Source organism: Butyrivibrio sp. XPD2002, assembly GCF_000423945.1.
Classification (GTDB): Bacteria; Bacillota; Clostridia; order Lachnospirales; family Lachnospiraceae; genus Butyrivibrio.
Genome location: NZ_AUIY01000001.1, coordinates 288,358 through 403,700, shown reverse-complemented (window position 1 = coordinate 403,700; position 115,343 = coordinate 288,358). Strand labels below are relative to the sequence as shown.

The window sequence follows — 115,343 nt, the reverse complement described above, 5'->3', positions numbered from 1 at the left end:
AGGATCTGATCAACCTTCTTGAAGTAAGAACCGGCATCATGTGGCTTAAAAATAATGAGAGCAAGAGGATTTATAGTGTCATATCCGTTGGGGATGAAAATGTCAGCGGCTTTAATATAGAATTTGGACAGGGAATAATTGGTGAAGCCTGCGAAAGTTTTTCGCCGATTGAGGTTAAGGATGTAGCTTCGGATAAAAGATTTCCCAGCGGAAAGGATGAAGTCACAGGTCTCAATATAAAAAATGTGCTCTTCATGCCGATGATATTTGGAAATCAGGTTGTGGGCTGTGTTGAGGTTATAAACAGAGTTGAGAAGGATGACTTCCTGAATAATGATCTGTCGCTCTTGCATGCTTTCGCAGGACTTTCTGCGATGGTTATCGATGAGAGGGGATTTAAGACTGCATCTGAGACAAAGAAAAAGACCGTAATGTCCCTTCGTGGAGTGAAAAAGGATTATAAGGCAGGTCAGGAGACTATCAACATTTTAAAGGGCGTTGATCTTGATATTTATGAGAAGGAGCTTTTAGTAATCCTTGGCGAAAGTGGCTGCGGTAAGTCAACGCTTCTTAACATAATAGGCGGGATGGACTCGCCTACAGAGGGCGATATAAAAATTGATGGCAGGGACTTTTCCCATCCAACGGAAAAAGAGCTAATAAAGTTCAGGAGAGATGATATAGGCTTCATTTTTCAGGCCTATAATCTGATGCCGAACTTAACTGCCTTGGAAAACATAATGTTCATTGCAGAGATATGCAACAATCCCAGGGATTCGAAGGAAGCTCTGGACATGGTGGGCTTATCTGACAGGGCAAATAACTACCCCTCAATGATGAGCGGAGGCCAGCAGCAGCGCGTATCAATTGCAAGAGCTATAGTCAAAAATCCGAGAATAATACTAGCTGACGAACCAACTGCTGCTCTTGATTTTACGACAGGACAGGAGGTTTTGCAGCTGATAGAAAGCATTATTAAGGATGGCCTTACAACAGTAGTTATGGTCACTCATAACGTTGAAATAGCAAAGATGGCTAACCGCGTTGTTCATATGAAAAACGGTAAAATAGCCAGCATAAGGCTAAATTCATGGCCGATGCATGCGGCTGATTTGGTTTGGTAGGAAAAAGCTACACTAAGGGGATGCGGGGAGTATGAAAGAATCCTGGCGGAAGGATGCACTGCGAAATATCAAAAAAAGAATTATTTCGTGGCTTTCAATTGTCACAATAGTCGTAATAAGTGCCGGGATCATTCTGGGCATTTTTTTCCCTGTTCATACATTGAAAAAGTTAAGTGACTCCTACTTTAAAGAGCACCATTTTAAGGATGCGGATATTGCCTCGAGCATCGGAATAAAAGCTGCGGACGTTAATGCCATAAAAGATAATGTGATGGTAAAGGATGCAGAGGGGCTTTTGAATCTTCCTGCTACAGCAAAACATAACGGAAAAAGCTGTAGCCTGAAAGTGATATCTGCTACAGAGAGGATAAGCGTTCCGTATACAAAAGAGGGGACACTTCCGCAAAAGAAAAACGAGTGCGCAGTAAGCACAGAAATTATTGATGATCTTCAGCTATCCATTGGCGATACCATTTCTATCGAAATGACCGGCGCCAGATTCGAGGATGCACTTTTCCGGAAAAAATTTGTAGTTACAGGTATTGCAGAACATCCTGATTATTTTGGAGCTAATCGGGATGGCTTTTGTATTGTGCCTTATTCTGCCTTTAATACAGAAGACCTCTCCTTTGATTACACAAATATACTTGTGGATGCAGACATAAATGATGACTTCAATACCATGGATAAATCATACCTGAACAGAGCTGAGCTTGTAAAAAGTGAGCTGGATAGGGATGCGGATATACTCGCCAAAGCAAGGAAGAAGGATTTTGAGAAGGACCTTGATAAGGAGTATGAGAAGGCAGTAAAAAAGGCAGAGGATGAGCTAGCTGAGGGCAAGGAGAAAATTGAAGATGCTCAGAAGGAGTTTGACGAAAAAATAGGCGATGCAGAAAAAGAGCTTGAGGATGGTGAGAAGGAATTTGCTGATGCAAAGAAGAAGGCAGAGGATGAGCTTGCTGACGGAGAGCGGAAAATTAGAGAGGGCGAAGAGGAATACAATACAAAGATTGCTGATGGAGCACAGCAGCTTGCTGATGCAAAAAAGCAGCTTGAGGATGAACTTAATGATGCAAAATATAAGCTCTTCTCGGGATTCTTAGAGCTTGATAATGCAGAAAAAACATTAAACGAAAAGGAGAAGGAATATGCTGATGGCGTGCAGCAGCTTGAGGCAGGAAGAGAGGAACTAAATAAGGGCTGGGATGAATACGACAGCGGACTGCAATCCTTAGAGGTATATTTAAACGATACGAATATTGATTCAGCCATAAGTCTTTTGCAGTATACAAAGGAAGAATACCCTGAAGCTGAAATTGATGACTATGTTATTGATCAGTTACGTGTTATCAAGGGCTTTAACACAATCGATAAATTTGGGGTACTGGTTGATATCATGAAGCAGGTCCCTGAAGATACGAAAAAGCAGCTCCTTGACGAGATGGGAATGTCAGAGGATGATGGAGACCTTGAAACGCAGTATGAACAGCTTAGAGGTGCAAAGGATCAGCTTAATGAATCGGAGGATAAGATAAGAGCCGGTGCACAGGAGCTGGCCGAGGGCAGAACGCTTCTTGATCAGGGATGGTTTTCTCTTGAACAGGGCAAAAAAGAGCTGGCCGATGGACAGGCAAAGCTTGATAAGGAGGAGCCTGAAGCAAGAAAGCTCCTTGCTGATAAAGAGGCTGAGTTTGAGGAAAAGAAAAAGGAAGGCGCTGAAGAGATAGCCAATGCCAAGAAGACCTTTAAGGAAGAAAAGGAAAAGGCCTTAAAGAAGCTATCCGATGCCGAGCAGGAGCTGGCTGATGGGCGGGCTGAGTTTGAAGAGGAGAAGAAAAAGGGTGAAGAGGAACTAAAAAAGGCCTGGGATGAATATGAAGATGGAAAACAGGAAGCCTATGATAAGCTTGCTGATGCTAAGGCGGAAATAGAAGACGCCAAGAAAAATGACGGCGAATGGCTTGTTCAGATGAGAGAAGCCAATCGTAATTTCATAGAGCTTAAATCAAACGTAGATGTACTTACAAAATTTACATTTGTGTTTATGCCAATCTTTGGAGGAATTACAGTTATTGTATGCTTTTTTACAATAGCTATAATTGTTGAGGAGCAAAAGAAGCAGATTGGCGTAGTAAAGGCCTTCGGTGCATATAAAAATGAAATACGTAAAAAGTATATTCTTTTTGGAGTATCCGCAGCTTTGTTCGGAGTTCTTATAGGAGTTGTTGGAGGTCTTGGACTTGAGGCGCTTATCCTGAACACCATGAAGGAGATGTTCGTATTTGAAGAATTCGTCCACGCGTCTAATCCGATCCCGATAGTAATCGCCTTCGTCATTGCGGTGGCTCTTACAACCTTCGTTGTCACATGGTCCTGTGAAAAATATATTTCATGCTCTGCAACAGGTCTTTTAAGTGGTAATGAGCCTCAGAACAAGGCCAGAACAAAGGCGTCTAAGAAGGAAGCCGGAAGTATATATATCAAGATGATAATAAGTAATTTCTATACGGATATGGGCCGTGTTGTCATATCTGTAGTTATCGTTCTCGCCTGCTGCATGCTTATAGGACTTGGTATAACCTTGAAAAATGCCTTTGATGACTCTCTTAATAAGCAGATAGATGAGCTATGGCATTATGATTTAAAAATCGCATTAAGCAGTGATATAACCGATGATGAGAGAAGAGATGTACTTAAGAAAATAGAAAGCTATGATTATTATCCGTTATTTTTATTGGGATCTGTTTTGCAGACAGATGATAAACAGGCATTAACTTTAGTTTATCTTATTGATGATGAGGATGAAATTAAGAAATACCTTGAGATAAGGTCGTCGGATGGAAAAGAAATAGCAATACCAAAGGAAGGCATTCTTGTTACTGAGGAAATGAGGGAAAAGGATGGCCTTTCGCCTGGAATGAAGCTTAGCATGGTGACGGATGATCTTAGAATTGCAGAGATTACGGTAGAGGGTAACTATCTTCAGTATTTTGGTAAGAGTGCGCTTATGTCCAGAGCGTATTTTGAAAAGCTGTTTGATGAAGAAACTGAGGATAACTGCTACCTGATCAAAGCAGGTGAAGACACAGATGCTCTTTACAATACGCTGGAAAATACCCACGGAGTAACCTCTGTAGAAAAAGCAGAGAGCATAAAAGAGGATAATAAGACGATGATAGACCTCTTTGACATCGTGGTTTATCTTGTACTGGTATTTTCATTTATCCTGTCCTTCATGATACTTCTTAATCTCAGTAATATTCTTGTACTAAGAAGGATGAGAGAACTCCTTACCATGAGGGTAAATGGTTTTTCAAACGGACAGGTCATAGGCTATCTTGCCAGAGAGGTGATAGTTACAACCTTTATAGGAATCATATTGGGTATAGGAGTGGGAATACCGATTTCCATGCTGAGTGTTAAGATGATGGAGACTAATGGCTTTATGTACGTGCTCAAGGTTTATCCTGTGGCCTGGATTGTGGCGGCCATAAGCTGCTTTGTTTTTGCAGCAGTGATAAATTCTATAGCCTTTAGGAAGGTAGGAAAGGTTCCATTAACTGATATCACGAAATACTGATAAACATTTCGTAATTTAAATAAAAGTTTTATGAAAAATAGCTATTAACTGCCGCAAAATGGAATAAATAAGCTAAAATATAATATATCGAAGATAGAGGAATGAGCAGATTTAAAAATCTGCAGAAAAGGGGTATGCAATGGGCTTAGAACTTGATGAGGAGAACGCGGTAAAGACCACTACTAAAACCAGAACAAAAAGAACAAAGGAACTGCTTGAAGAAAATGCCAAGCGTATGGAAGAGCTTAAAGAGGAGCATGAGAACAAGAAAAATGAGATCGATGCTCTCGATAAGGAAGCTGACAGCCTTGGTAACAAGGATGCGATCAATTTAAAAATAACTCATGAGAAATTCGGAGCAGGAACTATAGTTAAGCAGGACGGAAAATATATTGAAGTCGAGTTTGCTAATGTTGTAAAGAAGTTCGTGCTTCCGGGTGCAATTGCTGACGGATATCTTAAGATCGATGATGAGAATCTTCTTGATTACTACAAGAAGGCCAATGATATCCATAACAGATCTCTTAAGGCACACCTTGCGCTGAGATCTAATGAATTTGCAATGGAACGTCTTCAGGACGATATTGATAAGCTTAATGAAAAAAGCTAAATAGGCATAATCTTTATGCTTAGAAGAGGCTGCCTTTTGGCAGCCTTTTTAATACAATGTAGGCAAAATCCGGAGCACAAAATGACAGAAGAGACTAAAGCAAAAATCAGAAGATATAACAGTAATATAGCTGTAAGCGGACGCGGAGTGTTTGCATTTGGCGTGTGGACTGCTATAAAGACTATTATTTCTGTTATGTTCAATATAACTGACATAAGGAATCAGCTTAGAGATATTCCGCAAGAGGAAATAGATAATACTATCAAGCTGATTTATATCACTATGTTCGTTATATGCCTGCTTGTTTTGCTTATTCACGGTTATGTGGGTATTAGTGCAGTTCGTTATGGCAGAGGTAGAAGAAAAAGTAAGAAATTCAGGATAGGGGCTGTAATATTGGTTTTTATCACTATAAGCTTTATCATATCGGATATTGCATCAGCCTCAAAGGCTGGATATGTACAGGTTGCTGAGTTTGTAGCTGACTGTACCTTACTATTTATGCTGATAGATATGTTGTATTCAATGTCAATGGCACGGTTAACGGTTAAGAGAGAACAGGGATAGAAATATGCAGGAAGATTTCCACTATTATGCTACATATTGCGCTGCATATCTTGCAGGGTATACACATAAAGAGAGCATGGATATCTGTTATAGTGCCCAGTTTGTAGATCAATGCTCGAGGACCTTTCTTTCTAAGATAAAGGCGCCTTCAATAGCAGCGACCACGCAGCTTCAGCTTGAGATGATGGATACAAGAACTGATATCATTGGACTTCAGGACATAACCAGGATATGGGCGTCCTTCCATTTTCTTCCTTATGATCTGTATGCCAATAAGAAAGGATGCTCAAGGCGATATTTGAACAAGTACAGACTTATATGCAAGCCAAACGGAGATCTTCTGGTGAAGACTGTCAAGCTTGCAAAGGGTAAAAGCCTGCAGGCTGTCGGCATAGCCATGCATGTTCTGGCTGATACCTGGGCGCATATGTATTTTGCCGGAACGCCTTCTCTTGTCATTAACAATACAACAAGAGATTTTATTGAAGTAATTCCCGGTGCGGAAAAAGAACTGGAGAGACGGGTAAAGTTTGTACACAAAAACGGAACCCCGGATGATATTGCTAATGGAATTTATACCAACAGCATTTTCCAGGGGAGTGAGAACTCCATAATGAATTTAGGGCATGGGCGTGCAGGTCATTTTCCGGATTATTCATTTGCAAAATATAAATACCTTCCTGCCTGGAATGAATATAAAGAAATATTCAAGGATAATCAAAGTGATTATTACAAGGCCTTTGCTCAGATGGTATATGCAATGAAGTATATAAGGGGAGATATAGAAAAGTTTGAAAAAGATACATATGCCTATGATGTGCTTGCTCCTTATGAAGAGAGAATAAGAGGAATACTTAAAAAAAGACAGCTGATAGCCTCAGAGGACTGGAAGGCCTTTGGAGAGGAGCTGTCCGGTGAAAAGATAGAGAGCTTTGACGTTGATAAATACAGATACGAGTATGCAAGAACTTCAATTAAAAGAAAAAATAAAACATTCTTGGGGAAGTTTATCATTGCAGCAATAGCTCAAAAGGGAATGGTAACTCATGAGATATTTGAATCTAAAAATATGCTGGCAGGTTTTGCCATAATGCTTATGCGTAAGGAAAAACAAATGGAGATGATTCGAAGAGGGGAAGATGAATAGAGGGCAAAGAATTAAATCCGTACTAAGCGGCATAATAATGATGATTGCGGCTATGTTGCTCGTAATATATAAAAGGCACGCCTATGAGATTATTCTTCTGGTAATGTCCTTTGGCTTTACATGCTCTGGTATAGGCAAGATTATTTATTATATTTCCATGGCAAGGCATATGGTTGATGGAAAAATTATCCTTTACAGAGGGATAATACTCTTTAATTTTGGAGTCCTTTCAAGTTCCTTATCCTATGTTCCGAGAATATATATTCTATTATATCTGGCATGTGTACATGCTTTCTCAGGACTTGTGGAGATATTAAGAACAAAGGAAACAAGGGCATATGGAGGTAATGCTTGGAGACTGAAGCTGATGAGTGGCATAATAAATATCGTGCTTGCACTGTTTTGTATCCTCTTTTATAAGGTGGAAAATACTGCTGTTTACATTTATTGTTTGGGACTGTTGTATGCGGGATTTGCCAGAATTGTAGCTGCATTCAGACGGACGACCTTTATGTTCATAAGATAATAAAAAGCTGACAGAACAAAATCTGTCAGCTTAATTTTTATGATATAGCTTTATTCGCAACAGGCTCTTCCTGAGCATGAGCCTTCTTATGAGCAGTGGAGAGCATAAGCTTAATTCTGTTAAGCTGGTTGACTTCACTTGCACCGGGATCATAGTCAATGGCTACGATGTTACATCCGGGATAAATCTTTCTCATCTGCTTTATTACACCCTTACCAACTACGTGGTTAGGAAGACAACCGAAGGGCTGTGTGCAGACGATATTGGAAGCACCTTCTTTAATGAGCTCAACCATCTCACCTGTAAGGAACCATCCCTCACCGGTCTGGTTACCGATTGATACGATGGGCTTAGCATACTCAACAAGCTTGTAGATGCTTGTGGGAGCTTCGAAATGAACGCTCTTTTCAAATGCCTTTGCAGCACCGCCGCGAAGCTTTTCCAGTGCCCAGATTCCGGCCTTACAAAATGCTTTGGTCTTCTTGCTGGTTCCAAGATGGTCTGCCTTATATACCTGATTGTAGAAGCAGTAGAGCATGAAGTCCAAAAGATCAGGAACAACAGCTTCAGCACCTTCAGCTTCAAGAAGCTCTACAAGGTGGTTATTAGCAGCAGGAGCGAACTTAACAAGAATCTCACCTACAACACCTACACGAGGCTTGATCTCATCAGTGATCTCAATCTTATCGAAATCTTCAACGATCTCCTTGCACATACGCTGGAACTTGATAAAGCTCAGATGGTCTGCAGATACAAACTCAATACACTTTTTCTTCCACTTCTCATGGACAGCGTTTACTGAGCCCTTTTCCTTTTCATAAGGACGCATACGGTATACGCATCTCATGAAAATGTCTCCAAATACAGCAGCGTAAGCAGCTCTCTCAAGCATCGCAAAGTTGATATGGAATCCGGGGTTGCGCTCAAGCTTACTTAAGTTGATTGATACAACAGGCACCTGCTCCATTCCGGCTTTTCTGAGAGCTCTTCTGATGAAGCCGATATAGTTTGTAGCACGGCATCCGCCACCGGTCTGGCTCATAAGGACAGCAGTTCTGTCGAGGTCGTACTTTCCTGAATGAAGCTCATCCATGATCTGGCCAACAACCCAGAGTGAAGGGTAGCAGGCATCGTTATTAACATACTTAAGACCCATGTCGATAGCATGCTTGTTATCGTTCTGCATAACTACGATATTGTAACCGCAGGCGCAAAGAGCGGGCTCTAAGATATCAAAGTGTATAGGTGACATCTGAGGAACAAGAATAGTGTAATTCTTACGCATATCCTCAGTGAAAAGTCTTCTGTTGATTGCAGTAGAACCAATAGTGCGTTCTTTGTTCTCCTTAAGCTTTCTTACGCGGATAGCGGCAAGAAGAGAGCGCACACGGATTCTGGCACTTCCAAGGTTATTGACCTCATCGATCTTAAGGCAGGTATAAATCTTATCAGAGCCTGAAAGAATGTCATTAACCTGGTCAGTTGTTACAGCATCAAGACCGCATCCGAAGGAGTTGAGCTGGATAAGATCAAGGTCATCTCTTGTGCGAACAAAGCTTGCTGCAGCATAGAGACGTGAGTGATACATCCACTGGTCTGATACAATAAGCGGTCTCTCAGGAGATCCCAGGTGTGAAATTGAATCCTCTGTAAGAACAGCAACGCCGTAAGAGCAGATCATATCGGGAATACCGTGGTTGATCTCTGGATCAACATGGTAAGGACGACCTGCAACAACGATACCGTGCTTGTTGTTCTCCTTCATCCAGCGAAGAGTTTCTTCACCCTTCTTTCTGATGTCGTCACGGGCTTTTTCCATTTCAGCCCATCCGCTCTTGGCAGCTTCGACTATTTCCTTTGCGGAAATCTCTGAGAACTCCTTAACAAGAGCATCGGTAGCTGTCTTTAAGCTTGAGAAGGACATGAAAGGATTACGAAGTGTAACCTTTCCTTCAGTAATAGCCTCTACGTTATTCTTGATGTTCTCGGAATAAGAAGTAACGATAGGGCAGTTGTAGTGGTTAGTAGCACCTTCAACCTCGTCTCTCTCATAGAAGAGTCCGGGATAGAAGATGAAATCAACATTATTCTTGATAAGCCATTCAATATGACCGTGTGAGAGCTTTGCAGGATAACACTCAGACTCACTGGGAATGGATTCAATACCAAGCTCATAAATCTGATGAGTTGATCTGGGTGAAAGCACAACGCGGTATCCAAGCTTTGTAAAGAAAGTAAACCAGAAAGGATAGTTCTCGTAGAAATTAAGAACTCTGGGAATACCAACTGTTCCACGTTTAGCTTCGACTTCATTTAAAGGCTTATAATCGAAGATTCTCTTATATTTATAATCAAATAGATTGGGAATACCGGCAGCGTTTTTAACCTTACCGATACCACGTTCACATCTGTTACCGGAGATGTGCTGACGTCCACCAGTGAATTTATTGATGGTAAGACGACAATGGTTTGTACATCCCTGACAGGTTGTCATGCTTGTTGAATACTCAAGCTTATTGATCTGATCAATGGTAAGCATGGTTGTCTTGGAGCTGGTCTTCTCATGGAAACGATTCCTTGCGATGAGAGCAGCACCGAAAGCACCCATTATTCCGGCGATGTCAGGCCTTGTAACCTGAGCGCCTGAGATTTTCTCAAAGGCCTTAAGGACAGCATCATTATAGAAGGTACCACCCTGAACAACGATGTGATCACCAAGCTCCTTGGCATCTGATACCTTAATAACCTTAAAGAGAGCATTTTTGATAACTGAATAAGCAAGACCTGCAGAAATATCAGCAACAGAAGCGCCTTCCTTCTGAGCCTGCTTAACTCGTGAATTCATGAAAACAGTACAGCGTGTACCAAGGTCTATGGGAGCATCTGCGAAAAGAGCGATCTTGGCAAAATCCTGAACACTGTAATTAAGGGATTTAGCAAAGGTCTCAATAAAGCTTCCACAACCTGAAGAGCATGCCTCGTTGAGCTGAACGCTGTCTACTGTGTCATTTTTAATATGAATGCATTTCATATCCTGACCACCGATGTCGAGAATACAGTCAACCTCGGGATCGAAGAACGCAGCAGCATTATAGTGCGCGATAGTCTCAACCTCGCCGTCATCAAGCATAAGAGCTGACTTAAGAAGAGCTTCACCGTAACCTGTGGAGCATGAACGCGCAATAGTAACGCCCTCGGGCATCAGCTTGTAAATCTCCTGGATAGAACTGATAGCTGTCTTAAGAGGGCTTCCGTTATTACTTGAATAGAAGGAATAAAGAAGGTCACCGTCCTCTGACACAAGAGCGCACTTGGTAGTAGTGGAACCTGCATCGATACCAAGGAAGGCATTACCCTTATAATTATCAAGCTTAGCAGTCTTAACACGATAGTTGTTCTGACGATCAAGGAATTCCTGGTACTCATCCTCTGAATCGAAGAGAGGCTCAAGACGGGAAACCTCAGCGGCCATTGTGATCTTGTGAGTGAGCTTGCCAATCATATCTACCATTGAGTAGTGGCAGTCCTCATTTGCGTTCATGGCTGAACCCATGGCTGCAAAAAGATGAGAGTTGTCAGCGTCAATGATATGCTCGTCATCAAGCTTAAGAGTGCGGATAAATGCCTGTTTAAGCTCTGATAAGAAATGAAGAGGACCACCAAGAAAAGCGATGTGACCTCTGATAGGCTTACCGCAGGCAAGACCACTGATGGTCTGGTTAACAACTGCCTGGAAAATAGATGCTGCAAGGTCTTCCTTGGTAGCACCTTCATTTATAAGAGGCTGAATATCAGACTTGGCAAATACACCACAACGTGCAGCGATGGTGTAAAGAGACTGATAATTTTTCGCATATTCATTAAGACCCGATGCATCTGTCTGAAGAAGAGATGCCATCTGGTCGATAAAGGATCCTGTACCACCTGCGCAGATACCGTTCATTCTCTGCTCGACGTTACCGCCTTCAAAATAGATGATCTTCGCATCCTCACCACCGAGCTCGATAGCTACATCAGTTTTGGGAGCAAGTGCCTTAAGGGCAGTAGATACTGCGATAACCTCCTGTACGAAGGGAACCTCGAGATGACTTGCAAGTGTAAGTCCGCCTGAACCGGTGATAACAGGGTGCAGAGTTACGTTGCCGCTAACCTTGGCTGCATCCTGAAGAAGAGAAAGCAAAGTCTCCTGAATATTGGCAAAATGTCTTCTATAATCTGAAAACACGATATTTCTGTCAGAATCCATAAGTGCGATCTTGACAGTTGTTGATCCGATATCAATACCCAGTGTGTAATCCTTTGAAATCATAAATAAAACCTCGAAAAAGAAACTTTAATTACCTATTAAATGCGTGCAAAATTTTACGCGCATTACGCTACATTATAATCGAAGCAACCTTAAAAATCAATTATTCAAATAACGATGCAAAAGGGCATAAAATGTGATAGACTCAATAAGAATGCTTGAAAAATGCATTAGAAAAACTTTGTTGGGAGAAACTGAATAAATATATTCAGTTTTCTAATAAGGAGAAATATGAGCAATTTTGAGAGAAAATTTGGCAAATACGCAATTAAAAATTTAACAATAGTTCTTATCATCTGCTATATAGTTGGTTACATATTAATGTTCGCACCTTCGGGATACGGAATCCTTGAATATATGACTCTGAATCCCTATGCGATACTTCACGGACAGGTTTGGAGACTTGTGACATGGGTCATTGTTCCGCCGAACTATTCGAATCTGTTTTTTGTGCTTGTCATGCTGTATTTCTATTATTCAATAGGAACTACGATGGAAAAGGTCTGGGGTGAATACAGATATAATGTATACATATTCACAGGACTTCTTCTGATGATAGCTGCATCATTTTTATATTTTGCCTATGTCATGATTTTCAGAGGCGGTTCTACAGCTTCTTCACAGGTATTATATGACTTCATGCAGGATGCATCGCTTACCTTCAACACATCACTTATAAATATGTCCATACTACTTGCTTTTGCGGCAACATTTCCGGATAATATGGTTCTGTTTATGTTTATCATTCCGCTTAAGATGAAGTGGCTTGGAATTGCTTATGGATGTCTTCTTGCTTTCCAGGCGGTTCAGGCTATTATTTACAAGCAGTTTGATGAGTTTTTCGCTATTGCAGCATCTTTCCTTACCTTTGCGACCTTCTGGTTCTCAGGTGGAAAGCTGATGCATCTTAGGCCCAAGGAGGTTAAGAGGAGGAATGACTTCAAGAGATCTGTAAAGATCACACCTCCCGGAATAACAAGGCACAAGTGTGCTGTCTGTGGAAGATCAGAGAACGATGATCCTACATTAGAGTTCAGATTCTGCTCAAAATGTAACGGCAACTACGAGTACTGTCAGGAGCATCTTTTCACACATACACATGTAAAATAACGCTAGGAGTATATAGAAATAATGGCTAATCTTGAAAATAAAGAACAGGAATTTGCGAAAAGACTTGGTGACCTCACAAAGCATGCCAGAAGGCAGGGCGGAACGGTTTCCGAGGCTGAGATAAGAGATACCTTTGATGAGCTTGAGCTTAGTGATTCTCAGTATGAGCTCATCTATGATTACCTTAAAAAGCATAACATCGGAATCGGAGAAGCTATTGATTCTTCTGAATATCTGTCCAAGGAAGAGGCGGGTTACCTTGAGAATTATCTTGAGGAAATAAGTCTTCTTGAGTCTGTAACAGATGGTGAAAAGGAAGCAATTATCATATCTGCTATGGCAGGTGAAACTGACGCTCAGAAGAGACTTGCAGAGCTCAGTCTGTCCATGGTTACCGATGTTGCAAAGCTTTACGCGGAGCAGGGTGTCCTCATCGAGGATCTCATCGGTGAGGGCAATATAGCACTTATGAAGGCTGTTTCTGAGCTCTCATCGCTTGATGATCACAAGGAATGTGATTCTTATCTTGCACAGCGTGTTATGGATGCAATGGAGAACCTTATTGAGGATGATGCCGCTGAAACTGCAAGAGTTCAGAAGGCTGTTCAGCTTGTACAGGAAGTGGCTGATAAGGCAAAGGAGCTTGCTGATGAGCTCAGAAGAAGCTGCACGGTTGATGAGCTAGCAGAGGAAACAGGCTGGGAGAGGGAGAAAATTCTTGAAGCAATTAAGGCCTGTGGTAATCAGATCGAAGATATAGACTACAAACCTGAAAAAAAATAAAGTTTTTGAAGGTAGAAAAAAGTTTTATGCTGTGGAAGTTATTGGACAGCTGATTTGATATGCTCTTATCAGAGCGAACGTAAGGGGAATGGCGCTTGTATAACATAGTTAATGAGGACGATTTTAAATACACAATGCAGGATGTTTCAAGGTATTACCTTGGATGCAGACTCAGCTATGCAGAGATTCTCTCTGAGGAGATGGCGCCGTTTAAATTCAAGACTATTGTGGAGAGATATATCCTTAAGGATATAGATAGCTCCACGACCCTGGAAAGTCACCTTTATCACCTGACTGAGGAGGACTTTGAGTGGCGTGTTTACAAGCAGCTCAAGGCTAAGGTTAGAGTCAGTCAGCTTAAGATGGGCTCTGCGGATCATTATCAGGAGAAGGTCTATACAATGAATCAGCTGGCTGCATTTTCTGCTAAGGAGAAAGAGGAGGCAGGTATGATAATCAGGGAGCTGGTTATATCAAAACTGGCACTTCTTGCATTTTCTATTTGATATGTCTTTTGATGATCTTGGGGGCTTGACTTTTCTTTTCGGTATGTGTAATATACGAAAGTCTTAATTCCGGCGTGTCGCCAGATGTTTTCCTATTTATTTTCAAATTACTTTTTGGGTGATTTTTTGTTGACACAAACGAACATTTGTTTTATTATTATCACAGAACGCTTGTTCTGTATAGAAAAGGAGAAGAGAACAGTATGGAAAGAGAAGATAAGCAGAAAGCATTAGAAGCAGCACTCGGTCAGATTGAGAAACAGTTTGGTAAGGGTGCGGTTATGAAGCTGGGTGATCCCGCAGCACAGATGAGTGTTGAGACTACACCTACAGGATCCCTTAGCCTTGATATAGCACTTGGACTTGGTGGAATTCCCAAGGGACGTATCGTTGAGATTTACGGACCTGAGTCCAGTGGTAAGACTACAGTTACACTTCATATGATAGCTGAAGTTCAGAAGAGAGGCGGAATTGCAGGCTTCATCGATGCTGAGCATGCTCTTGATCCGGTTTATGCTAAGAACATCGGAGTAGACGTTGATAATCTTTACATTTCACAGCCTGATTCAGGTGAGCAGGCACTTGAGATCTGTGAGACAATGGTTCGCTCCGGCGCTATAGATATTGTTGTTGTTGACTCTGTTGCAGCTCTTGTTCCTAAGGCAGAGATTGATGGTGACATGGGTGATTCTCATGTAGGTCTCCAGGCCAGACTTATGTCTCAGGCTCTTAGAAAGCTCACAGCAGTTATCAGCAAGTCTAATTGTACAGTTATATTTATCAACCAGCTCCGTGAGAAGGTTGGTGTTATGTTTGGTAACCCTGAGACTACTACAGGTGGACGTGCTCTTAAGTTCTATTCTTCAGTACGTATGGATGTCAGAAGAATTGAGACACTTAAGCAGAGTGGAGAGTCTATCGGTAACAGAACAAGGGTTAAGATCGTAAAGAATAAGATTGCGCCCCCGTTTAAGGAAGCAGAGTTTGACATCATGTACGGCAAGGGAATCTCCTATACAGGGGATGTTCTTGATCTTGCAGCTGCTGTTGATATTGTCAACAAGAGTGGTGCATGGTATCAGTACGAAAATAACAAGATTGGACAGGGACGTGAGAATGCCAAGACATATCTTGAAGAGCATCCCGAGACCCTTGCTGAGATCGCTGCTAAGGTTCGTGCTCATTACGGACTTGAGGGCGGTGAGGAGCCTGCTGCAGAGGAAGCTCCTGCTACAGGTAAGAAATCAAAAGCATCAAAAACTGAAGAGGCGTAAGATTCATGACTGTTACGGATATAGTACCGTTTGACAATAAAAGATCAAAAATTTATATAGACGGTGAATTCGCTTTTATCCTATACAGAGGTGAGATCAGAGACTACAAGATTAAGACAGGCGAAGAGATTTCTTCGCCTGTTTTTGATGAGATAACCGGCGTAGTTATCCCGAAAAGAGCTAAGCTCCGTGCTATGAATCTTCTTCAAAAGAGGGATTATACCGAGTACAAGCTCCGGGAGAAGCTAAAGGAGGGCTGTTATCCTCCTGAGGTTATCGATGAAGCAGTGGAATACTTAAAGTCCTACAGATACCTGGATGATGAGAGATATGCTGACGAATACATTCGCTATCACATGGAGCTTAGAAGCAGGAACAGGATAAAACAGGATTTATTACAGAAGGGCATAAGCTCAGACATAATTGAGCGGCTTATGGATGAAGCGTATGAGGAAAACACTTCTGATCCTGAGCTCGAATTATGCATAAAACTCCTTAAGAAAAAACATTACGATAAGGACAACACTACCTACGAAGAAAAGCGTAAAATAATGGCTTTATTATATCGAAAAGGCTTTGGTAATAGTGTCATCTCAAGTGCGATGTCTCTTGACATAGACAGCATCTGAGCGTAAACTGAATATGTTGTTATATTGTATGAAATAAAGCAATTTTTTATCATTTTATACAAAATATCGTACAATGAAAATTAAATAAGGAGGTGCTCCTGTATGCTACCAGTTATAATAGCAATAGCAGCAACTCTTGTCGTTTCGATAGCAGCAACCGTATTAGTTATGAGTTCCCGTCAAAAGAAAATTGACGCTGAGAATGAGAGTAAGATCGGAAGCGCAGAGGAAAGGGCAAGAAAAATCATCGACGATGCTGTAAGAGCTGCCGATGAATCGAAGCGCGAAAAACTCCTGGAAGTAAAAGAAGAATCACTGAAGGCAAGAAATGAACTTGAAAAAGAAGTGAGGGATAGGAGAGCAGAGGTTCAGCGTTCAGAACGCAGAGTTCAGCAGAAAGAAGAGAACGTCGAAAAGAGATCAGAAGCAATTGAGAAGAAAGAGGCCAGTTTAAATGCTCGTGAAGATGCATTAAACAAGAAAACGCAAGAGGTTGCGAGGCTTGATGAGCAGAGGAGACAGGAACTTGAGAAAATCTCAGGCTTAACCTCCGAGCAGGCAAAAGAGTATCTTTTAAAGATTGTTGAAGATGACGTTAAACATGAATCCGCTGTCATGATCAAGAACATGGAAGCGGAGGCTAAGGAAGAAGCAGACAAACGTGCTAAGGAGATAGTTGTAAATGCTATCCAGAGATGTGCTGCAGATCATGTTTCCGAGACAACCATTTCGGTTGTACAGCTTCCCAATGACGAAATGAAGGGACGTATTATTGGACGAGAGGGTCGTAACATTAGAACTCTTGAGACAATGACCGGTGTAGATCTCATCATTGATGATACACCTGAGGCAGTTGTTATTTCAGGATTTGATCCTATCAGAAGAGAAGTTGCCCGTATAGCTCTTGAGAAGCTTATCGTGGACGGACGTATCCATCCTGCAAGAATTGAAGAGATGGTTGAGAAGGCACAGAAGGAAGTTGCCAACAAGATTAAGGAAGAGGGTGAGAATGCCGCACTTGAAGCAGGTGTTCACGGACTTCACCCTGAAATCATTAAATTACTTGGTCGCATGCGTTTCCGTACAAGTTATGGACAGAATGCACTTAAGCACTCCGTAGAAGTTTCACAGCTCTGCGGACTTATGGCTTCAGAACTTGAGCTTGATGTTCGTATTGCCAAGAGAGCAGGTCTCTTACATGATATCGGTAAAGCCGTTGATCATGAGATGGAGGGATCACATATCTCACTTGGTGTTGATATTTGTAAGAAGTACAAAGAGTCAGCTACCGTCATCAACGCAGTTGAGGCACATCACGGCGATGTAGAGCCTCAGTCACTTATAGCTGTTATAGTTCAGGCTGCTGATACTATTTCCGCAGCTAGACCCGGTGCTAGAAGAGAAACACTTGAAACCTATACCAGCAGATTAAAGGAACTCGAGGAGATCACAAACAGCTTTAAGGGTGTTGATCATTCCTTTGCTATTCAGGCCGGAAGAGAAGTCAGAGTAATGGTTGTTCCTGAACAGGTAAGCGATTCCGATATGGTATTGATGGCAAGAGATATTGCCAAGAAGATTGAGAACGAGATGGAATATCCCGGACAGATCAAGGTTAATATCATTCGTGAAAGCAGAGCAACTGATTACGCGAAGTAATTTTACTGCAATGAATTTTGGACCGATGTACTTAAGAGTACATCGGTCTTTTTCATGTAAATATATGCTAACAGAATGACTTGCAAACAATCTAAATAATATGCAATAATCATCTTAAAATGTATTAGGGAGGGTATTTTCTATGCAGGAATCCGGTGAAGACTATATCGAAACTATATATCTCTTAAAAAAGAAAAATGGCTATGTTCGTTCAATTGATGTTGCTAACGAGCTTGGCTTTTCACGCCCCAGTGTATCAAGGGCGGTTGGTATTTTAAAAGAAAACGGCTTTCTTACTGTTGCCGGTGATGGTGAGCTTGAGCTTACTGAGGAAGGCGCAAAGAAGGCTAAAAGTGTATATGACAGACATAAGAATCTCACGAAGTTTCTTATGCTTACTGCCAATGTAAGTGAAGAGGTTGCTGAGAATGATGCTTGCAGAATTGAGCACATTATCAGTCCTGAAACCTTCAAAGGAATTAAAAAGTTTTTAAAAGAGCATAAAGATGAGCTTTGATAAAGAATTTGAAATTAGAATAAGAGCAATTCTGGGCGACGAATACGATGCATTTTCGGCTGCTCTCTCAAGGGATAAAATTTCAGCATTAAGAATAAATCCATTAAAGAAGAATGTTGATTGTTCGAACACTGATGCTAATTTGCAAAAGAATGATGGAGACAAAGAAACTTCTGACAGAGTTAAGAGAATTTTATCTGCAGAGGGATGCGTATTTACTTCAGATATTCCCTGGGAATCTGCAGGGAAAGTGTATTCAGAAGGTGCTCCCGGAAAGCACCCACTTCATGAAGCAGGGGCTTACTATATTCAGGAGCCAAGTGCTATGTCGCCTGTTCATTATCTTGATCCCAAGCCGGGCGAGAAGATTCTGGATCTGTGCGCAGCTCCCGGTGGTAAGAGTACTCAGATTGCAGGCAGGATGATGGGTGAGGGTATTCTTGTCACTAACGAGATAGACAGGAAGAGAGCACAGATATTATCTCTTAATATTGAGAGATGCGGTGTTAAGAATGCTCTTGTTACTAACATGAAGCCGGAGCAGCTGTCTGATGTTTTTGAAGGCTATTTTGATAAGATCCTCGTTGATGCTCCATGCTCAGGCGAGGGAATGTTCAGGAAAAATGATGAGGCTATAAGCAATTGGAGTCCTGAAAATGTGGAGCTTTGCGCAAAGAGACAGTCTGACATTTTAAAGGACGCTGTTAAAATGCTTGCTCCAGGTGGAAGACTTGTTTACTCAACATGCACCTTCGCACCTGAGGAGGATGAGCTTCAGGCTGCTAAGCTCCTGGCATGGGGACTTAAGCCTGTATCAGTAGAGCTCTATGAGGGTATGGTAAGCGGCGATACCGATAACCTTAAAAGTATTCTTGAATTCATGAAGGGAGATCCCAAGGACATATCCTTTGCAAAGGACATCCCTGAGAATATTTCCATTGATATCAAAAGGTGCACAGGAAGACTCTGGCCTCACAGGATTGATGGTGAAGGTCATTTCTTTGCGGTATTTGAGAAGGATGGAGATATTTCTCTAAATGCAGGACTTTATGGTGTAAACGGTAAAGTACGCGGGATAAAAGAAGATGACCTTTCACCCTTTAAGGAATTTGCAGATGTGTATTTGAAAAATATCGAAATTGTTCTCGATACTGAGGGCAAGGCTGCGGATTTAAATAAAGATAAGAAGGCTGATAAAAAATCAGCTAAAAACAAAAAGTCCGGTAAGGGTTCAAAGGCAATATGCAAACTGGATGGCTGCCTAAAAGGTACGCCCTTCATGTTCGGAGAGCAGCTATATCTTGCTCCGGAAGGAATGCCTGGAATTGCTGGGCTCACTGTCATGCGTCCGGGACTTCATCTTGGAACAATAAAGAATGGAAGATTTGAACCTTCACATTCGCTGGCGCTTGCGATAGATACTGATATGGCAGTACTTAGCTATGAACTTGAAGAGACTTTAAAAACAGATGATACGACAGACACAAGTCCTGCACAGACTCCGTCTGCCGCCTCAAAGTCCATGCAGTTTATTGGCGGTATGTGCTTTAGACAGGGTGATCTTCAAAATGGCTGGTATCTTATTTCTTCCTATGGTTATGGCCTTGGATGGGCAAAATATGCAGGTGGAACCTTAAAAAATCACTATCCGAAAGGACTTAGGATTTACACATGAGAAAGCTACTTAAATATCTGAAAAAATATTCTTTTGAGGCGGTCCTTGGACCGCTTTTCAAATTGCTTGAAGCAACCTTTGAGCTTATTGTGCCTCTGGTTGTAGCAGCGATTATCGATAACGGAATAAGAAACAGTGACAAGCCATACATAATCAGGATGAGTCTTGGTCTGATCCTTCTTGCTGCAGTTGGTTACGCGTGCTCAGTTACGGCGCAGTTTTTTGCTGCAAAGGCAGCTACCAGCTTTGCGGCTGCTGTCAAAAAGGATCTTTTCAAGAATATTCAGAGTCTGTCCTATGAGCAGATTGATAATCTTGGAACCACAACGCTTATTACAAGAATGACCAGCGATATCAATCAGGTGCAGCAGGGTGTAAACCTTACACTGAGGCTCCTTCTAAGATCACCCTTTGTTGTATTTGGTGCGATGGTAATGGCGTTCACCATAGATTTTCATCAGGCACTGATATTCCTTGTAACAATCGCTGTTTTATCAGCTGTTATATTTGGAATCATGCTTTGGGGAATTCCCAGATATAAGAAAATCCAGGAGCTGGTGGATGGTGTACTTGGTCTTACAAGAGAAAATCTTTCAGGAGTAAGAGTTATAAGAGCCTTTGACCTTGAAAAATCAGAGAACGAGAATTTCAAAAAGAAAAACGAGGTTCTCACAAAGCTTCAGGAGTATGTGGGCAGAATCTCTGCACTTATGAATCCTATAACATACGTGATTCTTAACCTTGCGATAATCATTCTTCTTAAGACAAGTGCAGATAAGGTTTACGCAGGAATTCTTACTACAGGTGCGGTTGTTGCGCTCTATAACTACATGTCTCAGATACTTGTTGAGCTTGTTAAACTTGCGAGCCTTATTATCACTGTTACCAGATCCTTTGCCTGCGGTAACAGAATACAGCTTATGCTCGAGGAAAAGGGTTCAATGGTTGATGGAACAATAGATGCAAAGGCTGTAGCAATAAGTGATGATGAGCCTGTAGTCAGCTTTGAAAACGTATCCATGAGATATAAGGGCGACGGTGACAATTCCCTTTCGGGAGTTACATTTACGGCTAAAAAGGGTGAATCAATCGGAATCATCGGAGGAACCGGTTCCGGAAAGACCACACTTATTAACCTTATCCCCAGATTCTATGATGCCTATGAAGGCGTTGTTAAGTATAAGGGGAAGGATGTCCGTGAATATGATTCCAAATCCCTTAGGGAAGTAATAGGCGTAGTTCCTCAGAAGGCTATGCTTTTTAAGGGGACAATCAGAGACAACCTTAAATGGGGTAACGATAAAGCGACGGATGATGAGATATGGGATGCAGTAAATACAGCCCAGGCCACAGAGGTTGTAAAGGAGAAAAAGGGCGAGCTTTCTGCTGAGATAACCCAGGCAGGAAAGAATTTTTCCGGAGGACAAAAGCAGAGACTTACTATCGCCAGAGCTCTTGTTAGAAAGCCTGAAGTGCTGATCTTAGACGATAGCTCATCAGCTCTTGATAACATGACAGACAAGAGGCTCAGAAAAGCTATTTCCGAGCTTCCGTATAAGCCTGTAACCTTTATAGTTTCACAGAGAGCTGCTTCTGTAAGATTCTGTGACAGGATAATAGTACTTGATGATGGCAGAGTAGATGGAATAGGAACTCACGAGGAGCTTCTTGCAAATAGCGAGACCTATAGAGAAATCTACGAGTCACAGTTTGGAAAGGAGGCAGTAAATGAGTGAACTTAAGCGTGTATTAAAATATGCCTCCGCATATAGAGTTCTGATTTTCTTTTCAATTACCTTTGCTGTGATTTCAGCAATCCTTGCTCTTTATGCTCCTATAATTGCAGGTAATGTAGTTGACTGCATAATCGGTATTGGAGACGTTGATTTTGTTAAGGTTAAAGCACTTCTTATCAGAATGGGTATAGTTGTTCTGGTATCAGCTCTTTGCCAGTGGTTTATGTACGGCGTAAATAACAGGATTACCTTTGGCGTCGTTAGAGATGTAAGGAATGATGCCTTTGATAAGATGCAGATTCTGCCCTTTGAATATCTTGATTCACATCCACAGGGCGGAGTTGTAAGTAAGATAATTACTGATGTTGACCAGTTTGCAGATGGACTTCTTATGGGCTTTACACAGCTCTTTACAGGTATTGTAACGATACTTGGAACACTTGTATTTATGTTTTATCTGCAGTGGAAGATTGCGCTTATCGTTGTGCTTCTCACACCGGTATCACTTTTTGTGGCAAGATTTATTGCATCAAGATCTTACTCACTTTTCAGGGAGCAGTCAGTTGCAAGAGCAGATCAGACTGCGCTTATTGACGAGATGATAGGTAATCTTAAGGTGGTTAAGGCCTTCGGCCATGAGGATGAAAATCAGGTTACTTTTGATGAGATTAATGAAAAGCTTGCTAATACAAGTCTTCGTGCAACATTTTTCTCATCACTTACAAACCCCAGCACCAGAGTGGTAAACAATACTGTTTATGCCTTTGTTGCTCTATTTGGTGCGTTTGTATGTGTAAGCGGCAACATGAGTGTCGGTGAGCTTACTATTTTCCTTAGCTATGCAACGCAGTACACCAAGCCGTTCAACGAGATATCAGGCGTTGTAACTGAGCTTCAGAACGCTCTTGCCTGTGCAAAAAGAGTGTTTGAATTTATCGATGAAGAGCCTCAGATTCCGGATTATGACAAGGCTCCCTCCCTTGAAAACGTAAAGGGAAATATCGAGCTTAAGGACGTAGAGTTCTCTTATGATAAAGAACGAGAGCTTATAAAGAACCTTACACTTTCAGTTAAGGAAGGACAGAGAGTTGCTATAGTAGGACCTACAGGAAGCGGTAAGACCACGATCATAAATCTTCTTATGAGATTTTATGACGTGGATAAGGGCAGCATAAGCGTTGAAGGAAATGATATAAGAAAGCTTAAGCGTGCTGACCTCCGAGAGAACTTTGGTATGGTGCTCCAGGAAACATGGCTCAGACAGGGTACTATTAAAGAAAATATAACCCTTGGAAGAAGCGGGTTTACTGATGAAGAGATAATCGAAGCAGCCAAAAAGTCCCATGCCCATAGCTTTATTAAAAAGCTTCCTGAAGGCTATGATACTGTTATCAGCGAGGATGGTGGAATGCTTTCACAGGGACAAAAGCAGCTCCTTTGCATTACCAGAATTATGCTCCATGTACCTCCGATGCTTATTTTGGATGAGGCAACAAGCTCCATAGATACCAGAACTGAAATGAGGATTCAGAGAGCCTTCCAGAAGATGATGACAGGAAGGACCAGCTTTATTGTTGCTCACAGACTTTCAACCATTAAGGAGGCAGATAGAATCCTTGTAATGAAGGATGGGCATATTATTGAGCAGGGTGACCATAAATCACTTATTTCTGCAGGCGGTTTCTATTCACAGCTGTATAAGAGCCAGTTTGAGCAATAAACGATAAAAAAGTTTTACCATGTTTAAAATGTGTGTTATAATGTGAAGGTTCTGTTTGTAAAACAGAACTTTGGGGGAACCTGTGATCTCATTAAAATAATGAGTTTCATATAAGTTATTTTAAAAAAAGAAAAAGGGGAAAACGTATGAGAAAAGAAATCAAAAAAGTATGCAAGCGTATTGCACTTGCAGCTGCTGTATTTTGTGCAGTTATCACTTTGGGGAAAAGTGATGTAAAGGCGGAGGAACATCAATGCGGAAACCTGACAATCGGTCAGGAAAAAACAGTAACATTATCATCTTCATCATCGCAGGATAATTTCTATTTCCATTTTACAACACCTAAGAGTGGTTCTTTCAGAATGAGCATTATTCTTACAGAAAAGAGACGTAAGGAGGATAACAGCCCTGTTGATAGTGGTTATGCATCTGTAAAGGCAACTATCGATTACAAGGATATTTGGGAAACATCTCCCTGGCTTGGACACGGAACTGATACATCTCCTGAATATGCTTATCCTGCCGGTAAGGATTGCACATTCAGAATTAACAGCCTTAATGATTATTACAAGTATACCTTCAAAATAAAAGTTGAGAATGTTAAATATTCAAATTTTGAGAAGGAAGGAAACAACTTCGCAAATGCTGCAACAAAGTTAAAGAAGAATAAGACAACTGACGGAATTCTTAACAAGGGCGACACAGACTGGTATGTATTTAAGGCTCCGAAGACCGGTAAGTACAAGTTCAGCATTGTTGATGCAGATACCAAAGATGGCGGCTGGGTTCATTGCGCTGCTTATAAGTCAAAGACTAAGGAAGACTATGGTAAGTCACATACTGTTTGGCAAGGCAATGGATGGTACAAGATCAACACTTTAAAGCTTAAGAAGGGTAAAAAGTATTATCTTAAGATAACCAGTTCTTCAAGAGAGGGCATCCACTACCAGATTAAGGTTAAGAAAGTAAAATAAAAAATATAAATGCAAAGGGCTTGTTTTATGCAAGCCCTTTTTATACTTGAAAGGAGATGGACTTGATTATGAATATAAATTCAAGGCTCCTAAGACAGGTAAATACAGATTCTATGTGAACAATGCTTCCAATACTGGCAGGAGCGCTTCTTTTCAGGTATATGGCTACAAGAGTAAGAAAAAGCTTGATGCCAAAAACTCAGCTACACTTATAGAGGGCTGTGGAAACTTTAAATCCAAAAAGATATCTCTCAAGAAGGGTAAGAAGTATTATATAAAGATTGAAAAGGCTCATCCCTGTAACGCTTCTTACGACCTTAAAATAAAAAAGGTGAAATAAATTCATAAAATGAGTTACAATAAGGGCAGTGAGTTTACTGCCCTTATCTCTATATTAGGAATATATAGATGAGAACTTAAACATAAAGGGTATTCAAAATAAAAATCCAGGAGATGTATATGAAAAAGAGACCAATTTATGTAATTGGACACAAGAACCCAGATACTGATTCAATATGTGCTGCTATCTGCTATGCGAATCTTAAGAACAAAATAGCGGGCGAAGAGGTGTGCGAGCCCAGACGCTGCGGACATATTAACGAGGAGACACAGTTTGTATTAAACAGATTTGGAATACCGGCTCCGGGCTACACTAAGGATGTTCGTACTCAGGTCTGCGATATGGAGATAAGAGATCTTCGCGCAGATGACGACCACATCTCACTTAAGCGTGCCTGGGAGAGAATGAAGGAAGAGAATGTAGTTACTCTTTGCGTTACTGATAACGGCAAGCTTGCAGGGCTTATCACTACCAATGACATCATGGAGACCTGTATGGACGTTCATGATGCGACAATCCTGTCTGAGACAAAAACATATTATGGTAATATAGTAGATACCCTTGACGGTAAGATGCTTGTGGGCGACATGTCAGAGCAGATCACCTCCGGTAAGGTACTTATCGCTACAGCTTCACCTGAGATAATGGAAGAAGTCATTGTACCGGGAGATATCGTAATCTGTGGTAACAGATACGAGACACAGCTTGTTGCCATTGAAAATCAGGCAGCTTGTATTGTTGTCTGCATTGACTCCAAAGTCACCAATACGATCAAGAAGCTTGCTGAGGAGAGAGGCTGCAGAATAATCACAACTCCTTATGATACCTTCACTGTCGCAAGACTTATAAATGAGAGTGCACCTGTTGGCTCCATTATGAAGAAGGATAAGCTGATAACCTTCCATACAAACGACTTTATTGAAGATATCCAGCAGACCATGGCTCAGGTAAGACACAGATATTTCCCTGTGCTTGACGAGGATGACAATTACGTTGGCATGATCTCCCGTCGTAACTTACTGGGTGCCATGAAGAAGCAGCTGATACTGGTTGATCACAATGAAAAGAGCCAGACAGTTGACGGCGCTGAAAACGCAGAGATCCTTGAGATAATCGATCACCACAGACTTGGGACCTCCATTGAGACTGCTAATCCTGTATTTTTCAGAAATCAGCCCCTTGGATCTTCATGTACAATTATTTACTCAATGTATAAGGAAGCAGGAGTTGAGGTTGATAAGACCACAGCATCACTTATGCTTTCAGCTATAATATCAGATACTCTTATGTACAGATCACCTACATGTACAGAGGTAGATAAAAGGGCGGGACAGGAGCTTGCTGAGATTGCAGGAATAAATGTAGATGATTTTGCAAGGGAGATGTTCCGCGCAGGCTCTAACATGGGAAGTAAGACTCCCAAGCAGATCGTGCATCAGGACTTCAAGAAGTTCACTGTTGAGGATAAGACCATCGGCATAGGCCAGGTTAACTCCATGAGCGCCGAGGAGCTTGCAGAGATAAAGGAAAAAGTACTGCCCGAATTAAAGGACATCATGGTGAGCGATGGCCTTGATATGATCTTCTTTATGATGACCAATATCGTCACCGAATCATCGATAGTTGCCTTTGAAGGTAATAAGGCAGAGAGCATCATCGATGCAGGCTTCCATATCACTGCAGGAAGTGATAATATTGCGCTTCTAAAGGGCGTGGTTTCAAGAAAGAAGCAGCTTCTTCCTACAATAGTTGAAGCACTTCAGCAGTAAAAAAGTTAACCAATTTTTAATACAATCATTATTGTTAGTAAAATATTTCGCGGATGATTCTATGTTATAATACCCTCAGTAACAAATTTTCGTTATTGAGGGTGATTTTATGAAACATTTTTTTGTGAGGGAAAAGATACGGTCAATTGCTGCCATCACGGCAGCTGCAGTTTTGCTTAGTTTCTCCGGTTCCGGAACGATTATTTCCAATGCGGAAGATAAAAGCGATCAGTATATACCTGTAACCCAGGCTATATACCAGGTAAATCCCGTATATGCGGGTATGGTATCGCTTGATGAAATCGATAAGGGCGCTGAGCTTAAGGTTACTTTAGGAGAGGTTTTAAAGACGGCTAATAAAGCTACAACAGTGGATGAAGCTGCAGTTCAGATTAAGGAAGGCCTTAAAAGCCACAGTAAAAATATCAATGTAGCTTTTTCATTTCCCGGAACCAACTATAATGGTACTTCACTTGTAAGTGCCGCTGACAATGCATTTAATAAAGCTATGAACCATACAGGAAAAGGTAATGAAGGTGATTACCTTAAGTGGGGCTACAGTGGCAGAGGAATGCAGGTTGGATACAGCTATCAGGATGGTAATACCGTAGGAACCTTTGCGTTTACCATCACCTACTACACAACCGCTGCCCAGGAACAATCAGTAACAGCCAAGGTTAATCAGATATCCTCTAATCTGGGACTGGCAAGAAAGGGCGAATATGACAAGATTGTTTCCGTATATCAGTATGTCTGCAATAACGTCAGATATAATTACGGAAGCTCTAACATGAAGTACACCTGTTATGCAGCTGCTGTTGATAACAGCGCAGTATGTCAGGGGTATGCACTTTTGGTATACAGACTCCTAAATGACGCGGGCGTAGGCTGCAGAATGCTCGCAGGTAGCACAAGTAATGGTCAGCATGGCTGGAATATTGCCCGTGTTAACGGCCTTTATTACAACCTTGATACAACCTGGGACGCAGGAAAATCCAGCAATCAGTATACATATTTTATGAAGAGTGATGCTGATTTCGTAAACCACAACAGATGGTCTCAATATACTGGAAGCGATTTCTACAGGCAGTTTCCGATGGCTTCCTCCAGTTACAATACAGGCAGCATCGGTGGCAGCGTAGTATATACGCTTAAGCTCAATAAGGACAGCCTAAGTGTTAAGGCAGGTAGCAGCAGTAGCCTTTCAGTAAGCGTTAATCCTTCAAATGCTGACCTTAAGTGGAGTAGCAGCGATGAGGATGTTGCAACGGTTTCTTCATCAGGTAAGGTTAAGGGCGTAGCTGCAGGAACCTGTAAGATTAAGGTTACTTCCGAGGATGGAAGCAAATCAGATACCTGCTATGTAACAGTTACCGGTAAGGGCGCTGCAGTTAAGTCTTTAAAGCTCAATAAGAAGAAGGTTAAGCTTGCAAAGGGTAAGAAGTTTAAGCTTGAAGTTACAATAAAGCCTGAAAATGCAAGTACATCACTTGTATGGAAGAGCAGCAACAGTAAGGTTGCAAAGATATCCAAGAGCGGAACCATTAAGGCTAAGGGTAAAGGAAAATGTAAGATAACCGTCACTACAAAGGACGGCAAAAAGAAAGCGACCTGTAAGGTCACTGTTAGATGAGGGAGACTATAAATCGGTTCAACAAAAATGGACATATGCTATGCATATGCCCATTTTTGTTTCTCATGAAATGGGATAGTGTTTAACTGACGAAAAATTTGTCAGCGATGGTTTCCATATAGATATCGCGCTGGTCAGTAGGTACATCATATTCATCCATTGCCTTGGATACTGACCAATGATTATTGCCTATAGAACGAAGCATGTGTCTGATCAATGTGTAATCAATAACGTTGTCATTTTCAACTTCATTGTTATATTCCTGAGCCAATAATGTTGACATAAAAAACCCCCAAAAATAGACTAGTTTACGGTATTTTATACATATAGTTGATAAAATTCCCCATCAACTACTATATATTGTATTACATATTTGAATTAATGCAACAGATTTCTTTCTAAAAAATGAATATTATTTTTATGTTTTTTTAACCGTTTATACATGCCCCAAAACTTGTTAATTTAATGGAATTTTGATAAAATTATTATCGGAAAAGTGGTTCTGTAATATATGTGAGGCTGATATGCAAAAGACATATATAGTGGAGCGAGACGGGTATCACATTTCTGGGGAAATATATTTGCCGGACGATTCTAAGGGTAGATATCCTATAGTTATCATGGCACATGGCTTCGGGGGAAGCCGTGAGGGAACAAGACCATATGCTGAGATGCTTGTGAAGGAAGGAATTGGCTGCTATATCTTTGATTTTTGCGGCGGAGGTCTTTCCTCTAAAAGTGACGGTAAAATGACTGAAATGTCTGTGCTTACTGAAAGTGAAGACATAGAGGCCGTTGTTGAGAATATCAGAAAGGCTCCCTTTGCTGACAGGAAAAACATATTCCTTATGGGTGAGAGCCAGGGCGGTGTTGCTTCAACAATAGCTGCTGCACAGACTCCCAAGGAAATAAGGGCCATGGTGCTTCTATATCCTGCGTATGTTCTTTTTGATGAAGCAAAGAGAAAGTATCCCAAAAAGGAAATGATCGAGGATTCATCTACAGTTTTCGGGCTTCCTGTCGGAAGGAAGTTCTACGAAGACGTATTTTCATTGGATATTCACGACTGTATGGAAAAATATCACGGGAATGTTCTTATTCTTCATGGAAATATAGATCAGGTTGTTCCCATGTCCTATAGCATTGATGCCAGGAAAAAATTCCCTGCTGCTAAAATAATACAAATTACCGATGCCGGCCATGTTTTTTATGGTAAAGAGGTTGTTAAAGCAGGCAAAGAAATGATATCATTTATACAAGAAAATGTGGATTGAACCACACAAAGGGGGCATATTATGTTTAGCTTATTCGGAAATAAATTACAGGAATTTGATGTAGACGAATTAAAAGAGAGTGCTGAGAAGGTTCTTTCATTCACCGGAGATAAGGCTAAGAGTGCATATTGCTTTGCTTCCGATCGTTTTGAGAAGCTCGATAATGATAAGAAAAACATGATCATTATCGGCCTTTCAGTGTTTGCAATCGTTGTTGTGGTTGCAGGTATTTTCTATCTTGTTGGTAAAAAGGCAGGAAGAAAAGAAGTGTCCTTTGAGTACGAGGAATGGGACAGCTAAGAGCCGCACTTAGCATCGGGATACCGAATACGGTATTCTGTTTAAATTCATGCTTGAATATAAATTTTTGATATGTTAACATATGTGAGTCGCAGATTTTTGCAGATACGCCGGCGTGTCGGAATGGCAGACGATGCAGACTCAAAATCTGTTGTCCTCACGGGCGTGTGGGTTCAAGTCCCACCGCCGGCACTATATAGATCCTGACATTCAAGCAACGATTGTTTGACTGCCGGGATTTTTTATTCCTGTGTTTTGATTCTTTTTTTGCGAGGCAGCCTATGAAGCTTATATCCGTTGATGACATTCAGCAAGGAATGGTACTTGCGCAAAATGTATATACTCTGGACGATCAGCTTGTTCTTCCAAAGGGAACTGCCATTGATCCCAAGGCTATTCGCAGACTCCACAATTACAACATTTTCAATGTATTTATAAATGAAGACGATGAAAAGCCGGAGAGCATCAAGAGCTCTTCTGAGGAATCCTTTGGCAAAAGACTTAAGGAATCTGAGGAGTTCCAGAACTTTAAGAAGGCTCTTGAAAATGATGCCATGCATCTCGAAACTGCTCTTAAGCAGTCCTTTACCTCTGATGAAGCCATAAAGTCCCAGAGCCTAGTGGCTCCTGTAATGATGCTCTTTGATCAGAATGATACAGGTGCCGGAATCATGGACATCATCCATAATATGCGTGGCTATGATGATGCTATTTATATGCATTCCATCAACGTTGCATTGATATCCAACATGATCGCCCGCTGGATGAGAAAAAGCGATGATGAAATCAGAATAGTAACTACCGCAGGACTCGTCCATGATATAGGAAAGCTTGTTATTCCACAGGATATCCTTACAAAGACAACGCCTCTTACGGCTCGTGAAAATGAGACGCTAAAGACCCACGCGCAGCTTGGCTATCAGCTTTTAAAGGATAAGGACATCGACCAGCATATTAAAAATGCCGTTCTCATGCATCACGAAAGACATGACGGCTCAGGTTATCCCTTTGGAATAAAGGGCGAGCAGATAGATGAGGTTGCAAGGATCATCGCTGTAGCTGATATCTATGATGATCTTACGTCAAAGAGAGCAAATCACGATCCTGTCAGTCCCTTCAAGGTTATAGGTGCCTTCGAGGCTGATGGTCTTATTAAATATGATGCTGATGTAATACTTACCTTCCTTAGTCACATTGCCAATACGTTTCTTGCCAATAAGGTGAGACTTAGCAATAATCTTGAGGGTGAGGTTATTTATATAAATCCCGATAATTTGTCACGGCCCACTGTAAAATGTGGTGATTCTTTTATCGATCTCAGTAGAATGAAGGATGTGTATATCACTGAAATAATCTGAGGCATGGTATTTTTGCACAAATATAGGAAACGAAGTTTAGATGTTTCGTTTCTTGTAGGATAAATCAAAAAGTGTTACTATGGTTAAGCGGAAACGTAGAAAAGTATTTTGCGTTTCCACTTTTTTAGGCAAGAAATCAAAGAGAAATATTTGCTTTAGACTTGCCAGGGAAAGAGAGTATGAGAAGAAAACTGTATCTAAACAATAACTGGAAATTCAGTACGGCTTTTGATGAGGGGATGATCCGCGTTGGCTATAACGATTCTGCACTGGAGCAGGTCAGAATACCGCACACGGTTAAGGAGACACCGTTCAACTACTTTGATGATGCTATATATCAGATGGTTAGCGGCTATCGCAAGATCTTTAGGGCAGACCAGCACTGGAGCGGTAAAAAAGTATTCCTTCACTTTGAGGGAGCGGCTCACGAGGCTACTGTTTATTTTAACGGCACCAAACTCGGAGTTCATTCCTGTGGCTATACAGGATTTAAGTTCGATATTTCAGATCTTCTTAATTTTACGGCTGATAACATAATCGCGGTTAAGCTGGACAGCAGAGAGAATCTGAATGTTCCGCCCTTTGGCTTTGTGGTTGACTACATGACCTACGGCGGCATTTACAGAGACGTATATCTTGAGATATCTGAGAGAACCTATGTTGAGGATACATTTGTCTACACTGAGGTTCCTGAGGTATTTAGCGCTGACACAGCTGAAAATGAAGTAGAGGCAAGGACAGTAGGTACTTTCCTTCACGCAAGAGTAAAGCTCGGCGGAGATATTACTGGCTGCGTTGTGACTGAATCACTAAAGCGCATAACCGGTAAGGTTCCGCTTGATGCCAGGGACGAATATGCTGATGAGATAGAGCTTGCCAAGGTTCCTGCCAACAGAGATAACATCCTTGATTATCACACACTTCCCGTTGTGCTCTGGGATGTTGTGAATCCTGCACTTTATGAATTTATAGTAAGGATTTACAAAGGCGAGGAGCTTGTTGATGAGAAGAAGGAAGTGTTCGGATTCAGGAATGCCACCTTCAAGGCCGAAGGTTTTTACCTAAACGGAAGAAAGCTCATTTTAAGAGGCTTAAACAGACATCAGTCATATCCCTATGTGGGCTATGCGATGCCCGCATCAATGCAGATAGAGGATGCAAGGATATTAAAAGAGGAGCTTTGCCTAAATGCGGTAAGAACCTCACATTATCCGCAGTCCCATGACTTCATTGATACCTGTGACAGAATCGGACTTCTGGTGTTTACCGAGATGCCAGGCTGGCAGCACATTGGTGATAAAGCATGGAAAAAGCAGGCAGTTTTAAATGAAAAGGAAATGATCCTGCAATATAGAAATCATCCGTCAATTATCATGTGGGGAGTCAGAATTAACGAATCTGCAGATGATGACTCATTTTATGCAGAGACCAACGAGGTCGCTCATGAGCTTGATCCTTCAAGGCCTACAGGTGGAGTAAGAGCAGCTACCAAGATGCATCTCCTAGAGGATGTTTATACACTTAACGATTTTTCACACAATGGCAAGACTCCGGGATGCATCAAGAAAAAGCAGGCAACTCCTGATATGAGTAAGCCTTATCTTGTTACCGAATACAATGGGCATATGTATCCCACAAAGAGCTTTGATCCTGAGGATAACAAGGTTGAGCATGCCATGAGACATGTTCGCGTAATGGATGCCATCGCAGGTGAAGGCGATATCTCCGGAGGCTTTGGCTGGTGCATGTTCGACTATAACACTCACAAGGACTTTGGTTCCGGTGACAGAATATGCTATCACGGTGTTATGGACATGTTCAGGAATCCCAAGCTTGCATCAAAGGCATACGAGATGCAGGGAGATGATAATACAGTCCTTGAGCTGTCATCTTCAATGGATATCGGCGAGCATCCTGAGTGTATCAGAGGAGATATATGGATCTTTTCCAATGCTGACTCAGTGAAGATGTACAAGAATGACGTATTCATCAAGGAGTTTTTCCCTAAGGATACGCCTTACAAAAATATCAAGAGAGGCCCCATCCTGGTGGATGATTTTATAGGAGATCTTCTTGCTGAAAATGAGAAGTTCTCAAAGAGCTTTGCAGAGGATGTAAAGCATGCTTTGAATACAGCAGCAAGATACGGAATGGATAAGCTTTCTCTTGGAGATAAGATAACAGGCGCCAAGATGATGACCTTCCATCGCATGTCTGTTAAGGACATCGTGGATCTTTATCAGAAATACATAGGCGACTGGGGAGGAAAGGCCACATCATTTAAATTCGAAGCCATTAAAAATGGCGAGGTTGTAAAGACTCTTATAAAGGAAACAGTAAGAGATATCAATCTCGAAACCCTGATAAGCCATACGGATCTCGTAGAAGGTAAATCCTATGACGTGGCTTCAATAAGATTCAGAGTAGTTGACCAGAACGGCAATGTACTTCCGTTCTTTGCTGAGCCCATAAAGCTTAAGGCTGAGGGTGCCATCAGGATCATAGGACCCAAGACCATTCCTGTAAGAGGCGGAATGGCAGGTACATATATCAAGTCCAACAGCCGACAGGGTACAACCGGTAAGCTGACCATCAAGCTTGACGCCGGAGTGGACAGATTAAGAAAAGAAATAAGTTTTAATATACATAAAGAGGTAGGAATTAATGTCTGATAAATCCAAAGTTATTTTCGGAAACGTAATGCCTGACAGTGTTTATAGAAAGGCAGTAAAGACAAAGGAAAAAAATATTAAGAAATTCGGTGACGATTCTAAGGCCAATTATCCTATAAATATCGTAAAAAATGACTATATAGGTGAGAGCCTTGGAGTTCAGAACATCGAGGTTTTGCCTGAAAATACATCAAATGCAGGTAGCCTTCCTTTCGATACTAAGAACGGCATTATCGTTGGAAATATCAGAATGGGATTTGGACATTACAGAATAAGTATGGCCATGGCTTCATGTGCTAAGCACCTTGGCTATACACCCTATTGGATGGATTTAAATTCATATCCGCACACCACCTGCACCAAGGTAATAAGTGCACAGAACGAGCTTTATTCTCTGGGTTCAAGACTTTCAAAGAATCCGATTTTCAATAAGCTTGTCTGGGAGCCTGTTAACTACGAGGGCTTCAGAGCACTGTCCTATAATGCAGCAGATCAGATGAATGCAGAGCTTATGGCACCTGTTTATAAGAATGTTCCCAAGGAGATTCCTGTTATCGGAACCCACGTGTGGCCTGCACAGGCAGCTATCCACGCTGGAATGAAATATGTTGTAAATGCTATTCCCGATAACTGGCCCATGGCACTTCATTTTTCAGAAGGCTCAGTTCACACAATACAGTGCAGAAATGCCTACATGGGATACAGAATCCTTAACGGAATGAACAAGAAGGAAATCTGCAAGCCTATGCCGCAGAAGGATCTTGTATATACAGGTCACTACATCGATCATGAGCTTGTATCCAACATTGAGAGCGACTGCGAGGCAAGGATTTCAAGAAGGAAAAATGGAAAGCCCATGAGATTCCTTCTTACAATCGGAGGAGCAGGAGCTCAGAAGGAGATATTTGCTGCAATTATCAAATACCTTCTTCCCAAGATAGCTGAGAAAAAGGCAGCACTTTACGTTAACGTAGGTGATTACAGACAGGTCTGGGAGGACCTTAAAAAAGAAATTCCTGAGATGAACTCACATATACATGAGCATTTGGGAGATTTCAAGGACACTGAGAAATTCGCAGAGGATGCACTTAATCCGGACACAGAGGTTACAGGAATCCACGGCTTCTGGCACGAAAACATCTTTGAAGCTGTGTACTGCACAAATCTTCTTATGAGAAGCTGCGATGTTCTTGTGACAAAGCCCAGCGAGCTTGCATTTTATCCTGTGCCGAAGCTCTTTATCAAGAGAGTCGGAAAGCATGAGATGTGGGGCGCGATCCACTCAGCAGAGGTGGGCGACGGAACCCTTGAGTGCAGAGATATTCCTCACACAGTACAGATGCTTGATCAGTTCCTTGAGACACCACTTCTTGATGAGATGTGTGAGTGCATTTTGGAAAATAAAAAGTCAGGCCTTTATGACGGAGCCTACAAGGTAGTAGAGCTTGCTATGGGTATGAAAAAAGAAATCTGATAGGGAGAAGGAAGAAAATGAACAAACAGAGTAAACTTTCAGCAGGGGCAAAGGCATCCTATGGATTGGGTGCAGTTGGTAAGGACATGGTATATATGCTTTCAGCATCCTACGTTCTTTATTATTTCCAGGATATCCTGGGAGTCAGCGCAGTGGCTATGGGTGCGATACTTATGGCAGCCCGCGTATTTGATGCTTTTAACGATCCGATCATGGGAATGGTCGTGGCAAAGACCAAGACACGCTTTGGTAAATTCAGACCCTGGCTTCTTATCGGAACCATTACAAATGCAATAATTTTATACATGATGTTTACAGCTCCGCCTACATTAAAAGGCTCAGGACTTGTGGTATACGCTGCAGTTACCTATATCCTCTGGGGCGTAACCTACACAATGATGGACATCCCTTACTGGTCAATGATTCCTGCTTTTACTGAGGGAGGAAAAGAGAGAGAAGGCCTTACAACACTCGCCCGTTCCTGTGCAGGTGTGGGATCAGCGATAATCACTATCGTTACCGTTATGTCTGTATCAGCACTTGGCCGTATGTTTGGCGGTGAGGGCATCACAGACAGAGAGGTTGAGAGAGTGGGATTTTCATATTTCACCCTGGGCGTCGCAGTACTGTTTATAGCATTTACTGTTATCTGCTGCCTCAGTGTTAAGGAGAAATCAACAGTAGATATGGATTCTCCTTCAATAGGCGAGATGTTCAAGGCGCTCATTCAGAACGATCAGGCTATGGCAGTAGTTGTTGCTATCGTTATCGTAAACTGCTCAATTTATATAACGTCAAACCTTGTAATCTATTTTTTTAAATACGATTTTGGTGGAACCGACTGGAGAGGCGCATATACACTGTTCTCTACCTTTGGCGGCGGAATACAGATTCTTGCTATGATGCTTCTGTATCCCTTTCTTAGAAGGTTCTTTACATCAATAAAGATTTATTACATAAGCATGGGAATGGCTATTGTAGGATATATTTCACTCCTCGCACTGGCTTCCACATCAATGAACAATGTGTATCTTCTGTTTGTTCCCGGCTTCTTCATCTTTGCAGCAAACGGAATGCTCTCAGTAATCACAACAGTATTCCTTGCAAATACAGTTGACTACGGCGAACTTAAAAACGGAAGAAGAGATGAGTCAGTTATCTTCTCGATGCAGACCTTCGTAGTAAAGCTTGCTTCAGGAGTATCAGCCTTTATCGCTGCGCTGTCACTACAGATGCTTGCACTCAGCAATGACACAGCAGAGGCTGCAGAAGCAGTTGACTATTCACTTGGCGTAGGCGCTATGCAGAAGATGGGCCTTCGTATGACAATGACAATAATTCCCATTGCAGGACTTGTTTTTGCAATATTCTGGTTCAGCAAAAAGTACATTCTCACTGATGAGAAGATCGAAGAAATTGCTGCGGAGATTGCAGAGGGAAAACGAAAAATCGCATAATTATGACAAACGTGGCGTAAATTATTTGCGCCACGTTTTATTTTTATGCAGTTTCCGATAGGGTAAATAGTATTGTTAGATTTGCCATTTTGGTGTATGCTATATATTGTTTAGTAGTATGCTTAGAACGATTATGTCCATACAAGATATAGGGGTCTAAAACCTACAAAAATTGACAGAGGATACTATGGATTGTAAAGAATTTCAGAGGATGATTCCGGGCTTTTTAGCAGATGAACTGGATAATTATTCTCTTGAAGCTTTTTTGAATCATATGGATAAATGCAAGAACTGTAAGGAAGAGCTTACCATACAGTTTCTTATTGAAACAGGTATTCAGAGGCTTGAGGATGGAAGTACGTTTAACCTTGCCAATGAACTGCAGACTACCACTAACGACGCCTGGCAGAGACTGCGTGTCAGGAAGAGGTTGCTTAATGCGGCCTTTTTTCTGCAGGTTATAGTTGTGGCTGAGATCATAGCAGCGATTGCACTTGCTATAGGACTTGGATAATACAAAATACTACTTAGATATTAAGCATAAAAAATATAAAGCCAGTTGGGGACATTTTTTAAAATGGGGAAGAAATTACTACTTATAGACGGACACAGCATATTGAACAGAGCATTTTACGGGCTTCCGGATCTTACTAATTCCGAAGGCCTTCATACAGGTGCCGTCTATGGATTTCTGAATATTCTTTTCAGACTCATTGACGAGGAGCAGCCGGACTACGTGACTGTTGCCTTTGACGTTCATGAGCCGACTTTCAGACACAAGATATATGCAGAGTACAAGGGCACCAGAAAGCCCATGCCTGAAGAGCTTCGTCAGCAGGTACCTCTTATGAAGGAGGTTCTGGACAGCATGAAGATATGCCGCATGGAAAAGCCGGGGCTTGAAGCTGACGATATCCTTGGAACCATCGCCAAGCGTGGCGAGAAGGAGGGTATGGAGGTAAGACTTGTCTCCGGAGACCGAGATCTTCTTCAGGTTGCAACAGATCATATCTGTGTCAGAATCCCTAAGACAAAAGCGGGAAAGACCGAAATCGAGAACTACTTCGCAAAGGATGTGGAGGAGCTCTACAAGGTTAACCCCATACAGTTTATAGAGCTTAAGGCACTCATGGGAGATTCATCCGATAACATTCCGGGTGTTCCCAAGGTAGGTGAGAAGACTGCGATAGAGCTTATGACCACCTACGGATCCATTGAGAAAATCTATGAGAACCTTGATAACATCAGTAAGAAATCAATAAGAGAGTCCCTGGCAGCCAACAGAGAGCTCTGTGATTTAAGCAAGGTGCTTGCAACAATCGATGTTAATGCAGAGTTCGACTATGAATTCGAGAATGCAGGTATAGACGACATCCTTGGCAGAGATGCCTATGAGATGTTTAAGAGGCTGAACTTCAGGAACCTGTTATCAAGATTCGATGACAATGTTACCAAGACCGAGGTAAAGCTGGTAATTGACGAGATATCCGGAATGGATAAGGTTGAGGCAGCTTTTAAGGAAGCTTCTGTATACGCTGGCGGTCATGATGACAGATTCATTGGAATCGGAATCCTCTCAGACCTTACAGGCGGAGTCGGAAAGGGCAAGGAAAATCAGCAGCTTTCACTCTTTGAGACCTTCGAAGAGCCTAAGACACTTATCGGATTTGCCATCTGCACCTCAGATAACAAGGTAACTTATTTTGAGACAGATGATGCAGTTACAGAAGGATATCTTGGACAAAAGCTTGAAGAGCTATCAAAGGACTGCAGACTTTCATTTTTTGATATAAAGCATGCCTACAGATACTTTAAGCCCTTCGAGATAGATAATTACGAGGATAAGAAAAAGGCATCCTTTGATACACTTATCGGAGCATATCTTATAAATCCTCTTAAGAATGACTATCTGCCTGAGGATATAGCAACTGAGTATCTGCAGCTTTCCATAAGGTCTAAAACCGAGATTTTCGGAAAAGAGAATCCCGCTGATGCTGATAAGGACTTAAGAAAAGAGTACGCTGGATATCTTGCCTATGTGAACTTTATGGCAGCTCCCAAAATTGAGGAGCGCCTCGAGAAAGAGGATATGCTTACTCTTATGACAGACATAGAGATGCCTCTTACCTACATTCTCTACGATATGGAGAAGGAAGGCATTCTTGTTAAGAGAGACGAGCTTAAGATTTACGGAGATAAGCTTACAGGCAGAATAAATGAGCTTGATTCAAGCATACATGAGGAAGTTAAGAGTACGACAAACGGTGAAGTAACTGATTTTAATATCAATTCACCCAAGCAGCTTGGAGAAATTCTCTTTGAGAAATTGGGACTCCAGGGCGGTAAAAAGACCAAGACCGGTTATTCCACAGCAGCGGACGTACTTGAGAAGCTCGCTGCAGAGAATCCAATAGTTAAGGATATCTTAGAGTACAGAGGTCTTACAAAGCTTAAGAGTACCTACGCAGATGGCCTTGCAGCCTTTATCGGCGATGATGAGAGGATACATACAAGCTTTAACCAGACGATTACAGCTACAGGAAGAATAAGCTCAACAGAGCCTAATCTTCAGAATATCCCCATGAGAACAGAGCTTGGAAGAGCTATCAGAAAAGTATTTGTTCCAAAGGAAGGCTATGTATTTGCAGATGCGGATTACTCTCAGATCGAACTGAGAATCCTTGCACATATGTCCGGGGATAAGGGACTTATCGATGCTTATCATGAGGGAAAAGACATTCACAGAGCCACAGCCTCCAAGGTATTTGGAATTCCCTTCGAGGAAGTGACGGATATCCAGAGAAGAAATGCAAAGGCTGTAAACTTCGGAATTGTCTATGGTATAAGCGCCTTCGGATTAAGTGAGGATCTTAATATCTCCAGATCTGACGCAAAGAAGTACATGGAGGACTACCTTGCGACATATCCGGGAGTTAAGGAATATCAGGATAAGGCTGTTAATGATGCAAAGGAAAAGGGCTACGCCATAACTCTTTACAAGAGAAGACGTCCCATGCCGGAGCTTAAATCCGGTAACTTCATGCAGAGACAGTTTGGTGAGAGAGTTGCAATGAACGCTCCCATTCAGGGAACAGCAGCTGACATCATCAAGATCGCCATGATAAGGGTATGGAGACGCATCAGAAAAGAAGAACTTAAATCCAGAATGATTCTTCAGATTCATGATGAACTTTTGATAGAGACAGCAAAGGACGAGGTGGAAATTATTAGTAAGCTCCTTGAGGAAGAGATGACAAAGGCAGCTGACCTCCTTGTTCCCATGGAGGCTGAATGCCACACAGGTACTGACTGGTTTGAGGCGAAGTAAGTGACAAAGATTATAGGAATTACCGGCGGTGTTGGAGCCGGTAAGAGCACAGTTTTGAACTACATACAGAAGAAATGCAAATGCAGGATCATCTTTTCGGATAATGTTGCTAACGACATAAAGCTTAAGGGGCAGCCCTGTTACGAGCCTATAGTCAAACTGTTATCTGAGGATATTCTTGGAAGTGACCTTGAAATCGATAAGAGCAAAATGGCCGCAAAGATCTTTTCTGATGAAAAGTTTTTAAAGCAGGTTAATGAAATCCTTCATCCTGCGGTTAACAACTTTATATTCGGGGAGATTGATAAGGAGAGGAAATCAGGTGAGCTTGATTATCTTTTCATAGAGGCGGCGCTGCTTATCGAGAATGGGTATGACAAAATAGTAGATGAACTGTGGTACATATATGCATCGGAGGATGTGAGGAGGCAGAGACTTAAGGCTTCCAGAGGCTACTCTGATGAGAAGATAAACGACATTTTAAGCGGGCAGCTAAGTGACGAAGAATTTAGAAGGTATGCCGATTTTGTAATAGACAATAGCGGTGATGAAAAGGACACGGAAAGTCAAATTGATTCAAAGCTGGGGGAAAACTGATGGCAACGATGGCAGAACAATCAGAAAAAAATGTAGTATTCGGTCTTGATATCGGAACAAGAAGCGTGGTGGGGTCAGTTGGATACATGGAGGATGAGATCTTCAATGTTATCGCCCAGTGCGTAGAAAAGCATGAGACCAGAGCAATGCTCGATGGACAGATCCACGACATTGGTAAGGTCGGCGCGACAATCAGAAAGGTTAAGGAAAACCTGGAGCAGCAGACACAGATACATTTAACAGATGTATGCATCGCAGCCGCTGGTCGTGTGCTCAGAACCATGAAGACCAACTTCGAGGAGGAGTATACCGACAACAGAGAGCTCACAGAGGAGGAAATCTATAACTTAGAGTCCAAGGCTGTTGAGAAGGCATATCAGGAGTTCCTGGCACAGAATCAGTCAGATATGAAGTTCTATCTGGTTGGATATTCTGTAATGCATTATTATCTTGATGATTACCAGATAGCTAACCTTGAGGGACATAATGCAGGAAGAGTTGCAATTGACCTTATCGCAACATTCCTTCCTGATGACTGTGTTGACGGACTTTATAAAGCCTGTGAGAGAGCAGACCTTAAAGTAGCTAATATGACTCTCGAGCCTATAGCCGCTATGATGGTTGCAATCCCGCCTCAGTACAGAATGCTGAACCTTGCACTTGTTGACGTAGGTGCAGGTACATCCGATATTTGTATCACTGATGATGGAACGATCACATCCTATGGTATGCTTCCCATCGCCGGTGACTCAATTACAGAAATAATTGCCCAGCACTGCCTTGTTGATTTCAACACAGCAGATCAGATAAAAATTGATGCAAGCCACATGGATCAGGTTAAGTATGTGGACATCATGGGCCTTGAAAAGACAATCTCCGCTAAAGAGATTGCAAAGATGATAAAGCCCCTTGTTGAGAAGATGTCCAAGATGGTAACCCAGCAGATCAAGCAGCTTAACGGCAATAAGCCTGTTAGCGCTGTATTTGTAGTAGGTGGTGGCGGATGCGTTCCCGGATATACCAAGGCTCTTGCCAAGGAGATGAAGATTCCGGAGGAGCGTGTTGCACTTCGCGGTGAGGAAGTTATGAAGAACATTCGCTTCCTTAACGAGGATGAGACCATCGAGCATGATTCTCTTATGGTTACTCCTCTTGGTATCTGCGTAAGCTTTTATGAGCAGTCCAACAACTTTGTATTTGTTTCATTCAACGGACAGCAGACCAAGATTTATGACAATGGTAAGCTTGCGATTGTCGACGCAGCTATGCAGGCAGATTTCCCCAACGAGGATCTCTTCCCCAAGCGCGGTGAGGAGCTTAGATTCACTGTCAACGGACAGGAGAGAATGGTTCGCGGTGAGCCCGGTGAAGCAGCTGTTATCACACTTAACGGTGCACCTGCAGACATCCATACCAAGATTCATGCCAACGACATAATCGAGGTAACAAGCTCTACTGTAGGAAAAGCAGGTAAGAGCGAGCTTTCGGACATCCCTGAATTTAAGGGAACGATCAACATCACAGTAGATGGCAAAAATATAGATGTTCCGAGAACCGCAGAGGTTAACGGTGTACCTCAGACAGGTCTCTACGACATTAAGTCAGGCGATGACATCAAGGTTCTTGATTACGAGACAGCAGCTCAGATAGCACAGCTCCTTGACATTGACCTCACAGAGTTTACAGTTATAACTGTTAATAATGAGGTTGCAAACGGGGACACACCTGTTTACGAGAACTTCAAGGTTGAGTTTAAGAGCGGCACTGATGCTATCATGGATTACTATGCTAACTTCCCTGATGCAGACGAGGTGGCAATAGAGCAGGAGAATGAGGAATCCTCCTATGATGCGGATGCTGATCTTGACCTTGAGGAGAATGAGGACGGAAGTCTTAGCTTCTCAGGCGGAACAACAACTCAGGCAACTGTTGAAAGAACCGCAGCGCCCACCAGACGTGTGATTACACATGATCTTCATGTAATAGTTAACAATGAGCCTATTGTACTTCACGGCAAATCGGATTATATTTTTGTAGATATATTCGATGTAATAGATTTTGATCTCAGCAAGCCGAACGGCAGATCGATAGTAACTACGCTAAATGGCGGTACTCCCGACTACATGCAGGCTATTCATGAGGGCGACAAGATCGAAGTATATTGGAAATAGTAAATAAATTTTTAATATTATAAACACATATTTTTCACAGATTAAATTTAGTATTGAAACGGAGACTGCATTATATGAGACTGGCAAGCCTCTCGAGTGGCAGTAGTGGGAACAGTATTTACGTAGGTTCCGATACCACTCACATCCTTGTAGATACGGGATGTAGTAAAAAAAGAATAGTTGAAGGTTTGTCTAAATTAGAACTTTCACTAGATGACATTGATGCAATCTTTGTCACCCATGAACATTCGGATCACATAGCCGGATTACACACAATCCTTAAGAAGCATGATATTCCTGTGTTTGCTACCAGGGGAACGTTGCAGGGCATTCGTGCAAGTGATAAGAAGGGCGAGATGGTTGCTTCCGAATTTCATGAAATAAGGGCCGATGAAAAGGTATCGGTCAAGGATCTCGTTATAAATCCGATCACAATAATGCACGATGCACTTGAGCCTGTGGCATACAGAATTGCCTGTGGTGATAAGAGAATCGGAATCGCAACTGATCTTGGATGCTATAATGAGTACACAGTTGATAATTTAAAGGGAATGGATGCAGTACTTCTTGAAGCCAATCACGATGTGAGAATGCTTCAGACGGGACCATATCCGTATCAGCTGAAAAGACGAATACTTGGTGAAAAAGGACATTTGTCCAACGAAAAAAGTGGGGAGCTTCTTTGCAGAATCCTGCATGATAATCTAAAAGGAATTCTCTTGGGACACCTAAGTAAAGAAAATAATCTTCCTGAGCTGGCCTATGAAACTGTTCGGGTTGAGATAGAAATGGGCGACAACCCATATCACGGAAATGACTTTCCTATAATGGTAGCTGCGAGAAATGAGCTTTCTCCTGTTATCGAAGTGTGAAAAAAGTGAGGAGTAAAATATTATGAATAAGATTATTATTACTGTTGTTGGTAAGGACACAGTTGGTATCATCGCTAAGGTATGCACATACCTTGCTGAGAATGGTATCAACATTCTTGACATTTCCCAAACTATAGTTTCCGGATATTTCAATATGATGATGATAGTTGACGTGGCTAAGAGCCAGGTCGACTTCATGGACATGTCTGATTCTCTTGAAAGCCTCGGCGAAGACATTGGAGTAGTTATTAAGTGTCAGAGAGAAGAGATTTTTGATTCAATGCACAGACTCTAATACACTGCTTTAATACCGAAGGGGAACGGATAAATGATCAACATAAATGAAGTTTCAGAAACAAATGAAATGATCGAAAAGGAAAACCTTGATGTAAGAACAATTACAATGGGTATCAGCCTTTTTGATTGCATAAACTCAGATCTTGATACACTTAACAAAAACATATATGAAAAGATATATGGCTCTGCCAAGGATCTTGTTCAGACAGGTGAGGATATCGCTAAGGAGTTCGGAATTCCGATCGTAAATAAGAGAATCTCCGTAACACCTATTGCGCTTATAGGTGCTGCTGCCTGCAAGACCTCAGATGATTATGTGACAATTGCCAAGACACTTGATAAGGTTGCCAAGGCTGTAGGTATAAACTTCCTTGGTGGCTATAGTGCGCTTGTAAGTAAGGGCATGACTAATGCAGACAGACTTCTCATTGAGTCTATTCCAAAGGCACTCGCTGAGACAGATGTCGTATGCTCTTCAGTAAATGTAGGCTCCACCAAGACCGGTATCAACATGGATGCAGTTCGTCTTCTTGGAGATGTGATCGTAAAAACTGCAGAAGCTACAAAGGACAACGACAGCGCAGGCTGCACAAAGCTTGTAGTTTTCTGTAATGCTCCTGATGATAATCCCTTCATGGCAGGTGCTTTCCATGGCGTAACTGAGGCTGACAGAATTATCAATGTCGGTGTCAGTGGTCCCGGAGTTGTTAAGACTGCGCTTGAGAAGGTTCGCGGTGAGAACTTCGAGATTCTCTGCGAGACCATTAAGAAGACTGCTTTCAAGGTAACACGTGTTGGACAGCTTGTTGCAAAGGAAGCCTCCGAAAGACTTGGCGTTCCCTTTGGAATCGTTGATCTGTCCCTTGCACCTACACCTGCTATCGGCGACAGTGTTGCTGATATTCTCCATGAGATCGGTGTTGAGCATGCCGGTGCTCCCGGAACAACAGCAGCACTTGCACTTCTTAACGATCAGGTAAAGAAGGGCGGCGCTATGGCTTCTTCCTATGTAGGAGGTCTTTCAGGTGCGTTTATTCCTGTAAGTGAGGATCAGGGAATGATAAATGCGGTTAATGCCGGCGCTCTGACACTAGAGAAGCTCGAGGCTATGACCTGCGTATGCTCAGTTGGTCTTGATATGATCGCTATTCCCGGTGATACAAAGAGCACCACCATTGCGGGAATCATCGCTGATGAGATGGCTATCGGTATGATCAATCAGAAGACAACAGCAGTAAGACTTATCCCTGTTATCGGTAAGAAGGCAGGTGATACAGTAGACTTTGGCGGACTTCTGGGATTTGGTCCCATCATGAGCGTTAACAAATTCTCCTGTGATGAGTTCGTAAACAGAGGCGGAAGAATACCTGCGCCTATACACAGCTTTAAGAACTAAGCTGAATAAATATAAAAAGCCGGCACTTCCGGCGGATAGGAACTGACAACTTTAAAAGATGGAAAAGTTCAAGAATATTTCCGAAAAGGTTTCGGAAAAATCTGGGAAACTAAATAGATTTTTGAGAAGGAATGCTGCAGGGCAGACCTCAGAAAAGGGCTCTGTAGTAAACCGCATTAAAAATAATTCCACTCTCGACAAAATGAAGAAAAACTGGAAGAGAGGAAGAAGCACCAAGAAGGCCATAAGAGAGACAGCTGTTTCCTGGGCTTTCCTGCTGCCCAGTCTTATGGGAGTTCTTACATTCTTCGTAATTCCTTTCTGCGTAGTTGTATTCTACGCCGTGGTTAATAACCCGATTCAGAAGGAATTTGTAGGAATGTTTAACTTCGAAAGAGTATTTACCAACAATGCCTTCAGGCAGGCTGCATCCAATACCTTCATGTTTTCTATTATTGCAGTGCCTCTGGCTGTTGCGCTTTCACTATTTCTGGCGGTGGTAATGGAATCGGGAATTCCCTTCAAGAGTCAGTTTAGAAGCTTTTTCCTGAGTCCCATGATGGTTCCGATAGCATCTATCGTCCTTATATGGCAGGTGCTTTTCCACTTTAACGGAATTGTCAATGTAATAGGAATGTACTTTGGCGGGCCTAAGATTGACTGGCTTAAGTCAGATAAGGCTCAGATAGTTATTGTCGCGTTGTTCCTATGGAAGAACCTGGGATACAACATGATCCTGTTTATGGCTGCGCTGTCCAGCGTACCCAAAGACCTTATTGAGGTTGCGAGACTTGAGAGTGCGACAGATAGCCAGATTTTCTGGACTATCAAGATGAGATATCTTTCATCAACAGTACTCTTTGTTACGATAATGTCTCTTATCAACTCCTTTAAGGTATTTAGAGAGATTTATCTATTAACCGGAGATTATCCATATAAAACGCTGTATATGATGCAGCACTTTATGAATAATACATTTGCGTCTGTCGATTATCAGAAGCTTTCCGCTTCGGCCATAATGATGGCTCTGGTAATCGTTGTACTTATGCTCATAATGTTTCTTACGGAAAACCGGTATGGAAAGGATATAGAAGGCTGATATGGCGGGAATGAAATTGCCTACCGGTGAGCAACAGTTCTACGAGAGAGCTATTCGGAAGGCAAGACGAAAAAAGAAAATATACAAATACGGCATTATAGCCGGAACAATTATATGTACAATTTTTGCAGCATTGTTCCTGCTGCCGACAATACTTACAATAACAAATTCATTCATGAGTTCGTCTGAGATCAATGCCAACTACGGCGCGGTATTTCAGACCACTGAAACGGGCGGTAAGGTATTTATTTCAAAAACGGTAAACCTGAAGTTTATACCTGATATGGTGTCCTTCAGTCAGTACTTCACGGTGCTGTTTAAATCACCTGAGTACCTGGTTAAGTTTTGGAACAGTGTGTTCTATGTTGTTCCGATTCTTGTAGTACAGCTCATGGTTGCGATGCTTGCATCCTACGGATTTGCAAGATATAAGGGCAGGGTAAGAGAAATAATCTTCTTTATATACATCATAATGATGCTTATGCCTTACCAGGTTACACTGGTTCCCAACTATCTGGTTTCATCCTGGCTTAAGATACTTGATACCAGATGGGCGATATGGCTTCCGGGATTCTTTTCACCGTTTGCGGTTTATCTGCTTACGAAGTTTATACGAAGAATACCCACAGAGGTTATGGAAGCTGCATCGATCGATGGTGCCAGCGAGTGGCAGATATTCTCACAGATATGTTTCCCGCTTTGTAAGAGCGGACTTATATCAATAGCGATCCTTGTGTTTATTGATTATTGGAACATGGTTGAGCAGCCACTGATACTTTTAACTAATGATGAGCTTCATCCACTCTCGGTATTTTTGTCGAAGATCAATGCAGGAGAGATAAGCCTTGCATTCGCGGTCGCAGTTATTTATCTGGTGCCTCCGCTTCTGATCTTCCTCTACGGGGAAGAGTACCTTATCGAAGGTATTTCATACCAGGGTGGTTTAAAAGGATAGATTTTATTGCCAAATGGTAAATGGCAATTTGCCCATATATGAGGGGGCAAGCAATAGTATTTAAGGGAAGAGGAATTTAGGTATGTCTGAAGTAAAGAATCAAAGACCAAAGAAAAGTCGTAAGGACATTATCAAGGATATTGCTATCGCATTTTTGACAGTCCTTTTGTTACTTACATTCTTTTCAAACACAATCATGAATTATTCACTGCCTGAGGTTGCTATTCAGCAGATTCAGGAGGGAACAATTTCACCGATTATCAGAGGAACAGGTACTGTTGAGGCAAAGGATCCTTACAACGTAAAGGTTTCTCAGGAGCGCGTAATCAAGAGCGTTGCTGTTTCTGAAGGTGCAGAGGTTAAGAAGGGAGATGTTCTTTATTACCTTGAGGATAAGGAATCAACTGAATTAACAGAGGCAAGACAGAAGCTTGAGGAGCTTATGCAGACCTATGAGACTTCACTTTTCTCAGGTGATCTTTCAAATGAGGCCATTAACCGTGTAAGAAACGGCCAGACCTTAACAATGGATCAGATTCAGGCAAAGCTCAAGGCTGCTACTGACAGATATGATAATGCAAAGACAGCCGATGAGAATGCTCAGGCTGCAATTGACGAGCAGTCACAGGATCAGGCATACACAGCAGCTCAGTACAACTATGATGAGGCAACTCCTCAGTACAGAGATGCTGATATTACATATAGAATTACAGAGATTGATCAGTTACTTGAAGCTGCAAAAGCTGATAGTTCTGATTCCAGTTCCGATTCAAGTGATACTGTAGCAAAGGATGAGTATGATTCAGCTAAGTCTGCATTGGATTCAGCTAAGTCTGCACAATCTTCAGCGGAAAAGTCATATTACGAAACAAAAGGAAAATATGGTGAAGGCAGCAAAGAAGAAAAAGCTGCTAAGGAATATTGGGATTCAACCAAAAATGCTACCGATGCTGCTAACGAAAAATATAAAAAGAAAAAGAAAGCTTATGAGAAGTCTCAGCAGACTACAGCTGCAAAGAAAACTGTAAATGAAGCTTATATAGAGGCTCTTGAAGCAGAGAAAAACCAGCTCCTTCTTGAGCAGGCTAACGGCACAAAGGATACATCACAGATTACAACACAGGCAGGCCAGGTAGATAACGACTACCAGAGAAAGGCTGCAGAACTTCAGGATATAAAGAACAAGACAGCCCAGGAGCTTGATAAAGCTACAAATGACAGAACTGAGCTCCTTACAGAGATCGCCAAGGAAATCGAGCTTGACGGTCAGAGAGATACTATCGCAGACCAGAAGGAAACAATAGAGAAGCTTGAGAAGGAAGCCGTTGGTGCAACAATCGATGCACCTGTTGACGGTAAGATTACTGAGCTTGCTCTTAAGGCCGGTGAGTCTACAAATGCTGAGAATGCAGTTGCTGTTATTCAGATGGACAGCAAGGGAATGCAGACAAGCTTCTCAGTTACCATGGATCAGGCTAAGAGACTTAAGGTCGGTGATATCGCTGAGCCTCAGAACTCCTGGTACTACACAGACTTCAAGGCAACACTTAAATCTATTACAGCAGACCAGCAGAACCCCAACACAAAGAAGGTACTTACATTCCTTATCGAGAGTACAGAGGTTCAGAGCGGACAGTCTGTAAGTCTTCAGATTGGACAGAAATCTGATAACTACGACCTTACAGTTCCTGCAGGAGCTATAAGAGAGGATACAAACGGAAAGTTCATATTGATAGTCAGATCAAAATCAAGCCCTCTTGGAAACAGATATATTGCGTCCAGAGTGGATGTTGAGGTTTTGGGAACTGATGATACAACCGCAGCTATAAGCGGAAGTCTTGAGGGAGATGAATATGTGATCACCACTTCAACAGCTCCTATTAATTCAGGTGATCAGGTAAGACTGGCTAACAATTCATGAACAGAGTAGATATATTGGCCAAGATGAAGGCTGGAATAACTAATTTTTTCAAAAATCTGAAATTAAAACAGATCATATATATTGCAGTAATAGTGTTGCTTGTTCTCACAATATTTGGGCTTGATCTTTACAGAGCCCAGGTTGTACACAGGCAGTACGATCAGCAGATGGGTCAGAGATGGTCTAATGAGACCCGCTGTGGTCAGGTCAGCATGTTCTTTTCAGAGAACCAGGGTGTTGGTACAGACAAGATAAATGAGTATGTATACAACATTAATAAGGGACTTATAGCTGACGGACTTCAGGAAGCTGATGCAAGCACACAGGGTTCCGGTGCAGTCTGGAATTATTGCTATAGCGCAGTAGGTAGTGTTGAACTTACCAGGGATTTAAAGTCTGTCACAGCAGTTGCCATAGGTATAGGCGGAGATTATTTCCAGTTTCATCCTATGCGTGTAATGAGTGGTAACTACTTTGCCGGTGATACTCTCATGAAGGATCATATAATGCTTGATGAAGAGCTTGCGTGGCAGCTGTTTGGTTCCAACAATATTGTTGGACAGAGCATCCTTATTGGAGGAGTTCCTCATTATATTGACGGTGTCGTTAAGAAGGACAGCGGTAAGTATGTTAAGGCTTCTGGCATGATATTCCCTACGGTTTACATGTCCTTTGAGTCCCTGGCTACTTATGGAAAAATTGATGCGTCTGTACTTGCTACCAATGGAACACTTGGAAAGGTCGATGTTGCTTCTAAGAATGATGATGAAGCAGAGAGTGGTACTTCTGATGTCGAGGTACAGGCCAAGGGCATAGTATGCATGGAAATTGTTATGCCCAACACAGTAGACAATTATGCCAAAAACTTTGTCATAGATAAGCTCCAGCTTAATACAACGCAGGTTGAGGTTGTTGATAATACTGCAAGATTTGAAAATGGTAACTTATTTAATCTTCTTACCAAGTTCAATACCAGAGGAATGCAGACGAAACCTGTAATTTATCCCTATTGGGAGAACAATGCCAGAGCCTATGAGAATATTTTGGCTGTTGTATTTTTAATTCAAATCATATGTGCCGTAATAGCTTTCATTATGGTAGCTATTATAGTCGTTCAGGCTTACAGGCACAGAAAGTGGACAGTTGGCATGCTTGTTCAAAAGTTTGTCGACTGGAAATATGATGTTGAGTCAAATCTTAAATACCATAACGAAAAATGGAAATATTTCTAATGGTATTTAGTTTGCTTCACCCACTAACAAGGAGGATATTTAATGAAGAGAATTTATCTAAAGAGAATTCTTAGTATTTCACTTGCTACAGTTATGGCGCTTAATATGGCTGCCTGTGGCTGTGGCAAAAAGAGTAACACATCATCTACAGCAGATGAGGAAGCAGGACATGATGCTACTGCTTTCGTGTTTAAGGAGACCGCAATTAACCTTGGAGAAGGCGTAGACCTTGCAAGCATTTCAGCTCTTGGAAGCTATGGCGATAAGGTATATGCACTTTACAATTCTGTTGGCGATGACGGCAGTAACCAGAGCACCTTATATACCTTTGACAAGGATGGAAGTAATGTTACACCTATTTCCCTTCCTATGAAGGACAACCTTAGTGTTGCTAATGTTGCTGTTGCCAGCGATGGTTCAATTTATACTGTTGAGACTCAGTTTGCCGGAATGGGCGGCGGCTTTGATTTCAGTTCTGACGATGGCGGAATGAGCGGTGATATGGGCGGCATCATAGAAGGCGGCGATATCGAAATTGATACAGATAGCTCTGATTCTGATAGTGTTGTTGATGATATTGACCAGTATTCCGGCGAGGACGGAGACGTTGAAGTTACTGATGCAGAGGATACTTCTGCCGCCACAGATGCTACATCTGATAGCGAAAGCACAGATGCTGATGCAGCTACCACAGAGTCTGCAGATGGTACAGGTGATGCTGCAACAGAGGGTGACGGCACTACTACTGAAGAGTCAGCTGATAACTACATCGATATCTCTAATGAAGAGGTTCTTGGTGGTGATACCGCTGAGTCTGATGTTTACTACATGGTTAAGCATGACAGCACAGGTGCTGAGGTTTGGAGAAATAAGCTTGATACAAGTGCTGATTCATATTTTTATATCAACTCATTCCTTTTAGTTGATGACAGCACACTTCTTACAGCAGATGCAAACGGTATGCACAAGTATAATACCGAGGATGGAAGCCTTGCCGGAGACTTTGAAGCCAGTGATGTTTTAGATAGTGAATATGGCGGATCTGTAATGCTTTATAAGCTTGGCGATGGTAATTTCGGTGCCATGAATGCTGCAACTGCAGAATTCTACAAGGTAGATGTAAATGCCGGAACACTTACAGCTGTAGAGGGATCAGAGAATCCGTTCTATGATTATACATTCTACTCAGGTGCAGGCTCCCATGATTTCTTTGCAGTAGGTTCAGAGGGTGTTTACACATACAACATGGGCGATGCTAACGTATCAATGATACTTAACTTCGTAGACTCTGATATCAACACTTATGGATTATCCAACCTTGCTGCTATTTCAGACGAGGAGATGGTTGCACTTATTCCTTCAGATGATTCTGGCTACACACTTTCTTACCTTACAAAGGTTGATCCTAAGGCTGTAGGCGAAAAGCAGCAGATCACACTTGGCTGTAACTATATCGATTATAAGGTTAGAGCACAGATCATCAGCTTTAATAAGAAAAACGACAAGTATCGTATCGTAATCAATGACTATTCAAAGTATGACTCCGATGATGATTACTCAGGCGGTGCTAACAGACTTAACACAGATATCGTTTCAGGTAACGCACCTGACATTCTTGTTCTTGATGCTGATATGCCTGTAGACAGTTATATTTCCAAGGGACTTTTTGAGGATATGACTGATTACTTCAACAATGATGAAGAACTCAGCAAGATCAAGTTCATGGATCATGTAATGGAAGCTTTCAAGACAGACGGTAAGATGTACAAGATTATCCCCAGCTTCTATGTTGAGACAGTAGTTGCTCCCAAGAAGGATGTAGGTGATGATTACACATGGACTATCGATGAGCTTGAGAAGATCGTAAAGGAAAAGAACATCGAGCATAAGAATATCTTCGGACCTCTTGCAAGAGACGAAGTATTCGAGATGGCTCTCAGTCTTGCAGGTTCACAGTATATTGACTGGACTACACTTACATGTAGCTATAATTCAGAGGCATTCATTCACCTTCTTGAGTTTGTAAACGAGTTCCCTGAAGAGCTTGAAGAGGATGATTACTACAACGATACTTCTGCATATTGGAGACAGGGACTTTCACTTGGAGACAGATTCTATCTCAATGGCTTTAGTGATTACAACTATGAGAAGAAGGGTACATTCGGTGAGGACATCACTACTGTAGGTTTCCCTTCAGATAACGGAAGCGGATCAGCGCTTTATCCTAATTTACAGTTGACAATGAATGCTTCTTCAAAGGTTAAGGATGGCTGCTGGGAGTTCATGAGATACTTCCTGACAGATGACTTCCAGAAGACTATCGATGATTCATGGCCTGTAAGCATGAACATGATGGATAAGCTTTCAGCTGATGCTAAGAAAAAGCCTACTTACGTTGATGAGAACGGCAAGGAAGTAGAATACGATGACACATGGTACATCGGAGAGACAGAGATCATTATCGATCCCATGACAGATGATGAGATCAATGAGGTTATCAACTTCCTTAACAGCATCGATCAGGTTGGTAATGCAAACGAAGAGGTAACAAACATTATCTATGAAGAGGCTTCAGCATACTTCAGCGGACAGAAGACTGCAGAAGAGGTTGCGGATATTATCCAGAGCCGTGTACAGATCTATGTAAACGAGATTAGCTAATAAAAATTACTTACTAATTTATAGTTCAAAATGGGAGGGCGAAGACATGTACAACAATTTGTTTGGGGTGTCGCCTATGATATTTTGGCTGATACTGACTGTTATTTTAGCTGTTAGTGAAATTCTTACCCTTGGGCTTACCACTATATGGTTTGCCCTTGGTGCTTTAGCAGCATTCCTTGCATGCATTATGGGAGCATCACTCCCTTTGCAGATAGTAGTATTTATTATTGTTTCCGTAATAGCACTGCTCCTTGTGAGACCTGTGTCACTTAAGCTTCTTGGCGGAAAGATAGTTAAGACCAATATCGATGCGCTGATAGGCCGAAAGGTCAATGTTAGTAAGGAGATAGACAACATTAAGGAAACGGGTAATGTTGTACTTGATGGAACAACCTGGAATGCCAGAAGTCTTGAAGATGGGGATGTTATAACAAGCGGCGAGACTGTGGTAATAGAAAAGGTTGAGGGGAATAAGCTCATTGTGAAAAGAGCTTAAAATAAAGGAGGAGAGATATGCCGTTTTTCATTGTTATTGTTTTAATACTTGTTCTTATCGCACTTAATATCAAGATTGTACCTCAGGCACATTCATTCATTGTTGAGCGCCTTGGTGCATACAAAGAGACATGGGATGTAGGTCTTCACTTCATGGTTCCTTTTATCGACAGGATTGCAAGAAAGGTTGACCTGAAGGAGCAGTACTGCGACTTCCCGCCTCAGCCCGTTATCACACAGGATAACGTTACAATGCAGATCGACTCAATCGTATTCTTCAGAATTTCTGATCCCAAGGCTTATGCTTACGGAGTAAGAAATCCTATCGGTGCTATTGAGAACCTTACAGCTACAACACTTCGTAATGTAATCGGTTCACTTACTCTTGATGAGACTCTTACAAGCCGTGACCAGATCAATGCTCAGATGCAGGATGCACTTGATATTGCAACTGATCCCTGGGGAATCAAGATTACAAGAGTAGAGCTTAAGAACATCAATCCTCCGGAGCAGATCCGTGACGCCATGGAGAAGCAGATGAAGGCTGAGCGTGAAAAGAGAGAAAAGATCCTCTTCGCAGAAGGTGAGAAGCAGTCAGCAATCACAGTTGCAGAAGGTGAGAAGCAGAGTAAGATTCTTCAGGCAGAGGCTGATAAGCAGGCTACAATCCTTAAGGCTGAAGCTGAGAAGGAGAAGCAGATCAGAGAGGCTGAAGGTAAGGCTGAGGCTATCAGAAGTGTCCAGAAGGCTAATGCAGACGGTATCACAATGCTTAAGGAAGCTGGCGCAGATGAGTCTGTTCTTACAATCAAGAGCCTTGAGGCATTTGAGAAGGCTGCAAACGGCCAGGCTACAAAGATCATTGTTCCCAGCAATATTGCAGGTGTTGCAGGACTTGCTGAGTCAATCAAGGAAGTTGTTGCAAAGTAATATAAGTTTTTCCTTAGAAAAAAACATTGTTTTTAGGCCATCTCCAGCTGGAGATGGCGTCACCTAAGGTGACGGATGAGGGGGACATATGCCGGATAATAAAGGAAGAGAAGCTCTTATCCACTCCCTTGCTCAGTCAATGGGAATGGGCGATGCTCAGAAATTCAAGACAACAACAGGCCGATATAACTCTGAGACAGGTACCATTATGAGTAACGGAAGAGTTATATCCAGCGCCACCGTTCTTCAGGCAAAGAACTATTTTACTTCCCAATATAATAAGCTTGCCGAGATGGATGATGAGGGCGCAAAGCAGATGGCTACGCTCTATGAGGTTGCTAAGGAAGCCATAGGAATCATGCTTGATAGTGGTAAGGGGAACGACTAGTTCCCCTTTTTACTAAATGTATAGTTAATAAAATCTTAAAAAAATTTCTATTGATATTTTTTCTTTAATGATGTATCGTGAACAATAGTCGAAGGTAGTTTAATCTTGGAGCATTAGCTTGTCGACAATCAGACTTAAGTTATAAGTTATCGATTATTTTTTCCACTAGCATATTAATATTTAGGTAAATAAATATTTTTTATATTTATAAGAAAGGAATAAACGTTGAGAGAAAAATTAGAAACACTTACACTGGCTTCACTGCGTGACCTCGCAAAGCAGAATGGCATTAAGAGCGTTACAACGATGAAAAAGTCAGAGCTTATTGATGCTCTTTTAGAGCTTGATGAGAAGCAGAAGGCTGAGCAGAGAGCCCAGGCTGCACAGAAGGCAGAGCCTGAGAACAAAGCTCCTAAGGCTGATGATGGCGAGAAGAAGGCTCCTGCTAAAAAGCCCGGCCGCAAAAAGATAATTATGGCTGACACTCAGGGTAATAACGCTGAGAAGAAGGCTCATGACAATAAACCTGAGGAAGGCAGAAAGCCTGAGAATAAGCAGGGAGAAAACAGAAGACCTGAGAATAAGCCTGCTGAAGCAGCTCACGAGCAGAGCGCACCTAAAAAGGAAGCCCCTGCAGAGGATGCTGAGATCGCAAACGGTATCGATGCACACGGAATCCTCGAGGTTATGCAGGACGGCTTTGGATTTATCCGCTGTGAGAATTATCTTCCCGGAGAGAACGACGTATATGTTGCTCCCGGAATGATCAGAAAATATAATCTTAAGACCGGTGATATCCTTACAGGTATTGCAAGACAGAAAAAGGAAAATGATAAGTTTGGAGCACTTCTCCAGCTTAATACCATAAACACCTATAAGCCTGAGGTTGCTATGGGACGTTGGGATTTCGAGAAGATGACTCCCATTTTCCCTAAGGAGCAGATTGTTCTTGAGCACCCCGGCTGCACGATCGCCATGAGAATCATGGATCTTATCTCACCTATCGGTAAGGGACAGCGTGGTATGATCGTATCTCCTCCGAAGGCAGGTAAGACCACACTTCTTAAGGATGTGGCACTTTCCGTTAAGAGAAACAATCCTGATATTCACCTCATCGTTCTTCTTATTGATGAGCGTCCTGAGGAAGTAACGGACATCAAGGAGAGTATCGAGGGACCTAACGCAGAGGTCATCTACTCGACCTTTGATGAGCTTCCTGAACACCACAAGAGAGTATCAGAGATGGTTATCGAGAGAGCTAAGCGTCTTGTTGAGCACAACAAGGACGTTATGATTCTTCTTGATTCAATCACAAGACTTACAAGAGCTTACAATATCGTAGTTCCTCCGTCAGGAAGAACACTTTCCGGTGGTCTTGATCCCGCTGCCCTTCATATGCCAAAGCGCTTCTTTGGTGCAGCAAGAAAGATGAGACAGGGCGGAAGCCTTACAATCCTTGCAACAGCCCTTGTTGAAACAGGCTCCAAGATGGACGACGTTATCTACGAGGAATTCAAGGGAACAGGTAACATGGAAATGGTACTCGACAGAAAGATGCAGGAAAAGAGAATCTTCCCTGCAATCAACATTCCTAAGTCCAGCACCAGAAGAGAAGATCTTCTTCTTAAACCCGATGAGCTTGCAGCTGTTAATGCACTCCGTAAGGGCTTTAACGGCATGAAGGCCGACGAAGCCGTTGACCAGTGCATCAACATGTTCTCCAAAACACGCACAAACACTGAGTTTGTACGCATGGTAGAAAAACAAATCGCAAGATATTAAATAACCAAGGGCGGGGCTCCCATATGTTGTACCCAAACCGATTATGCATATTTTCGCAACGAGGTTTGGGGACGACATGCGGGAGCCCCGCCCGTATTATTCCAACAAAAAAAGCCTTGCGGCTTGTATTTTTGGGAGGAGGGGTTGTCAGGTGGGGAACCTGACAACCCGGTATGAAAAAAGTTTTGTTGGGGGAGTCAGAAGTTCTAACTCCTGTTAAGACTATAGTAAAGAGTAAATTTGTACAGAATATGGACAAATCATAAACTAAATATAAAATAACTCGAAATTAAATATAATCACTAACGAGATTTAGAATATTTCTCGATTTTAATTAAGAATTAATATAAAAGATATCCCTTTATTAGAGCGACTTACAATAAAACATGTTATACTATATTAATAAATGTGAATATATGAAAAAACACTTTTAGGGGGAATTCAATGATCCATAAAGTTGATAACGTTTTTTCAAATATTTCTTCACTTACCGGAGGTGCAATCGCCGCAGTTGCCGCCAAAGCAGCTGCTTCGTCTTTGCTCCTTCGCATTAGTTATGAGTCAATAGAATTCCATACAGATGAGGGAAAAATAATAAATGTACCTGTTCGCTTCGTGCCTCACCCGGAGAACCACGCTATGCGTGAGTACTGTGTTCTCACCTCGGGAAGCAACATTAACGGTTTATCGGGTATCTCCGAGATCCATGTTATTGTTGAGCGCGTAAGGCGACTTGCTGATATTTCGGATTCAATTTTTATTAAGCCGGAGTATATCAATTTGTATTTGGATGGAACTGATGGAATAGACAGGATTCCTGCGGGAGATCCCAATGGAAAGGCTGGTTTTGCTTACATTGATAAGGATGCCAGGAATATAATTTTTGAGGCGGTGGCAGATGCCATTCATTTTGCTGATATCATGCCTCTTATTAAAATTACGGTTACGTCAGTGTCCTACGACAGACCGGGCATGACCTGCAGAATACTTGGAGGTAACGGCTCAGTTGCCAGAACCTCTCAGGATGATATTCTGGCAGAGATTGCAGGTACCATTCAGGAGCAATATGAGCAGGGCATCAGGAATGTCATTGCGGTTCCTGGTAATGCAGGACATAAATATATTCAGGACTTTGTTCACATTTCAATGGCATATAGCATTAGATGCCGTAATTACATAGGTGATACCCTTGATATGGCGGCTATGGTCGGTATGGAGAATTTCCTTTTGGTGGGCAGTGCATCAAAGCTCCTTAGACTTGCAGCCGGAATCATGGATACACACACCTGGAATGCCGATGGCAGGCGTGAAGTTCTATCACTTCACACAGTACTTGCGGGCGGCACGATTTCCCAGGCGAGAATACTTCAGGATATCGCCACCACAGATCAGATGCTGGCCAAGCTCACTGAGTGGGGACTCAGGGAGGCTGTTTTGCAGAGCGTTTGTATGAAGATAGGTGACTATGTTCAGAACAGACTCGGTGGTAAGACCATGAAATTTGGAGTTATCCCTGTTCATCCCGATTACGGCATTCTGGGACAGACTCCTGAGATAAGTGATGTAATTGCATCCGTTAGCAGAGAACAATTTGCTCTATCTATAAAAAAATAGAGTTTTATATGTTATACTATACATTAAATGAATTTATATGAATCTAAATGAGGAGATGGAAAAAGGTTATGCGTAAAGTAATTTTGACCGGCGATCGTCCGACCGGTAAGCTTCATGTTGGACACTATGTCGGTTCACTCAGAAGAAGGGTTGAACTCCAGAATTCAGGCGAGTTTGATGATATTTTTATAATGATCGCAGATGCTCAGGCTTTGACTGACAATGCTGAGAACCCTGACAAAGTAAGAGAGAATGTTATCGAGGTTGCACTTGATTATCTTGCTGTAGGTCTTGATCCTGCCAAGAGCACACTCTTTGTTCAGTCACAGATACCTGAGCTCACAGAGCTTTCATTCTATTACATGAATCTTGTTACTGTATCAAGACTTCAGAGAAATCCCACAGTTAAGTCTGAGATACAGATGCGTAATTTTGAGACAAGTATACCTGTTGGATTTTTTACATATCCTATAAGCCAGGCTGCTGATATTACTGCATTTAAGGCTACTACAGTTCCCGTTGGTGAGGACCAGGAGCCTATGATCGAGCAGTGCAGAGAGATCGTTCGTAAGTTTAACTCCGTTTACGGAGAGGCCCTTGTTGAGCCTAACATTCTTCTCCCTGACAATAAGGCATGCTTAAGACTTCCCGGTACAGACGGCACAGCCAAGATGAGTAAGTCACTTGGTAACTGCATCTACCTTTCAGAGTCACCGGAGATGATCAAGAAAAAGGTAATGGGTATGTTCACAGATCCTAATCACCTCAGGGTTGAGGATCCCGGTGAAGTTGAGAACAATCCGGTATTTATTTATCTTGATGCATTTGCAAAGGATGAGCACTTTGCAGAGTTTGCACCTGACTACGCTAATCTTGATGAGATGAAGGCTCATTATAAGAGAGGCGGACTTGGTGATGTTAAGGTTAAGAAGTTCCTTAACAATGTACTTCAGGCTGAACTTGAGCCTATAAGAAAGCGCAGAGAGGAATTCCAGAAGGATATTCCTTATGTATATGACGTTATCAAGAAGGGCTCTGAGGTAGCAGAGGCAGTTGCTGCACAGACCTTAAGTGATGTCAAGAAGGCTATGAGAATCGATTATTTCTCAGACGAGGAGCTTATAGCTATGCAGTCCGCTAAGTACAAGGTTACTGAGGACTGATAAAATAAAAAAATATAATAAAAAATCTTCCAATAATGGAGGCACTACATGAAGAACATTCTATTTGTAGCATCAGAAGGCGTACCATTTATTAAGACAGGCGGTTTGGCAGACGTTGTCGGATCACTTCCGAAGGACATTGATAAGAGATATTTTGACGTAAGAGTAATCCTTCCCAAATATACCTGCATGGCTCAGGAGATGAAGGATAAGCTCGAATACGTTTCCAATTTCTACATGGATTTTCACTGGAAGAGTGAATACGTAGGTATTTTCCATGCTGAGGTTGACGGCGTTAATTACTATTTTATAGATAATGAGTACTTTTTTGGTGGAATGGCACCATATGGCGGAGATGTTATATGGGAGATTGAGAAGTTTACTTTCTTTAGTAAGGCAGCTCTTTCAATCCTTCCTGTAATTGGCTTCAGACCTGACATCATCCACTGCCATGACTGGCAGACAGGCCTTATTCCTGTATATCTGAAGGAGAGATTCCAGGGTAATGAATTCTTCCGTGGAATCAAGTCCATAATGACTATCCACAACCTTAAGTTCCAGGGAAAATGGGATGCAAAGGATGTTCAGGATATTACAGGCCTTCCGGATTATTACTTCACACCGGATAAGCTTGGATATTACAAGGATGCTAACCTGTTGAAGGGCGGCATTGTTTATGCTGACGCGATCACTACGGTCAGCAGCACCTATGCAGATGAGATTAAGACTGAGTTCTATGGTGAGGGTCTTGATGGACTTTTGAGAGCCAGAACCAATGACCTCAGAGGAATTGTTAACGGTATTGATTATACTGAGTTTAATCCGGAGTCCGATAAGTTCCTGGATTATCCCTTCAATGCAATTAACTTCCGCAAAGAGAAGGTTAAGAATAAGAGAGCGCTTCAGAGAGAGCTGGGTCTTCCTGAGGATGACAAGATCATGATGATCGGTATCATTTCACGACTTACTGATCAGAAGGGCTTTGATCTTATTGCTTATGTTCTTGATGAGCTCTGTCAGGATGCTCTCCAGATAGTTGTTCTCGGAACAGGTGAGGAGCAGTATGAGAATATGTTCAGACATTTTGCCTGGAAGTACGCTGATAAGGTATCAGCTAACATATTCTATTCTAATCCGCTTTCACATAAGATTTATGCGGCTTCAGATGCATTCCTTATGCCTTCATTATTTGAGCCCTGCGGACTGTCTCAGCTGATGGCCCTCAGATATGGTTCAATCCCGATCGTAAGGCAGACAGGCGGACTTAAGGACACTGTTGAGCCTTACAATCAGTATGAGAGCACAGGAACCGGATTCGGATTCCTCAATTACAATGCGCATGAGATGATGCGTACCGTTCGCGAAGCTGAGAGAGTTTACTATGACAACAAGCGCGAATGGAATAAGATGATAGATCGTGCAATGGCTGCAAACTTCTCATGGGAGGTTTCTGCATCCAAATATCAGGAGATGTACGATTGGCTTAGACCCTAATTAAGATGAGTAAGAAGAAAAGTATTATTGTGCAGGGTTCTATCCTTGCAATGGCAGGCTTTATATCCAGAATAATCGGCCTTTTATATACGGCGCCTCTCACCGGCATTATTGGTGATGAGGGTAATGGATATTACACTGCATCATATTACATTTACCAAATTGTATTATTGATTTCAGCCTACAGCATACCCTCTGCGATGAGTAAGATCATATCGCAGAGGTTGGCGGTACATGAGTATCGCAACGCACAGCGAATTTTTCACTGTGCGCTTATTTATGTTTTTATAGTTGGCGGTCTCGGAACTTTGTTCATATTCTTTGGCGCACCCTATGTTGTCGATGGATATGCGATTCCGGTTCTAAGAGTATTTGCACCGATTGTATTTATATTCGGTCCACTGGGAGTACTAAGAGGCTACTTCCAGGCTCATAGAACAATGGTTCCTACCAGTGTATCGCAGCTTATAGAGCAGATACTTAATGCCATAGTATCCGTAGGCGGAGCTTACTTCCTTGTTAAGTTTGCTGCATCAAAGGGCGGGGATGATTCTATTCAGGCCATGTATGGTGCTATAGGTAGTGCTCTTGGTACCGGTTCGGGTGTTCTGATTGCCCTTGTGTTTATGCTTTTTGTTTACAACATAAACAGAGATGCTATTAAGCGTAAGGTGATACATGATAGGCATGAGGATCTTGGATACAGAGAGATTTTCCTTCTTATCATCATGATTGTCACACCTATCATTTTAAGTACGGCGATTTATAACTTTTCAAATACTCTTAATTCGACCATGTTTACCAAGATCATGACCTACCAGAGGGGCTTTGCTCATACTGAGGTTACCAAGAGACTTGGTGTATATGGTAGAAAAGCGGCTACAATCGCTAATTTTCCTATTGCGATAGCAACTGCTACAGCTTCAACGATCATGCCCAGTATTTCAACATATTATGCTCAGAAAAATTTCGAGAGAACAGAGCAGCTTGTTGAAAAGGTATACAGGATGATCTATATGATAGCGATTCCTTCAGCAGTAGGTCTTTTTGCCCTTGCTGATCCTATCATTATGCTGATGTTCCCGCAGAAGGATACACTGCATGAAGCAGGTGTTCTTATGCAGCTGCTTGCTATTACAGTCGTATTTTATTCTGTATCTACAGTAAGTAATGCGATCTTGCAGGGTATCGGACGAGTTAACATTCCTGTTCTGAATGCGGCGATAGCGCTGGTGCTTCAGTCTGCAGTACTTGCACCGTTATTGTTATTTACAGATCTTGGAAATAAATCACTTGCGATAGTGACCATAATCTATTCACTGGTTATGTGTATTTTGAATGAGAGAGCTGTATCCAAGACACTTGATGTTAAATACGACATTATGAAAATGTACATAATACCTGCAGGCGCTTCGGCATGTATGGGACTTGTGGCATTTGGAGTATATAAGCTCGTTTCCATGCTGTTTGAAACCTTTATGACAGGAGATTATTTCATAAATCTTATTTCTGTCGCATTTGCAATTTCTGCAGGTGTCCTTACATACGCGGTTGGAATGGTTAGAACCAAAGGCGTTACAGAGGAAGAGCTTATGGGATTCCCCAAGGGATCAAAGCTTGTAAATATTTTAAAGAAGACACATATTATGAAAACAACATAATTTAGTGTTGGACATTTGTTGGACTTATTCTGTTAGTATCGACTTGTTAAGTCTGTGAGGTGGATTTAATGAAGAATAGCAATACAGAATATAAAGGCAACATCAAAATAAGCGTTTTCGTAGAGATTCTAATCTACTTCCTGATCGGAACAGTCGTAATTGGTTTTGTTTCGTGGGTTATACTTGCCACAGCATCAACCCAGACTGTTCTGAATCAGAAAAATATGCAGGCAGAAAACATATTTGATGATCTGGACGGATATTTTGCCCAGTACAGATCCATGGATTATGTCTTTGAATATTGGATTAAAAACATGGATTCCATGGAAGTCGAATATGATACGAATGAAATTTCTGCTGCTAAAAATCATGAATTCAATTTAAGAAATCCCGGTTTTATTTTTAATTCAGCATCTACAGATGATATAGAGGCACTTTCCGAAGAGGACAGAAAGTTCTATGCGGAAGTAATTTACAATCGCTGTGTCATGAGGCTCAATATGATAAGGAAGGCCTTTGACATAGAGTATATTTATTGTCTTGCTGCTGATGAAAAATTTGAAAATGCCATATATCTTCTTAGCGGTTCTGATGGATCCAGACCAAGAAGCTCTAAGTTCGGAGATTTTTATACCCTTGGAACTACAATTAAGCTTGATGAAAAGCAGAAAAATACCTTAATGGATACTCTTAGCAATTCCTATCACATGGCAGAAAGTGTAGGCTTTGTTGACCGCTATGAGACTCTTACAGATATTAACGGCTATCATATATTCCTTGGCCTTACCTACAGTACTTTTGCCGTTCAGCATGAAATAGCAGATCAGACCAGACATGGTGCACTGTTTACTGTTTTGTTTATGCTGATTTTTGCGGCGATAAGTCTGTCTCTTATCAGGAATTATGTTCTTGTACCTTTAAAGGAAGTACAGAGCAACGTTGAAAATTATATGATAAATAAGGATAGCGAAGAGGTAGTAAAGCGGCTGACCAAAATAAAGCAACGCGATGAGATAGGTATGCTCGCCCATAGCTTTTCCAATATGGCGCTTACCATAGACAGTTATATTGATGAGGTTCAGAAGGTAACTGCTGATAAGGAGAGGATTGATACTGAGCTCAACGTAGCAACCAGGATACAGGAAAATATGCTTCCCTGCGATTTCCCGCCTTTCCCTGACAGAAAAGAGTTCGATATTTATGCAAAAATGGATCCGGCAAAGGAGGTTGGCGGCGATTTTTACGACTTCTTCTTTGTTGATGATGACCATCTAGCTATTGTCATTGCTGACGTATCCGGAAAAGGTGTTCCTGCAGCTCTGTTCATGGTGATTGCAAAGACACTTCTTAAGATAAGAACACAGTCAAATAGAGGAACTCCTGCTGATATTCTCTATGATGTTAATAATACCCTGTGTAGCGGTAATAAGGTTGAGATGTTTGTAACTGTATGGCTTGCAGTTATTAACTTAAAGACCGGTGAGGGTATTGCGGCTAATGCCGGCCATGAGCATCCTATCTTAAGGCATAAGGACGGACAATTTGAACCTGTGATGTATAAGCATTCACATCCTCTTGGTATGCTGGAGAATGCTAAGTTCAGGGAGCATGAATTTACGCTCATGCCCGGGGATAGTGTGTTTGTTTATACTGATGGAGTTACTGAGGCTGAGAATACTGAACATGAACTGTTTGGAATGGACAGGTGTGTTACTGCGCTAAATAAATGCACAAGTAATGATCCTGAGACTCTTATAAAAACCGTAAGAAAAGATATCGATGAATTTGTCGGTGAGGCTGATCAGTTTGACGATATTACCATGCTGTCATATTTTTACAAGGGCGATAAATAGCGTATTTTACTGCGTTTGATGATTAGATTTGTTAAGCAAAAAACATGTTGGACATTTGTTGGACATGACAATTTAAGATATAGTCAACAAAGTTATGAAACCCGGTTGGTGCGGATGGTACTTATCTGGCATATTCTACTAAAGATTCAATCTATGTATATGACAAGGCTTCCAAGGAAGCAGGATTTGGTGGCTTTGTCTACAAAATTACAAATTAGGGGATTAGCAACTATGGATTTGGCAGCTCAGAGCTCGATAGCTCTTAATTTTTCGCTGCTGCTACAGCTGATATGCTTAGCGGCGGTTATATGTGTAGATAAATACATAAAAAAAGATAAGAGAATGATACTGTTTAAAAATGTCGGTCTTATCTTTTCGGTTGTTTTTGCTTCGCAAATAGAAACCTACCTGCAGTTAACAGGCATAAGCGTATTTGCAAGAATACTCACCAGTATGTATTGCTACATTGGAAGACCTATAATAATTGTTCTTTTCATCAGACTGTTAAGCGATGATAAGAAGCCGTGGATTCTGGCGATCATCAACCTGATGATATATTCCACTGCATTGTACTCGGGTATAGCTTTTACGATTTCAAAGGATAATTTTTTCGTAAGAGGACCTCTTGGATACAGTTGCCATATAATTAGTGGTATATTAATAGTATGGCTGGTCTGGGTCGCACTAAAAAAATTCAAGGATGAGAGAAAACTGATAAACTTTATTCCTGTTATGATAGCGCTGATCATTACTATCTGTGTATTGGTAGATATAAGCGGAATGTTTAATGCGAGTGTCTCATTTCAAACTGTTGCGCTTATTACCGGATGCCTCTTTTTCTACATCTGGCTTCACCTGCAGTTTGTAAGAGAGCACGATAAGGCACTTGAGGATGAGACCAAGATTGAGATAATGATGTCTCAGATTCAGCCGCATTTTATGTACAACACCCTTTCTACGATTCAGGCTCTTTGCCTTACGGATCCTAAAAAGGCATTTACTACAGCGGAGAAATTCGGAACCTATCTTAGAAATAACATAGGATCACTCAATAAAAACAGCCTTATTCCTTTTAATCAGGAGTTTGAGCATACAAGGGTTTATTCCGAGATTGAGATGATAAGATTCCCCAATATCAGGATTGATTATGACATTGAGGATGATGATTTTGAACTTCCGGCACTTACCCTTCAGCCAATCGTAGAAAATGCCATAAGACATGGAGTAAGAATCAGGAAAACCGGAAGCATCTGGATAACCGTAAAAACAGAAGACGGTTTTCATGTGATTACTGTCCGTGATAACGGAAAGGGCTTCGATGTAGAGAAACTTAAAGCATCGGGTGAGGAGCACTTTGGATTAAAGACCATAAAGACAAGGCTTGAGAATCTCTGCGGAGGAGATTTGTCAGTCGAAAGTACGATTGATGTAGGAACAATGGTAACTGTTAAGGTACCATGTGGGGAGCATAATAATGAAAGCGATTTGCGTTGATGATGAAAATCTGATTTTAGATCTTACTGTAGCACTTCTTGAGGACTTTGGCTTCTTTGATGAGGTAAGGGGCTTTTCCTCGGGAGAGGCTGCACTTAAATACATGGATGAAAATAATATCAGCCTTGCGCTGCTTGATGTGGATATGCCTGAGATGAACGGACTTACTCTTGCCAAGATCATTAAGGAAAAGAGTCCCCAGACATCAATTATATTCCTTACAGGCTACTCTGAATATGCTGTTGATGCATTTTCAATCCATGCTGATGGTTACCTTCTTAAGCCTATTGCCAGAGATAAGCTTCTTCAGGAGGTTCAGTACGTAATAGACAATAAGGATGACGAATCAGGCACCCTTGCCAAGGCTGTGACATTTGGTAACTTTGATCTATTTGTAAAGGGAGAGACCGTTGTATTCAAGAGATCCAAGTCAAAGGAGCTTCTTGCATATCTTATAGATAATAAGGGCGGCACCGTGACAAGAGCAGAGGCCTTTGCTGCACTCTGGGAGGACGGAATGTACGACAGAGCCATGCAGAAGCAGATGGACGTTATAATCCGCAGTCTTAAGGATACACTGAAAGAATATGAGATCAGTGACATTCTTGAGATCAAGAGCGGTGCCATGAGAATCTGTCCTGAGCTCATTAACTGCGATATGTATAAATTCCTTGATGGAGACGAAGAGGCAGTCAAGAACTTCAGAGGCGTATACATGAACTCCTATTACTGGGCAAGCACCACAGAGGGCGCTCTCCTTGGTGACGATTATTGATAATTACTTCCTGATTCATGCTATGGAGTGGGAATTTTTATTCAAAAAATAATTATTTGTCTTGTTGGACATCTGTTGGACAGGTGATATTACAATAAGCATGTAACATAAATGTTACAGATTTTCTTATGATGAGGAGATATAAAAATATGAAAAAGAAAGTATCTATGTTACTTATCGGGGCTATGATAGTACTTGCTGGTTGTGGGAGCAAAGATACTGCTGAGGTTACCGACACAGCCTCTGAGATTGTAGAGGAAGCAGCTGATCAGGCAGAGGAGGCCTCTGAAGCTGTAGAAGATGTCGCTAAAGAGGTGGCAGCTGAAACCGATGAAATCGCGGATGAAGCTACAGCAACAGCAGCTGAGGTTGTTACACCCGAGCACGAGCCTGTGGATATTTCAGATTGTGCGACCTTTACAGACATCGTAAACAAGCTTCAGCCTGGCCAGGGGTACGCTAATATATCAGTAGATGGCGCTGATCTGTTTGCAGTTACCGACTATACCTATGACTGTGATATGGAAGGCAGCATCGGAACAACAGAGGCTGACCTCTACAGATATAACGGTGATAAAATCGAGTATCTCGGTTATGTTTATTCCGGCGGAACAGCTTATCCGCTTATGATCTATGACAATAAGATCTACACAGCCGGTAATCATTATGTAAAGGCTTACGAGGTCGAGGATAAGGGCCTTGAGGCAGAGGACGAAGTTTATGTGAACTTCGATACAGACGGAAATGCAACCTACTACAAGTCAGAGGATGGCAAGGATGTTGTTATTGCTGAGTCAGACGAGGACGTAGTAGAAATGTATGATTTCATTGACAAAGGCGAAGTAATTATATTCGATACCATAAAATAAGCCCGCTGTTTTTTCATTTCATTCCTTTTTTCTTCATTTTTTTGGCAGCCCGCTCCCCATGCGGGCTGTCATATTTTTTAGCAATTGTTTAAGATTGGCTGGCAATAATCAAGTCTTTTATTTTTGGAAACTCTGTGTATAATATGAGTATACAAGCGGGGGATTGTATATTTGTATTATGGAAAAAAGGATTATTGAGTCATTAAATAATATAGATGGGATTTCCGTTAAGGAAGGCCTTGCTTTTTGCGGCACTGAAAAGGTACTTCTCAAATATCTGAACGGCTTTTATTCAAGTATAGATAATAAGGCTGATGAGATTGAGAATGCTTATAAATGCGGTGATGTTGGCTATTATACAACCAAGGTTCATTCTCTTAAAAGTACCTCAAAGGTTATCGGTGCGCACGAATTGTCTGAACTGGCGCTTAAGCTTGAGCAGGCCGGTAAGAATGAAGATGTAGAATGCATTGATGCCAATACTGATAAGCTTCTTAAAATGTTCAGAAGCTATTCAGAGAAGCTGTCAGTCCTTGAGGATATTAACAGTGACATCAATTGTGATAAGAGACCGATTGATGAGGAGGAGCTTAAGGAGGCTTGCAAAACTCTGGCGGAAGCAGTTTCATCCATGGACTATGATGCTGCTGAGATTGTTTTGGACGAACTGAAAAAGTGTAAGCTTTCCGTAAAGGACAGCGAATGCATTAAAAACATAGAAAAGGCACTTCAGAATTTTGACTGGGATGAGATGGGCAGAATTCTTGAAACAAAGTGAAAATAAAGGCTTGAGGTTTTTTGAAATTCCTCAAGCCTTTTCTAAATTAATTTGATTTATTCAGTAGCTTTTGTTACAAGATCGGTTCTGTCTGTATAGATTCCGGAGATTCCCATATTTAAAAATTCATCAATGAGAAAATCATCATTTACAGTATGTACAAACATTGGAGTTTTTGTTTTTAGCATCGTATACACGAAATCAGAATCTGAGGCAAGGTCGCTGTGAAAGGTAAATCCGATCAGGGGCTTTTTAGCAGCCTTTAAAAGTGCTTTTTCAGTAAGCTCATCCTCGGTTGCTTCATATAACGTATATATGATATAGGGGAAGCCTGCTTTTTTTACATCATCGTATTCAGAGGCGTGATATATCTGCACTATAAATCTCTTGGAAAGGTCAGGATATTTTTCAGCAATCATTTTATAGGTTTCAATATCTGTTTCCTTGGTATCCGTAACAACATAGAAATCTTTATTTTCTTCCATGAATTTAGTGACATCCTCAAAGGTGAGAGGAGTGAATTTGTTTTGAACCTTGCAGTTTAAAAAATCTGAAAGGGTAGGTGCTTCGCCGGGTGTAAGCTGCTTGCCGTCTAAGTAAAGGTCACCCCATGCGTGTCCGCAGACAAGCTCATGATCACTTGTATAGTGAAAATCTATCTCGATTATCTTGTTGCCATTATTAAGGGAGTTTGTAAGAGCTTCCTTTGAGTTTGTGTAATCGTATTCATTGCCATCCTCATCGCTGATCATTCCGCAGGCATGGATTATATATTTGTTGTCCATAAAAAAGAGACGCATTTTTACTATTTCATCCGGAGTTTTCCCGGAAAATGAGCATCCGCATAAGGTGCAGGTGAATAATAGAATAAGTGCAAAAAATGTAAGTGATAATTTTTTTGTTTTCATGAAAAGATTTCCTTAACTACAAGCTACTTTTGATATTTAGTACCGTATTATGCTAAAATAGTTTGGTTTGAAAAACCTATATGATTATAACATTTTTGGGGAGCTTTCGTGAAAAAGAGAAATATATTAAAGAATATAATTGCAACAATAATAATAGGAATACCGTTTTTACTTTTCTTTACTGCCTGGTGGTTTTTCCATACCTGGAACACCATGACTGTAAATGAGCTTGTTTTTAACGTGAAGATGTCACTTTCAGGAGCATCACATGCGATGATAAAGCTGTTTATTATGAAGGCACTTTTCCCTGCCTGCGTAGCAGCTTTGCTTGTGTTCTTATTCCTGACCTTTGTAAAGAAGGAAGCCTTTGGAGGTAAGAGAAATCTTATTGCAGGTTTTACCGGTGTTATTGCTCTGGTGGCTGCACTGGCATTTACCTGGGGGCAGCTTGATATGACATCCTATATAGATCAACAGCTTCATGCCTCCACATTTATCAAGGATAACTATGCGGATCCCAATTCTGTTAGCGTAGCTTTTCCTGAAAAGAAGAGGAATCTTATCTATATCTATCTTGAGTCAACAGAGGTTACGGATACAGATAAGGAGCATGGCGGCGGCTTTGATAAGAACAGAATACCTGAGCTTACAGAGCTTGCGCTTCAGAATGAGTTTTTCGGAGACGGCTCTGATCAGCTGACAGGTGGCTTTTCCATGCCCGGAACAGACTGGACCATGGGAGCTATTTTTGCCCAGTCAACGGGACTTCCGCTTCAGATAAGTATTGATGCTAACAGTATGTCCGATCAGGAGTCATTCTTTCCTACAGTCAGGGGACTTGGTGATATCTTGAAGGATGAGGGCTATCATCAGGAGTATCTTTGCGGCTCTAATGCTACATTTGGCGGACGTGAGCTTTTCTTTAAGACCCACGGAGATTTTGACATTATCGACTATCCCTATGCAAAGGATGCAGGCTGGATTCCTCAGGATTACGGCGTATGGTGGGGCTTTGAGGATGAGAAGCTCTTTGACTTTGCAAAGCAGCGCCTTCTCGAGATTTCTAAAAATGATGAGCCCTTCAACATGACACTTCTTACAGTTGATACTCATTTTGAGGATGGCTATGTATGCAGACTCTGCCAGGATGAATTCGACGATCAGTATTCAAATGTATTTGCTTGCGCAAGCAGACAGGCCACTGAATTCGTTGAATGGATCAAGGAGCAGGATTTTTATGAAAATACAACCATAGTTCTTGTTGGTGATCATCCCACAATGGACGCTGATTTTTGTGCGATGATTCCTTCTGACTACACAAGGAAGGTGTATACCTGCTTTATAAATGCTGATGCTACAAAGGTTAATAGCTATGCAAGAGATTACACAACCTTTGATATGTTCCCTACAACCGTTGCAGCTCTTGGCGCTTCAATTGAGGGCGAAAGACTTGGTCTTGGAACAAACCTTTTCTCAGATACAGAGACACTTCTTGAGAAGTATGGAATGGAATATGAAAAGGCTGAGCTGGACAGAAAGTCTCACTTTATGAACGAGCTTGCAGGAATTACAGACGAGATGGCAATGGAGCAGAATTATGAAGGAGCTTCAGCCAATGCCAGCATAAATATCGAGGGCGACAATGTTAAGGTTGTTGTCAGCGAAATAAAGGGAGTTGTTGAGAAGATTGAGGAGATGCAGGTTGACGTCAGAAGAGACGGAGACTATAGCAGCTCTATGATCTATATCATGAAGCAGCAGCCTGACGGAAGCTATGAGGTTGAGATTCCTGTTTCTGAGATCAATCCTAAGGATACTGATTTCAATATTATCTGTAAGGGTGCTCTGGGCTCAGATATAAGTCTTTTCTCACAGAGAGGAGATATGAACCTTAAGCAGACAGACTTCCAGGAATATCTTGAAGCTATAAAGCCCTATGCCGAGAGCGGTGATTATACTGTTTTCATAACTACCAGAAAGAGCGGAGCTATGCGTCTTTCGGATGACAATATTGCAGCTCTTAAGGCTCTTGGTATAACCGATGATATCCCTAAGGGGCAGGACGTAACCATAGTTGCTGCCATAAATGCAGAGCAGTCCGAAAGTCATGTTTCAAAGGATAATGAGAAACTCAAGGGAAAGGTGAATGATACTGTATCCTATAACATCAAGGGAAGCTGGGATAGCTTTAAGGACAGTGATTTCGTTCTTGAGATAAACGACACTAACGTAATGATTGAACGTAAAGGTCTGCACTTTGCAGTAGTTAATAATTCCACAGGAAGAGTTGTGGACTATGTGAACTTTGACCTGCTTGATAAGGAATGCAGACGATACTAAAGGATAAATAAAATGGCATTTGATGGTATTACAGTCGCAAACATAGTGCGCGACATAAAGAAAGAATTAACAGGTGGAAGAATATATAAGATAGCTCAGACTGAAAAGGATGAGCTTCTTATTACTGTCCGTAAGTCTGTTGAAAATGGCGGAGGCCAGAGGAGACTTTTCATGTCCTCTGACGCATCACTTCCGCTTGTGTACATGACTGATGAAAATAAGCAGAGCCCCATGGTGGCACCTAATTTTTGCATGCTTTTGAGAAAGCATCTGCAGAATGGAAAGATAATAGATGTGCACCAGCCGGGACTTGAGCGAATTATCAGAATTGAGATTGAGCACCTTGATGAAATGGGTGACCTTCGCCATAAGACACTTCTTATGGAGCTTATGGGAAAGTACAGCAATATCATTTTTGTCGATGAGGATAATAAGATCATCGACTCTATTAAGCATATCCCTTCATCTGTGAGCTCAGTAAGAGAGGTGCTTCCGGGACGTGATTACTTTGTTCCCGTAACTCAGGATAAGCTTGATCCCTTGTCAGCTACAAAGGATGATTTTATGAGCATAATTCCTTCTAAGGGACAGGCTCTTTTCAAGGCTTTGTATGGTTCATTTACAGGCTTGTCTCCGGTTATCGCTCAGGAGATATGCTACAGAGTTGGCCTGGACAGCGATAAATCTGCAATAGCTCTTGATTCGGAGGAACTGTCTAAAATCTGGACTTCCTTTGAAGGTGTTGTGAATGATATAAAAGAGGGTAATTTTGCACCTGAGCTTATTTATATAAATGAAAAGCCTAAGGAATATGCGGCGGTTCCTCTAACAATGTTTCACGGCGGTGATGATTCAGATTACAGGGAGTATGATGAGATTTCATCTCTTCTTCTTGATTTCTATGCTGAGAAGAATACGGTAACAAGAATAAGACAGAAGTCATCTGATCTAAGAAAGCTTGTTGCAACTGCTTTGGAGAGAAATGTACGTACCCTTGATCTTCAGACTAATCAGCTCAGGGATACGGAGAAAAAGGATAAGTATCGTATTTACGGCGAGCTTTTAACGGTTTACGGATATAGCGCTGAGCCTGAGGCAAAGTCTATAACTGTTAATGACTACAATACAGGTAATGACGTGACAATACCTCTTGATCCTACACTCACTATTGCTCAGAATGCCAAGAAGTATTTTGACCGCTATACCAAGCTTAAGAGAACTGCAGAGGCTCTGGAGACGCAGATGCAGGAGGTTTCCCAGACTGTATCACACCTTGAGTCCATTGCGGCTTCACTTGATATTGCAAGGCAGGAGGATGACCTCACAGATATCAGAAGAGAGCTCATTGAAGGCGGATATATTAAGGGAAGCGCTGCAGACAGGATCAACGGTAAGGGCAGGAACGGCAAGAATAATAAAAACCAGAAATCCAAGAGCAAGCCCTTACACTATGTAAGCAGCGATGGCTTCCATATTTATGTAGGCAAGAATAACTATCAGAATGATGAGCTTACATTTAAGATGGCAAACGGTGGTGACTGGTGGTTCCATGCTAAGGGAATTCCCGGATCTCACGTTGTTCTTATAACAGAGGGTAAGGAGGTTCCGGACAGAACCTTCGAGGAGGCTGCTTCCCTTGCGGCTTATTATTCCAAAGGAAAAGACCAGGATAAGGTCGAGATTGACTATCTGAAACGCAAGGACGTTAAAAAGCCGGGCGGTGCTAAACCAGGATTTGTGGTATATTACACAAACTATTCCATGGTCATCGGGACAGATATTTCTGCACTTAAGGAAATCGAATAAGAAAACGGACTCAGAGTGATGCTATGCTCTGAGTCTTTTATTATGTTGACTTTAATATATGGAACATTTTATTATAGTATAGGATGTATCTATTAGGGTATGAGAGGAGAATAGATAATCCGGTTTATTTCAAAATTTAATGGCAGTACAATGCCGGATTGTGAGGTTTCGTATGGTTTTCAGTATGACTGGCTATGGACGTAGCGAAGTAGCCGATGAGAAGCATAAGTTTACGGTTGAGATGAAGTCCGTAAATAACCGTTATCTTGACATCAATATCAAGATGCCAAAAAAGTTCAATGCTCTTGAATCCAAGATAAGGAATGAGCTTAAGACCTTCGTTAAGCGTGGTAAGGTCGATGTTTTCATTACCTATGAGGATTTTTCAGAGGCAGACACCAGAGTTAGATATAATAAGGAAATCGCTGCTGAGTATCTTCAGTATCTCAAGCAGATGTCTGAGGATTTCGGTATTGATAATGATATCAGAGTTTCTTCATTGTCAAAGTATCCTGATGTTTTCAGTATGGAAGACATGGAGCTTGATGAGGAAGAGCTTTGGGGCAGCCTTAAAAAGGCCATAGACGGTGCCGGTGAAGAGTTTGCCGCAGCAAGGAAAAAGGAAGGTGAATTCCTTCACAAGGATCTCGATGAGAAGCTTGCAGGAATGCTTGAGAGCGTTGAGTTTATCACTAAGAGATCACCTGTAATCATCGAGGAGTACAGGAATAAGCTTCGCGATAAGGTTAAGGAGCTTCTTGAGGATAAGGCTGTTGATGAGAACAGACTTATCATGGAGGTTACACTTTACGCTGATAAGGTTTGCGTTGATGAGGAGCTTGTAAGGCTTCGCAGTCATATAAAAGCCATGAGGGATGCCCTTAATAAGGGCGACGACAAGGAGGGAATCGGCCGTAAGCTCGACTTCCTTGCCCAGGAGATGAACAGAGAATCAAATACTATCTTGTCAAAGTCTACGGATCTTGAGATATCAGATAAGGGAATCAGTCTAAAAACTGATGTTGAGAAGGTTCGTGAGCAGATACAGAATATTGAATAAGATAGGAAGATATTTATGAACAAAAAAGGAATTATAGTTGTAGTATCAGGTTTTTCCGGCGCCGGCAAGGGCACTATCATGAAGGAGCTCATCAAGAGATATGATAATTATGAATTATCAATATCTGCAACGACGAGAAATCCCAGGCCCGGAGAAGAACACGGCAGAGAATACTTTTTCATGACAAAGGAAGAGTTCGAGAAGCTTATTGCTGAGGATGGCCTTGTGGAGCATGCCTGCTATGTGGGTAATTACTACGGTACTCCCAAGAAGTTTGTTGAGGAAAAGCTTGAAGCCGGAAAAGACGTAATTCTTGAGATTGAAATCCAGGGTGCTCTTCAGATCAAGAAGAAATTCCCTAATGCACTTCTTCTTTTTGTAATGCCTCCCACAGTTGAAGAACTGGAGAAGAGACTTCGCGGAAGAGGTACAGAAACAGACGATGTCATACACGGAAGACTTCTTCGTGCAAAAGAAGAGGGACAGGGTATTGACGAGTATGATAATATAGTAATCAATGACAATCTCGATACTTGTGTTAGAGAGATGCATGAGATAATTCAGGCAGCACATTTTACTCCCGGACGCAATAAGGAATTTATTGAGGATATCCAGAGACAGCTGTCAGAGCTTAAATAATTTATTTTTTTAATGGAGGACTAACATGATACATCCGTCATATGTTGATCTTATGAAGGTAGTTAATAAGGACGTAGAGGAAGGAAATGAGCCTATCATCAGCTCAAGATATTCCATCGTTATGGCAACAGCTAAGAGAGCAAGACAGCTCATCGCTGGTGACGAGCCTATGGTAAGAGTTAAGGATAAGGAGAAATTCCTTTCAATCGCTGTAGACGAGCTCAATGCTGACAAGCTTAGAATTCTTTCTGATGAGGAAAAGGAAGCACTTCTTGAATCTAAGGACGAAGGAGCTACAGAGGAAGCTTAATTCCCTGACATAATCTATGAAAATATTATTTGTATCTCTCGGCTGTGACAAGAACCGCGTTGACTCTGAAGTTATGCTTGGAATGCTGTCACAGCGGGGACATGAATTTACAGATGATGAAGAAATAGCCGAAGCAGCAGTGGTAAACACATGCTGCTTTATTGGTGATGCGAAGGAAGAAAGTATCAATACCATCATCGAGCTTGGCGAGTACAGAAAGAGTGGAAAATATAAGGCTCTTATTGTAACGGGCTGTCTTGCAGAACGTTACAGGGATGAGGTTCTTAAGGAGATTCCGGAAGTTGACAGGATTCTTGGAACGTCATCTGTAGAGCACATTGTAGAAGCTCTGGATTCTGTGCTTGAAGAGAATAATGATACTAAGATGTATCTGGATTCTCTTGAGAAGAAGCCCTATGGTAATCTGAAGCGTGTTCAGACCACGGGCGGTCAGTACAATTACCTTAAAATTGCAGAGGGCTGTAATAAGAACTGTACCTACTGTGTAATTCCTAAGGTAAGAGGAAGATACAGAAGTGTTCCCATGGAGGAGATCATCGAATCCGCCAAGGCACTTGTGGAATTGGGTACTACAGAGATCATTCTTGTAGCCCAGGAGACAACCCTTTACGGTGTTGATCTCTATAAGGAAAAGAAATTACCTGAGCTTTTAAGAAGACTTTCAGACATCGAGGAACTCAAATGGATAAGAATCATGTATTGTTATCCCGAGGAGATCACGGATGAACTGATCGCTACCATCAAGGAGCTTCCTAAGGTATGTAACTACCTGGATATTCCTATTCAGAGCGGTTCAGATCATATCCTTAAGCAGATGGGAAGAGCAACTTCAAGGAAAGAGATAACTGAAAGAATTAAGCAGATAAGGGAAGCTATTCCGGACATTTGCATAAGGACAACTCTTATAGCAGGTTTCCCCGGGGAAACAGAGGAAGATCACGAAGAGACAATGTCCTTTGTAAAGGAAATGAAGTTTGACAGACTCGGATGCTTTTCATATTCTCAGGAGGAGGAAACTGTTGCAGGAGAAATGCCTGATCAGATTCCTGAAGAGGTGAAAGAAAAGCGCCGTGATGATATAATGGAACTGCAGCAGGAAATCGCCTTTGAGGCTGCCAGAAACAGAATCGGACAGATTGTCAGCGCTGTTATCGAAGGAAGAATAGCAGATGATGACGATGATGATTACGATGGCAGCACTTATGTGGCAAGAACATATATGGATGCTCCTGATGTTGATGGGTATCTTTTTATAATGAATGTGCCCTATGACCTTATGAGTGGGCAGTTTGTTGAGGTACTTATCACCGGCTCTAATGACTATGACCTGATTGGCGAATTGATGGAGGGGGAAGACGATGAAGATGAATTTACCGAATAAGCTTACTATTTTTAGGGTTATCCTGATTCCGTTTTTTGTAGTATTTTTACTTGCACACATATTTGGCGAGGCTGATAAGTGGATCGCTGTTGGAATTTTCATCGTTGCATCTCTTACAGATTTAGCAGACGGTAAGATTGCAAGAAAATATAATCTTGTCACGGATTTCGGAAAATTTATGGATCCGCTGGCAGATAAGCTTCTTGTATGCAGTGCTATGATCTGTCTTGTTGAGCTTGGTAGAATTCCTTCATGGATCGTTGTTATCATCATCGCAAGAGAATTTATCATTAGCGGCTTCAGACTTATCGCTGTTGAGAACGGACGTGTCATCGCAGCAAGCTATTGGGGCAAGTTCAAGACAACCTTCCAGATGATCATGGTTATACTTATGATCGTTAATATTCCTCAGCTTCAGCTGGTTACTACGATCATTATGTATATAGCACTTGCGCTTACGATCATTTCACTTTGCGATTACATCATTAAGAATAAAGATGTAATGAGCGGTGATATGTAATTTTCATATTTTAAAGTATTTAAATTATTTACTTGTGTAAAACCGAAATTGATGTTATAGTTTTGCATTGTGTTAATTTGAATGTTTTTAATGGGGACGACATTTGAGTGATGTTCGTCCCCATTTTATGTAATAGAATGAAAATTCCATACAAAAGAAAGAGGTAATATGTCAAATATTTTAGACGAGATCAAGAAAAACATTGAAGGGATATCAGAGGCTGTCACAGGTTCAAAGGACAGAGATCAGAAGAAGTATTCCCACAAGGATTCTGATGGTAAAAGAGCTGAAGCTAAGGAAGAAGTGAAGGTTCGCTATGATGAAGCAGAAGGTATTGATGAGAGAGTTCTTCGTGCCATTACTGAGATGGGATTTGAATATATGTCTCCCATCCAGAAGGCAGCTATTCCTGTAATGATGAAGGGCGTGGATATCATCGGACAGGCTCAGACAGGAACAGGAAAGACTGCAGCCTTTGGTATACCGCTTCTTCAGAAGGTTGATCCTGATAACAAGCATCTTCAGGCAGTTGTACTTTGCCCTACAAGAGAACTTGCAATGCAGGCAGCTGATGATATAAGAAGTTTCGGTAAATATATGCACGGTATAAAGGTCCTTCCCGTTTACGGTGGCCAGGATATCTCCAGACAGATAAGAGCTCTGTCCTCAGGTGTGCAGATAGTTGTTGGAACACCCGGACGAGTAATGGATCACATGAGACGCCACACCATGAAGATGAACGATGTAAGAGTTCTTGTTCTTGATGAGGCTGATGAGATGCTTGATATGGGATTCAGAGAGGATATCGAGACTATCCTTGATGGAATGCCCGAAGAGAAGCAGACAGCACTTTTCTCAGCAACAATGCCTGAGCCTATTCTTCAGATAACAAGAAAGTATCAGAAGGATGCTGAGTACATAAAGATGACTCCCAAGGAGATCACAGTTAAGTCTATCGAGCAGTACTATTACGTTATTCCTCAGGCCTTCAAGGAGGAAGTGCTCACAAGACTTATCGAGTATCATCAGCCAGTAAGAAGCCTTGTTTTCTGTAATACAAAGAAGAAGGTTGACGAGCTTACAGGTATCCTTAAGAACAAGGGCTACAGAGCAGAGGGACTTCACGGTGACCTCTCTCAGTACCAGAGAGATACTGTTATGAATCTATTCAGATTCGGACAGGCTGATTTCCTTATTGCAACTGACGTGGCTGCAAGAGGAATTGATGTAAGCGGTGTTACAGCTGTTTTCAATTACGATATTCCTGAGGATATCGAGTACTATGTTCACAGAATCGGACGTACAGGTAGAGCCGGTAAGAGCGGTCAGTCATTTTCACTTGTATCTCCAAGAGAGATGTACAAGCTGAGAGAGATTGAGAAAATCTGTCATACCAAGATCGAAGAGGGAGAGGTTCCCTCTGCAAAGGAGATCACAAGAGCTAAGGCAAGAAAGCTTTTTGGCGAGGTGATCGACCTTATTGAGAGCGGTGACATCACAGACTGCCTTGAGTTCCTCAACGACAAGGTTGCTGAAGATGAGTACTCAATTGAGCAGCTTGCAGCCGGACTTATGAGACTTAAGATGGGTAAGGCTCCCGAGGACCTTGATCTTAAGCCCAGAAAGCGCGACATGTACAGAAGCCAGAGAGGCAGAGAACGCCGCGATGGTAGAGGCGGAAGATACGGTGAGGGTCATGGCTCAAGAGACGGTAAGGGTAGACGTGACGGCAAGGGCTCCGGCTATGGTCGCAGTGATGGCAAGTATTCCAAGGACGGACGCGGCATGAGAGATGCAAACGGTATGCATAAGAAGGCGTCTGCTGATAAGTTCAGAAGAAATGCAAGACCCAGAACCGAAAAGCTTGGCGTAAGAAAAGAGAAATAATATATGTGTAAAAATGGAAACTACATTGTATAATCAATGTGGTTTCTTTTTTATTCCATAGTAAATACTTATGAATTAAAAAATTCTAATAATATACAAGAGGTTTGAGATGGATTATAGACTTATAGTAAAGGTGCTTGGTGACAGAGTTAAAAACAGTGGTAATGGTAATGAATTAGTCAGCTGTGCCTACAAGCTGTATATGCACGAATTCCTGATAAATGATGAAGAGCGCACCTTTGATGAAGCTTATTTTAAGGAGCTTGTGGAAGGTACAAGCCCCGTTATCGAGAAGAGCTATGAGGAACAGGACGAGGACGGAAGTCTTGGAGGAGATGTTTTTAGGACATCACTTTTTGCAGGTCTTATGTGTGTTACCTCAAGGGTATACGATGATCTTGATTCTATATTTGCAAGAGATTGCATACATGCAGGATTAGATGCTGCGCATTTTCTTATGGTAAGTAAGCTTGATGTAAAAGCTTTAAGTCATAATGAAAAGCTTGCAATGCTGTGGGCATTTTCAGAGCTTTCAAGGACTGATGTTGAAATAAAGAATGCCTACGATCATTCCATGATGGCCGGTATGCCTCAGAAGATGAGCAGACAGAAAAAGTATAAGATGCTTGTAAATGAGCTTGGAAGAGAGCTTTTTAATTCCGAAACCTTTAATGAATGTGCTGATTCAGAGGATATCACAGGCTTAGATCTTTTGATGTTTTCCTATATGATAATTCCTGTGGGAAGTGATGAGATCTTTTCTGAGGAGATAATCAGTCTTTCAAGAAAATGCCTTTTTGACATTGCGGATTCAAACGAAGCAGATAAGACAGAGCCTGCCAAGCTTTTTGCAATACTCGCTGCAGAGTATATCTTAGAAAGAGACAGTGAAATTGAAAACAGCTCAGATGCCCAGCTTATAAAGGTTATTGAGTATAACGTAATCAACCAGAAAAAGAAGAAGCTTAGCCCTGAAGATAAGGCAGAGCTTGAAGAAAGAATAGTTAAATACACGAAATCATTGGAAATATAAGGAATTATGATAAGTACATAAAAAGTTTATTTGAAAAACACACAATTTATGGGTATACTACTTTGTGGAAACCGATAAAAAGCTTATCTTTTCGAATAAGCATTAATTTATAAAAATGGAGGCATATAAAATGCAGGGTTCTAAACCAACAGTTTTACTTATTATGGACGGATTCGGAATTAATGATAATCCGAAGGGAAATGCTATAGCAATGGCTAACACTCCCGTACTTGACGGTCTTATGAAGGACTATCCTTATGTACGCGGTAACGCAAGCGGACTTGCTGTAGGTCTTCCTGACGGTCAGATGGGTAACTCCGAAGTAGGTCATATGAATATGGGCGCAGGCCGTATCGTTTACCAGGAGCTTACAAGAATCACAAAGTCTATTGAGGATGGCGACTTCTTCACAAACGAAGGTCTTATGGCTGCTATCGATAACTGCAAGAAGAATGATTCAGCTCTTCACATGTACGGTCTTGTAAGTGATGGTGGTGTACACAGCCACATTACTCATATCTACGGACTTCTTGAGCTCGCTAAGAAGAACGGACTTTCAAAGGTTTATGTTCACTGCTTCCTTGATGGTCGTGATACACCTCCGGAATCAGGAATCGACTTTGTTCAGCAGCTCGAGGATAAGATGAAGGAGATCGGCGTAGGTGCAATTGCTACTATTTCCGGCAGATACTACGCTATGGACAGAGATAACAACTATGATCGTGTTAAGGTTGCTTACGACGCTATGACTAAGGGCGAAGGCAACAAGGCTGACAGCGCACACGAGTGCATGGTTCAGACATATAAGGATGGCAAGACAGATGAGTTCGTTATTCCTACAGTTATCATGAAGGATGGCGCACCCACAGCTACAATCAAGGACAATGATTCAATCATTTTCTTCAACTTCCGTCCTGACAGAGCAAGAGAGATCACACATTGCTTCTGCGATGATGATTTTGATAAGTTTGACAGAGGAGCTCGTATCAACACAACATACGTATGCTTCACAGATTATGATCCGCTCATCCCTAACAAGGAGATCGCATTCAAGAAGGTTCTTCTTAACAATACCTTCGGTGAGTGGCTTGCAGCTAAGGGAATGAAGCAGGCTCGTATCGCTGAGACAGAGAAGTATGCTCACGTTACATTCTTCTTCAACGGTGGTGTTGAGGAGCCTAACGAAGGTGAGGACAGAATCCTTGTTAACTCACCCAAGGATGTTCCTACATACGACCTTAAGCCTCAGATGAGCGCTCCTGAGGTTTGTGACAGAGTACTTGAGGCTATTAACTCAGATAAGTATGATGTTGTAGTTACTAACTTTGCTAACCCTGACATGGTAGGTCATACAGGTGTTATCGATGCTGCTGTTAAGGCTGTTGAGACTGTAGATGAGTGCGTTGGTAAGATCGTTGAAGCTGTTAAGGCTAAGAACGGCACAATGTTCATCTGCGCAGATCACGGTAATGCAGATATGATGATCGATTACGAGACAGGCGAGCCTTTCACAGCTCACACAACAAACCCTGTTCCGTTCATCCTTGTAAACTATGATCCTGCTTACACACTTCGTGAGGGCGGATGCCTTGCAGACATCATTCCTACACTTATCGAGTGCATGGGATATGAGCAGCCTGCAGAGATGACAGGTAAGTCACTGCTTATTAAGAAATAAGAATTTTGAGCTTGTTGATTTTTGTAAATATTTGTGTTATCTTTAACAAGTATTTGTGAAAATTTTTAGGAGGGATTTTTTCGTGGCAACGTTGAAAATTGTTTTGGCAATTATTTTTATTATTGATTGTGTTGCACTTGTTACACTTGTTCTTGCTCAGGAAGGTAAGACACAGGGACTTGGTGCTATTCAGGGTTTTGCAGAGACTACTTACTGGGGCAAGATTAAGGGCCGTTCCAGAGAGGGAGTTCTTAAGAAGGTTACAATCGTATTATCAGTACTCTTTATCATTCTTAGCGTAGTACTTAATATGACTGTATTCTAAATTACAATCGTACCTTGAAGGGCACTCATTTTGAGTGCCCTTTTTCATTTCGTTATAAATCCTATGAAAAGGCGCTCCACGGGAGATTAGGAAAATAAATATGAGTAAAAAGAAAGTAATGGCTAAAAAAGAGAATATGACCGGAACCTTTATTTCCAACCAGAGAGGCTTTGGCTTTGTGGAGGTAGAAGGAAGTGATGAGGATATTTTTATTCCTGAGGACTACACCGGTGGCGCATTTCAAGGAGATACTGTTGAGGTTACGATAACCTCCGACAAGAACACTAACGGTGGTATGCGTGATGAAGGCCGTGTGGTTAAGGTGCTTGTAAGAGCAATTGATAAGATTGTGGGAACCTTTCAGGACGGACATACCTACGGATTTGTAATTCCGGATAATTTGAAATTCACACAGGATATCTTTGTGTTAAAGGAACACACAAAGGGTGCAGTTACAGGTGATAAGGTCGCAGTAACAATTACTGATTATGGCGATCCTAAAAAGGGCAGAAAGCCTGAGGGAAAGGTATCTGCGATTATCGGAAATATTAATGATCCAGGAGTTGATATCCTTTCTATAGTAGAGGGATATGATATCCCCAGCGTTTTTCCGGAGAAGGTGATGAACCAGGCTGAAAAATGCAAGGACCATCTTATTGAGGGAGACTATCAGGGACGTAAGGATCTTCGCGATGTGACTATGGTTACAATTGACGGTGAGGATGCAAAGGATCTTGATGATGCGGTATCCCTATCCTATGAGGATGGAATATATCATCTTGGCGTACATATTGCAGATGTAACCAATTATGTTCAGGAGGGTTCTACTCTGGACAGAGAAGCGCTTAAGCGCGGTACCAGCGTATATCTTGTGGACAGGGTAATTCCTATGCTTCCGCACAGATTAAGTAATGGTATCTGCTCGCTTAATCACGGTGAGGACAGACTTGCTCTTAGCTGCTTTATGGACATTGACTGTAACGGCGCAGTTATATCGCACGAAATTGCAGAGACTGTTATAAATGTAAACGAGAGAATGACCTATACTTCCGTAGCTGCAATTCTTGAGGACGATGATCCTGACGAGATATCCCGTTATAAAGAGCTTGTGCCCATGTTTAAAAGGATGGCAGAGCTCTCTGAGATTTTAAAGAATAAGAGAAAGAAAAGAGGAGCTATCGACTTCGATTTTCCTGAGGCAAAGATAACTCTTGATAGAGATGGCAATCCTCTTGAAATCAATATAAGGACTGCGAATACAGCAACCTCTCTTATTGAAAGCTTTATGCTTGCTGCAAACGAGACTGTGGCTGAGCACTTTTTCTGGATGCAGGCGCCATTTGTATACCGCGTTCATGAGCAGCCTGACCTTGAAAAGATTTCTAATTTAAATGCATTCATCTCAAGACTTGGACTTCATTTAAATGTAAGGGCTGAGGAGATTAAGCCTGTTGAAATCCAAAAGCTCCTTGAGAAAATAGAGGGCACTGAAGAGGAAGCTGTTATAAGCAGAATTGCTCTTAGGAGTATGATGCAGGCTAAGTACAGCACTGAGTGCCTTGGTCACTACGGCCTTGCATGTAAATATTACTGCCACTTTACTTCTCCTATTAGAAGATATCCTGATCTGCAGATTCACAGAATCATAAAGGATTATCTTCGAGGAAGAATGGATGATGAGAAGATTAAGCACTACAGGGATATACTTGAAACTGTTGCTTCACATTCATCGGACACCGAGAGAAGGGCTGAAGAGGCTGAGCGCGAAACTGAGAAATTAAAGAAGGCTCAGTTTATGGAATCCCACATCGGAGAGACCTTTGAGGGGGTTGTTTCCGGTGTTACCGGATGGGGTATGTTCGTTGAGCTTCCAAATACCTGTGAGGGTATGGTTCCTGCTGTCACAATGGAGGATGACTTCTACATTTTTGATGAAGAGAATTACTGCCTTGTTGGTGAGAGAACAGGTAAGAAATATACTCTGGGTCAGGTTGTAACCGTTAGGGTTCATGACACTGACAGACTCGCCAAGACCATTGACTTCAGAATTGTTGACGATGAATATTCCAAAAGACGCGATATTTATTTTGGCGATTATGAAGACATTGCTGATTTCGAAGAGGACTATTACGAAGAGGATGAGGATGGTAAGCTTCATTTTGTAAATGTTTCTGAAAAGAAATCCAAGAAGGGTAAGAAGGATTCAAAGAAGACAAAGGGCAAAGCAGCTAAGCCTGCAAGGAAGACTCCTGCACAGATAAGGGCTGCAAAGATATCAAAGCTTTCGCTTGATTCCGGAATAGAAGAAGCTCCTAAGTCCAAGAAAAAAGAAGGTAAAAAGAAAAAGGCCGAAAAGGAGATTCTTAAAGAGGCTGCAAAGCTCAAAAAACTTAGTAAGAAAAAGGGCGATAAAGCCGAGAAGGAAAAGAAGGAAAGCGGCCGCAAGGTCTACAAGGTACATAAGCACAAGAAATCTGCCACCTCTAAAGCTGCAAGAAGCATCCAGGGTAAGGGCAGAAAAAAGAAAAAGTAAGTTATAGCATTAGGTTATGGATTTTTAATCATAATGTGGCATAATAGACTAAGACTAATGAAACAGAGGTAATACGTCATGGCTGACGACAGCATTAAGCTTATAGCGAATAACAAGAAAGCATTTCATGACTATTTCATAGAAGAAAAGTATGAAGCCGGTATTTCACTTGCAGGTACGGAGGTGAAATCATTAAGGCAGGGGAAGTGCAGTATAAAGGAAGCATGGGTGAGCATAGATAAGGGCGAGGCTTTCATCTGCGGTATGAATATAAGTCCTTATGAAAAGGGTAATATTTTCAATAAGGACCCGCTTCGTGTACGTAAGCTCCTTCTTCATAAGACTGAGATCAGAAAGCTTGATCAGGCATCTCAGGCACAGGGCTATACACTTGTTCCGCTTGAAGTATATTTCAAACACGGCAAGGTGAAGGTTCAGATAGGTCTGGCAAAAGGTAAGAAGCTCTATGACAAGAGAGAGTCAACTGCCAAACGAGATCAGCAAAGAGAAGCAATGAGAGATTATAAGGTAAGTCTTAGGTGATAATGGGATCGCTGTTTTTGACAGCGGTCTTATTTTTTTGATATTTAGAAAAACTTGTACTAATTCTTAATAGAAAATAATAACATTGATGTTTTTTAATTTTATTTTCGAATTTTTCGTGCAATTTTAGATTAATTTTGATATAATCACTTACGAATAAACTACAAGTTTAGTTGATTATTTATGAAAAAGTCTATATACTGTATGTACAAGTCCGACGGGCTTGTACATAAAACCTTTAAGGGTTAGTAAAGGTTTCGACAGGGATTCTGAAGCTGGAGAAGCTGTCCGCGGGATGGCGCGTTAGACCTCAAACCTAAATATAAACGCTGAAGATAATTTAGCACTCGCTGCCTAAGCGCAGCGCGTAGGCCTGAGTGCACCTGCACATTCAGTAACCTGCGTCGACTTTGCAGGAAACGACATGATGACCGCTCCGCATTCATGGTCGTATCAGGGGCTACTTTCCATATTAGGGCGCTTGCTTCCGGTTATGGAAGGGAATCGGCTTTGCCACAATAGCCAGCTATGACAGTAGAAGGACAGGGGACGGATTTTTGGACGCGGGTTCGACTCCCGCCTAATCCACTCCAAAGACGCTATGCTTAATTGCATAGCGCTTTTTTATTTCCAATAGCATTATTTGCTATGTATATATAAAATATTGCTTTAATTTAATCTGAATTTATAAAAATGTCTGATTTTTCTTGCATTTACATGTTCTTGTGGTTAGAATGGACAGAGACACAAAATATGTGCACACAAAGGAGGAAAGTATGAAAACTAAGGGGACTAAGATTTTGAAGAAGGTAGTCGCTTCAGCACTCGCTGCTGCATTCATCTTATGTGCTGTACCTACAAGCTCCATTACAGCCAGAGCAGCTGTAAAGGTAGACATAAGTGAGACAACACAGGCGCTGAACAAAAGAGGAAAGCTTGTTTACAAAGAAACCGGCAACAAGATGGTAACAATCACACCCGGTACTTATGCAAAGAATGTTCTTTCAATTGCTATCAACGACCAGAACGCTAAGGTAAAGAACATTAAGTGTGCTAAGAAACTTAAGTATAAGCTTTCAAGAATCGAGTACGATGATAACACAGATAAGATCATCTACAGATTCTCTTTCTACACAAGCAAAACACCTAAGAGACTCTTCAACTTCAAATTCACAGTTAACGGTGAGCCTTACTCAGTATTCATCAATGCAACATCACCTATCGAGAAGGCTACATTCGGTAACCAGGAATTATCTACAAGGACTGGCTTAGGTACTGCTAATTACGTTACAGATCTTAGCAAGGGTAAGATCAAGGTTAAGATGGGTAACAACTATTCACTTGAGTCTATCCAGGTTGGCAAGTACAAGAACGTAACAACAAATGGTAAGACAGAGCCTGTATTATACTGGACACAGATTAAGAATAACAAGAAGGTTATTCTCAGCACCCAGAAGCAGGTTATTGATGAGGACAGCCACGATATCGTTGAGAACAGCATGTATGCTACAACAATCATTCGTGTTAACTACAAGTACAACAAGAACGGTAACACCGGTTCTGTTGATTACTACCTCAACAAGATCGTAGATGCAGACAACTAATTTCAAAGGTATTTTATGAGTCCAAAGGAAATCAGAAAAGAGCGTATTGTTGTAAAGGTAGGAACATCTACAATTACAAATGAAAACGGTGGAATCAATATTCACCAGATCGACCTTCTTTGCAGAGCTCTTGCAGGAATTGAAAATTTAGGTTATGACGTTGTTCTTGTTAGTTCCGGCGCGATTGCCGTCGGGGCTAACAAGATGAGATTACAGCAAAAGCCAAAGAGCTTAAGACTTAAGCAGGCAGCTGCTTCAGTAGGACAGTGCGAGCTTATGCATCTGTATGATAAGCTTTTCGGCGAATATGGAAGACTTGTAGGTCAGATTCTTCTTGATAATGATGATGTTGAGAATCCCGCAAGAAAAGAGAATCTTCAGAACACTTTTGATGCTCTTCTTGAGAACCACATCATTCCCATTGTCAATGAGAATGACTCAGTCAGCCATGTGGAGATTGAATCTGATCAGAAGCTTTTCTCTGATAATGATATGCTTTCAGCTATTGTTGCTGCATTCTGCGGCGCATGCAAGCTTATTATTCTCTCTGATATCGAGGGATTTTATGATAAAAATCCTTCAACCAATCCTGACGCTAAGCTTATAAGCCGCGTCGAGGAGATCAATGAGGATATATATGCACTTGCTGAGGGCAGTGGTTCTAACCGTGGAACAGGTGGTATGATTACAAAACTTCAGGCAGCCGAGTATGCTACCTCCAAGGGCGTCGATGTCCTTATTACCAATGGTAAGAACACTGATTATCTATATGACATTATCAATAAAAAGCATGTAGGAACTTTGTTTGTTGCAAAGGAGAACAACTGATTTTGGTTGGTACTATAAAAACTGAGCGTCTTATCCTTCGTAAATGGAAGGAGAAAGACGCTGAAATTTTATATGGACTTGCCTGTGATCCTGATATAGGAAAAGGAGCAGGCTGGCTTCCTCACAAGGATACTGATTATTCGAGAGCGATAATAAGGACACTTTTAATGGATGACGGAGAATATGCCATTACCCTTAAGGAGGATCCGGAATCTCCCATTGGAAGTATCGGAGTTCGCATCGGGAGCTCACCCAAAAGAGGAATAGACCGTGAAGATGAAGCTGAGATAGGCTACTGGCTCGGTAAAAACTACTGGGGAAAGGGATACGCCACGGAGGCTTTAACAGAGCTTGTAAGATACAGCTTTGTAGAGGTCGGCCTTAGCAGAATCTGGTGCGGCTTTTTTGATGGCAATGAAAGATCAAGAAATGTTATAGAAAGAAGCGGCCTTAAATTCCATCACAGAAATGAGCATTTATTTAATGCGATGCTTAAGGAATATTACAATGAGACCATGATGTGCGTAACGGCACAGGAATATTTTTTTAGAAAATAAAAGACAGTTAAGATCATAAGTCTTAACTGTCTTTATATTTAAATAATTGCTAAATAGATTATCGGATTATTCGATGATAGAACCTTCATGGAACTTATCATAAATCTCTGAGAGGTATGTCTTAACCATCTCGATATTAGCCATCTTCTTGAGCTCTTCATTACCCATTGCAAGAGCAATCTCATCTGCAAGAAGAAGCATCTCGAAAATAGCAAGCTTGAAAGCACTTCTTGACATATCCTTAATGCAGATATTCATAAGAGGAGTACCAAGCTTCATTGTTACGTTCTCATCTGCGATACCTGTAATGAGATTGAAGGTATCGGGATCGAAGTTAACGTAAAGGATGAGCTTTTCCTTCTCATGCTTCTTAAGAGTGATGGTAGTCTGGTGACTTGTCTCCATCCACTCGTAGAGATCAGCATCATCGGGGTGAAGAAGATAATTAGTAAGCTCCTCACGATGTTTCTCAACATACTGAAGATATTTGCTGGCATTAGGGCCTGTATAAGAAAGTTCTACTTTAATACCGTTCTCGGTTTTAAGTAATCTGCACTTTGAAGCTACTTCCTTAATCTTAAGAGTGTTCTCAACGTTACCGATCTGCTTGAGTAATCCTGTCTCAAGTTCCTGTCTGAATTCCATATGTAAATTTCCTCCAAAATTAGAAATACGTTATCACTGAGCGTGTTAAGTATAGCACAAAGAGTGTAAAAATGGTATACTGTTTTGTGTATGTGCATTCCTTTATTATGCGCATGCAGGGGAAAAGTTTTGAAAAAAGTAATGGGTGAATATGGCTACAAGTAATTCAAGAAAACGCTCCACAGCGAGCAGACAGACAGGTAAAGCTAAAAGTAAAAGATCAACAGAGGCGCATGCAAGAACCAGGGCGAGATACGATGATGAGCCACTGGATTACGCAGTAAAGAGCGAGATAATGCTAATTGTATTCGCAGCTTTAACGATCTTTTTATTTTTGTGCAATTTTGGAATATGCGGTAGTTTCGGAAATGCTATCAGCGGTATTATGTTCGGGATTTTCGGCCTTACTGCTTATATTATGCCTATTGTTGGTTTTGGAATAGGCGCTCTTTTATTGTCTAACGGACCTAGTCCGGCAGCTCTGAGGAAGATATTCTCAGGACTGCTTATCATATTGGTATTTGGCATGTTTTTCGAGCTTATCTGCGGCAGGATTCAGACTATGACAGCCTACAGCGCAGCAGATATCTATGAGTCAGCCCTTAAGGAACAAAATGGCGGCGGATTTATAGGCGGAAGCATTGCTTATCTTGTTTATCATAATTTATCACTTGCAGGAACGATAATTGTCATGTTGGTTGCAGGCTTTATCGGAGTTTCCCTGTTTACACAAAAGACCATGCTGAACAGCGTTAAGAAGGGCGGAAAGCATGTCATAGAGAGAACCAGACAGGAGGCTCTTGATTACAGAGACCGCTGGGATGAGCGTGCGAGACTCCGCGAGGAGAGACGTCTACAGATGGAAGAGGAAGAGCAGCTACTTCTTGAACAGAAAGAGGATGCCAAGATTCTTCGTATGGATAAGAAGGTATCAGGCGTAAGTATGAATACTCTTCTTGATTCCGAGGAGGATGAAGACTACGAGGATGAAATAGCAGAAGAGGCTAAGGAGACTAAGGTTCAGGAGTTTAACATTCACGGTCTTGATGATGCTGAAGAAGACGAAGAGCCTGTAGTTCAGAATGTTTTCATTCCCGAAGAGGAGATTCATGATGACATTCATGAGATCAGATTCAATCCGAGCCTGTCTACAAGGGAGCAGCCTGACGGACAGTTCGTTATGAAGACTCCGCCGAAGGAGGTTGCTTCAGACGACCATCACACTATTGATATCGCCGATGTGGCAGCTGAACCTGAAGAGGCTGAGGACGATTATGATGAGAGTGCAGCTCTGGAAGCTCTGACAGCGGTTAAGAATTACAGACCTGTTGCAAAGCTTCGTGAGGAGAAAAAGGATGAAATGGACAACATACCGATCCATTCAGAGACTCTCGCTCCTGATTATAACGGAGAATATGCTGTTCACAGCACAGACTATATTACAAGCACCAGGAATAAAGAGGAGGCTGTAAAGAGACAGGAACAGCAAAAGGAGATCATGAAGCGACCTGTTATGGAATATGAATTCCCACCATTTAAGCTTCTTAAAAAAGGAACAAAGGGCAAGGGGGATTCAGCAAAACACTTAAAAGAGACTGCCATGACTCTGCAGGATACTCTTTCCATGTTCCATGTAAATGCTACTGTTACAGATATCAGCCAGGGGCCTTCCGTAACAAGATACGAGCTTCAGCCTGAAGCCGGTGTCAAGGTTAGGAAGATAGTTGATCTTGCTGATGATATCAAGATGCACCTTGCAGCTACTGATATAAGAATAGAAGCTCCTATTCCCGGAAAATCCGCTGTAGGAATCGAGGTTCCCAACAAAGAAAACTCCATGGTTGCTTTAAGGGATCTTATTGAGAGTGAGGAGTTCCAGAAGTCAAAATCAAAGCTTTCGGTTGCTATCGGTAAGGATATAGCAGGTAAGCTCGTTGTGACTGATATCGCAAAGATGCCTCACCTTCTTATTGCAGGTGCTACCGGTTCTGGTAAATCGGTATGTATCAATACGATTATTATGAGTATCATTTATAAGGCTTCCCCTGAGGATGTACGCCTTATCATGATCGACCCTAAGATAGTTGAGCTTTCTGTATACAACGGAATACCTCACCTTCTTATTCCAGTTGTAACAGATCCTAAGAAGGCTGCCGCAGCGCTTAACTGGGCTGTTGCAGAGATGACAACAAGATATAAGAAGTTTGCAAATGCAAAGGTTAGAGATCTTAAGGGCTATAATACTATGTGTGAGCACTCTGATGATGAGTCCATGCAGAAGATGCCTGAGATAGTTGTTATCGTAGACGAGCTTGCAGATCTTATGATGCAGTTTAAGAATGAGGTTGAGGATTCAATAGTAAGACTTACACAGCTTGCAAGAGCTGCCGGTATCTACCTTATTATTGCAACTCAGAGACCTTCGGTTGATGTTATTACAGGGCTTATTAAGGCCAATATTCCCAGCCGTATAGCGTTTGCAGTTTCAAGTGGTGTTGATTCAAGAACAATCCTTGACAGCTACGGCGCTGAGAAGCTTATCGGAAAGGGAGATATGCTTTTCTTCCCGAGAGGCTACAACAAACCAGCCAGAGTTCAGGGCTGCTTTGTATCTGATGATGAGGTTCAGGCAGTTACTGATTTTGTTAAGAATCAGGGCGTTGAGACTAACTACGGCGACAATGTATCAGAAGAGATTTCCAACATGGAAGTATCTTCAAAATCAGCAGCTAATGTAGCTGCAGGAGATGTGTCCGATGGCGGATCTGATGTGGATCCTCTGTTTGCACAGGCCGGAGCTGCTATTATAGAAAAGGAAAAGGCATCCATAGGAATGCTGCAGAGACTTTATAAGATTGGCTTTAACAGAGCAGCGAGAATCATGGATCAGCTCAGTGATGCCGGCGTTGTCGGCCCTGAGGAAGGAACAAAGCCAAGAAAAATTCTTATGACAAAAGAAGAATTTGAAAATATGATAGATAATGCTTCGTGAAAAGTAGACACCTAGCGAGGTTGTATTTTTTTAATAATTTAGGAGGAGTTTATTATGGCAGTAAAATCAGATATTGAAATCGCAAGAGAGGCCGAGCTATGGCCGATCAAGAAGGTTGCTGAGAGCATCGGCATAACCGAGGATGACTTAGAGCTCTACGGTAAGCATAAGGCAAAATTGTCAGAGGAATACCTGCAGAAAATAGCCGGTAACAAGATAGGCAAGCTTGTTCTGGTTACTGCTATTAATCCTACTCCTGCCGGAGAAGGCAAAACAACTACAAGTGTAGGACTTGGTGATGCACTTTCGCTTCTTGGTAAGAAGACAGTGATCGCACTTCGTGAGCCTTCACTTGGACCCTGCTTTGGAATTAAGGGTGGCGCAGCCGGCGGCGGATACGCACAGGTTGTACCTATGGACGATATGAACCTTCACTTTACAGGTGATTTTCATGCCATAACTTCAGCTAATAACCTTCTTGCTGCGCTTCTGGATAACCATATTCAGCAGGGTAACGAGCTTGGAATCGATACAAGACAGATAATCTTTAAGCGTTGCGAGGATATGAACGACAGAGTTCTTAGGAACATCGTTGTAGGTCTTGGGAACAAGATGGACGGTGTAGTAAGAGAGGATCATTTCGTTATAACCGTTGCTACAGAGGTTATGGCTATTCTCTGTCTTGCTAAGGACATGAAGGACTTAAAGGAAAGGCTTTCAAGAATTGTTGTTGCATATAACTACCAGGGTGAGCCTGTTACAGCAGGTGATCTTAAGGCAGTAGGTGCTATGGCGGCACTTCTTAAGGATGCAATGAAGCCTAACCTTGTACAGACTCTTGAGCACACACCTGTACTTGTGCATGGTGGTCCTTTTGCTAATATCGCTCATGGCTGTAACTCCATAAGAGCTACGAATGCAGCTCTTCATATGGCAGATATCACTATCACAGAGGCAGGCTTCGGTGCTGACCTTGGTGCTGAGAAATTCCTTGATATCAAGTGCAGAATGCATGGTCTTAAGCCTGATGCAGTTGTACTTGTTGCAACTATCAGAGCACTTAAGTATAACGGACTTGTTCCCAAGGATCAGCTTTCAGAGGAGAACCTTGATGCGCTGAAGAAGGGAATCACTAATCTTGAGAAGCACATTGAAAACCTCCAGCAGTACGGCGTACCGGTTGTTGTTACACTTAACAGCTTCCTTACAGATACAGAGGCAGAGATCGCTTTTGTAAAGGATTTCTGCGAGAAGAGAGGCTGCGATTTTGCTATATCAGAAGTATGGGAGCACGGCGGAAAAGGCGGCGAAGCTCTTGCAAAGGCTGTTATCAATACTCTTGAGACTAAGCCTTCAAACTATGCACCTATCTATGCAGATGACATTTCTCCCGAGGAGAAGATCGAAGCTGTTGCTAAGAAGATTTACGGCGCTAATGGTGTTACCTATGCACCTGCAGCAAAGAAGCAGCTTAAGAAGATAGAGGATATGGGATATGGTAAGCTCCCTGTCTGCATGGCTAAAACACAGTATTCACTTTCAGATGATCCTACGCTTCTTGGAAGACCGTCAGGATTTAATATTAATGTAAGAGATGTATATGTTTCAGCAGGTGCCGGATTTATTGTTGCCCTTACAGGCAATATAATGACAATGCCGGGACTTCCTAAGAAGCCTGCTGCCTTCGACATTGATGTAGATGACAACGGAAATATTGTAGGATTGTTCTGATTTATTTTAAGACGGGAGTTAAAATATTATGAAAATTATCGACGGCAAGACTATTTCACAGCAGGTTAAGGATGAGGTTAAGGCAAAGACCGCCGAGCTCAAGGCGAAGACCGGAATAGAGGTATGCCTTGCAGTTATTCTTGTAGGTGCTGACCCTGCATCACAGGTATATGTAAGAAACAAGAAGAAGGCTTGCGAGTACGTTGGCTTTAAATCCTTATCCTATGAGCTTCCGGAGGAGACAACTCAGGAAGAGCTGCTTGAGCTCATAGACAAACTCAACAAGGATGACAGCGTTCATGGAATTCTCGTTCAGATGCCTGTTCCCAAGCAGATTGACGAGAAAACTGTAATAGATGCTATTTCTCCTGAAAAGGATGTGGATGGCTTCCATCCTATGAATGTTGGTGCTCTTTGCATCGGCGAAAAGGGATTCGTTTCCTGTACACCTGCCGGAATAATTCAGCTTCTTAAGAGGTCTGACATCGATATTTCCGGTAAGGAATGTGTTATTGTCGGAAGAAGTAATATAGTAGGTAAGCCTATGGCACTTCTCATGCTTAGAGAAAATGCCACAGTTACAATTGCTCATTCAAGAACTGCTGATCTTAAGGCAGTCTGCAAGAGAGCTGAAATACTTATAGCAGCTATAGGTAAGCCTAAGATGATAACAGAGGACTATGTAAAGGACGGCGCTGTTATCATAGATGTAGGTATTAACAGAAATGCCGAGACAGGTAAGCTTTGCGGTGATGTGGATTATGACAACGTTGCTCCAAAGTGTACGGCTATTACTCCTGTTCCTGGTGGCGTAGGTCCCATGACAATTGCAATGCTTATGAGCAATTGCCTTGAATCAGCACTTCGTAAAGCCGGAGAATAATATTTATGAAATGTCCTAATTGTGGAGCAGAAATTCCGGAAGGGCATCTTTACTGTGAGGTCTGTGGCAAAGAAATAAACTTTGTTCCGGAATTTGATCCTTTAATTGAAAACAGAATAAATGAATCTCTTTCCGGTGTTGCAGATGATCTGAAGGACGAAAGTGTTTTTTATACAAAACGACTTCCCGGATCAAAGGCCAACAAGAATGAGCTTAAGCCCTTTGTTGTTCCTGCTATTACTGCAGTTGGAATAATCATTGCTTTCATTATTGTGCTCATGTTCATGTTTGATGGACAAAAGAGCCCTGGAAACTATGAAGAGCAGGCTGAAAAATATTACGTAGAAGGAAAGCTTGATCAGGCTATAACTGCCATAGACAGTGCGCTTTCAACTCTTCCTGCTGAAGAGACAGAAAAGAGAGCGGAACTGGTATTTATGAAGTATGAATATCAGATGGAAGCCGGAGAAAAGGATGCAGCCATAAATACCATTCATGAGCTGTCCGATTCCTCTATTTACGGTGATGATACAGCTCTTGCTGCAATGGATCAGATAATTGCTTCTTATGAGCAGGCCGGAGCTTATGCGGATATACATGAGCTTCTGATAAATTCTGATCTTACTATAGCAAAGGAAAAATACCGTAAGTATTTGCCTGAAGCTCCCAAGATTTATCCTGAAGAGGGTACCTATGAGGAGCCTGTCAATGTTAGAATAACCGATTCAACGGATGGAAATATATATTATACCGTTAATGGCGCAGAGCCTGATGAGACAAGTATTTTATATGAAAACGAGCTTGTCCTTGAAGAGGAAGGCAATTACGTAATTAAAACTGCTATTGTTAACAGGTATGGTATTAAAAGTGATGTATCAACAGCCGCTTTCCATCTTGAGAACTTTGGTCCTGCAGAGCCTTCAGTCATGGAGGAAAGTGGTGAATATACTTCAGCTACAATGATAGTTGCTGTGTGTGATCCGGGCTGCAGAATTTTCTATACAACAGACGGAAGCACTCCTACTGAGAGCTCCACTGAGTATACGGCACCGATTTCAATGCCTGTAGGTACAACGACATTTAAGTTTGTGACCGTGGATGATGAGGGTAACTACAGTGAAGTTGTAGAGAAGAATTATCACCTGTCATATACCACCATGGTTTCCGTAGACCAGGCAAGGGAAAGCATAATAAAGATACTGTATAAGCTTGATATCCTGCTTGATATGAGCGGATCAGTAAGAGGTGAAGAGGGTCACTACGATTATGTTTACAGTGGTGATATTGAGATAGCTGGCTCCGGAGACTATTACATGTTTACCGAGACCCACGTATTTAATGATGGCCATACAAGTGACACAGGTCTTTTGTATGCCGTAAACAAGCATGATGGTAAAGTAAACCGACTTGGTTATGACTCAAGTGGTAACTATACTCTTATCACTATTTCAAACAGATAAAAATTCTTTAACACTTTACCATATCAAAGCTTGAAAATGATTTATGTATCTATTATTATTTTTATCATAATGATTTTAGAGAATTTAAAGATTCAGGAGGAGAGCAATGTTCAAAATTTTAGAGGCTAATGAGCTAGCTGCGAATATTCATCAGCTTATCGTAGAAGCTCCCCGCGTAGCCGGCACATGTTTGCCCGGACAATTTCTTATTGTTCGTGCTGAAGAGGATGGAGAGCGTATTCCGCTTACTATCTGCGACTATGACAGAGAAAAAGGTACTGTTGAGCTTGTTGTTCAGGCACTTGGTGCTGAATCACGCAAGATCTGCCGTAAGAAGGCAGGGGACACTCTTGCAGATGTTGTAGGACCCCTTGGTAATGCTTCAGATCTTTGCAGTGAGGATATTGAAGAACTCAAGAAAAAGAAGATTGTATTTATCGCCGGTGGCGTAGGTACAGCACCCGTATATCCTCAGGCTAAATGGCTCAAGGAGCACGGTGTTGATTGTGATGTTATCATTGGTGCCAAGAACAAGGATCTTGTAATTCTCGAAGAGAGATTCAAGACAGTTTGTAATCTCTATGTTACAACAGATGACGGATCATACGGCAGAGAGGGTATGGTTACAAAGTGCCTTCAGGACCTTTACGATGAAGGAAAGCGCTATGATCACTGTGTAGCTATCGGACCCATGATCATGATGAAGTTTGTCTGCAAGCTTACAAAAGAACTTGGCATTCCCACTATAGTCAGCATGAATACTATCATGGTTGACGGTACTGGTATGTGCGGTGCATGCCGTCTTACAGTAGGTGGAAAGGTTAAGTTTGCCTGTGTTGACGGACCTGAGTTCGACGGACACGAGGTTGATTTTGACCAGGCTATGAAGCGTATGAGACTATATCAGACTGAGGAGGGACGTCTTGCACTTAAAGAGCAGGAAGGCGATACCCACCATGGCGGATGTGGAAACTGTAATTAAAGATTGGAGATAAAAATGGCACAAGACGTTTGGACAAGAGTTCCGGTTCGCGAGCAGGATGCGAAGGTTCGCGCTACCAATTTTGAAGAAGTATGCTTGGGATACAACGAACAGGAAGCTGTAGATGAGGCTACAAGATGCCTTAACTGCCCTAATCCTCAGTGTGTTCAGGGATGTCCCGTATCTATTAATATTCCTAAATTTATCCAGGAGCTTAAGGAAGGCAATGTTGAGCAGGCTTATCAGACAATAAGTGAGTCCAGCGCACTTCCTGCAGTTTGTGGACGTGTTTGCCCTCAAGAGAGTCAGTGTGAGGGTAAATGTGTACGCGGTATCAAGGGCGAAGCAGTTGCAATCGGTAAGCTTGAGAGATTTGTTGCTGATGCAGCAAGAGAAAGAGGCATTAAGCCCCAGGGCGCTAAGGAGAAGAAGGGCAAGAAGGTTGCCATTATCGGTTCAGGCCCTGCAGGTCTTACATGCGCAGGCGATCTTGCAAGAATGGGCTATGACGTAACTATTTTCGAGGCTCTTCATGAGGCAGGTGGTGTTCTTGTTTACGGTATTCCTGAATTCCGTCTTCCCAAGGACGCTGTTGTTAAGAAGGAAATCGAGAACGTTGAGTCACTTGGCGTTAAGATCGAGAAGGACGTAGTAATCGGAAAGTCAGTTACTATCGACTCTCTTATGAAGGACGAAGGCTTTGAGGCTGTATTTATCGGTTCAGGCGCAGGTCTTCCCAGATTCATGAATATTCCCGGTGAGCAGGCTCTCGGTGTATTCTCAGCTAACGAGTTCCTTACAAGAAGCAATCTTATGAAGGCTTTCTCTGAGGACAGCACAACACCTATCATGAGACCTAAGAAGTGCGTAGTTGTCGGCGGTGGTAACGTTGCTATGGACGCTGCAAGAACAGCTCTTCGTCTCGGTGCAGAGGTTCACATCGTATACAGACGTAGTGAGGAAGAGCTTCCTGCAAGAAAAGAGGAAGTTGAGCATGCTAAGCAGGAAGGCATCATCTTTGACCTTCTTTGCAACCCTGTAGAAGTTCTTGAGAATGAGGACGGATGGGTAAGAGGCTGCAAGTGCATCAGAATGGAGCTTGGTGAGCCCGATGAGAGTGGCAGAAGAAGCCCTGTTGAGGTTCCCGGTTCTGAGTTTGAGATCGAGTGCGATGCAGTTATCATGTCACTCGGAACAAGCCCTAACCCGCTTATTTCAAGCACCACAGAGGGTCTTGATGTAAATAAGAGAAGATGTATCGTTGCTGATGAAGCAAACGGACAGACTTCAAAGGATGGCGTATTTGCCGGAGGAGATGCCGTTACAGGCGCTGCAACAGTTATTCTTGCAATGGGTGCAGGTAAGGCTGCAGCACAGGGTATTGATGAATATTTAAGTAATAAATAAAAATAACCATTATCCGGCACTTTGTGCCAACTAAAGACTTCCCCCTCTGGGGGAAGTCGGCAGCTTTGCTGCCGGATGAGGGTAATACTGGGGGAAGTATATGGTATATCAAAGCAGTGCGCAAAAAGCCGAGGACAATCAGTCTTCAGGAATTATGCTGATTACTGTCGGGACTCTGGGTCTCATTGGGGATATCTTTTTTCTAATTAAAAATCCACTAAACATGCCTATGTTTAATAAATACCTCACATGCGGAGTTATGGGAGCTCTGTTTGTGTTGTTTTTCGTTATGGGGATTTTAGCTGTAAAAAGCTATAAGATATTCAAAGGTAAAGCAGCCGAGGAGGATACGGTTTTTGATAAGATCACCGGGTGGTGTGAAGAAGAACTTAAGGCTGAAGTAATTGACGAGCATATGTATGATGACGATGAAGTATACGAGAAGCTCACAGATAAAGAGGATCTTTACTTCAAACGTACAGAGTACATAAAGAAAAGAATTGAAAAACAGTTTATGAACGTCGATGAGGAGCTTATCGATTCCTTTATTGACGGTTTTTATACAAAAGTATTTGGAGATGAAAATTGATTGCTATTGATATTCTCTGTGTTGGTAAAATAAAAGAGAAATATTGGAATGATGCAATTTCAGAATATTCCAAGAGACTTTCAAGATACTGTAAGCTGGAGATAATAGAGGTTCAGGATGAGAAAACTCCTGACAATGCTCCTTGGTCCGTTGAGAAGCAGATCAAGGATAAGGAAGGCCAGAAGCTTTTAAAATATCTGGATCCCAAGGCCTTGAAATTTGCTTTGGCTATAGACGGTAAACGCTTTTCATCAACTGGCTTTGCTGGTGTGATTCAAAATGAGAGCGTTCAGGGATGCAGCAGAATGCAGTTCGTAATAGGAGGTTCCCTTGGACTTTCTGATGAGGTATTAAAGACGTGTGACAGGAAGCTTAGCTTTTCCGACATGACATTTCCTCATCAGATGATGAGAGTAATTCTGCTTGAACAGATTTACAGAGCTTACAGAATAATAAATGGAGAACCATATCATAAATGAGTAATATTACTGAGAAAACCATGGATCTTGGAATAGAAGAGATGCAGAGCATCTTCGGTCAGCACGATAAGTACATCCGCAAGATCGAGGATAACCTTAAGGTTGAAATAATTGACAGAAGCGGCGAGCTTCACATTATAGGTACAGGCGAAAGCGTTAATAAAGCCTATGACATCATAAGTGAGCTTGCAGGACTGTCAGTGACGGGATCGGAGATTGAGGAGCAGAGCGTTAACTATGCCATAGCTCTTAAGAATGACCCTTCCGAGGATGAGGAGAAGGCTGCAGGACATGTGCTTACTGAGATAGAAGGCGATGTAATATGTCACACTGTCAATGGAAAGCCCATTAAGCCCAAGACTCTCGGACAGAAGAAATATGTTGATGCCATTCGTAATAAGATGATAGTGTTCGGACTTGGTCCTGCCGGAACTGGTAAGACCTATCTTGGTATGGCAATGGCCATCACTGCTTTTCAGAAGGGTGAGGTTGAGAGGATTATCCTCACAAGACCTGCGATTGAAGCAGGAGAAAAGCTTGGCTTTTTGCCAGGAGACTTACAGAGTAAGGTTGATCCGTATCTTAGACCTTTATACGACGCTCTTTACCAGATAATGGGCGCTGATAATTTTGTTAAGAATATGGAGAAGGGACTTATTGAGGTTGCGCCTCTTGCATATATGAGAGGAAGGACTCTGGATAATGCCTTTATCATTCTTGATGAGGCCCAGAATACAACTCCTGCTCAGATGAAGATGTTCCTTACAAGAATTGGCTTTGGTTCAAAGGTTATCATAACCGGTGATTCCTCCCAGAAGGATTTACCTGCTGATACAAAGTCAGGTCTTGATATTGCTTCGGCAGTCCTTAAGAAAATCGATGATATAGCATTTTGCAATCTTACAAGTAGAGACGTTGTTCGTCATCCTCTTGTTCAGCAGATTGTAAAGGCCTATGAGGACTTTGAAAAGTCCAGGACCAACGAAGAAAAAAAGAGAGCAATAAAGAAACGGGAAAGACGTTAAATCATGGAAAATATAAATGAGAATAAGGATAATGCTGTTCTGAATTCTACGTTTGACAAAAGTGAAAGAGTTATAAAGCTTCTGTTCGGCTCTATCTTTTTTGTGACAGGAATTATCCTTTTGGTATTTTCAATACTTTATGGATTAAAAACGGAAAATATTATAAGAAATACAGTCACCGGCTTTTTGTGTGGCGGTATACTTATATTTATGCTAAATGATGCAAGTGTGAGGGGGCTGTTTTCCTATGATAATGGCCAAAAGAGAAACAGATTTGTTTTCTCATATTATATAGGACTGATTATTTCTGTTTTTCTGCCTCTGGTAACACCTGAGATATGGCCCTTTATGTTTATTTTTCTTTTGCTTGGGCTTTTTTCAACAAATGAGATTGGACTGTTTTCAGGCTCAATGCTCGTGATGTTTGCGGTACTTCTTGAAAAAGAAGGCGGCTATGCTGAATTTTTCATTTACTTTTTGACAGGTGTGGTAATACTTGTTCTTTTAAGAGATCTTACTGAGACAACAAAGCTCGGAGCTCCGCTTTTTATAGTGGTTTCGCTTTTGTTTATGCTCCTGGTGGCCTTTGACATTCTGTTCCAGAACAGAACCTTTTCACTTACGATGCTCATTGCGCCGCTGGTAAATATTATCATCAACCTTATACTTACGCTTATTCTTCTAAATATTTTCGGTGTTTACGTAATCAGGAAGAGTAATGACAGGTATATGGACATTAATGATACTGAGTATCCGCTTCTTGTTCAGCTTAAGGAAAAGGACAAGAATGCATATTTCAGAGCAATCCATATTGCGTATCTTGCAGAGAGAATTGCTTTGGACCTTGGGCTTAATGCCAGAGCAGTAAAGACGATGTCTTATTATTATAAGATCGGTGTTATAGATGGCTCTAAGACCTGGGCTGATGTGAAGCATTTTTATATCGAGAATAATTTCCCCCAGGAGGCAGTGGATTATCTTAAGGAATATATTGAAAACGATAAATCCAAGCCATTGTCCAAAGAATCTGCTATTATTTATATGTGTGAAACACTTATCGCTTCCATTAATTATCTTTTTGAGAAGGATAAGGATACCAAGATCAATTATGATGAGCTTATAGATAAGATCTTTATTCACAAGATGGAGAATAATGAACTTTACAACTATGACATTTCCCTCTATGAGATAGAGAGAATGAAGAAGCTTATGAAAAAGGAGAAGCTCTACTATGATTTTCTTCGTTGATAATGAGGTGGATGCTGCTTTTTCGTTTGATATTGAAGAGGTGGCAAAAAAGGTGGCAGCTGAGGTGCTTAGTAGCGAGGGATGCCCCTTTGATGTTCAGATAAGTCTTCTCATCACTGATGATGAAGGCATTAGAGAGATGAATTCGCAGTTTCGTGATATTGATTCTGCGACAGATGTGTTATCTTTTCCAAATATCGAGTACGATGCTCCGGGGGATTTTTCCGTGGCAGAGGGCGATCAGCGGATAGATATTATAGATCCTGAAAGCGGAATGGTTTTTCTTGGGGATATCGTAATTAATGAAAAACGGGTAAGAGAGCAGGCTGCTGAATATGGACACAGTGAGCTCAGGGAATTCGCCTTCCTTGTGGCTCATTCAATGCTTCATCTTTGCGGATATGATCACATGGAAGCCGATGAAGCAGCTGTTATGGAGGGGAAACAGGAAAAGGTTTTACAGACACTTAATATCACCAGAGATTAAGTGTAAAAAGGGTGAGAGGTATGAGTAAAAAGTTTAAGATTAGACCTGATGTAGTTCTTGCGTCCGGAATGATTTTTATTTTGTCTATTATGGCGCTGCTTATTGTATTTTTTGATTTGACAGGTTCGGATGGTGTAGGCTTTCTTGCAGCACCTATAATACTTTTCATGATTGCCTACTGCGTATTTATCTGCGCCTTTGAGACCACGACCAAGGAAATGGTAAGAAACAGACTTTACAGAGGGCAGATGAACTGTGCCAGAAAAAATGTTAAACAGCTTATGATAATAAGCTTTGTTGGAGGCCTTGTGATATCTCTGCTTATGGCAGGTCTTTCAATTGTATTTGCCAATCTGGTATTCCATTCGCCGAGAAGCTTTTATGTTCTTCTTATGGCATCGCCGGCGTTTCTGTTTTTGAGTATTCAGGGCGTCCTTAGAGGGTATCTCAGCGGATCAGGATATGCTCTTGTTTCTGTTATTTCAGATGCTATTCTGACTGTTATTACACTTGCAACAACCTTCGTTATGTCAAATGCAGTATATGACTATGGTAAAAAGGTTGATGCTCTTATGCATGTAAATGATATTGCACCAGCCTATGGCGCGATCGGTGCTGCGATTGGAATTACCTTAAGTGCTCTTATCAGTCTTATTTTTGTAACTATAATGTTCCTTCTTAGAAAGAGAGATCTTCAGGAAATCGCTGAGGAGAGTACACCTGTAGTTAATAACCAGAAGAATGAATGTGTGAATGACCTTATCGTAAACTGCCTTATCGCAGCGACCACAGGTATTCTCGTATTTATTGATGAGTGCGTATATTTGAATGTTGCTCACAAACTTCATCCAAACGACAACAACATTAATAACTGGGGGATTTACATCGGTCAGTGTGTTGCAGTTGTAATATTCTTCGTATTTATTACGGCGCTTCCCTTTGTAAAATCCTGGTACGGTGTTCATGTCAGCATCGTTAAAAAAGACTATAAGGCTGCAAGAGGAAGATTACAGCATCTGATTCACTTTGAAGCTATGCTTATTTTTCCTGTGGTTATATGGATAATGCTTCTGGCTCACACCTTTAATACCGTTATTTTCGGTAAGAGTAATGAAGCAGGAGTAGATATGGTTATAATGGCAATTCCCGTTGTTATACCCGGGGCCGTCATTATATTCCAGTCATTTTTACTTAAGCAGCTTAAGAACAAGGTTGTTATGATCGGTAATCTTGTGGTTGGAGTTATCGTTCATATCGCAGTTCTTCTCGCAATGTCTTATGCAGGAGGTTTTGGCATCCATGCTTCAATAGCAGCATTTGCAGCTATGTTTGTGGTGCAGGGTATTCTTGGTATTTTTGAGATCAAGGTGATGCTTGATGTAAACCTTATGATGATCAGAAATATTTTGCTGCCTCTTATCGCTGCGGTTATTTCAGGACTTGCAGCGCTACTTATAGACAGACTTCTTGTGAATGTTATTGGTGAGATACTCACCTTTATAATTGCGGTTGCAGTGGCATTTCTGGTATATATGATACTTCTTATCGTGCTTGGCAGTGTCAACAGATACGAGGTTGAGAGAATGCCCCTTGGTGACTACTTTGCACTTGTTTCTGATATGATCGGAAGAGAAAGGGATTAAGCTATTGGCTAATGAAAATCATGTGATTATTGCCGGCGGCGGAGCTTCCGGGCTTTGTGCGGCTATAGCTGCTGCCAGGGATGGCGCTAAGGTTACGGTTATTGAGAAGACAGATTCCTGTGGTAAAAAGCTCTCAATGACCGGTAACGGCAGGTGTAATCTTGCCAATCTGAATATATCAGCTGATGATTATAATCCTAATGCAAGAGACAGGATGAAGAAATGGTTAAAAAGATTCGGAGTTAATGAAGCTGCGGATTTTTTTACGTCTTTAGGACTTGTTGTTATAAGTGAGAACGGTTACCTTTATCCCATTTCAGGACAGGCTACTTCAGTAGTTTCTGTTTTGGTAAATGAATGTAAGAGACTGGGCGTAGAGTTTTTCTTTAATGAGCAGGTAAAACAGATTACAAAGGAGGATAACGGAGAATTTACCGTTAAAACCTCTGTCGGAGTTCATAAGGGAAAGGCTGTGATCCTTTCTGTGGGAGGCCTTGCAGGACCTAAGTCTACAGGCTCTACTGGTGACGGCTATTATATTTGTGAAAAGCTCGGAATGACCAAGAAGGATACATATCCTGCTCTTGTGTCACTTAATTCCGAGGATGAGACACTGCCAAAGGAGAGCGGAGTAAGAGCCCTTGCGAGAGTTAATTTCCTTATCGGTGATAGTGTTATCGCATCTGAATATGGTGAAGTGCAGATAACAGGAAAAGGAATATCCGGTATCCCTGTGATGCAGTCATCAGGTACTGTTGCTGAGCATCTTTCCAAGGGGAGACCTGTTACCGCATCCATTAATTTCTTTCCAGGATATAATGATGAAGAATTCGACGGCCTTGTAAAAGCCATGCTGGAGCTTCCCGGTGAGAGAAGGCTCTCTGAGCTTCTTGACGGCTTTTGCAATTCCAATATTAATGAGATGATATTAAAACGAATGAAGCTTAGCGGTAATATGAAGGTTAGGAACGTGGGTGAATCCATGATTTCCTGTGTGCTTCATAAATACAGGGCGCTTCACATTAAGATATCTGGCTTTGGTGACTACAAAAAGGCTCAGGTTACAAGAGGCGGAATAAGTCTCGGAGATCTGGATGATACGCTTCAGAGCAAGAAGACTCCCGGAGTTTTTGTAGTAGGCGAATTATGTGATGTGGATGGACGCTGCGGAGGCTATAACCTTCAGTGGGCATGGACAAGCGGATATATAGCGGGAGAGGCGGCAAGCTGCTTATGATAAGATTAAATTCAGTAAAAATAGGTAACAGCGGACACGAAAAGCTCCCTGAAAAAGAACCGGACAGAATTGATGTCATAAAAAGAAAACTTTCAAAAAAGGCATCAAAGCTGTTAAAGATTGGCTTATCCGACATAGATAACGTAATTATAAGAAAGCATTCTATAGATGCGAGAAAAAAGCCTGAGATTATGGATGTTTATGTCATTGATGTAAGCGTAAATATAAAGGGCTTATCCGAAGAAAAGATAATCAAGAAATCAGGCTGTAAATTTGCAGCTGTTGTTTCTGAAAAGATATACAGATTTCCATGTAACAGAAAAGAAGATGAAGCCTTAAAAAGAGAGACTAAGGGTGCGTCCAGACCTATCATCATAGGTGCAGGACCTGCCGGTCTTTTTTGCGCATACGAGCTTGCCATGGCAGGCTATTGCCCAATCGTGCTTGAGCGCGGCTATGACATTGATAAGAGACATGACGCTGTTGAAGCCTTCTGGAAGGGCGGAAAGCTTATGCCTGAAGGTAATGTCCAGTTTGGTGAGGGCGGCGCAGGCACCTTTTCTGATGGTAAGCTTAATACCATGATCAAGGATAAGAACGGTCTTGGACTTGAGTGTCTTAAGATTTTCCACAGGTATGGTGCGTCAGAGGATATTCTCTTTGAATCAAAGCCTCATATCGGAACGGACGTCCTTAGAACAGTTATAAAGAATATCAGAAATGAGATAATCTCTCATGGTGGCGATTTTTATTTTGAGACCAGGGTCACCGAGCTTTTGATAAATAATGGCAAGATCGAAGGCGTAAGGTGTATGGATGGAAAGGAGTTCAAGTCGGATGTTGTGGTTCTTGCAATAGGACACAGCGCAAGAGACACCTTCTATGCCCTTAAGGATCAGGGACTTAACATGGAGCCCAAGGCCTTTGCGATCGGACTTAGAGTTGAGCATGAGCAGACATTAATTAATAAGTCCCAGTATGGCATTGAAAATCCCACCAGCCTTCCTCCTTCACCCTATAAGGTTACTGCAAGGAGTAGCGATGAGAGAGGCGTATATTCATTCTGTATGTGCCCGGGCGGATATGTCGTTAATGCTTCATCAGAGGATGGCAGGCTCTGCGTAAATGGAATGAGCTACTCAGGACGAGACGGCAAAAACGCAAACAGCGCAATCGTTGTTACCATTGAGCCTTCAGACTTTGGCGGCGATGACGTTTTATCAGGTGTTGAGTTTCAGAGAAATCTTGAAGAGAAGGCATATAAGCTTGCTGATGGCAAGGTTCCTGTTGAGTACTTCGACGACTTTAAGTGTGGCGTAGATATATTAACGAAAAAGGAAGGTGGAGCTGACGTTTCAGAAGAAAATACTGCTCTCATAAATTCAATTAATGAGCACGGTAAGGAAGAAAGAAACCAGCCCTGCATAAAGGGTATTTGGGAATTTGCTCCCGTTCATGAGATTCTGCCCCTTAGAATAAACAGATCAATTGTTGAGGGAATGGAGCACTTTGGACGTATGATAGAGGGCTTTGATAATGATGAAGCCCTTTTATCGGGAATAGAGTCCAGGACCTCATCGCCGGTCAGGATAAACAGAGATGATAATCTTGAGGCTATCGGCATTGAGGGACTTTACCCTTCCGGAGAAGGCGCAGGCTATGCAGGCGGCATTACATCAGCAGCCATGGATGGAATGAAGGTGGCTGAGAGAATAGCCATGCATTACAGAAGCGGCAAGGACTACTACAGGAATATCATGAAGAAGCGCCGCGAAGAGCTACCATCCGATGAAAAGGAAAAGCTTGATGAGTGCATAACTGATAACCTTCTTAGCTTAGAGGAATATAAGGAAACAGAAAATATACTTATATTTAACAGCTTTGGAAGTGAGGCTTCTACGATATCCATAATTAATAAAGCCCTTTCAGAAAATAAGAAGGTATTTTGTCCTAAGATAACGGATACTAAAGCGAGGAAAATGGAGTTTGTACAGATCAGTTCTCCGGATGAGCTTACAGAAGGAAAGTACTCAATTCCTGAGCCGGTGTATAACAGTAGTTCCGTTACTTATAAGAAGGATATGGGAAAAGCTATTATTGTTTTACCAGGGCTTGTATTTGATAATTTTGGCAATCGCATCGGATATGGCGGCGGATATTACGATAATTACATGAAACTCTTTGAGAATGAGCTTCATAATGGTAATATGAATTCCATAGCTATTGGTTACGATTTTCAGCATACTCTGGACGATCTGTCCGGGTATATGTCTGGCGATGATATTAAGGCAAACATTGTTATTACGGATAAGGAGATTTACAGATCATGAGCGCAGTCAACATCAAAATTTGTGACACTATTAATAAGCTTGGTCAAAACGCATATAATGCGAAATTTGAACTTCAAAAGCTGTCTGAAGCTGAAAAGAATTCAGTCCTTTTAAAAGTTGCTGATGCTTTGGTTGAAAAAGCAGCGGATATTCTTGCTGCCAACAATAAGGATATAAAGCAGGGCGAAGCAAACGGAATGCATGAAGGACTTCTCGACAGACTGCGTTTAACTACAGCGCGAATCGAGGATATGGCAGAGGGAATAAAGCAGGTTGCTGAGCTTCCTGATCCCGTTGGAAGAATTCTTGATGACTGGACTCTTGATAATGGCCTTAAGATCAAAAAGGTCAGTGTGCCTCTCGGCGTAATTGGCATCATTTATGAATCAAGACCGAACGTAACTGCTGATGCCTTCAGCCTTACCTTTAAATCAGGTAACGTAGTTATTTTAAAGGGCGGCTCAGATGCCATCAATTCCAATATGGCCATAACTGAGGTTATAAGAAAAACAATAGAAAAGGAAGGACTTAATCCTGACTTTATCCAGCTTGTTCCCTTTACGGACAGAACCGCTGTCGGTGAGCTTTTAAAGCTTAGGGAGTACATCGATGTGGTAATTCCCAGAGGAAGTGCCGGACTTATAAGAATGGTCTGCGAAAACAGCAGAATCCCTGTAATTGAAACAGGAAGCGGAAACTGCCACATTTATATAGACAAGACTGCTGATATAAATAAGGCGATTCCTATTATCATTAATGCAAAAACCCAGAGAATAGGCGTGTGCAATGCAGCCGAATCCCTGGTTGTTCATGAGGATATTAAGGATGCATTTTTGCCTGAGCTTCATAAAGCTATGAAGGAGCATAATGTCGAGCTTCGTGCAGACGAGCTTTCAATAAAGCTTTTACCTGAGGCAAAGCCTGCAAACGAGGATGATTTTGGCAAGGAGTATCTTGATTATATTCTGTCAGTAAAGACGGTTAAGAGTGTAGACGAAGCAATCGACCATATCAATAAATACAATACAGGTCATTCAGAGAGCATCATAACTGAGGATGAGGAAGCTGCTAAGGCATTTCTTAAGGGCGTAGATGCTGCCTGCGTTTATGTTAATGCTTCTACCAGATTTACAGACGGCTTCCAGTTCGGCTTTGGAGCTGAGATTGGAATAAGTACCCAGAAGCTTCATGCAAGAGGCCCCATGGGACTTAAGGAGCTGACCTCATATAAGTTTGAGATTACCGGTGATGGTCAGATAAGAGGCTGATAAAGCCAAAAACTATTTAGAAAGTAGACAATAACACAAATGAAAACCAAAGAGGAAATTCTTAGATTGAGGGAGGAGATAATAGATGTTTCATTATCTCTTCTTGAACAGGGACTTATAGTAAGAACCTGGGGGAATATAAGCGCCAAAATTGACGACGATCATTATTTGATCACACCAAGCGGTATTCGATATGAAGACCTGAAACCGGAAATGCTTCCGGTAGTTTCTATAAAGGACAATTCATTTGAAGGAGAGTATAAGCCTTCAAGTGAAAGCCTCGTACATACGGCTATCTACAAAGCCAGAAAGGATGCCGAGTTTATTGTTCATACTCATCAGGTTTACGCTACCTGTGTAGGTGCACTCGGTAAAAATAGGCTTAAGGCAGAGCATAAGGAGAAGAAGATAATTTTCCCCATTGCTAAATATGCACTTCCCGGAACTACAGCACTTGCTGAAAATATCAAGGAATGTGCTATTAAGAACAATGAGACCAGAAGCATCATAATGGCTAATCACGGCGCTGTGTGCTTTGGGCATAACGCCGATGAAGCTGTCAAGGAAGCAATTAAGCTTGAGAGAGCAGCTAAGAAATACATATTCAGTATTTGCAGAACTGACATTAATAATGAAATTGAAGAAGGATTTTCTAGTAAACTGGAGAACGATAAAATAGTTTACCTCAGAAGCGATACTCCGGAGAGAATAAAACTCATTCATCAGCATATTTATGCGAAAAGACCGGACATTAGATATATTTTTCACAATAAATCAGAGTCGGTTATGACCATCTCGAGAAGGGCAAATCACATGAGACCCCTACTTGATGACTTTGCTCAGATCATAGGTACAAGCCTTCGAATTCCGACCGCAGAGGGTACACCGCTGACCGTGAAAAAGCACATAAATGCTGTGTTTGCGTATAACGATGGTGCGTATTGCCTTGGTGCGACTGAGGATGACGCTGTTGCAGCGGCTATAGTCCTTGATAAAGGCTGCATTGCGCACATCGCAGTTACAAGATTCGGAGAGGGTTCGTTCATCTCATTACGTGATTGTTTTAAGATGAACAGAAACTATAGAAAGAATTATAGTGTCCTTGCAAATTCCGTAAAATAAAATAAAATTATATTATAAATAACTAAATAACAGAATTTTTATGAGGTGACAGATTATGGCGAAGGAAACAAAAACTGACAAGTATGTTGCGTATGTAGCGAGTTATACTTCGGGATCAAAGGACAACTATGGTATCCGTATTTATGATGTAGACATGAAAAACGGTAGAATGACTGAGAAGGAAAAGGTTAAGATCACGAACTCTTCTTATATTGTTCTTTCACATAGCAAGGAGACACTTTATTCAATTACCGATGCCGGTGTAGAGGCTTATCATATTGAGGATGACGGAAGTCTTACAATTCTCAATAAGGCATCTATCAACGGTATGCGTGGCTGCTATATCAACATGGACCAGTTTGACAGATTCCTTGTTTGCGCAGGCTATCATGATGGTAAGGTTACAATCCTTAGACTTAATGAGGACGGAAGCATCGGCGAGATCACTGATGAGAAGTTCCATAAGGGCCTTGGAACAATTGCCGGAAGAAATCATACTCCTCACGTTCAGTGCATCAAGGTTACTAAGGATAACAAATATCTTTTAGCTGCTGACCTTGGTATGGATCGTGTAAACGTATACAGATTCGATACTGAGCACGGTAAGATTTCCGATATTGATGTGATTCACTGTGATCAGGAATCATCTCCCAGACATATGCAGTTCTCATACGATGGTAAATTCCTGTATGTAGTATTTGAGCAGCAGTGCAGCATTAATGTTTATCAGTATACTGAGGATAAGGGACTTCCTTCATTTGAGGAGATCCAGTCAGTTCAGAACTCTGACGAGCAGGATACAATCGGTGTTGCAAGCAGTGCACTTAAGTTCTCTGATGACTACAACTACCTTGTTAGCTCAGTTGCAGGTGAGAACAACGTAGTCATTTACAAGGTTGATAAGGAGACAGGTCTTTTGACAAAGAAGATCGAGCTTCCTATCTCAGGAGAGTATCCGAAGGATGCCTGCATGTTCCCTGATAACAAGCACCTTGTATCACTAAACCAGGAGTCAAACTCTATGACATTCTTTACAGTTAATTTTGATAACAATACTCTTGTAATGAATGGACCTGAGCTTCCAATCGACAGACCTAACTGTATCGTATTCCACAAGCTCGGTGAGAGAAAGAAAGTAAGATAATAATCGAGATAGTAAAAGAAACCGCTGACATTGCGGTTTCTTTTATGTTTAGCTATAAAAGTCTTTAAGATAATCTATTCTTGAGTGCATGTTGGACATAAGAAGATCCAAAACGATAAATGCACACATACATTCAACAACTACAACGGCTCTTGGAACAACAACAGGATCGTGACGGCCTTTGATGCTTACATCAATTTCCTCGCCGCTTTTATTAACGGTTTTCTGGAGCTTTGAGATACTGGGGGTTGGCTTTACATGGGCCCTTAAGATTATGTCGGAGCCATCGCTCATTCCTCCAAGTATTCCGCCTGCGTGATTGGTCTTTTTTGATACTGATGATTCGTCCATGCAGAAGGCATCATTATTGGTGCTTCCATAGGACTTTGATACAGCGATTCCATCGCCAATCTCAACTGCCTTTACGGCACCGATACTCATTATACCGTGGGAGAGAAGCGCATCGAGCTTATCAAATACGGGTTCGCCTACGCCTGCTGGCATTCCTTTTATTACACATTCGATAACACCGCCTACGGAATCACCGTCAGCCCTGCATTTGTTAATTAGTTCAACAGCCTTCTTGTCGGCATCTGCATCGGGCATGGCAGTAATTGATTTTGTTATCTGAGCCTTATCGAATTTATTATCATCAATATCAACATCACCGATCGATCGGGTATAGGCTGTAACCTCAATGCCCATTTCCTTAAGGAGCTTCTGGCAGATTGCACCGGCAGCAACTCTGCCTATTGTCTCACGTCCGGAGGAACGTCCGCCACCTCTGTAATCCCTAAAGCCATACTTTTCATCAAAACCAAAATCAGCATGACCGGGTCTGTAATACCGGGATATTTCCGAGTAGTCTCCGGAGCGCTGAGAAGTATTTCTGACCATAAGTGATATGGGGGTTCCGGTTGTCTTTCCTTCAAATATGCCTGAGAGGATCTCGATTTCATCATCCTCTTTTCTGGGGGTTGTTACCTCAGAGGAGCCGGGCTTTCTTCTGTCCATAAATGCCTGAATATCTTTTTCAGAAATTTCCAGTCCTGCAGGAAACCCGTCGAGTACAACGCCAAGAGCTTTTCCATGGGATTCGCCCCAGGTTGACATGGTAATATTTTTTCCAAATGTTGATCCGCTCATAGTTTTAGCCTTTCTTATTTTGTCAATATATACCCATCTATTTTTACACAGTTTGGAAACTATTACAAACACTAAAACCCAGATTTCTACTAAAATATATGATATTTCTTAATTTATTCTTAATTTTTTCTTTCAAAAATTAAGAAATGCGTTATAATGTTAAAGTAATATAATTTTTTATGAGGTTACATAGTCATGCGTGCGAATCGTTTACAGATGGGGCCGACCTTTAGAGATAAGGTTATGGATAGGGTCCGCACTTTTAACAGAAAGCACAAGAGACTAAGGTTTCTTGGAATGCTTTACGCAATGGCTGTACTTCTCTTTTACAACTTCGGCCTGGCTTTTTATCATAACACAAAGAGATGCACATGCCTTGCAACAATATTGTTTTTCTTCATTGCTAGCAGTAGCTTTACTTATCCTGATGCTTTGAAGCTGAATGTCAGCTTTGTTACTGATTTGGAGAAGGTGGAAGAGTCCGGCGAGTATTATACATCAGATTCCCTGGAAGCAGTTGTTATGGAATCCAATGCTGAACTTGCAAAGGTTACACATGTAGATAAGGAAAAGATCATCGAGAGTGATCAGGGAGTATCTGAGGATCAGGAGCTGGCAGAGGGATTTCTCCTGGCAGATGATATCGATGATATAAGTGAATCAGCAGCTAAGAGCTATGAAGCTGCAACTGATAGTGCTGATGCATCCTTTGATGCTACTGACTGGAAGCTTATTCTTGTAAATAAGCAGCATCCCATACCGGATGGATATGAATTCCCCTTCGGTGATATCAATGAAGAAATGAAATGCGATCAGAGAGTATTGTCTCCTCTTAAGGCAATGCTTAAGGCTGCGGCCGATGATGGCATAAATCTTGCAATCTGTTCTCCTTACAGAGACAGCAATCGTCAGGAAGGGCTTTTTGCCAGAAAAATAAACAATTACCTTGAAGCAGGTCTGTCTTATATGGATGCTTACAATGTAACATCTCAGGCAGTTACTGTTCCGGGATCTTCAGAGCATCAGATTGGTTTGGCATTTGATATTGTCTGCGGTTCATATTATAATCTTGATGAGGGGTTTGGTGACACAGAGGCAGGTAAGTGGCTTGCCGACAATAGCTACAAATTCGGTTTTGTTGTTCGATATCTTAAGGGTAAGGAGAATATTACCGGTATCGAGTATGAACCCTGGCATTTCAGATATGTCGGTGTAGACGCTGCTACAATTATGTATAATGAAAATCTCTGCTTGGAAGAATTCTGGGATAATTATTTGTATGATTGAGTATTTGGGGCTGTTGCGTTAATTGCAACAGCTTCTTTTATCTTTAACTGCCTCAAAATATTATAAAAGGTAAGGTTAATACATGTACAAACTACTTAAAAAAGAGGGGATGGCAAAGCGCGCTGAATTTAAGACAGTACACGGAACCATTCAGACTCCTGTGTTTATGAATGTTGCTACGGTTGCTGCTATTAAGGGCGCTGTTTCAACTGAGGACCTTGAGCAGATTGATACTCAGGTTGTTTTATCTAATACCTATCATCTGCATCTTCGTCCGGGTGATGATGTAATTTACAAAATGGGCGGACTTCATAAATTTATGAGTTGCGATAAGCCTATTTTGACTGATTCAGGCGGATTCCAGGTTTTCTCACTTTCTGAAAACAGAAGAATAAAGGAAGAGGGCGTTTACTTCAGATCCCATATCGATGGACACAAGCTTTTCATGGGACCTGAGGAAAGTATGCGAATTCAGTCCCATATTGCATCAACTATCGCCATGGCCTTTGACGAGTGTCCTTCCGCAAGAGCAGATCATGATTATGTGAAGATGTCTGTAGACAGAACAACAAGATGGCTTAAGAGATGTCAGGATGAGATGAACAGACTTAATTCCCTTCCTGATACAATAAATAAGAATCAGCTTTTGTTCGGAATCAATCAGGGAGCGATTTTTGATGACCTGAGAATTGAGCACGCAAAGCGTATTTCCGAGATGGAGCTTGACGGTTACGCTGTGGGTGGTCTTGCAGTAGGTGAGACTCATGAGGAGATGTATCACGTTCTTGATATAGTTACAGAGCATCTTCCTGAAAATAAGCCTACATATCTTATGGGAGTCGGAACACCGGCCAATATTCTTGAAGCCGTTGACAGAGGAATTGACTTCTTTGACTGCGTATATCCCAGCAGAAACGGAAGACACGGTCATCTTTACACAAAGAGAGGTCACATTAATCTTCTCAATGCGAAATATGAGCTTGATGACAGACCAATCGAGGAGGGCTGCAGATGTCCTGCCTGCAGAAGATATTCAAGAAGCTATATCAGACACCTGCTTAAATCAGGAGAGATGCTTGGGATGAGACTTTGCGTTCTTCACAATCTGTATTTTTATAATCATCTTATGGCAGATATCAGAACAGCTCTGGATGAAGGCAGATACAAGGAATTTAAGAAGAATACTCTTGATTCGATGCTTGAGTATGATTCAGAGGAACCCACAACCCGTTACGATATAGCAAAAGGTTGGAAAAAGGGTTAAAAAGTATACTTGTTTTAAAGTTGTATTAATTGTAAGATAAATCATATGTTTAATAAGGAAATTTGGAGGTTGATATGAGTTTTGTTAACATGATGGCTCTTGAAAGTGCAGGAGCTGTAAGCGGAACCGGAAGCATGATGATCATTCTGGTATACGTTGCTATTTTTGCGGTTCTTTATTTTATTATGATCCGTCCTCAGAGAAAAGAGCAGAAGCAGAAGGCACAGCTTCTTTCTCAGCTTGCAGTTGGTGACAGCGTTCGCACAACTGGCGGTTTCATCGGAACAGTAATCGATATCGACGATGAGTCTTCAACAGTAATAGTTGAGTTCGGTAATAACAAGAACTGCCGTATCCCTATGGTTAAGGATGCTATCGTAGAGGTAGAGAAGCCTGAGGATGCGCTTAAGGATAGCTCAAAGGATGAGAAATCCAAGTAATTATTGATTT

92 protein-coding genes, 1 tRNA gene, 1 other RNA gene and 1 pseudogene (1 of these 95 running past the window's edge) are annotated in these 115,343 nt (G+C 41.7%); 90 read left to right on the top strand and 5 right to left on the bottom strand.

Translation table 11 applies throughout. From position 1 onward, the window contains the following. From G587_RS24930 to G587_RS0101635, 6 genes are all read left to right on the top strand, one after another. Positions 1-1,124, top strand: the 3' portion of a protein-coding gene (locus G587_RS24930; protein ID WP_081679296.1) for an ATP-binding cassette domain-containing protein. The gene continues 94 nt to the left of window position 1, outside the view; only the last 1,124 of its 1,218 coding nucleotides appear in the window; its start codon lies beyond the left edge, outside the window; its stop codon occupies positions 1,122-1,124. Between the two features lie 160 nt (positions 1,125-1,284). After that, positions 1,285-4,707, top strand: coding sequence for an ABC transporter permease (locus tag G587_RS0101655; protein ID WP_196812486.1), 3,423 nt, complete (start codon positions 1,285-1,287; stop codon positions 4,705-4,707). A 139-nt stretch (positions 4,708-4,846) separates the two neighbouring features. Next, a complete protein-coding gene (locus tag G587_RS0101650; protein ID WP_026490816.1) occupies positions 4,847-5,317 on the top strand; it encodes a hypothetical protein in 471 nt (156 codons plus the stop codon). An 81-nt stretch (positions 5,318-5,398) separates the two neighbouring features. Further along, entirely contained in the window at positions 5,399-5,884 is a 486-nt protein-coding gene (locus tag G587_RS0101645; protein WP_026490815.1) for a hypothetical protein, read from the top strand. 4 nt (positions 5,885-5,888) lie between these two features. Beyond that, positions 5,889-7,031, top strand: coding sequence for a DUF6765 family protein (locus G587_RS0101640; protein WP_026490814.1), 1,143 nt, complete (start codon positions 5,889-5,891; stop codon positions 7,029-7,031). Further along, positions 7,024-7,557, top strand: coding sequence for a DUF308 domain-containing protein (locus tag G587_RS0101635; protein ID WP_026490813.1), 534 nt, complete (start codon positions 7,024-7,026; stop codon positions 7,555-7,557). Before G587_RS0101640 ends, G587_RS0101635 begins: the two co-directional genes overlap by 8 nt. A 37-nt stretch (positions 7,558-7,594) precedes the next feature. Here the strand turns inward: G587_RS0101635 and G587_RS0101630 are convergent, their stop codons facing one another. Beyond that, complete coding sequence (locus tag G587_RS0101630) at positions 7,595-11,866, bottom strand: 2-hydroxyacyl-CoA dehydratase (RefSeq protein WP_026490812.1); 4,272 nt, start codon at positions 11,864-11,866, stop codon at positions 7,595-7,597. A 228-nt stretch (positions 11,867-12,094) separates the two neighbouring features. On the opposite strand from G587_RS0101630, the gene G587_RS0101625 reads away from it, so the two are divergent. From G587_RS0101625 to G587_RS23995, 14 genes are all read left to right on the top strand, one after another. Beyond that, complete coding sequence (locus G587_RS0101625; protein ID WP_026490811.1) at positions 12,095-12,973, top strand: membrane protein; 879 nt, start codon at positions 12,095-12,097, stop codon at positions 12,971-12,973. 21 nt (positions 12,974-12,994) lie between these two features. Beyond that, positions 12,995-13,756 carry an RNA polymerase sigma factor region1.1 domain-containing protein gene (locus G587_RS0101620; protein ID WP_035785285.1) on the top strand — a complete coding sequence of 254 codons (762 nt, stop codon included), beginning with the start codon at positions 12,995-12,997 and terminating at the stop codon, positions 13,754-13,756. 95 nt (positions 13,757-13,851) lie between these two features. After that, entirely contained in the window at positions 13,852-14,262 is a 411-nt protein-coding gene (locus G587_RS0101615) for a hypothetical protein (protein ID WP_026490809.1), read from the top strand. Between the two features lie 203 nt (positions 14,263-14,465). After that, positions 14,466-15,536 (top strand): recombinase RecA, encoded by a 1,071-nt coding sequence (recA, locus tag G587_RS0101610; RefSeq protein WP_026490808.1) that lies wholly within the window; start codon positions 14,466-14,468, stop codon positions 15,534-15,536. Positions 15,537-15,541: 5 nt separating this feature from the next. Next, positions 15,542-16,165, top strand: coding sequence for a regulatory protein RecX (locus tag G587_RS0101605; protein ID WP_026490807.1), 624 nt, complete (start codon positions 15,542-15,544; stop codon positions 16,163-16,165). A 102-nt stretch (positions 16,166-16,267) separates the two neighbouring features. Then, entirely contained in the window at positions 16,268-17,824 is a 1,557-nt protein-coding gene (gene rny, locus G587_RS0101600; protein WP_026490806.1) for a ribonuclease Y, read from the top strand. A 142-nt stretch (positions 17,825-17,966) separates the two neighbouring features. After that, a complete protein-coding gene (locus tag G587_RS0101595; RefSeq protein ID WP_026490805.1) occupies positions 17,967-18,341 on the top strand; it encodes a metal-dependent transcriptional regulator in 375 nt (124 codons plus the stop codon). Continuing rightward, positions 18,331-20,016 (top strand): RsmB/NOP family class I SAM-dependent RNA methyltransferase, encoded by a 1,686-nt coding sequence (locus tag G587_RS0101590; RefSeq protein ID WP_026490804.1) that lies wholly within the window; start codon positions 18,331-18,333, stop codon positions 20,014-20,016. Before G587_RS0101595 ends, G587_RS0101590 begins: the two co-directional genes overlap by 11 nt. Next, complete coding sequence (locus G587_RS0101585; protein ID WP_026490803.1) at positions 20,013-21,752, top strand: ABC transporter ATP-binding protein; 1,740 nt, start codon at positions 20,013-20,015, stop codon at positions 21,750-21,752. The genes G587_RS0101590 and G587_RS0101585 overlap by 4 nt, the downstream gene beginning before the upstream one ends. Continuing rightward, positions 21,745-23,472: an ABC transporter ATP-binding protein gene (locus G587_RS0101580; RefSeq protein WP_026490802.1), complete on the top strand. Its 1,728-nt coding sequence runs from the start codon at positions 21,745-21,747 to the stop codon at positions 23,470-23,472. The genes G587_RS0101585 and G587_RS0101580 overlap by 8 nt, the downstream gene beginning before the upstream one ends. 146 nt (positions 23,473-23,618) lie before the next feature. After that, complete coding sequence (locus G587_RS0101575; RefSeq protein ID WP_026490801.1) at positions 23,619-24,446, top strand: GLEYA domain-containing protein; 828 nt, start codon at positions 23,619-23,621, stop codon at positions 24,444-24,446. A 46-nt stretch (positions 24,447-24,492) separates the two neighbouring features. Beyond that, positions 24,493-24,786 carry a hypothetical protein gene (locus G587_RS0101570; RefSeq protein WP_026490800.1) on the top strand — a complete coding sequence of 98 codons (294 nt, stop codon included), beginning with the start codon at positions 24,493-24,495 and terminating at the stop codon, positions 24,784-24,786. A 113-nt stretch (positions 24,787-24,899) separates the two neighbouring features. Then, complete coding sequence (locus G587_RS0101565) at positions 24,900-26,555, top strand: putative manganese-dependent inorganic diphosphatase (RefSeq protein WP_026490799.1); 1,656 nt, start codon at positions 24,900-24,902, stop codon at positions 26,553-26,555. 109 nt (positions 26,556-26,664) lie between these two features. Beyond that, the gene (locus tag G587_RS23995; RefSeq protein ID WP_051200526.1) at positions 26,665-28,188 is read left to right on the top strand and encodes an Ig-like domain-containing protein; all 1,524 of its coding nucleotides are present in this window, start codon (positions 26,665-26,667) and stop codon (positions 28,186-28,188) included. 82 nt (positions 28,189-28,270) lie between these two features. Here the strand turns inward: G587_RS23995 and G587_RS0101555 are convergent, their stop codons facing one another. Continuing rightward, on the bottom strand, positions 28,271-28,471 hold the full coding sequence (locus G587_RS0101555) for a hypothetical protein (RefSeq protein ID WP_026490798.1): 201 nt from the start codon (positions 28,469-28,471) through the stop codon (positions 28,271-28,273). 241 nt (positions 28,472-28,712) lie between these two features. Here G587_RS0101555 and G587_RS0101550 point away from each other — a divergent pair, with 241 nt between their 5' ends. The 32 genes from G587_RS0101550 to G587_RS0101390 all read left to right on the top strand — a co-directional run bounded on the left by G587_RS0101550 (position 28,713) and on the right by G587_RS0101390 (position 68,551). Continuing rightward, entirely contained in the window at positions 28,713-29,462 is a 750-nt protein-coding gene (locus G587_RS0101550; protein WP_051200524.1) for an alpha/beta hydrolase, read from the top strand. Between the two features lie 21 nt (positions 29,463-29,483). Beyond that, positions 29,484-29,762 carry a hypothetical protein gene (locus G587_RS0101545; protein WP_026490796.1) on the top strand — a complete coding sequence of 93 codons (279 nt, stop codon included), beginning with the start codon at positions 29,484-29,486 and terminating at the stop codon, positions 29,760-29,762. 109 nt (positions 29,763-29,871) lie between these two features. After that, positions 29,872-29,954 (top strand) — tRNA-Leu (locus G587_RS0101540). A gap of 89 nt (positions 29,955-30,043) precedes the next feature. Next, positions 30,044-31,120, top strand: a complete 1,077-nt coding sequence (locus tag G587_RS0101535) for an HD-GYP domain-containing protein (protein WP_026490795.1) — start codon at positions 30,044-30,046, stop codon at positions 31,118-31,120. 179 nt (positions 31,121-31,299) lie between these two features. Beyond that, a complete protein-coding gene (locus G587_RS0101530; protein ID WP_026490794.1) occupies positions 31,300-33,792 on the top strand; it encodes a glycoside hydrolase family 2 protein in 2,493 nt (830 codons plus the stop codon). Beyond that, the gene (locus G587_RS0101525; RefSeq protein WP_026490793.1) at positions 33,785-35,266 is read left to right on the top strand and encodes a DUF6937 domain-containing protein; all 1,482 of its coding nucleotides are present in this window, start codon (positions 33,785-33,787) and stop codon (positions 35,264-35,266) included. Before G587_RS0101530 ends, G587_RS0101525 begins: the two co-directional genes overlap by 8 nt. 17 nt (positions 35,267-35,283) lie before the next feature. Next, complete coding sequence (locus G587_RS0101520; protein ID WP_026490792.1) at positions 35,284-36,723, top strand: glycoside-pentoside-hexuronide (GPH):cation symporter; 1,440 nt, start codon at positions 35,284-35,286, stop codon at positions 36,721-36,723. 187 nt (positions 36,724-36,910) lie between these two features. Further along, on the top strand, positions 36,911-37,237 hold the full coding sequence (locus tag G587_RS20935; protein WP_051200522.1) for a zf-HC2 domain-containing protein: 327 nt from the start codon (positions 36,911-36,913) through the stop codon (positions 37,235-37,237). Between the two features lie 63 nt (positions 37,238-37,300). Further along, a complete protein-coding gene (polA, locus tag G587_RS0101510; protein WP_026490791.1) occupies positions 37,301-40,051 on the top strand; it encodes a DNA polymerase I in 2,751 nt (916 codons plus the stop codon). After that, positions 40,052-40,648, top strand: coding sequence for a dephospho-CoA kinase (gene coaE, locus G587_RS0101505; protein WP_026490790.1), 597 nt, complete (start codon positions 40,052-40,054; stop codon positions 40,646-40,648). It begins immediately after the preceding gene. Continuing rightward, complete coding sequence (locus G587_RS0101500) at positions 40,648-42,819, top strand: cell division protein FtsA (RefSeq protein ID WP_026490789.1); 2,172 nt, start codon at positions 40,648-40,650, stop codon at positions 42,817-42,819. Before coaE ends, G587_RS0101500 begins: the two co-directional genes overlap by 1 nt. A 74-nt stretch (positions 42,820-42,893) precedes the next feature. Next, entirely contained in the window at positions 42,894-43,691 is a 798-nt protein-coding gene (locus G587_RS0101495; protein WP_026490788.1) for an MBL fold metallo-hydrolase, read from the top strand. A 22-nt stretch (positions 43,692-43,713) separates the two neighbouring features. Then, the gene (locus G587_RS0101490; RefSeq protein ID WP_026490787.1) at positions 43,714-43,986 is read left to right on the top strand and encodes an ACT domain-containing protein; all 273 of its coding nucleotides are present in this window, start codon (positions 43,714-43,716) and stop codon (positions 43,984-43,986) included. Positions 43,987-44,019: 33 nt separating this feature from the next. Continuing rightward, positions 44,020-45,384 carry a PFL family protein gene (locus G587_RS0101485; RefSeq protein WP_026490786.1) on the top strand — a complete coding sequence of 455 codons (1,365 nt, stop codon included), beginning with the start codon at positions 44,020-44,022 and terminating at the stop codon, positions 45,382-45,384. Between the two features lie 58 nt (positions 45,385-45,442). Further along, entirely contained in the window at positions 45,443-46,483 is a 1,041-nt protein-coding gene (locus tag G587_RS0101480; protein ID WP_242830012.1) for a carbohydrate ABC transporter permease, read from the top strand. 1 nt (position 46,484) lies between these two features. Continuing rightward, the gene (locus tag G587_RS0101475; protein ID WP_242830011.1) at positions 46,485-47,438 is read left to right on the top strand and encodes a carbohydrate ABC transporter permease; all 954 of its coding nucleotides are present in this window, start codon (positions 46,485-46,487) and stop codon (positions 47,436-47,438) included. 82 nt (positions 47,439-47,520) lie between these two features. Then, entirely contained in the window at positions 47,521-49,359 is a 1,839-nt protein-coding gene (locus G587_RS0101470; protein WP_026490783.1) for an HlyD family efflux transporter periplasmic adaptor subunit, read from the top strand. Then, the gene (locus tag G587_RS0101465; protein ID WP_026490782.1) at positions 49,356-50,591 is read left to right on the top strand and encodes an ABC transporter permease; all 1,236 of its coding nucleotides are present in this window, start codon (positions 49,356-49,358) and stop codon (positions 50,589-50,591) included. Before G587_RS0101470 ends, G587_RS0101465 begins: the two co-directional genes overlap by 4 nt. 42 nt (positions 50,592-50,633) lie before the next feature. Continuing rightward, positions 50,634-53,252, top strand: a complete 2,619-nt coding sequence (locus tag G587_RS0101460) for an extracellular solute-binding protein (RefSeq protein ID WP_026490781.1) — start codon at positions 50,634-50,636, stop codon at positions 53,250-53,252. A gap of 46 nt (positions 53,253-53,298) precedes the next feature. Continuing rightward, positions 53,299-53,751, top strand: a complete 453-nt coding sequence (locus G587_RS0101455) for an NfeD family protein (protein ID WP_051200521.1) — start codon at positions 53,299-53,301, stop codon at positions 53,749-53,751. A 17-nt stretch (positions 53,752-53,768) separates the two neighbouring features. Continuing rightward, complete coding sequence (locus G587_RS0101450; RefSeq protein WP_026490779.1) at positions 53,769-54,680, top strand: SPFH domain-containing protein; 912 nt, start codon at positions 53,769-53,771, stop codon at positions 54,678-54,680. Positions 54,681-54,768: 88 nt separating this feature from the next. Further along, positions 54,769-55,068 (top strand): hypothetical protein, encoded by a 300-nt coding sequence (locus tag G587_RS0101445; RefSeq protein WP_026490778.1) that lies wholly within the window; start codon positions 54,769-54,771, stop codon positions 55,066-55,068. Positions 55,069-55,293: 225 nt separating this feature from the next. Further along, the gene (gene rho, locus G587_RS0101440; RefSeq protein WP_026490777.1) at positions 55,294-56,850 is read left to right on the top strand and encodes a transcription termination factor Rho; all 1,557 of its coding nucleotides are present in this window, start codon (positions 55,294-55,296) and stop codon (positions 56,848-56,850) included. Between the two features lie 444 nt (positions 56,851-57,294). After that, on the top strand, positions 57,295-58,464 hold the full coding sequence (locus G587_RS0101430) for a cobalt-precorrin-5B (C(1))-methyltransferase (protein WP_026490776.1): 1,170 nt from the start codon (positions 57,295-57,297) through the stop codon (positions 58,462-58,464). 68 nt (positions 58,465-58,532) lie between these two features. Continuing rightward, entirely contained in the window at positions 58,533-59,627 is a 1,095-nt protein-coding gene (trpS, locus tag G587_RS0101425) for a tryptophan--tRNA ligase (RefSeq protein WP_026490775.1), read from the top strand. Positions 59,628-59,675: 48 nt separating this feature from the next. Next, positions 59,676-61,121, top strand: coding sequence for a glycogen synthase GlgA (gene glgA / locus G587_RS0101420; protein ID WP_026490774.1), 1,446 nt, complete (start codon positions 59,676-59,678; stop codon positions 61,119-61,121). A 5-nt stretch (positions 61,122-61,126) separates the two neighbouring features. Then, on the top strand, positions 61,127-62,782 hold the full coding sequence (locus G587_RS0101415; RefSeq protein ID WP_026490773.1) for a putative polysaccharide biosynthesis protein: 1,656 nt from the start codon (positions 61,127-61,129) through the stop codon (positions 62,780-62,782). Positions 62,783-62,850: 68 nt separating this feature from the next. Further along, entirely contained in the window at positions 62,851-64,635 is a 1,785-nt protein-coding gene (locus tag G587_RS23990; protein WP_051200519.1) for a SpoIIE family protein phosphatase, read from the top strand. Positions 64,636-64,866: 231 nt separating this feature from the next. After that, positions 64,867-66,129, top strand: coding sequence for a sensor histidine kinase (locus tag G587_RS23985; RefSeq protein ID WP_051200517.1), 1,263 nt, complete (start codon positions 64,867-64,869; stop codon positions 66,127-66,129). Further along, positions 66,110-66,904, top strand: a complete 795-nt coding sequence (locus G587_RS0101400) for a response regulator (RefSeq protein ID WP_026490772.1) — start codon at positions 66,110-66,112, stop codon at positions 66,902-66,904. Before G587_RS23985 ends, G587_RS0101400 begins: the two co-directional genes overlap by 20 nt. 149 nt (positions 66,905-67,053) lie before the next feature. Then, positions 67,054-67,773, top strand: coding sequence for a hypothetical protein (locus tag G587_RS0101395; RefSeq protein ID WP_026490771.1), 720 nt, complete (start codon positions 67,054-67,056; stop codon positions 67,771-67,773). A gap of 178 nt (positions 67,774-67,951) precedes the next feature. Then, positions 67,952-68,551 carry an Hpt domain-containing protein gene (locus G587_RS0101390; protein ID WP_026490770.1) on the top strand — a complete coding sequence of 200 codons (600 nt, stop codon included), beginning with the start codon at positions 67,952-67,954 and terminating at the stop codon, positions 68,549-68,551. A gap of 56 nt (positions 68,552-68,607) precedes the next feature. On the opposite strand, the gene G587_RS0101385 is transcribed toward G587_RS0101390, so the two are convergent. Then, the gene (locus G587_RS0101385) at positions 68,608-69,459 is read right to left on the bottom strand and encodes a glycerophosphodiester phosphodiesterase family protein (RefSeq protein WP_026490769.1); all 852 of its coding nucleotides are present in this window, start codon (positions 69,457-69,459) and stop codon (positions 68,608-68,610) included. 108 nt (positions 69,460-69,567) lie between these two features. Between G587_RS0101385 and G587_RS20920 the strand changes: the two genes are divergently transcribed. The 17 genes from G587_RS20920 (at position 69,568) to G587_RS0101305 (ending at position 88,524) form a co-directional block, all read left to right on the top strand. Then, on the top strand, positions 69,568-71,799 hold the full coding sequence (locus tag G587_RS20920; protein ID WP_051200515.1) for an LTA synthase family protein: 2,232 nt from the start codon (positions 69,568-69,570) through the stop codon (positions 71,797-71,799). Between the two features lie 12 nt (positions 71,800-71,811). Further along, positions 71,812-73,605 (top strand): Rqc2 family fibronectin-binding protein, encoded by a 1,794-nt coding sequence (locus G587_RS0101375; protein WP_026490768.1) that lies wholly within the window; start codon positions 71,812-71,814, stop codon positions 73,603-73,605. A 172-nt stretch (positions 73,606-73,777) separates the two neighbouring features. Next, positions 73,778-74,665 carry a YicC/YloC family endoribonuclease gene (locus G587_RS0101370; protein ID WP_026490767.1) on the top strand — a complete coding sequence of 296 codons (888 nt, stop codon included), beginning with the start codon at positions 73,778-73,780 and terminating at the stop codon, positions 74,663-74,665. Positions 74,666-74,680: 15 nt separating this feature from the next. Further along, the gene (gene gmk, locus G587_RS0101365) at positions 74,681-75,304 is read left to right on the top strand and encodes a guanylate kinase (protein ID WP_026490766.1); all 624 of its coding nucleotides are present in this window, start codon (positions 74,681-74,683) and stop codon (positions 75,302-75,304) included. Between the two features lie 25 nt (positions 75,305-75,329). After that, entirely contained in the window at positions 75,330-75,614 is a 285-nt protein-coding gene (gene rpoZ, locus G587_RS0101360) for a DNA-directed RNA polymerase subunit omega (protein ID WP_026490765.1), read from the top strand. A 16-nt stretch (positions 75,615-75,630) separates the two neighbouring features. Next, positions 75,631-77,016: a 30S ribosomal protein S12 methylthiotransferase RimO gene (gene rimO, locus G587_RS0101355; RefSeq protein ID WP_026490764.1), complete on the top strand. Its 1,386-nt coding sequence runs from the start codon at positions 75,631-75,633 to the stop codon at positions 77,014-77,016. Next, positions 77,000-77,536, top strand: a complete 537-nt coding sequence (gene pgsA, locus G587_RS0101350) for a CDP-diacylglycerol--glycerol-3-phosphate 3-phosphatidyltransferase (RefSeq protein WP_026490763.1) — start codon at positions 77,000-77,002, stop codon at positions 77,534-77,536. The genes rimO and pgsA overlap by 17 nt, the downstream gene beginning before the upstream one ends. Before the next feature lie 168 nt (positions 77,537-77,704). Continuing rightward, the gene (locus tag G587_RS20915) at positions 77,705-79,423 is read left to right on the top strand and encodes a DEAD/DEAH box helicase (RefSeq protein ID WP_081679294.1); all 1,719 of its coding nucleotides are present in this window, start codon (positions 77,705-77,707) and stop codon (positions 79,421-79,423) included. 109 nt (positions 79,424-79,532) lie between these two features. Next, positions 79,533-80,456: a hypothetical protein gene (locus G587_RS0101340; protein WP_026490762.1), complete on the top strand. Its 924-nt coding sequence runs from the start codon at positions 79,533-79,535 to the stop codon at positions 80,454-80,456. Positions 80,457-80,586: 130 nt separating this feature from the next. After that, positions 80,587-82,134: a 2,3-bisphosphoglycerate-independent phosphoglycerate mutase gene (gene gpmI / locus G587_RS0101335; RefSeq protein ID WP_026490761.1), complete on the top strand. Its 1,548-nt coding sequence runs from the start codon at positions 80,587-80,589 to the stop codon at positions 82,132-82,134. Positions 82,135-82,216: 82 nt separating this feature from the next. After that, positions 82,217-82,459 carry a preprotein translocase subunit SecG gene (gene secG, locus G587_RS0101330; RefSeq protein ID WP_026490760.1) on the top strand — a complete coding sequence of 81 codons (243 nt, stop codon included), beginning with the start codon at positions 82,217-82,219 and terminating at the stop codon, positions 82,457-82,459. A gap of 100 nt (positions 82,460-82,559) precedes the next feature. Then, positions 82,560-84,992 carry a ribonuclease R gene (gene rnr / locus G587_RS20910; RefSeq protein ID WP_051200513.1) on the top strand — a complete coding sequence of 811 codons (2,433 nt, stop codon included), beginning with the start codon at positions 82,560-82,562 and terminating at the stop codon, positions 84,990-84,992. A 78-nt stretch (positions 84,993-85,070) separates the two neighbouring features. Continuing rightward, entirely contained in the window at positions 85,071-85,535 is a 465-nt protein-coding gene (gene smpB, locus G587_RS0101320; protein WP_026490759.1) for an SsrA-binding protein SmpB, read from the top strand. Between the two features lie 242 nt (positions 85,536-85,777). Further along, positions 85,778-86,126: a transfer-messenger RNA gene (ssrA, locus tag G587_RS24925) on the top strand. A gap of 185 nt (positions 86,127-86,311) precedes the next feature. Next, complete coding sequence (locus tag G587_RS0101315) at positions 86,312-87,139, top strand: hypothetical protein (protein ID WP_026490758.1); 828 nt, start codon at positions 86,312-86,314, stop codon at positions 87,137-87,139. A gap of 15 nt (positions 87,140-87,154) precedes the next feature. Next, positions 87,155-87,967 carry a glutamate 5-kinase gene (gene proB, locus G587_RS0101310; protein WP_026490757.1) on the top strand — a complete coding sequence of 271 codons (813 nt, stop codon included), beginning with the start codon at positions 87,155-87,157 and terminating at the stop codon, positions 87,965-87,967. A 2-nt stretch (positions 87,968-87,969) separates the two neighbouring features. Next, entirely contained in the window at positions 87,970-88,524 is a 555-nt protein-coding gene (locus G587_RS0101305) for a GNAT family N-acetyltransferase (protein ID WP_051200511.1), read from the top strand. A gap of 66 nt (positions 88,525-88,590) precedes the next feature. Here the strand turns inward: G587_RS0101305 and G587_RS0101300 are convergent, their stop codons facing one another. Then, on the bottom strand, positions 88,591-89,169 hold the full coding sequence (locus G587_RS0101300; RefSeq protein ID WP_026490755.1) for a hypothetical protein: 579 nt from the start codon (positions 89,167-89,169) through the stop codon (positions 88,591-88,593). Positions 89,170-89,320: 151 nt separating this feature from the next. Here G587_RS0101300 and G587_RS0101295 point away from each other — a divergent pair, with 151 nt between their 5' ends. The 18 genes and pseudogenes from G587_RS0101295 (at position 89,321) to G587_RS20890 (ending at position 111,196) form a co-directional block, all read left to right on the top strand. Next, positions 89,321-92,161: an FtsK/SpoIIIE family DNA translocase gene (locus G587_RS0101295; protein ID WP_026490754.1), complete on the top strand. Its 2,841-nt coding sequence runs from the start codon at positions 89,321-89,323 to the stop codon at positions 92,159-92,161. 54 nt (positions 92,162-92,215) lie between these two features. After that, positions 92,216-93,892, top strand: a complete 1,677-nt coding sequence (locus tag G587_RS0101290; RefSeq protein WP_026490753.1) for a formate--tetrahydrofolate ligase — start codon at positions 92,216-92,218, stop codon at positions 93,890-93,892. A 25-nt stretch (positions 93,893-93,917) separates the two neighbouring features. After that, complete coding sequence (gene folD / locus G587_RS0101285; protein WP_026490752.1) at positions 93,918-94,775, top strand: bifunctional methylenetetrahydrofolate dehydrogenase/methenyltetrahydrofolate cyclohydrolase FolD; 858 nt, start codon at positions 93,918-93,920, stop codon at positions 94,773-94,775. Positions 94,776-94,780: 5 nt separating this feature from the next. Next, positions 94,781-96,235: a chitobiase/beta-hexosaminidase C-terminal domain-containing protein gene (locus G587_RS0101280; protein ID WP_026490751.1), complete on the top strand. Its 1,455-nt coding sequence runs from the start codon at positions 94,781-94,783 to the stop codon at positions 96,233-96,235. Positions 96,236-96,341: 106 nt separating this feature from the next. Continuing rightward, positions 96,342-97,217: a sulfide/dihydroorotate dehydrogenase-like FAD/NAD-binding protein gene (locus G587_RS0101275; protein WP_026490750.1), complete on the top strand. Its 876-nt coding sequence runs from the start codon at positions 96,342-96,344 to the stop codon at positions 97,215-97,217. Between the two features lie 15 nt (positions 97,218-97,232). Beyond that, positions 97,233-98,624, top strand: coding sequence for an NADPH-dependent glutamate synthase (gene gltA, locus G587_RS0101270; protein ID WP_035785275.1), 1,392 nt, complete (start codon positions 97,233-97,235; stop codon positions 98,622-98,624). 100 nt (positions 98,625-98,724) lie between these two features. Further along, positions 98,725-99,213 (top strand): hypothetical protein, encoded by a 489-nt coding sequence (locus tag G587_RS0101265; RefSeq protein ID WP_026490748.1) that lies wholly within the window; start codon positions 98,725-98,727, stop codon positions 99,211-99,213. Next, positions 99,213-99,692 (top strand): 23S rRNA (pseudouridine(1915)-N(3))-methyltransferase RlmH, encoded by a 480-nt coding sequence (gene rlmH, locus G587_RS0101260; RefSeq protein ID WP_026490747.1) that lies wholly within the window; start codon positions 99,213-99,215, stop codon positions 99,690-99,692. Before G587_RS0101265 ends, rlmH begins: the two co-directional genes overlap by 1 nt. Next, complete coding sequence (locus G587_RS0101255) at positions 99,689-100,717, top strand: PhoH family protein (protein ID WP_026490746.1); 1,029 nt, start codon at positions 99,689-99,691, stop codon at positions 100,715-100,717. Before rlmH ends, G587_RS0101255 begins: the two co-directional genes overlap by 4 nt. A gap of 3 nt (positions 100,718-100,720) precedes the next feature. After that, the gene (locus tag G587_RS0101250; protein ID WP_026490745.1) at positions 100,721-101,965 is read left to right on the top strand and encodes a hypothetical protein; all 1,245 of its coding nucleotides are present in this window, start codon (positions 100,721-100,723) and stop codon (positions 101,963-101,965) included. Further along, on the top strand, positions 101,949-102,452 hold the full coding sequence (gene ybeY, locus G587_RS0101245; RefSeq protein ID WP_026490744.1) for an rRNA maturation RNase YbeY: 504 nt from the start codon (positions 101,949-101,951) through the stop codon (positions 102,450-102,452). Before G587_RS0101250 ends, ybeY begins: the two co-directional genes overlap by 17 nt. A 20-nt stretch (positions 102,453-102,472) precedes the next feature. Further along, entirely contained in the window at positions 102,473-104,095 is a 1,623-nt protein-coding gene (locus tag G587_RS0101240; protein ID WP_026490743.1) for a hypothetical protein, read from the top strand. 4 nt (positions 104,096-104,099) lie between these two features. After that, on the top strand, positions 104,100-105,332 hold the full coding sequence (locus G587_RS20905) for an aminoacetone oxidase family FAD-binding enzyme (RefSeq protein WP_051200509.1): 1,233 nt from the start codon (positions 104,100-104,102) through the stop codon (positions 105,330-105,332). After that, a pseudogene (locus tag G587_RS20900) lies at positions 105,329-107,059 on the top strand (NAD(P)/FAD-dependent oxidoreductase); the annotation flags it as partial. The gene G587_RS20905 and the pseudogene G587_RS20900, both read left to right, overlap by 4 nt. Further along, positions 107,051-107,662 (top strand): 5-formyltetrahydrofolate cyclo-ligase, encoded by a 612-nt coding sequence (locus G587_RS26710; protein WP_255346224.1) that lies wholly within the window; start codon positions 107,051-107,053, stop codon positions 107,660-107,662. The pseudogene G587_RS20900 and the gene G587_RS26710, both read left to right, overlap by 9 nt. Continuing rightward, the gene (locus G587_RS0101225; RefSeq protein ID WP_035785267.1) at positions 107,659-108,930 is read left to right on the top strand and encodes a glutamate-5-semialdehyde dehydrogenase; all 1,272 of its coding nucleotides are present in this window, start codon (positions 107,659-107,661) and stop codon (positions 108,928-108,930) included. The genes G587_RS26710 and G587_RS0101225 overlap by 4 nt, the downstream gene beginning before the upstream one ends. A 39-nt stretch (positions 108,931-108,969) precedes the next feature. Beyond that, positions 108,970-110,052 carry a class II aldolase/adducin family protein gene (locus G587_RS23980; protein ID WP_081679290.1) on the top strand — a complete coding sequence of 361 codons (1,083 nt, stop codon included), beginning with the start codon at positions 108,970-108,972 and terminating at the stop codon, positions 110,050-110,052. Positions 110,053-110,107: 55 nt separating this feature from the next. Further along, positions 110,108-111,196 carry a lactonase family protein gene (locus tag G587_RS20890; protein ID WP_035785264.1) on the top strand — a complete coding sequence of 363 codons (1,089 nt, stop codon included), beginning with the start codon at positions 110,108-110,110 and terminating at the stop codon, positions 111,194-111,196. Between the two features lie 48 nt (positions 111,197-111,244). Here G587_RS20890 and aroC read toward each other — a convergent pair whose 3' ends face one another. After that, positions 111,245-112,342: a chorismate synthase gene (aroC, locus tag G587_RS0101210; protein WP_026490741.1), complete on the bottom strand. Its 1,098-nt coding sequence runs from the start codon at positions 112,340-112,342 to the stop codon at positions 111,245-111,247. A gap of 195 nt (positions 112,343-112,537) precedes the next feature. Between aroC and G587_RS23975 the strand changes: the two genes are divergently transcribed. The 3 genes from G587_RS23975 to yajC all read left to right on the top strand — a co-directional run bounded on the left by G587_RS23975 (position 112,538) and on the right by yajC (position 115,333). Further along, the gene (locus tag G587_RS23975) at positions 112,538-113,629 is read left to right on the top strand and encodes a M15 family metallopeptidase (RefSeq protein ID WP_081673562.1); all 1,092 of its coding nucleotides are present in this window, start codon (positions 112,538-112,540) and stop codon (positions 113,627-113,629) included. Positions 113,630-113,711: 82 nt separating this feature from the next. Then, positions 113,712-114,893: a tRNA guanosine(34) transglycosylase Tgt gene (gene tgt / locus G587_RS0101200; RefSeq protein WP_026490740.1), complete on the top strand. Its 1,182-nt coding sequence runs from the start codon at positions 113,712-113,714 to the stop codon at positions 114,891-114,893. A 74-nt stretch (positions 114,894-114,967) separates the two neighbouring features. Further along, positions 114,968-115,333, top strand: a complete 366-nt coding sequence (gene yajC, locus G587_RS0101195; protein ID WP_242830010.1) for a preprotein translocase subunit YajC — start codon at positions 114,968-114,970, stop codon at positions 115,331-115,333. The last annotated feature ends 10 nt before the right edge of the window (positions 115,334-115,343 follow it).

Bases quoted from the DNA above. Each gene is read 5' to 3' on its own strand.
- G587_RS0101290 (WP_026490753.1), top strand. From the start codon at position 92,216: ATGGCAGTAAAATCAGATATTGAAATCGCAAGAGAGGCCGAGCTATGG.
- G587_RS0101370 (WP_026490767.1), top strand. From the start codon at position 73,778: ATGGTTTTCAGTATGACTGGCTATGGACGTAGCGAAGTAGCCGATGAG.
- G587_RS0101620 (WP_035785285.1), top strand. From the start codon at position 12,995: ATGGCTAATCTTGAAAATAAAGAACAGGAATTTGCGAAAAGACTTGGT.
- G587_RS0101480 (WP_242830012.1), top strand. From the start codon at position 45,443: ATGGAAAAGTTCAAGAATATTTCCGAAAAGGTTTCGGAAAAATCTGGG.
- G587_RS0101445 (WP_026490778.1), top strand. From the start codon at position 54,769: ATGCCGGATAATAAAGGAAGAGAAGCTCTTATCCACTCCCTTGCTCAG.
- G587_RS0101225 (WP_035785267.1), top strand. From the start codon at position 107,659: ATGAGCGCAGTCAACATCAAAATTTGTGACACTATTAATAAGCTTGGT.
- G587_RS0101500 (WP_026490789.1), top strand. From the start codon at position 40,648: ATGGCAACGATGGCAGAACAATCAGAAAAAAATGTAGTATTCGGTCTT.
- gpmI (WP_026490761.1), top strand. From the start codon at position 80,587: ATGCAGGGTTCTAAACCAACAGTTTTACTTATTATGGACGGATTCGGA.
- G587_RS0101555 (WP_026490798.1), bottom strand. From the start codon at position 28,471: ATGTCAACATTATTGGCTCAGGAATATAACAATGAAGTTGAAAATGAC.
- G587_RS23975 (WP_081673562.1), top strand. From the start codon at position 112,538: ATGCGTGCGAATCGTTTACAGATGGGGCCGACCTTTAGAGATAAGGTT.
- G587_RS0101475 (WP_242830011.1), top strand. From the start codon at position 46,485: ATGGCGGGAATGAAATTGCCTACCGGTGAGCAACAGTTCTACGAGAGA.
- G587_RS0101485 (WP_026490786.1), top strand. From the start codon at position 44,020: ATGATCAACATAAATGAAGTTTCAGAAACAAATGAAATGATCGAAAAG.
- G587_RS0101455 (WP_051200521.1), top strand. From the start codon at position 53,299: ATGTACAACAATTTGTTTGGGGTGTCGCCTATGATATTTTGGCTGATA.
- G587_RS0101340 (WP_026490762.1), top strand. From the start codon at position 79,533: ATGGATTATAGACTTATAGTAAAGGTGCTTGGTGACAGAGTTAAAAAC.
- yajC (WP_242830010.1), top strand. From the start codon at position 114,968: ATGAGTTTTGTTAACATGATGGCTCTTGAAAGTGCAGGAGCTGTAAGC.
- G587_RS0101575 (WP_026490801.1), top strand. From the start codon at position 23,619: ATGAGAAAAGAAATCAAAAAAGTATGCAAGCGTATTGCACTTGCAGCT.
- G587_RS0101635 (WP_026490813.1), top strand. From the start codon at position 7,024: ATGAATAGAGGGCAAAGAATTAAATCCGTACTAAGCGGCATAATAATG.
- G587_RS0101585 (WP_026490803.1), top strand. From the start codon at position 20,013: ATGAGAAAGCTACTTAAATATCTGAAAAAATATTCTTTTGAGGCGGTC.
- G587_RS0101640 (WP_026490814.1), top strand. From the start codon at position 5,889: ATGCAGGAAGATTTCCACTATTATGCTACATATTGCGCTGCATATCTT.
- G587_RS0101315 (WP_026490758.1), top strand. From the start codon at position 86,312: ATGAAAACTAAGGGGACTAAGATTTTGAAGAAGGTAGTCGCTTCAGCA.
- G587_RS0101265 (WP_026490748.1), top strand. From the start codon at position 98,725: ATGGTATATCAAAGCAGTGCGCAAAAAGCCGAGGACAATCAGTCTTCA.
- G587_RS0101375 (WP_026490768.1), top strand. From the start codon at position 71,812: ATGGCATTTGATGGTATTACAGTCGCAAACATAGTGCGCGACATAAAG.
- G587_RS0101400 (WP_026490772.1), top strand. From the start codon at position 66,110: ATGAAAGCGATTTGCGTTGATGATGAAAATCTGATTTTAGATCTTACT.
- G587_RS0101275 (WP_026490750.1), top strand. From the start codon at position 96,342: ATGTTCAAAATTTTAGAGGCTAATGAGCTAGCTGCGAATATTCATCAG.
- gmk (WP_026490766.1), top strand. From the start codon at position 74,681: ATGAACAAAAAAGGAATTATAGTTGTAGTATCAGGTTTTTCCGGCGCC.
- G587_RS0101630 (WP_026490812.1), bottom strand. From the start codon at position 11,866: ATGATTTCAAAGGATTACACACTGGGTATTGATATCGGATCAACAACT.
- rny (WP_026490806.1), top strand. From the start codon at position 16,268: ATGCTACCAGTTATAATAGCAATAGCAGCAACTCTTGTCGTTTCGATA.
- G587_RS0101255 (WP_026490746.1), top strand. From the start codon at position 99,689: ATGAGTAATATTACTGAGAAAACCATGGATCTTGGAATAGAAGAGATG.
- recA (WP_026490808.1), top strand. From the start codon at position 14,466: ATGGAAAGAGAAGATAAGCAGAAAGCATTAGAAGCAGCACTCGGTCAG.
- G587_RS0101470 (WP_026490783.1), top strand. From the start codon at position 47,521: ATGTCTGAAGTAAAGAATCAAAGACCAAAGAAAAGTCGTAAGGACATT.
- polA (WP_026490791.1), top strand. From the start codon at position 37,301: ATGGGGAAGAAATTACTACTTATAGACGGACACAGCATATTGAACAGA.
- G587_RS0101595 (WP_026490805.1), top strand. From the start codon at position 17,967: ATGCAGGAATCCGGTGAAGACTATATCGAAACTATATATCTCTTAAAA.
- G587_RS0101545 (WP_026490796.1), top strand. From the start codon at position 29,484: ATGTTTAGCTTATTCGGAAATAAATTACAGGAATTTGATGTAGACGAA.
- G587_RS0101580 (WP_026490802.1), top strand. From the start codon at position 21,745: ATGAGTGAACTTAAGCGTGTATTAAAATATGCCTCCGCATATAGAGTT.
- G587_RS0101645 (WP_026490815.1), top strand. From the start codon at position 5,399: ATGACAGAAGAGACTAAAGCAAAAATCAGAAGATATAACAGTAATATA.
- tgt (WP_026490740.1), top strand. From the start codon at position 113,712: ATGTACAAACTACTTAAAAAAGAGGGGATGGCAAAGCGCGCTGAATTT.
- trpS (WP_026490775.1), top strand. From the start codon at position 58,533: ATGCGTAAAGTAATTTTGACCGGCGATCGTCCGACCGGTAAGCTTCAT.
- G587_RS0101390 (WP_026490770.1), top strand. From the start codon at position 67,952: ATGGAAAAAAGGATTATTGAGTCATTAAATAATATAGATGGGATTTCC.
- G587_RS0101415 (WP_026490773.1), top strand. From the start codon at position 61,127: ATGAGTAAGAAGAAAAGTATTATTGTGCAGGGTTCTATCCTTGCAATG.
- G587_RS0101240 (WP_026490743.1), top strand. From the start codon at position 102,473: ATGAGTAAAAAGTTTAAGATTAGACCTGATGTAGTTCTTGCGTCCGGA.
- G587_RS0101430 (WP_026490776.1), top strand. From the start codon at position 57,295: ATGATCCATAAAGTTGATAACGTTTTTTCAAATATTTCTTCACTTACC.
- G587_RS0101625 (WP_026490811.1), top strand. From the start codon at position 12,095: ATGAGCAATTTTGAGAGAAAATTTGGCAAATACGCAATTAAAAATTTA.
- G587_RS0101565 (WP_026490799.1), top strand. From the start codon at position 24,900: ATGTATATGAAAAAGAGACCAATTTATGTAATTGGACACAAGAACCCA.
- G587_RS0101530 (WP_026490794.1), top strand. From the start codon at position 31,300: ATGAGAAGAAAACTGTATCTAAACAATAACTGGAAATTCAGTACGGCT.
- G587_RS0101295 (WP_026490754.1), top strand. From the start codon at position 89,321: ATGGCTACAAGTAATTCAAGAAAACGCTCCACAGCGAGCAGACAGACA.
- G587_RS26710 (WP_255346224.1), top strand. From the start codon at position 107,051: ATGCATTACAGAAGCGGCAAGGACTACTACAGGAATATCATGAAGAAG.
- G587_RS0101535 (WP_026490795.1), top strand. From the start codon at position 30,044: ATGAAGCTTATATCCGTTGATGACATTCAGCAAGGAATGGTACTTGCG.
- proB (WP_026490757.1), top strand. From the start codon at position 87,155: ATGAGTCCAAAGGAAATCAGAAAAGAGCGTATTGTTGTAAAGGTAGGA.
- G587_RS20890 (WP_035785264.1), top strand. From the start codon at position 110,108: ATGGCGAAGGAAACAAAAACTGACAAGTATGTTGCGTATGTAGCGAGT.
- G587_RS23990 (WP_051200519.1), top strand. From the start codon at position 62,851: ATGAAGAATAGCAATACAGAATATAAAGGCAACATCAAAATAAGCGTT.
- rimO (WP_026490764.1), top strand. From the start codon at position 75,631: ATGAAAATATTATTTGTATCTCTCGGCTGTGACAAGAACCGCGTTGAC.
- glgA (WP_026490774.1), top strand. From the start codon at position 59,676: ATGAAGAACATTCTATTTGTAGCATCAGAAGGCGTACCATTTATTAAG.
- G587_RS0101495 (WP_026490788.1), top strand. From the start codon at position 42,894: ATGAGACTGGCAAGCCTCTCGAGTGGCAGTAGTGGGAACAGTATTTAC.
- rpoZ (WP_026490765.1), top strand. From the start codon at position 75,330: ATGATACATCCGTCATATGTTGATCTTATGAAGGTAGTTAATAAGGAC.
- G587_RS0101650 (WP_026490816.1), top strand. From the start codon at position 4,847: ATGGGCTTAGAACTTGATGAGGAGAACGCGGTAAAGACCACTACTAAA.
- G587_RS0101280 (WP_026490751.1), top strand. From the start codon at position 94,781: ATGAAATGTCCTAATTGTGGAGCAGAAATTCCGGAAGGGCATCTTTAC.
- G587_RS0101520 (WP_026490792.1), top strand. From the start codon at position 35,284: ATGAACAAACAGAGTAAACTTTCAGCAGGGGCAAAGGCATCCTATGGA.
- G587_RS20915 (WP_081679294.1), top strand. From the start codon at position 77,705: ATGTCAAATATTTTAGACGAGATCAAGAAAAACATTGAAGGGATATCA.
- G587_RS0101300 (WP_026490755.1), bottom strand. From the start codon at position 89,169: ATGGAATTCAGACAGGAACTTGAGACAGGATTACTCAAGCAGATCGGT.
- G587_RS23985 (WP_051200517.1), top strand. From the start codon at position 64,867: ATGGATTTGGCAGCTCAGAGCTCGATAGCTCTTAATTTTTCGCTGCTG.
- rnr (WP_051200513.1), top strand. From the start codon at position 82,560: ATGAGTAAAAAGAAAGTAATGGCTAAAAAAGAGAATATGACCGGAACC.
- G587_RS0101250 (WP_026490745.1), top strand. From the start codon at position 100,721: ATGGAAAATATAAATGAGAATAAGGATAATGCTGTTCTGAATTCTACG.
- G587_RS0101460 (WP_026490781.1), top strand. From the start codon at position 50,634: ATGAAGAGAATTTATCTAAAGAGAATTCTTAGTATTTCACTTGCTACA.
- G587_RS20935 (WP_051200522.1), top strand. From the start codon at position 36,911: ATGGATTGTAAAGAATTTCAGAGGATGATTCCGGGCTTTTTAGCAGAT.
- G587_RS0101450 (WP_026490779.1), top strand. From the start codon at position 53,769: ATGCCGTTTTTCATTGTTATTGTTTTAATACTTGTTCTTATCGCACTT.
- G587_RS0101395 (WP_026490771.1), top strand. From the start codon at position 67,054: ATGAAAAAGAAAGTATCTATGTTACTTATCGGGGCTATGATAGTACTT.
- smpB (WP_026490759.1), top strand. From the start codon at position 85,071: ATGGCTGACGACAGCATTAAGCTTATAGCGAATAACAAGAAAGCATTT.
- aroC (WP_026490741.1), bottom strand. From the start codon at position 112,342: ATGAGCGGATCAACATTTGGAAAAAATATTACCATGTCAACCTGGGGC.
- G587_RS0101605 (WP_026490807.1), top strand. From the start codon at position 15,542: ATGACTGTTACGGATATAGTACCGTTTGACAATAAAAGATCAAAAATT.
- G587_RS23980 (WP_081679290.1), top strand. From the start codon at position 108,970: ATGAAAACCAAAGAGGAAATTCTTAGATTGAGGGAGGAGATAATAGAT.
- G587_RS0101590 (WP_026490804.1), top strand. From the start codon at position 18,331: ATGAGCTTTGATAAAGAATTTGAAATTAGAATAAGAGCAATTCTGGGC.
- G587_RS0101465 (WP_026490782.1), top strand. From the start codon at position 49,356: ATGAACAGAGTAGATATATTGGCCAAGATGAAGGCTGGAATAACTAAT.
- G587_RS0101385 (WP_026490769.1), bottom strand. From the start codon at position 69,459: ATGAAAACAAAAAAATTATCACTTACATTTTTTGCACTTATTCTATTA.
- G587_RS0101525 (WP_026490793.1), top strand. From the start codon at position 33,785: ATGTCTGATAAATCCAAAGTTATTTTCGGAAACGTAATGCCTGACAGT.
- G587_RS0101490 (WP_026490787.1), top strand. From the start codon at position 43,714: ATGAATAAGATTATTATTACTGTTGTTGGTAAGGACACAGTTGGTATC.
- gltA (WP_035785275.1), top strand. From the start codon at position 97,233: ATGGCACAAGACGTTTGGACAAGAGTTCCGGTTCGCGAGCAGGATGCG.
- G587_RS23995 (WP_051200526.1), top strand. From the start codon at position 26,665: ATGAAACATTTTTTTGTGAGGGAAAAGATACGGTCAATTGCTGCCATC.
- ybeY (WP_026490744.1), top strand. From the start codon at position 101,949: ATGATTTTCTTCGTTGATAATGAGGTGGATGCTGCTTTTTCGTTTGAT.
- G587_RS0101550 (WP_051200524.1), top strand. From the start codon at position 28,713: ATGCAAAAGACATATATAGTGGAGCGAGACGGGTATCACATTTCTGGG.
- pgsA (WP_026490763.1), top strand. From the start codon at position 77,000: ATGAATTTACCGAATAAGCTTACTATTTTTAGGGTTATCCTGATTCCG.